97 protein-coding genes, 6 tRNA genes, 1 other RNA gene and 1 riboswitch (2 of these 105 cut by a window edge) are annotated in these 115,343 nt (G+C 49.6%); of the genes, 93 read left to right on the top strand and 11 right to left on the bottom strand.

The features are described from left to right. The 12 genes from DWZ45_RS02505 to DWZ45_RS02560 form a co-directional block, all read left to right on the top strand. A protein-coding gene (locus DWZ45_RS02505; RefSeq protein ID WP_118467445.1) for an ArgE/DapE family deacylase crosses the window boundary here: on the top strand, window positions 1-399 show its 3' portion. It extends 876 nt beyond the left edge of the window; the window shows 399 of its 1,275 coding nt (coding positions 877-1,275); its start codon lies off the left edge, out of view; its stop codon occupies window positions 397-399. Between the two features lie 31 nt (window positions 400-430). Then, on the top strand, window positions 431-1,177 hold the full coding sequence (locus DWZ45_RS02510) for a glutamine amidotransferase (RefSeq protein ID WP_107001564.1): 747 nt from the start codon (window positions 431-433) through the stop codon (window positions 1,175-1,177). Window positions 1,178-1,202: 25 nt separating this feature from the next. Beyond that, window positions 1,203-2,348, top strand: a complete 1,146-nt coding sequence (locus DWZ45_RS02515; protein WP_118467447.1) for a M20 family metallopeptidase — start codon at window positions 1,203-1,205, stop codon at window positions 2,346-2,348. Continuing rightward, entirely contained in the window at window positions 2,345-3,370 is a 1,026-nt protein-coding gene (locus tag DWZ45_RS02520; protein WP_118467448.1) for a LacI family DNA-binding transcriptional regulator, read from the top strand. Before DWZ45_RS02515 ends, DWZ45_RS02520 begins: the two co-directional genes overlap by 4 nt. A 60-nt stretch (window positions 3,371-3,430) precedes the next feature. Then, the gene (locus tag DWZ45_RS02525) at window positions 3,431-4,327 is read left to right on the top strand and encodes a ribokinase (RefSeq protein WP_118467450.1); all 897 of its coding nucleotides are present in this window, start codon (window positions 3,431-3,433) and stop codon (window positions 4,325-4,327) included. 169 nt (window positions 4,328-4,496) lie between these two features. After that, the gene (locus DWZ45_RS02530; protein WP_118467452.1) at window positions 4,497-5,867 is read left to right on the top strand and encodes a sodium-dependent transporter; all 1,371 of its coding nucleotides are present in this window, start codon (window positions 4,497-4,499) and stop codon (window positions 5,865-5,867) included. Between the two features lie 375 nt (window positions 5,868-6,242). Further along, a complete protein-coding gene (rsxC, locus tag DWZ45_RS02535) occupies window positions 6,243-7,568 on the top strand; it encodes an electron transport complex subunit RsxC (RefSeq protein WP_107001559.1) in 1,326 nt (441 codons plus the stop codon). A gap of 13 nt (window positions 7,569-7,581) precedes the next feature. Continuing rightward, window positions 7,582-8,523: an RnfABCDGE type electron transport complex subunit D gene (locus tag DWZ45_RS02540; RefSeq protein ID WP_107001558.1), complete on the top strand. Its 942-nt coding sequence runs from the start codon at window positions 7,582-7,584 to the stop codon at window positions 8,521-8,523. Continuing rightward, a complete protein-coding gene (locus tag DWZ45_RS02545; RefSeq protein WP_022359777.1) occupies window positions 8,523-9,131 on the top strand; it encodes an RnfABCDGE type electron transport complex subunit G in 609 nt (202 codons plus the stop codon). The genes DWZ45_RS02540 and DWZ45_RS02545 overlap by 1 nt, the downstream gene beginning before the upstream one ends. A gap of 14 nt (window positions 9,132-9,145) precedes the next feature. After that, entirely contained in the window at window positions 9,146-9,847 is a 702-nt protein-coding gene (locus DWZ45_RS02550; RefSeq protein WP_022359778.1) for an electron transport complex subunit E, read from the top strand. After that, the gene (locus tag DWZ45_RS02555; RefSeq protein ID WP_107001556.1) at window positions 9,847-10,422 is read left to right on the top strand and encodes an RnfABCDGE type electron transport complex subunit A; all 576 of its coding nucleotides are present in this window, start codon (window positions 9,847-9,849) and stop codon (window positions 10,420-10,422) included. The genes DWZ45_RS02550 and DWZ45_RS02555 overlap by 1 nt, the downstream gene beginning before the upstream one ends. Before the next feature lie 15 nt (window positions 10,423-10,437). Then, window positions 10,438-11,229, top strand: a complete 792-nt coding sequence (locus DWZ45_RS02560; RefSeq protein WP_118467454.1) for an RnfABCDGE type electron transport complex subunit B — start codon at window positions 10,438-10,440, stop codon at window positions 11,227-11,229. Window positions 11,230-11,379: 150 nt separating this feature from the next. On the opposite strand, the gene DWZ45_RS02565 is transcribed toward DWZ45_RS02560, so the two are convergent. After that, the gene (locus tag DWZ45_RS02565) at window positions 11,380-11,823 is read right to left on the bottom strand and encodes a hypothetical protein (RefSeq protein WP_022359781.1); all 444 of its coding nucleotides are present in this window, start codon (window positions 11,821-11,823) and stop codon (window positions 11,380-11,382) included. A gap of 79 nt (window positions 11,824-11,902) precedes the next feature. Further along, window positions 11,903-13,000: a redox-regulated ATPase YchF gene (gene ychF, locus DWZ45_RS02570; RefSeq protein ID WP_118467456.1), complete on the bottom strand. Its 1,098-nt coding sequence runs from the start codon at window positions 12,998-13,000 to the stop codon at window positions 11,903-11,905. 487 nt (window positions 13,001-13,487) lie between these two features. Here ychF and DWZ45_RS02575 point away from each other — a divergent pair. The 14 genes from DWZ45_RS02575 (at window position 13,488) to DWZ45_RS02640 (ending at window position 27,558) form a co-directional block, all read left to right on the top strand. After that, a tRNA-Leu gene (locus tag DWZ45_RS02575) sits at window positions 13,488-13,571 on the top strand. A gap of 4 nt (window positions 13,572-13,575) precedes the next feature. Beyond that, window positions 13,576-13,659 (top strand) — tRNA-Leu (locus tag DWZ45_RS02580). A 166-nt stretch (window positions 13,660-13,825) separates the two neighbouring features. Then, window positions 13,826-13,909 (top strand) — tRNA-Leu (locus DWZ45_RS02585). A 4-nt stretch (window positions 13,910-13,913) separates the two neighbouring features. Next, a tRNA-Leu gene (locus tag DWZ45_RS02590) sits at window positions 13,914-13,997 on the top strand. Between the two features lie 99 nt (window positions 13,998-14,096). Then, window positions 14,097-15,854, top strand: coding sequence for a S8 family peptidase (locus DWZ45_RS02595; protein WP_118467458.1), 1,758 nt, complete (start codon window positions 14,097-14,099; stop codon window positions 15,852-15,854). 262 nt (window positions 15,855-16,116) lie between these two features. After that, window positions 16,117-17,799: a carbon starvation protein A gene (locus tag DWZ45_RS02600; RefSeq protein ID WP_022359691.1), complete on the top strand. Its 1,683-nt coding sequence runs from the start codon at window positions 16,117-16,119 to the stop codon at window positions 17,797-17,799. Window positions 17,800-18,123: 324 nt separating this feature from the next. Beyond that, window positions 18,124-19,131, top strand: coding sequence for a deoxyguanosinetriphosphate triphosphohydrolase (locus DWZ45_RS02605; RefSeq protein ID WP_118467460.1), 1,008 nt, complete (start codon window positions 18,124-18,126; stop codon window positions 19,129-19,131). Between the two features lie 10 nt (window positions 19,132-19,141). Continuing rightward, window positions 19,142-21,055 (top strand): DNA primase, encoded by a 1,914-nt coding sequence (dnaG, locus tag DWZ45_RS02610; protein ID WP_118467461.1) that lies wholly within the window; start codon window positions 19,142-19,144, stop codon window positions 21,053-21,055. 204 nt (window positions 21,056-21,259) lie between these two features. Beyond that, window positions 21,260-22,375, top strand: coding sequence for an RNA polymerase sigma factor RpoD (gene rpoD / locus DWZ45_RS02615; RefSeq protein WP_022359694.1), 1,116 nt, complete (start codon window positions 21,260-21,262; stop codon window positions 22,373-22,375). Window positions 22,376-22,418: 43 nt separating this feature from the next. Further along, on the top strand, window positions 22,419-23,186 hold the full coding sequence (locus tag DWZ45_RS02620) for a class I SAM-dependent methyltransferase (RefSeq protein ID WP_118467462.1): 768 nt from the start codon (window positions 22,419-22,421) through the stop codon (window positions 23,184-23,186). Further along, entirely contained in the window at window positions 23,173-23,973 is an 801-nt protein-coding gene (locus DWZ45_RS02625; protein ID WP_118467464.1) for a Nif3-like dinuclear metal center hexameric protein, read from the top strand. Before DWZ45_RS02620 ends, DWZ45_RS02625 begins: the two co-directional genes overlap by 14 nt. Window positions 23,974-23,985: 12 nt before the next feature. After that, window positions 23,986-25,638 (top strand): nucleoside kinase, encoded by a 1,653-nt coding sequence (locus tag DWZ45_RS02630; protein WP_118467466.1) that lies wholly within the window; start codon window positions 23,986-23,988, stop codon window positions 25,636-25,638. A gap of 44 nt (window positions 25,639-25,682) precedes the next feature. Next, an RNA gene (gene rnpB / locus DWZ45_RS02635) (RNase P RNA component class A) lies at window positions 25,683-26,030 on the top strand. Between the two features lie 100 nt (window positions 26,031-26,130). Then, a complete protein-coding gene (locus tag DWZ45_RS02640; RefSeq protein WP_117795155.1) occupies window positions 26,131-27,558 on the top strand; it encodes an alanine/glycine:cation symporter family protein in 1,428 nt (475 codons plus the stop codon). A gap of 136 nt (window positions 27,559-27,694) precedes the next feature. Here DWZ45_RS02640 and DWZ45_RS02645 read toward each other — a convergent pair whose 3' ends face one another. Together DWZ45_RS02645 and pyrB are read right to left on the bottom strand one after the other, a co-directional pair. Further along, the gene (locus tag DWZ45_RS02645) at window positions 27,695-28,120 is read right to left on the bottom strand and encodes an aspartate carbamoyltransferase regulatory subunit (protein ID WP_107001545.1); all 426 of its coding nucleotides are present in this window, start codon (window positions 28,118-28,120) and stop codon (window positions 27,695-27,697) included. Continuing rightward, a complete protein-coding gene (gene pyrB, locus DWZ45_RS02650) occupies window positions 28,114-29,037 on the bottom strand; it encodes an aspartate carbamoyltransferase (RefSeq protein ID WP_107001544.1) in 924 nt (307 codons plus the stop codon). Before pyrB ends, DWZ45_RS02645 begins: the two co-directional genes overlap by 7 nt. Before the next feature lie 419 nt (window positions 29,038-29,456). Here pyrB and DWZ45_RS02655 point away from each other — a divergent pair, with 419 nt between their 5' ends. The 9 genes from DWZ45_RS02655 to DWZ45_RS02695 all read left to right on the top strand — a co-directional run bounded on the left by DWZ45_RS02655 (window position 29,457) and on the right by DWZ45_RS02695 (window position 41,971). Beyond that, a complete protein-coding gene (locus DWZ45_RS02655; RefSeq protein WP_118467468.1) occupies window positions 29,457-30,221 on the top strand; it encodes an ABC transporter ATP-binding protein in 765 nt (254 codons plus the stop codon). 77 nt (window positions 30,222-30,298) lie between these two features. Next, window positions 30,299-32,269, top strand: coding sequence for a CARDB domain-containing protein (locus tag DWZ45_RS02660; protein WP_227589713.1), 1,971 nt, complete (start codon window positions 30,299-30,301; stop codon window positions 32,267-32,269). A gap of 15 nt (window positions 32,270-32,284) precedes the next feature. Then, entirely contained in the window at window positions 32,285-33,646 is a 1,362-nt protein-coding gene (locus tag DWZ45_RS02665) for an ABC transporter permease (RefSeq protein WP_118467470.1), read from the top strand. Window positions 33,647-33,775: 129 nt separating this feature from the next. Next, complete coding sequence (locus DWZ45_RS02670; protein WP_022359524.1) at window positions 33,776-34,285, top strand: SEC-C metal-binding domain-containing protein; 510 nt, start codon at window positions 33,776-33,778, stop codon at window positions 34,283-34,285. Window positions 34,286-34,426: 141 nt separating this feature from the next. Next, the gene (locus tag DWZ45_RS02675; RefSeq protein WP_118467472.1) at window positions 34,427-37,504 is read left to right on the top strand and encodes an insulinase family protein; all 3,078 of its coding nucleotides are present in this window, start codon (window positions 34,427-34,429) and stop codon (window positions 37,502-37,504) included. Between the two features lie 31 nt (window positions 37,505-37,535). Further along, the gene (locus tag DWZ45_RS02680; RefSeq protein ID WP_118467474.1) at window positions 37,536-39,227 is read left to right on the top strand and encodes a GspE/PulE family protein; all 1,692 of its coding nucleotides are present in this window, start codon (window positions 37,536-37,538) and stop codon (window positions 39,225-39,227) included. Window positions 39,228-39,259: 32 nt separating this feature from the next. Next, window positions 39,260-40,321: a type IV pilus twitching motility protein PilT gene (locus DWZ45_RS02685; RefSeq protein WP_118467476.1), complete on the top strand. Its 1,062-nt coding sequence runs from the start codon at window positions 39,260-39,262 to the stop codon at window positions 40,319-40,321. A 148-nt stretch (window positions 40,322-40,469) separates the two neighbouring features. Then, the gene (locus DWZ45_RS02690) at window positions 40,470-41,576 is read left to right on the top strand and encodes a stage V sporulation protein AD (RefSeq protein ID WP_118467478.1); all 1,107 of its coding nucleotides are present in this window, start codon (window positions 40,470-40,472) and stop codon (window positions 41,574-41,576) included. 38 nt (window positions 41,577-41,614) lie between these two features. Beyond that, window positions 41,615-41,971, top strand: coding sequence for a SpoVA/SpoVAEb family sporulation membrane protein (locus DWZ45_RS02695; protein WP_022359528.1), 357 nt, complete (start codon window positions 41,615-41,617; stop codon window positions 41,969-41,971). A gap of 131 nt (window positions 41,972-42,102) precedes the next feature. On the opposite strand, the gene DWZ45_RS02700 is transcribed toward DWZ45_RS02695, so the two are convergent. After that, window positions 42,103-44,814 (bottom strand): transglycosylase domain-containing protein, encoded by a 2,712-nt coding sequence (locus DWZ45_RS02700; protein ID WP_118467480.1) that lies wholly within the window; start codon window positions 44,812-44,814, stop codon window positions 42,103-42,105. Window positions 44,815-45,101: 287 nt separating this feature from the next. Between DWZ45_RS02700 and DWZ45_RS02705 the strand changes: the two genes are divergently transcribed. The 17 genes from DWZ45_RS02705 (at window position 45,102) to DWZ45_RS02790 (ending at window position 63,207) form a co-directional block, all read left to right on the top strand. Further along, complete coding sequence (locus DWZ45_RS02705; RefSeq protein ID WP_118467482.1) at window positions 45,102-45,752, top strand: YigZ family protein; 651 nt, start codon at window positions 45,102-45,104, stop codon at window positions 45,750-45,752. Between the two features lie 165 nt (window positions 45,753-45,917). Continuing rightward, window positions 45,918-47,756, top strand: coding sequence for a translational GTPase TypA (gene typA, locus DWZ45_RS02710; protein WP_117795171.1), 1,839 nt, complete (start codon window positions 45,918-45,920; stop codon window positions 47,754-47,756). Between the two features lie 267 nt (window positions 47,757-48,023). After that, entirely contained in the window at window positions 48,024-48,653 is a 630-nt protein-coding gene (locus DWZ45_RS02715) for a single-stranded DNA-binding protein (RefSeq protein ID WP_022359532.1), read from the top strand. A 245-nt stretch (window positions 48,654-48,898) separates the two neighbouring features. Continuing rightward, window positions 48,899-49,420 carry a cob(I)yrinic acid a,c-diamide adenosyltransferase gene (locus tag DWZ45_RS02720; protein ID WP_117795172.1) on the top strand — a complete coding sequence of 174 codons (522 nt, stop codon included), beginning with the start codon at window positions 48,899-48,901 and terminating at the stop codon, window positions 49,418-49,420. Between the two features lie 167 nt (window positions 49,421-49,587). Then, window positions 49,588-49,760, top strand: a riboswitch (Lysine riboswitch). A gap of 148 nt (window positions 49,761-49,908) precedes the next feature. Further along, the gene (gene dapA / locus DWZ45_RS02725; RefSeq protein ID WP_118467484.1) at window positions 49,909-50,802 is read left to right on the top strand and encodes a 4-hydroxy-tetrahydrodipicolinate synthase; all 894 of its coding nucleotides are present in this window, start codon (window positions 49,909-49,911) and stop codon (window positions 50,800-50,802) included. A 48-nt stretch (window positions 50,803-50,850) separates the two neighbouring features. Then, the gene (dapB, locus tag DWZ45_RS02730) at window positions 50,851-51,606 is read left to right on the top strand and encodes a 4-hydroxy-tetrahydrodipicolinate reductase (RefSeq protein ID WP_107001533.1); all 756 of its coding nucleotides are present in this window, start codon (window positions 50,851-50,853) and stop codon (window positions 51,604-51,606) included. Between the two features lie 336 nt (window positions 51,607-51,942). After that, on the top strand, window positions 51,943-52,662 hold the full coding sequence (locus DWZ45_RS02735) for a hypothetical protein (protein WP_182426617.1): 720 nt from the start codon (window positions 51,943-51,945) through the stop codon (window positions 52,660-52,662). 417 nt (window positions 52,663-53,079) lie between these two features. Then, entirely contained in the window at window positions 53,080-55,542 is a 2,463-nt protein-coding gene (locus DWZ45_RS02740; RefSeq protein WP_118467488.1) for a phospholipid carrier-dependent glycosyltransferase, read from the top strand. Beyond that, a complete protein-coding gene (locus tag DWZ45_RS02745; protein ID WP_147341916.1) occupies window positions 55,515-55,898 on the top strand; it encodes a hypothetical protein in 384 nt (127 codons plus the stop codon). Before DWZ45_RS02740 ends, DWZ45_RS02745 begins: the two co-directional genes overlap by 28 nt. A 120-nt stretch (window positions 55,899-56,018) precedes the next feature. Beyond that, entirely contained in the window at window positions 56,019-56,453 is a 435-nt protein-coding gene (locus tag DWZ45_RS02750) for a hypothetical protein (protein ID WP_118467490.1), read from the top strand. A gap of 278 nt (window positions 56,454-56,731) precedes the next feature. Further along, window positions 56,732-58,162: an adenylosuccinate lyase gene (gene purB / locus DWZ45_RS02755; RefSeq protein ID WP_107001528.1), complete on the top strand. Its 1,431-nt coding sequence runs from the start codon at window positions 56,732-56,734 to the stop codon at window positions 58,160-58,162. After that, window positions 58,155-59,072, top strand: a complete 918-nt coding sequence (locus tag DWZ45_RS02760; protein WP_118467492.1) for a LysR family transcriptional regulator — start codon at window positions 58,155-58,157, stop codon at window positions 59,070-59,072. Before purB ends, DWZ45_RS02760 begins: the two co-directional genes overlap by 8 nt. Window positions 59,073-59,282: 210 nt before the next feature. After that, window positions 59,283-60,563: an adenylosuccinate synthase gene (locus DWZ45_RS02765; RefSeq protein ID WP_118467494.1), complete on the top strand. Its 1,281-nt coding sequence runs from the start codon at window positions 59,283-59,285 to the stop codon at window positions 60,561-60,563. Window positions 60,564-60,960: 397 nt separating this feature from the next. Continuing rightward, window positions 60,961-62,235: a PD-(D/E)XK nuclease family protein gene (locus DWZ45_RS02775; RefSeq protein ID WP_118467496.1), complete on the top strand. Its 1,275-nt coding sequence runs from the start codon at window positions 60,961-60,963 to the stop codon at window positions 62,233-62,235. Between the two features lie 124 nt (window positions 62,236-62,359). Then, window positions 62,360-62,734, top strand: coding sequence for an MmcQ/YjbR family DNA-binding protein (locus DWZ45_RS02780; RefSeq protein WP_118467498.1), 375 nt, complete (start codon window positions 62,360-62,362; stop codon window positions 62,732-62,734). Between the two features lie 10 nt (window positions 62,735-62,744). Then, on the top strand, window positions 62,745-62,993 hold the full coding sequence (locus DWZ45_RS02785) for a hypothetical protein (protein ID WP_182426618.1): 249 nt from the start codon (window positions 62,745-62,747) through the stop codon (window positions 62,991-62,993). Next, entirely contained in the window at window positions 62,941-63,207 is a 267-nt protein-coding gene (locus tag DWZ45_RS02790; RefSeq protein WP_227589712.1) for a type I restriction-modification enzyme R subunit C-terminal domain-containing protein, read from the top strand. Before DWZ45_RS02785 ends, DWZ45_RS02790 begins: the two co-directional genes overlap by 53 nt. 103 nt (window positions 63,208-63,310) lie before the next feature. On the opposite strand, the gene DWZ45_RS02795 is transcribed toward DWZ45_RS02790, so the two are convergent. Further along, entirely contained in the window at window positions 63,311-63,508 is a 198-nt protein-coding gene (locus DWZ45_RS02795) for a hypothetical protein (protein ID WP_118467501.1), read from the bottom strand. A 247-nt stretch (window positions 63,509-63,755) separates the two neighbouring features. On the opposite strand from DWZ45_RS02795, the gene DWZ45_RS02800 reads away from it, so the two are divergent. Then, the gene (locus tag DWZ45_RS02800; RefSeq protein ID WP_118467502.1) at window positions 63,756-65,045 is read left to right on the top strand and encodes an N-acetylmuramoyl-L-alanine amidase family protein; all 1,290 of its coding nucleotides are present in this window, start codon (window positions 63,756-63,758) and stop codon (window positions 65,043-65,045) included. Window positions 65,046-65,201: 156 nt separating this feature from the next. Here the strand turns inward: DWZ45_RS02800 and abc-f are convergent, their stop codons facing one another. Next, on the bottom strand, window positions 65,202-67,262 hold the full coding sequence (gene abc-f / locus DWZ45_RS02805) for a ribosomal protection-like ABC-F family protein (protein WP_118467504.1): 2,061 nt from the start codon (window positions 67,260-67,262) through the stop codon (window positions 65,202-65,204). 273 nt (window positions 67,263-67,535) lie between these two features. On the opposite strand from abc-f, the gene DWZ45_RS02810 reads away from it, so the two are divergent. The 6 genes from DWZ45_RS02810 (at window position 67,536) to DWZ45_RS02835 (ending at window position 72,770) form a co-directional block, all read left to right on the top strand. Further along, window positions 67,536-68,231 carry a redox-sensing transcriptional repressor Rex gene (locus DWZ45_RS02810; protein WP_106999697.1) on the top strand — a complete coding sequence of 232 codons (696 nt, stop codon included), beginning with the start codon at window positions 67,536-67,538 and terminating at the stop codon, window positions 68,229-68,231. Further along, window positions 68,228-68,596: a holo-ACP synthase gene (acpS, locus tag DWZ45_RS02815; protein WP_118467506.1), complete on the top strand. Its 369-nt coding sequence runs from the start codon at window positions 68,228-68,230 to the stop codon at window positions 68,594-68,596. The genes DWZ45_RS02810 and acpS overlap by 4 nt, the downstream gene beginning before the upstream one ends. Continuing rightward, entirely contained in the window at window positions 68,593-70,107 is a 1,515-nt protein-coding gene (locus DWZ45_RS02820; protein WP_118467507.1) for an NAD(P)H-hydrate dehydratase, read from the top strand. Before acpS ends, DWZ45_RS02820 begins: the two co-directional genes overlap by 4 nt. Window positions 70,108-70,129: 22 nt before the next feature. Continuing rightward, entirely contained in the window at window positions 70,130-71,335 is a 1,206-nt protein-coding gene (gene alr / locus DWZ45_RS02825; RefSeq protein ID WP_227589711.1) for an alanine racemase, read from the top strand. 215 nt (window positions 71,336-71,550) lie between these two features. Further along, window positions 71,551-71,898 carry a type II toxin-antitoxin system PemK/MazF family toxin gene (locus DWZ45_RS02830; RefSeq protein ID WP_022360133.1) on the top strand — a complete coding sequence of 116 codons (348 nt, stop codon included), beginning with the start codon at window positions 71,551-71,553 and terminating at the stop codon, window positions 71,896-71,898. A gap of 143 nt (window positions 71,899-72,041) precedes the next feature. Continuing rightward, window positions 72,042-72,770 carry a YebC/PmpR family DNA-binding transcriptional regulator gene (locus DWZ45_RS02835; protein ID WP_022360132.1) on the top strand — a complete coding sequence of 243 codons (729 nt, stop codon included), beginning with the start codon at window positions 72,042-72,044 and terminating at the stop codon, window positions 72,768-72,770. 264 nt (window positions 72,771-73,034) lie between these two features. Here DWZ45_RS02835 and DWZ45_RS02840 read toward each other — a convergent pair whose 3' ends face one another. Next, window positions 73,035-74,498 (bottom strand): nicotinate phosphoribosyltransferase, encoded by a 1,464-nt coding sequence (locus DWZ45_RS02840; protein ID WP_106999701.1) that lies wholly within the window; start codon window positions 74,496-74,498, stop codon window positions 73,035-73,037. A gap of 572 nt (window positions 74,499-75,070) precedes the next feature. Between DWZ45_RS02840 and ileS the strand changes: the two genes are divergently transcribed. The 10 genes from ileS (at window position 75,071) to DWZ45_RS02890 (ending at window position 86,342) form a co-directional block, all read left to right on the top strand. Beyond that, window positions 75,071-78,259, top strand: coding sequence for an isoleucine--tRNA ligase (gene ileS, locus DWZ45_RS02845; protein ID WP_118467509.1), 3,189 nt, complete (start codon window positions 75,071-75,073; stop codon window positions 78,257-78,259). A gap of 46 nt (window positions 78,260-78,305) precedes the next feature. Further along, a complete protein-coding gene (locus DWZ45_RS02850) occupies window positions 78,306-80,774 on the top strand; it encodes a glycogen/starch/alpha-glucan phosphorylase (protein ID WP_118467511.1) in 2,469 nt (822 codons plus the stop codon). 27 nt (window positions 80,775-80,801) lie between these two features. After that, window positions 80,802-81,326, top strand: a complete 525-nt coding sequence (locus DWZ45_RS02855) for a hypothetical protein (RefSeq protein ID WP_118467513.1) — start codon at window positions 80,802-80,804, stop codon at window positions 81,324-81,326. 214 nt (window positions 81,327-81,540) lie between these two features. Beyond that, on the top strand, window positions 81,541-82,533 hold the full coding sequence (locus DWZ45_RS02860) for a SpoIID/LytB domain-containing protein (RefSeq protein WP_118467515.1): 993 nt from the start codon (window positions 81,541-81,543) through the stop codon (window positions 82,531-82,533). A gap of 40 nt (window positions 82,534-82,573) precedes the next feature. After that, window positions 82,574-83,341: a M23 family metallopeptidase gene (locus DWZ45_RS02865; RefSeq protein WP_118467517.1), complete on the top strand. Its 768-nt coding sequence runs from the start codon at window positions 82,574-82,576 to the stop codon at window positions 83,339-83,341. Between the two features lie 450 nt (window positions 83,342-83,791). Next, complete coding sequence (locus tag DWZ45_RS02870) at window positions 83,792-84,382, top strand: lactate utilization protein (RefSeq protein ID WP_118467519.1); 591 nt, start codon at window positions 83,792-83,794, stop codon at window positions 84,380-84,382. A 204-nt stretch (window positions 84,383-84,586) separates the two neighbouring features. Then, window positions 84,587-84,982: a CBS domain-containing protein gene (locus DWZ45_RS02875; RefSeq protein ID WP_022360124.1), complete on the top strand. Its 396-nt coding sequence runs from the start codon at window positions 84,587-84,589 to the stop codon at window positions 84,980-84,982. A gap of 92 nt (window positions 84,983-85,074) precedes the next feature. Beyond that, complete coding sequence (locus DWZ45_RS02880) at window positions 85,075-85,473, top strand: spore coat associated protein CotJA (RefSeq protein ID WP_227589710.1); 399 nt, start codon at window positions 85,075-85,077, stop codon at window positions 85,471-85,473. Next, the gene (locus DWZ45_RS02885) at window positions 85,473-85,727 is read left to right on the top strand and encodes a spore coat protein CotJB (RefSeq protein WP_022360123.1); all 255 of its coding nucleotides are present in this window, start codon (window positions 85,473-85,475) and stop codon (window positions 85,725-85,727) included. Before DWZ45_RS02880 ends, DWZ45_RS02885 begins: the two co-directional genes overlap by 1 nt. 3 nt (window positions 85,728-85,730) lie before the next feature. Then, the gene (locus DWZ45_RS02890) at window positions 85,731-86,342 is read left to right on the top strand and encodes a manganese catalase family protein (protein ID WP_117795208.1); all 612 of its coding nucleotides are present in this window, start codon (window positions 85,731-85,733) and stop codon (window positions 86,340-86,342) included. A gap of 125 nt (window positions 86,343-86,467) precedes the next feature. On the opposite strand, the gene DWZ45_RS02895 is transcribed toward DWZ45_RS02890, so the two are convergent. Further along, window positions 86,468-86,851 (bottom strand): hypothetical protein, encoded by a 384-nt coding sequence (locus DWZ45_RS02895; protein WP_182426619.1) that lies wholly within the window; start codon window positions 86,849-86,851, stop codon window positions 86,468-86,470. A gap of 126 nt (window positions 86,852-86,977) precedes the next feature. On the opposite strand from DWZ45_RS02895, the gene DWZ45_RS02900 reads away from it, so the two are divergent. Both DWZ45_RS02900 and DWZ45_RS02905 read left to right on the top strand, forming a co-directional pair. Next, the gene (locus tag DWZ45_RS02900) at window positions 86,978-87,268 is read left to right on the top strand and encodes a phage holin family protein (protein ID WP_022359091.1); all 291 of its coding nucleotides are present in this window, start codon (window positions 86,978-86,980) and stop codon (window positions 87,266-87,268) included. Between the two features lie 471 nt (window positions 87,269-87,739). Further along, a complete protein-coding gene (locus tag DWZ45_RS02905; protein WP_118467521.1) occupies window positions 87,740-88,582 on the top strand; it encodes a M15 family metallopeptidase in 843 nt (280 codons plus the stop codon). 216 nt (window positions 88,583-88,798) lie between these two features. Here DWZ45_RS02905 and DWZ45_RS02910 read toward each other — a convergent pair. After that, window positions 88,799-88,869, bottom strand: a tRNA-Gly gene (locus DWZ45_RS02910). Window positions 88,870-89,187: 318 nt separating this feature from the next. Here DWZ45_RS02910 and trkA point away from each other — a divergent pair. The 4 genes from trkA (at window position 89,188) to DWZ45_RS02930 (ending at window position 92,720) form a co-directional block, all read left to right on the top strand. Continuing rightward, entirely contained in the window at window positions 89,188-90,546 is a 1,359-nt protein-coding gene (trkA, locus tag DWZ45_RS02915; protein ID WP_117795754.1) for a Trk system potassium transporter TrkA, read from the top strand. A 9-nt stretch (window positions 90,547-90,555) separates the two neighbouring features. Continuing rightward, window positions 90,556-91,995: a TrkH family potassium uptake protein gene (locus DWZ45_RS02920; protein WP_118467523.1), complete on the top strand. Its 1,440-nt coding sequence runs from the start codon at window positions 90,556-90,558 to the stop codon at window positions 91,993-91,995. Window positions 91,996-92,010: 15 nt separating this feature from the next. Then, window positions 92,011-92,301 carry a hypothetical protein gene (locus DWZ45_RS02925; protein ID WP_022359095.1) on the top strand — a complete coding sequence of 97 codons (291 nt, stop codon included), beginning with the start codon at window positions 92,011-92,013 and terminating at the stop codon, window positions 92,299-92,301. 194 nt (window positions 92,302-92,495) lie between these two features. Further along, window positions 92,496-92,720: a hypothetical protein gene (locus DWZ45_RS02930; protein WP_022359096.1), complete on the top strand. Its 225-nt coding sequence runs from the start codon at window positions 92,496-92,498 to the stop codon at window positions 92,718-92,720. Window positions 92,721-92,833: 113 nt separating this feature from the next. On the opposite strand, the gene DWZ45_RS02935 is transcribed toward DWZ45_RS02930, so the two are convergent. After that, a tRNA-Pro gene (locus DWZ45_RS02935) sits at window positions 92,834-92,907 on the bottom strand. A 543-nt stretch (window positions 92,908-93,450) separates the two neighbouring features. Here DWZ45_RS02935 and DWZ45_RS02940 point away from each other — a divergent pair. The 18 genes from DWZ45_RS02940 to mraY all read left to right on the top strand — a co-directional run. Then, window positions 93,451-94,227, top strand: a complete 777-nt coding sequence (locus tag DWZ45_RS02940) for an HAD family hydrolase (protein WP_118467525.1) — start codon at window positions 93,451-93,453, stop codon at window positions 94,225-94,227. Between the two features lie 242 nt (window positions 94,228-94,469). Beyond that, window positions 94,470-95,480 carry an aspartate--ammonia ligase gene (gene asnA / locus DWZ45_RS02945; RefSeq protein ID WP_022360200.1) on the top strand — a complete coding sequence of 337 codons (1,011 nt, stop codon included), beginning with the start codon at window positions 94,470-94,472 and terminating at the stop codon, window positions 95,478-95,480. A gap of 96 nt (window positions 95,481-95,576) precedes the next feature. Then, window positions 95,577-96,998, top strand: a complete 1,422-nt coding sequence (gene lpdA, locus DWZ45_RS02950) for a dihydrolipoyl dehydrogenase (RefSeq protein WP_117795214.1) — start codon at window positions 95,577-95,579, stop codon at window positions 96,996-96,998. A gap of 25 nt (window positions 96,999-97,023) precedes the next feature. Continuing rightward, window positions 97,024-98,820, top strand: coding sequence for an aminopeptidase P family N-terminal domain-containing protein (locus DWZ45_RS02955; protein WP_118467527.1), 1,797 nt, complete (start codon window positions 97,024-97,026; stop codon window positions 98,818-98,820). Window positions 98,821-98,942: 122 nt separating this feature from the next. After that, window positions 98,943-100,220 carry a peptidoglycan-binding protein gene (locus DWZ45_RS02960; RefSeq protein WP_276530430.1) on the top strand — a complete coding sequence of 426 codons (1,278 nt, stop codon included), beginning with the start codon at window positions 98,943-98,945 and terminating at the stop codon, window positions 100,218-100,220. 123 nt (window positions 100,221-100,343) lie between these two features. After that, window positions 100,344-101,774, top strand: coding sequence for an MATE family efflux transporter (locus DWZ45_RS02965; RefSeq protein WP_117795221.1), 1,431 nt, complete (start codon window positions 100,344-100,346; stop codon window positions 101,772-101,774). 199 nt (window positions 101,775-101,973) lie between these two features. Continuing rightward, the gene (locus DWZ45_RS02970) at window positions 101,974-102,684 is read left to right on the top strand and encodes a Bax inhibitor-1/YccA family protein (protein WP_107000382.1); all 711 of its coding nucleotides are present in this window, start codon (window positions 101,974-101,976) and stop codon (window positions 102,682-102,684) included. Between the two features lie 415 nt (window positions 102,685-103,099). Next, complete coding sequence (locus DWZ45_RS02975) at window positions 103,100-104,698, top strand: GH25 family lysozyme (protein ID WP_227589530.1); 1,599 nt, start codon at window positions 103,100-103,102, stop codon at window positions 104,696-104,698. Between the two features lie 962 nt (window positions 104,699-105,660). Beyond that, window positions 105,661-106,461 (top strand): OadG family transporter subunit, encoded by an 801-nt coding sequence (locus tag DWZ45_RS02985; protein WP_022360206.1) that lies wholly within the window; start codon window positions 105,661-105,663, stop codon window positions 106,459-106,461. 28 nt (window positions 106,462-106,489) lie between these two features. Continuing rightward, window positions 106,490-106,828, top strand: coding sequence for a biotin/lipoyl-containing protein (locus tag DWZ45_RS02990; protein WP_118467530.1), 339 nt, complete (start codon window positions 106,490-106,492; stop codon window positions 106,826-106,828). A gap of 63 nt (window positions 106,829-106,891) precedes the next feature. Then, window positions 106,892-108,043: a sodium ion-translocating decarboxylase subunit beta gene (locus DWZ45_RS02995; RefSeq protein WP_022360208.1), complete on the top strand. Its 1,152-nt coding sequence runs from the start codon at window positions 106,892-106,894 to the stop codon at window positions 108,041-108,043. Window positions 108,044-108,384: 341 nt separating this feature from the next. Continuing rightward, window positions 108,385-108,561, top strand: coding sequence for an aspartyl-phosphate phosphatase Spo0E family protein (locus DWZ45_RS03000; RefSeq protein ID WP_233430133.1), 177 nt, complete (start codon window positions 108,385-108,387; stop codon window positions 108,559-108,561). Window positions 108,562-108,791: 230 nt separating this feature from the next. Beyond that, window positions 108,792-109,217 (top strand): division/cell wall cluster transcriptional repressor MraZ, encoded by a 426-nt coding sequence (gene mraZ, locus DWZ45_RS03005; protein WP_022360210.1) that lies wholly within the window; start codon window positions 108,792-108,794, stop codon window positions 109,215-109,217. Then, on the top strand, window positions 109,214-110,152 hold the full coding sequence (rsmH, locus tag DWZ45_RS03010) for a 16S rRNA (cytosine(1402)-N(4))-methyltransferase RsmH (RefSeq protein WP_022360211.1): 939 nt from the start codon (window positions 109,214-109,216) through the stop codon (window positions 110,150-110,152). The genes mraZ and rsmH overlap by 4 nt, the downstream gene beginning before the upstream one ends. Before the next feature lie 91 nt (window positions 110,153-110,243). Beyond that, a complete protein-coding gene (locus DWZ45_RS03015) occupies window positions 110,244-110,723 on the top strand; it encodes a hypothetical protein (RefSeq protein WP_022360212.1) in 480 nt (159 codons plus the stop codon). After that, a complete protein-coding gene (locus DWZ45_RS03020) occupies window positions 110,701-112,872 on the top strand; it encodes a penicillin-binding protein 2 (protein WP_243023442.1) in 2,172 nt (723 codons plus the stop codon). Before DWZ45_RS03015 ends, DWZ45_RS03020 begins: the two co-directional genes overlap by 23 nt. A gap of 245 nt (window positions 112,873-113,117) precedes the next feature. After that, window positions 113,118-114,899: a penicillin-binding transpeptidase domain-containing protein gene (locus tag DWZ45_RS03025; protein WP_118467534.1), complete on the top strand. Its 1,782-nt coding sequence runs from the start codon at window positions 113,118-113,120 to the stop codon at window positions 114,897-114,899. An 88-nt stretch (window positions 114,900-114,987) separates the two neighbouring features. Continuing rightward, window positions 114,988-115,343, top strand: the 5' portion of a protein-coding gene (mraY, locus tag DWZ45_RS03030; RefSeq protein WP_022360215.1) for a phospho-N-acetylmuramoyl-pentapeptide-transferase. It continues 601 nt past the right edge of the window; 356 of the gene's 957 nt are visible here — the first part of the coding sequence; it begins with the start codon at window positions 114,988-114,990; the stop codon falls past the right edge of the window.

Genomic DNA, 115,343 nt, shown 5'->3' on the forward strand with positions numbered 1-115,343 from the left:
TATGTTCCGACCCTGATGAATCAGGATATGGTTGTAAAGGAATTTACAGAGGTCGTTGAGCGGATCAGCCGTTCCGACGCGTGGATGGAGGCACATCCGCCGAAGATTTCCATTTACCAGACCGGACACGGGTTTGAGATGGAGGAGGATCATCCGCTGGTAGACACCTTTAAGGAGGCGTACAGTGAGGCACTTTCGCGTAGCGTGAAGGTGGAAGGATCCCATTTTGGCTGTGATTCCCGCCTGTGGCGCAACATTGCCGGATGCCCGACGATCCAGTACGGACCGGGCGAGGGCGCACAGTGCCATACCGTGGATGAGTGGCTGAAGCTCGATTCCTATCTGGAAGCGATTCTGGTGTATGCGAAACTGATTCTTTCCTGGGGAGAGAAGAAATAAGGAATTGATAAATATATAAGGAGATAAAAATATGAGCAAGAAAGTTTTACTGGCAGGCGAGTCCTGGATGAGCTATACCACCCATGTAAAGGGCTTTGACGCGTTTTATACCTCTACCTATGAGACAGGAGAGAAATGGCTGAAAGCTGCATTGGAGGCAGGCGGCTACGAAGTAACCTTCCTTCCGAACCATCTGGCAAATGAGGAATTTCCATTTACAATGGAAGAACTGAAACAGTATGATCTGGTAATTCTGTCCGATATCGGAGCAAACACCCTGCTTCTGCCGGGCGCTACGTTTAACCGCAGTGAAAAAATGCCGAACCGCTGCAATCTGATCCGCGACTATGTCAACGATGGCGGCGCTCTTCTGATGGTCGGCGGCTATCTGACCTTCTCCGGCGTGGATGCAAAGGGCAAATGGCATGACACAGCCGTACAGGAGGTTCTTCCAGTCGAGGTTCTGACGGTCGATGACCGTATGGAACACTGCGAGGGTGTAAAACCGGTAACCGTGGGCGAGCATGAAGCTTTAAAGGGCATTCCGACCGACTGGCCGGAGGTTCTCGGTTACAATAAGGTAATCGCAAAACCGGAGGCAGAGGTTCCGGTTACTGTAGAGGGCGATCCGTTTATCGCATTTGCTTCTTATGGAAAAGGGCGCAGTGGTGTTGTCACAACCGACTGTGCACCGCACTGGGCACCGCCGGAATTCTGTGAGTGGGAATACTACAATAAATTGTGGCAGAATATCGCAGACTGGCTGATTCAGAAATAAGATAGCAGGAAAAAGGAGAGCGCGTATGGACGGAGCGGTGAAACTTTTAAAAGAGCTTCTGACCATTCGGAGTGTCAATGGACGGGATGACGAGGGAGCAGTGGCAGAATATTTGTGCAAGTATTTCGAACAATCGGGAATTTCTGCACATATACAGCGGATTGACGCGACACACGCCAATGTGCTGGCGGAGCTTGAGGGGGAGTCGGATGGCGCTCCGATCTTCTGGAACGGGCATCTGGACACGGTTCCTTACGGAGATACCGGAGAATGGAAGACTGACCCGGCGGTTCCGGTGGAACGGGACGGTTTTCTCTATGCCCGCGGTGCCAGCGATATGAAGAGTGGGCTTGCCGCGATGGTGTACGCGCTCTGTGAATATAAAAAATCCGGTCGTCCGGTGCCGCGTACGATCCACTTCCTCGGAACCTGTGATGAGGAAAAGGGCGGCATCGGCGCCAGAGAGATCTTAAAGGAAGTCCCGGAGACGTCGATTGGAACGCTTTTGATAGGAGAACCGACGGGATGCAGACTGGGCGTGGCGCAGAAAGGCTGCCTGTGGCTGGAGATAGAAGCACACGGAAAGACGAGCCACGGGGCATACCCGCAGGAGGGCTGCAATGCCGTGGAACAGGCGATGGCGCTGACAGGTGAGATTGAAACATATGTGAAAAGCTTCACACACCCGGTTCTCGGCGCATCAACCGCGCAGGTAACGCAGATTTCCGGCGGCGTGGCGCCAAATATGACGCCGGATACCTGCCGGATTCTCATGGATATCCGTATGACACCGGGACTGACAAGCCAGATGGTAGTCGGTCAGGCGGAGGCGTTTGCGGCGGCGCGTTCCGTTACATCAGAAGAAAAATTCCGCGTCAGCTGCCGGATTGTCAATGACCGGCGGGCGATCGAGATTGGAGAATCCCATCCGCTTGTGAAACAGCTCTCGAAGGGACTGGAGAAAAAAGGGCTTCCGGTGGAGACGACTGGGATTAATTTCTTTACAGATGCTTCGATCCTGGTGGAACACAAGCTGGATGCAGCCGTTCTCTTATTTGGTCCGGGCGAGGCAGGCATGGCGCATAAGCCAAATGAGCGGGTCGAGATAGAAAAATATCAGAAATCCATTCAGGTTCTCATGGATCTGATCGCATCGGAGGTGGATGAGTGAGGGCAACCATCAAGGATATTGCCGCTGAGACTGGTTTTTCCGTGACGACAATCTCACTGGTTCTCAATGGAAAAGGATATAAGATCTCGGATGAGACAAAGAATCAGATCCTAGCGAAGGCGCGGGAACTGAATTATCGTCCGAACCAGCTCGCGGTCAGTCTGGTAAAGCGGCAGAGCAAGACCATAGGATTTATCGTCCCGGATATTTCCAATGTATATTTTGCCAATATGGCGCGCGCGATCGATGAGGCGTGCCGCGAAAATGGTTGGAGTGTGATTCTCTGCAACACGAATGATAATTATGACCGGGATCGCGAGTATATCGATCTTCTGGCGGATAAAGGCGCGGACGGCATTGTGTTTATCATGGCTAAAGATAATACGCGGGAGATGGCGGCGGAGGAGATTGATTATCTGGAATCGATCCACATACCCTATGTGGTAGTTGACCGGATCCCGGAGCTTCGGAATTGTCCGGCGGTCGGTACCGACCATGAGATCGGCGGTTATCTGGCGGCGCGCCATCTGTTAAGTCTTGGACACCGGCGGATTGCCTGCGTCGTGGGACCGCATGCGACCCAGATGGATTCGGAGGCGCGTTACCATGGCTACTGCCGGGCGATGGAGGAGGCGGGAATTCCGGTGGATGAACGTCTCGTCTGTGTCGGCGAGTATACGCAGGAGGGCGGCGCGGCGGCAGTCGAAAAGCTCATTTCACAGGATTTTACGGCGATTTTCGCCTGCAACGACGCTTCGGCGTATGGCGTATGCAGAAAACTCAAGGAATATAGAAAGAAAGTGCCGGAAGATGTTTCGGTCGTCGGATACGATGACGTTTTCTATGCCCGGATGCTGGAGGTGCCGCTGACAACGATACGGCAGCAGGTACGGGAGATGGGAAGAGAGGCGGTAAGGCTGCTTCTGAAACAGATACGGGAACATAAAAGACCGGAGAGCAAGGTGATCTTTGCGCCGGAACTGGTAGTACGGGAGAGTACGGCGCGAATACAGCCGTCTTAAGCGATACATCAAAGATGCCGGCGGCAGATTTTGAAGGAATTGGTCAAGGAGGGGAGCAGAGTGAAGGTATTGAATTTTGGTTCACTGAATATTGATTATACGTATCAGGTGGATCATTTTGTAAGAGCGGGAGAGACGATGTCCTCCGAGTCGCTGCAGGTATTTAGCGGCGGCAAAGGGCTGAATCAGTCGATCGCGCTGAGCAAGGCGGGCGCAGACGTATGGCACGCCGGAGCTGTCGGAGCCGGGGATGGAGATTTCCTCATCGAGCAGATGAAGAAGGCGTGCGTCCACACGGAGCTGATCGAGCATCTCGACGGGCAGACAGGACACGCGATCATTCAGAAAGATCCGGCAGGGCAGAACTGCATTCTGCTGTATGGCGGTGCCAACCAGCGGATCACGAGGAAAATGGTGGATCGCGTCCTGACACAGTTTGAGGCGGACGATTTCCTGATTTTACAGAATGAGATCAGCGAGATCGGCTATATCATGGAGAAAGCCCATGAAAAAGGCATGAAGATCGTTCTGAATCCGTCCCCGATGAATGCGAAGATCCTGTCCTATCCGCTGGAATATGTGGATTACTTCTTATTAAATGAGGTGGAGGCGTCGGATATCTGCGGCATTGAGGCAACCAAAGATCCGCAGGCGCTGATGAACGGACTGGTAAAACAGTTCCCGGAGGCGAAGATTGTCCTGACACTCGGCGGCGATGGTTCCGTGTACCGCGATGGTGACACAGTCCTTCGTCAGGGAATCTATAAAGTATCGGTTGTGGACACGACGGCGGCAGGCGATACATTTACCGGTTATTTTATCGGCGGCTTACAGCTCGGTGAAGACCCGAAGACGGCGCTGGAACATGCGGCAAAAGCGGCAGCGATCGCCGTTTCCCGCCCAGGAGCAGCTCCGTCGGTGCCGAACCGGGAGGAAGTCGAGACGTTTGAAGGATAAAAAGCACCTGAAAACTTGTCTTTTAAAACAGAATATAGTAAAATACCATTTGGTGGCGTTTCCGAAATTCGGGCTGGTACCGGGATTTGCGGAGGCGCCTCTTTTTTGCGCCCGTCTGACTCTTGTCAGTGTGGGCCTGTAGAAATAAAAAAGGAGAAGGTAAGTAGAAATGGGAAGAGAACGTTTTTCCTCTCGGCTGGGATTTATCCTGATTTCCGCGGGCTGTGCGATCGGTCTGGGAAATGTGTGGAGATTCCCGTACATCGTCGGTCAGTATGGCGGCGCGGCGTTTGTACTGATTTATGCGGCATTTCTGGTGCTTTTAGGTCTTCCGATCATCGTTATGGAATACTCGGTCGGCAGAGCGAGCCAGAAGAGTGCGGCGCTTTCATTTGATGTGCTGGAGCCAAAGGGTACTAAGTGGCATTTTGAAAAATGGTTCGCGATGGCGGGCAACTATGTCCTGATGATGTTTTATACGACGGTAGCCGGATGGCTTCTGCTGTATGTGTTCAAGATGGCGAAAGGCGATTTCGTGGGTCTGGATGCGGACGGTGTAGCCGGGGAATTTGGCTTTGTACTGGCAAATCCGGGACTGATGACGGTATTTATGCTGCTCTGTGTCGTATTCTGTTTTTCCATCTGTGCGATGGGACTCCAGAACGGCGTTGAGAAGATCACAAAGATGATGATGGTCTGCCTGTTATTCCTGATGGTTGTGCTGGCAATCAATTCGGTGCGGATGGAAGGCGGACGTCCGGGACTTGAATTTTACTTAAAGCCGGATTTTGGCAAGATTCAGGAGGTTGGTGTCGGCAAGGTCGTATTTGCGGCGCTGGGACAGTCGTTCTTCACGTTGAGTATCGGTATCGGTGCGATGGCGATTTTTGGAAGTTATATCGATAAAGAGCGCAGCCTGACCGGCGAGGCGATCAATGTACTGGTCCTTGACACGCTGGTAGCGTTTATGGCGGGACTTATCATTTTCCCGGCGTGTGCGGCTTACGGTATCGAGGCAGGACAGGGACCAAGCCTGATCTTCATCACGCTGCCGAATGTATTTAACCACATGGCAGGCGGACGTTTCTGGGGCACGCTGTTCTTTGTCTTTATGACCTTTGCGGCGGCATCAACGGTCACAGCGGTATTCCAGAATATCGTATCCTTTGCAACGGATCTGACTGGCTGTTCGATCAAAAAGGCAGTCTGCGTCAATCTGGTGGTGATTGCGGTCCTGTCGCTTCCGTGCGTGCTGGGTTTCAATCTCTGGAGTGGTTTCATGCCGTTCGGAGAGGGCAGCAACGTGTTGGATCTCGAGGATTTCATCGTCAGCAACAACCTGCTTCCACTCGGAAGTCTCGTTTACCTGATGTTCTGTACCAGCCGGTATGGATGGGGATTTGAGAATTTTCTCAAGGAGGCAAATGAGGGAAAAGGCGTGAAGTTCCCGCGCCAGGTGCGAGCGTATGTGACATATGTCATTCCACTGATTGTGCTGTTTATTTTTGTGCAGGGGTACTGGAGTAAGTTTTTCCAGTAGACTGTGCAGCTCTTTAGGTAACGAGAAAAAAGGAAAGTCCGGCAGAGGCAAACTCCGCCGGACTTTCCTTTTTTCGCCAAGGCTATTGACATAGTATTTAAGGGAAAGTTTTACGGGATTTTTACACAGTTTTGTTGATTCTGTATAAACAAAAGCTATATTATAACCATTTGTATTAATTTTTATACAGAGTGAAGGGGGCAGAAGATTCATTTTTCAATTGTGAATTTTTTTTACCTGTGTTATACTATACGCGGTAGATTCTAGCTCCTACGCCCGATAATATTTTCACAATTTCGGCAGAAAAGGCATCTGACGGGAGGTGAATGGGTGGAGGATGAAGGAAAATTTAGTAAGAGAAAGAGGGTTTAATTGATGGGTTTGGCTACATTTATAGGCGGCATTCATCCATATGAGGGTAAAGAACTGTCTGAGGATAAGCCGATCAAGGTTCTCGAACCGTTACAGGGCGAGATCATGGTTTATCCGCTGTCCCAGCACATTGGCGCACCTGCGAAACCACTGGTAGCGAAGGGCGATCACGTGCTGAAAGGCCAGATCATTGCAGAGGCAGGCGGATTTATTTCCGCAAACGTACTTAGTTCTGTTTCCGGTACGGTAAAGGGAATCGAGTCCAAGCTGGTTGCTAATGGTGCAATGGTTCAGTCAATCCTGGTGGAGAATGACGGTGAAGAAGAGGCGATTGAGGGCTTCGGAACAGACAGAGATGCAACAAAGCTGTCGAAAGAAGAGATCCGTAAGATCGTTAAGGATGCCGGTATCGTCGGCCTGGGCGGCGCTGGTTTCCCGACACATGTAAAGCTTACTCCGAAAGATGAGAACGCAATTGATTACGTTATCGTCAACGGTGCAGAGTGCGAGCCGTACTTAACCAGTGACTATCGTACCATGATGGAGCGTCCGGAGCAGATTATCGGCGGCCTGAAGGTTATGCTTCAGCTGTTTGACAATGCGAAGGGTGTTATCGGTATCGAGAACAACAAGCCGGAGGCTATCAAGAAGCTGACGGAGATGGTAAAGGACGAGCCGAGAATCGAAGTATGTCCGCTGCTTACCAAGTACCCGCAGGGTGGTGAGCGTACACTTATCTATGCAGTGACAGGACGTGAGATCAATTCTTCCATGCTGCCGGCAGATGCAGGCTGTATCGTAGACAATATTGATACCGTTGCTTCTATTTATAATGCAGTATGCAAGACAACTCCGCTGATCCGCAAGATCATTACGGTAACCGGTGATGCCATTGCAGAGCCGCAGAACTTTGAGGTACGTCTTGGTACCAACTATCAGAGACTGGTAGAGGCAGCAGGCGGCTTTAAACAGGAACCGGAGAAGATGATTTCTGGTGGTCCTATGATGGGACAGGCTCTTTTCAGCCTTGACTTCCCGGTAGCGAAGACTTCATCTGCTCTGACCACCTTTACCAAGGACCAGGTAGCAGCGATGGAGCCGTCAGCATGTATCCGTTGCGGACGCTGTGTAGGCGTTTGTCCGGAGCACCTTGTACCTCCGCTGATGATGAAAGCATCTACGGCTCACGATCTTGAGAAATTCCAGAGCTTAAACGGCATGGAATGCGTTGAGTGCGGATGCTGTGCATATGCTTGTCCGGCAAGACGGCCGCTGACCCAGGCATTCAAAGAGATGCGTAAGGCAGTAGCAGCCAGCCGCAGAAAGTAGGAGGTGGGAAGAAATGGAAAAATTATTAAAAGTATCGTCATCACCTCACGTTCGTGACGGAGTTACGACACAGCGCCTGATGTTTGACGTTGTGATCGCCATGATTCCTGCCAGTGTTTATGGTGTATGGCAGTTCGGCATGAATGCACTTCTGGTTCTGATCGCTACCGTGATCGCCAGTGTGGCAGCCGAGTATCTTTATGAGAAATTAATGCACAAGCCGATTACGATTTCGGACGGCAGTGCAGTTGTTACCGGCATGATTCTTGCACTGAATATGCCGCCGGAAATCCCGGTTTGGATCCCGGTTCTTGGTGCATTCTTTGCAATCATCGTTGTAAAACAGCTTTACGGTGGTCTGGGACAGAACTTCATGAACCCGGCACTGGCAGCCAGATGTTTCCTTCTGACTTCCTTCGCTCTGTTTATGAATAACTTCTCATCCGCAAAGCTTGGATTTGACAGTCTGACAGGTGCAACTCCGCTGGCACAGTTAAGAGCCGGTGAGACAGTGGATCTGGCATCCCTGGTAATCGGACGTATCCCGGGAACTATCGGTGAGGTATCTGTAATTGCCCTGCTGATTGGTGCGATTTACATGGTAGTCCGCAAAGTTATCAGCCCGGTTATTCCGCTGATTTACATTGGAACCGTATTTGTATTTACATTCCTGTTTGGCGGATTCAACCTGACCTATTCTCTCAGTGAGATCTGTGCAGGTGGTCTTATCTTCGGTGCATTCTTTATGGCAACCGATTATGTAACGAGTCCTCTGACTCCGAAGGGACAGATCGTATACGGACTGATCCTCGGAATCGTAACCGGAATCTTCCGTCTCTGGGGTGCTTCTCCGGAGGGCGTTTCCTATGCGATCATCTTCAGCAACCTGCTGGTTCCGCTGATTGAGCGCTATACGCTTCCGACAGCATTTGGAAAAGGAGGTCAGAAGAAATAATGAACCAGATTATCAAAAATACAATCATCCTTTTCGTTATTACTCTGGTAGCTGGTATCTGTCTGGGAACAGTACATGATATTACGCTGGATCCGATTGCACAGGCACAGGAGGCAGCAGCTACTAAAACTTATCAGGAAGTTTACCCGGATGCGGCAAGCTTTGATGAACCGCAGGAGCTGGCTGACGCAGTAACTGCTGCAGCGGACAGCATCTCTGAGTGGGGATTTGGAAAAGTTACCATCAATGATGCAAAAGAAGCGCTGGATGCAAGCGGCAACCAGATCGGTTACCTGATTACCTCTACCTCCGCAGAGAGCTACGGCGGCAACGTGCAGATCGCAGTTGGTATCACCAACGAGGGCGAGCTGACCGGTATCGGTTTCTTAAGCATCAGCGATACGCCAGGTCTTGGTATGAGAGCCAAAGAACCGGATTTCAAGGATCAGTTTATCGGCAAGAAAGCTGAGAACCTGGAAGTTACAAAGACAGGCGCGTCTGCAGATAATCAGATTGAAGCCATCAGTGGTGCAACGATCACTTCCAAGGCAGTCACCAACGCGACAGATGCAGCTATCTATTTCGTGGCTAACTGCCTGGCACAGTAGGAGGTGGAAAGATTATGAATAAATATGTAGAGCGCTTATATAACGGTATCTGGAAAGAAAACCCGATTTTCGTTCAGATGCTGGGTCTGTGTCCGACCCTGGCGGTAACCACTTCCGCCATCAACGGTGTCGGCATGGGACTTTCGACAACCGCCGTACTGATTGCGGCGAACTTTCTGATTGCATTGCTTCGTAAGATCATTCCGGACGGCGTACGTCTGCCGGCAGAGATCGTAGTCGTAGCATCCTTCGTAACCATCGTAGATATGTTGATGGAAGGTTTCGTTCCAAGCTTATATGCTTCCCTGGGACTTTACATTCCGCTGATCGTAGTTAACTGTATCATCCTTGGCCGTGCCGAGGCATATGCTATGAAGAACGGTCCGATCCTGTCTGCATTTGACGGTATCGGTATGGGACTTGGATTTACAGTTGCTCTGGCACTCATCGGTTCTTTCCGTGAGCTTCTGGGTGCAGGTACTATCTTTGGTATCCAGATTATGCCGGCTTCCTATCAGCCGATCTCAATCTTCATCCTGGCGCCGGGTGCATTCTTCGTACTGGCTTGCCTGACTGCTCTTCAGAATCGTCTGAAGATGCCGTGTGCAACAAACGGTTCCGTAAAAGAGAAGAAGAAGGGTGGCTGCTGCAGCGGCGACTGCTTAAGCTGTGCTGGTCATGATGCAGAAGTTAAGAAGGAACAGGAGGAGAAGTGATGAAAGAATTACTTATTATTGCGATAAGCTCGGCGCTGGTCAGCAACGTCGTACTGAGCCAGTTCCTCGGTATCTGCTCCTTCGTCGGCGTATCCAAAAAAGTTGAAACAGCAGCTGGTATGGGTGGTGCGGTTATCTTCGTTATTACCATCGCATCCATCGTTGCAAACCTGATTTATCAGTTCGTTCTGGCACCGCTTGGTATCGATTACCTGAAAACCATCGTTTTCATTCTCGTTATCGCAGCACTGGTTCAGATCGTTGAGATGTTCTTAAAGAAGTGCATGGTTTCCCTGTATAACGCGCTGGGTGTATTCCTTCCGCTGATTACAACAAACTGTGCCGTTCTTGGTGTTGCCCTGACAAACGTCCAGAACGGATATGGATTTTTACAGAGCGTGGTAAATGGTGTTGGTACAGCCGTTGGTTATACCATCTCCATCGTGCTTCTGGCAGGTATCCGTGAGCACATCGAGGGAAATGATATCCCGTATAACTTCCAGGGATCTCCTATCGTACTTGTAACGGCTGGTCTGATGGCGATTGCATTTCTCGGATTTTCCGGATTACTGTAGAAGGAGGAGACGAAAATGGATATGAATTCAATCATTATCGCTGCTGTCGTGATCGCGGCAGTCGGCATCATCGTTGGTGTCGGTCTGGGTCTGTTCGGCGCGAAATTTAAAGTTGAAGTAGATGAAAAAGAGGCAGCTGTTCGTGAAGAGCTGCCAGGCAACAACTGCGGTGGCTGTGGTTACCCGGGCTGTGATGGTCTTGCAAAGGCCATCGCAGAGGGCAAAGCTCCGGTTAATGCCTGCCCGGTCGGCGGTGCTCCGGTTGGCGAGAAGATCGCTGCTATCATGGGCGTAGAGGCTGGTTCCTCTGAGAAGAAGGTAGCTTTCGTTAAATGTAAAGGTACCTGCGACAAGACAAAAGTACAGTACGAGTACCATGGTATTGAGGACTGTGCGAAGGCATCCGTTGTACCGGGTGGCGGTGCAAAGGCATGTTCTTACGGCTGTACCGGCTTCGGTACCTGTGTGAAGGCATGTAAATTCGACGCAATCCACGTGGTAGACGGCGTAGCGGTTGTAGACAAAGAGAAGTGTGTAGCGTGTGGTGCCTGCGTGGCAGCCTGCCCGAAACACCTGATCGACCTGGTACCGTACAAGGCAAAACATCTGGTACAGTGCAGCTCCCACGATCGTGGACCAGCTGTCAAGGCAGTCTGCCAGGTTGGCTGTATCGGCTGTACGCTGTGTACCAAGCAGTGTAAGTTTGACGCAATCCATATGGATAACAACGTAGCTGTTATCGATTATGAGAAGTGCGTAAACTGCGGAGCTTGTGCAGCGAAGTGCCCGGTTAAGGTTATTCAGTAAATAACGTAAAAGAATACGGAAATAAAAAGTCCGGTTGAACCGTTTGAAAAGATGGTTCAGCCGGATTTTTTTGGTTAAAAGATAAGGTGCTTTTCTAAAGCATCCGATGAAGGGGTTCTTTGAAATTTTTGATGTTATGCTATACGAAATTTAAAGGATTGCTTTTGCTAATGCAGTATGTATCACATTTAATAATGCCTGTGAGGTATACTGGCTGCCACTTTCAAAGGAGAGATTTTCAAGCGACTGCGTGCTCACGATCTGCTCCGAGAGATGTGAAGCGGAAGAGGAGAGCAGCGGGTACATAGTTTCGATGGAATCGCTTAAAGGACGGCAGGTAACAGAGGTGATCTGGGTGGAATCAACCGTGACTTCGACGTTGACTGCCTGGCTGCCGAGTGTCAGGGTAGAACTGTACATACCAGGCAGATAGGAAATGCCGGCCGCAGCGGGAGCGGAGGCACTCTGCGTCTTCCTGCCCGGTCGGAACATGATGAGAAGAAGGGCGATGAGAAGAAGTCCCAGTCCGATAAAGATAGCAGTATAAATAATCTCTTTCATGCGGAGTACGACAATTTTTGTTTTTGAGCTCATAAAAAATCCCCGGAATTCGTTTAATACAGTGTATGAGCGAATTTCGGGGAAAATGTTTTTAAATTATATGGAAGGGGTATTAAACATTAAATCGGAACAGCACAACATCGCCGTCCTTCACCACGTAGTCCTTGCCCTCCATGCGTACCAACCCTTTTTCTCTGGCTGCATTATAGGAACCGCAGTCTAAGAGATCCTGATAGTTGACTACCTCAGCTTTGATGAAGCCACGCTCAAAATCGGAGTGGATTTTTCCAGCTGCTTGCGGTGCTTTGGTGCCGACTTTGATGGTCCATGCACGGGTCTCAGTTTCACCGGCAGTCAGGTAGCTGATAAGGCCAAGAATGCGGTAGCTGGCTGCAATCAGTTTTTCAAGACCGGATTCAGTCAGACCGAGATCTTCGAGGAACATTTTCTTCTCATCTTCATCTAACTCAGCGATCTCCTGCTCAATCTGGGCGCAGATAACAAATACCTCGCTGTCGTTCTCAGCTGCAAATTCGCGAACCTGTTTTACATATTCATTGGAAGCACCGTCATCTGCCAGATCATCCTCGGATACGTTGGCAGCGAAGATAACCGGTTTCCAGGTTAAGAGATCCAGCGTATTGATGAACGCGAGTTCATCCTCATCCTCCGGCTCAAAGCTCTTAGCCAGATTGCCGTTTTCAAGGTGCGCATACAGTTTTTTCAGAGTTTCCAGCTCTTTTGCAAGGGATTTATTTCCCATGGCGCTCTTGGTGGTCTTGGCGATACGGCGTTCCAGAACCTCCATATCGGAGAAGATAAGCTCCAGGTTGATGGTTTCGATATCGCGGAGCGGATTGACGCTGCCGTCTACATGGATAACATTTGGATCCTCAAAGCAACGGACAACGTGTACGATCGCGTCTACCTCACGGATATTGGCAAGGAACTGGTTTCCAAGACCCTCGCCCTTGGAAGCGCCCTTTACCAGACCAGCGATATCAACGAACTCGATCACAGCCGGAGTGATTTTGGCAGAATTATAAAGAGCTGCTAACTGACCCAGACGCGGATCCGGAACCGGTACGACACCGACGTTCGGATCGATGGTACAGAACGGGTAATTGGCAGACTCAGCGCCAGCCTTGGTCAGAGAATTAAACAGTGTACTTTTGCCTACGTTTGGCAGACCTACGATACCTAATTTCATTTTATGATTTACCTATCCGAAAACCCTTTGCTTATCAGGATTTCCGCCTTTCTTTCGGTTTCTTATTGCGCCTTTTTACGCCCTTTTTGTAATGTTTCTTAATTTTAATGAAAGAAATCAATGCAACTATGTATTATAGCAGAAAGACGGCGCTTTTTCAATCTCAAAGGAGACATTTTGTGGCTATAGGAATGCAGAAATGGTTACTGGGCACGCATGCGTGAACAGTAACCAGAAATGTGTAATGGTTGTCTATTTTCCTGTTTAAGAAGTAAGAAAGGATTTTTTAAGGGAGCTGCGGAGTGGTAGGATAGGGCTGAAATACATGATTTTGCAGTAGAAAGAAACTATAAAAATATAGGAATAATTAGAACAAATAAAAAAAAATAAAAAAAACAAAAAAATGCTTGCATTCGCGGAGCGCCTGTGCTATACTAAGCTTCGTCAGTGAGTGACTCACTCGACAGGCAAAAATAAAAAGCAGTAAGCGGGAGTGCTGGAATTGGCAGACAGGCAAGACTAAGGATCTTGTGGGTGTATGCTCGTGTGGGTTCAAGTCCCATCTCCCGCAGTAAGCAGAAGTGGCGGAATTGGCAGACGCGCACGGTTCAGGTCCGTGTGATGGCAACATCATGAGGGTTCAAGTCCCTTCTTCTGCATGACTGATAGCCCGGTACAGAGATGTGCCGGGTTTTTGCTATACTCTGATTCAATAAATTCAGATATAAATTTGCGGAAAACAGGCTTGCAATTCAAATGAAATTGTGCTATACTACTCTTTGTCGGTGAGAAAATCATCGGACAGAGAAAATTGAAAAACAGTAAGCGGGAGTGCTGGAATTGGCAGACAGGCAAGACTAAGGATCTTGTGGGTGTATGCTCGTGTGGGTTCAAGTCCCATCTCCCGCAGTAAGCAGAAGTGGCGGAATTGGCAGACGCGCACGGTTCAGGTCCGTGTGATGGCAACATCATGAGGGTTCAAGTCCCTTCTTCTGCATGATCGATAGCCCGGTACAGAGATGTACCGGGTTTTGTTTTGTTAAAAAAATAGATAGAATATGATGCTGGGATTTGCCATATAAGCATAAACTGTAAAATGAGTGAATTAGTGAATGGCAAGAGCCAGAAAAAAGAAAACCTTTTAAACTTATCTTTGGATGCGACAGAAGCGGAACGGGAAAAGTCCCCGGCACTTCAGATGGGATACGACCAGAATACGAAACGCTGGGAATTAATCATTCAATATAATGGAACTGTGGAAAAGTTGCAGGAACAGCTGCCGCAGGCGGAAATTTATCCACTTTCCGGCGGCTACGCGATTGTGCGGCTCCCTGAATCGCAGGTGGATGATCTGGCAGGATTATCACAGGTTGAGTATATAGAAAAGCCGAAGCGTCTTTATTTTGAGGTGAACCGGGCGATTCGTGATACCTGTATTGCGCCGGTGCAGAGCGGAAATCAAGTCTCTCAAAACGTGTATGGCAGAGATGCTGATTTAAGTGGTCGCGGCACATTGACTGCCATCATCGACTCCGGAATCGATTATTTCCATCCAGACTTTCGAAACGCAGATGGAACGACGCGCATCGCCGCACTCTGGGATCAGGAGCAGAACCGGATTTATACGCGGGAGGAGCTCAACCGGGCATTGGAGGCGGGCAGCCGGGAACGCGCTTACGAGATCGTCCAGTCGCGGGATGTGAGCGGGCACGGGACGGCAGTTGCGGCGATTGCAGCCGGAAATGGCTGGGAGGGCGGCGGACACTACCGGGGAGTAGCCTGGGAGAGTGAACTTCTGGTCGTGAAGCTTGGAACGCCGCTTGCGGATTCATTTCCCAGGACAACAGAGCTGATGCGGGCGCTGGACTATGTGGTGGGAATCGCACAGGAATGGCGGATGCCGGTGGCGGTGAATCTGAGCTTTGGAAATACCTACGGTTCTCATGACGGAACCAGCCTGCTGGAGACGTATCTAAATTCGATGGCAGAGCGGGGGCGGACTTCCATCATCGTGGGAACCGGAAATGAAGGATACAGCATGGGACACCGGGCGGGATTTCTGCAGATGGGACGTCCGGTGGAGATAGAGCTTGCAGTGGGGGAATATCAGACGGGCTTCGGTGTGCAGCTATGGAAATTGTATCAGGACCGGTTTTCAGTAGAAATTTTCAGCCCGGGCGGCAGCAGCACCGGGGTGATCCGGGAATCGTTGGGAGCACAGCGGCTTTCCTATGAGACGGAAGAGATTCTTCTATATTATGGGATGCCGAGTCCATACAGTCAGGCGCAGGAGATTTATCTGGATTTGATTCCAAAAGGAAGCTACATTCAGGACGGGCTCTGGAAAATCCGTCTGATTCCAGAAGAAATACGGGATGGTCAGTATGATCTGTGGCTGCCAGCGGGCATGGCACTGAACAGGGAAACACGTTTTTTGACGGCATCGCCGGACACGACGCTGACAATCCCATCGACCGCCAGCCGGGCGATCTCGGTGGGGGCGTACGATGACGCCACGCAGGCGTATGCAGATTTTTCCGGTCGTGGATTTGCAAGATTGGGGCATCCGATCAAACCAGAGCTGGCGGCACCTGGTGTAAATATTATCACCGCTCGCGCAGGCGGCGGATATGAGGCGGTGACAGGAACTTCCTTTGCCGCTCCATTTGTGACCGGATCGGCGGCGCTGATGATGCAATGGGGGATTGTAAATGGGAACGATCCCTACCTGTATGGGGAGAAGCTGAAAGCATATTTCATCCGCGGGGCGCGGAGTCTGCCGGGGGAGACGGTATATCCGAATGAGCGGGTAGGGTATGGGGCATTGTGTCTGGAGCGAAGTTTCCCGTTGTAAAAACAATAGGAAGTGCAAGGTGCACAAAAAACAATAAATGAAATTGTAAATTATATTTAAAGTGTTAATTGAATTTTCCACTCAAAAGAGTATAATTTACATGATATAAAATGCAATGAGCATGGAAAGACATAAAAGAACGGAAATACAGAGAGTCACTGGATGGATCGGGAAAGCTGTTGGGATAGAAAATTCGCCTTTGTTATCCGACTGGATAGCAGAGGCGTTTTTTTATAAATAAACAAAGGAAAGAGGTTTAACTATGAGTGGAGTAATGATGATGATAATCGCCATCGTTGTTCTGGGAGGAGCATACCTCCTGTACGGGCGTTATCTCCAGAATAAGTGGGGCATCGATCCGAATGCCAAAACTCCGGCATATGAGATGGAGGACGGTGTCGATTATGTACCGGCTGATACAAACGTTGTGTTTGGTCATCAGTTCGCGTCGATCGCCGGTGCGGGTCCGATCAATGGTCCGATCCAGGCGGCAATTTTTGGCTGGCTTCCGGTCCTGCTTTGGATTTTAATCGGCGGCGTATTTTTCGGCGCCGTTCAGGATTTTGCATCCATGTATGCGTCTGTCAAAAATAAGGGACGAACAATCGGATACATCATCGAAGAGTACATTGGAAAATTAGGAAAGAAATTATTCCTTTTATTCTGCTGGCTGTTCTGTATTCTGGTTGTTGCAGCGTTTGCAGACGTTGTAGCGGGAACATTTAAGGGATTTACGGTCGATGAGGCAGGTGCTGTCACAAAGATAGCGGCAAATGGAGCCGTTGCAACTACTTCTATGTTATTTATCATCGAGGCAGTTGCACTTGGATATTTCCTCAAATATACCAAATTCAACAAATGGATCAACACAGCCGTCGCTATTTTATTACTGGTGGCAGCGATCGCACTGGGACTGAATTTCCCGGTCTATGTCGATCTTGGAACCTGGCATATTATTATCTTTGTGTACATTCTGATTGCCAGTGTCGCTCCGGTATGGGCGCTGCTTCAGCCGCGTGATTATCTGAACAGCTATCTGCTGATCTTTATGATCGTCGGTGCAGTTATCGGTGTATTTGTGGCCAATCCGGCATGTAATTTGAAACCGTTTACAAGCTTTAATGTAAATGGACAGTATATGTTCCCGATTTTATTTGTAACGATTGCCTGTGGCGCAGTTTCTGGTTTCCATTCTCTGGTATCTTCCGGTACTGCATCTAAACAGATCAAAAATGAAAAGAACATGCTTCCAGTTTCGTTTGGCGCAATGCTGATGGAGAGTATGCTTGCTATCATCGCACTGATTGCAGTTGCTTCCTTTGCAGATGGCGAGGCAGCAGCACAGGGACTTACCACCCAGCCGCAGATTTTTGCAGGCGCGATCGCAAACTTTCTTTCCGTAGTTGGTCTGCCGCATTCGCTTGTATTTACATTAATCAACCTGGCGGTATCTGCATTTGCACTGACTTCCCTGGATTCGGTTGCCCGGGTAGGACGTCTGTCGTTCCAGGAATTTTTCATGGATTCGGACACAGACGAGGAAAATATGAGCCCGTTTGTAAAAGTAGTAACCAATAAATATTTTGCAACCATCATCACACTGGTACTCGCATACCTGCTTACCAAGGTCGGCTATGCAGAGATCTGGCCGTTATTCGGTTCTGCAAACCAGCTGTTATCGGTACTTGCTCTTGTAGCTTGTGCAGTATTCTTAAAGAAAACCAAGCGTCAGGGCTGGATGCTCTGGGTGCCGATGCTGTTCATGATGGCAGTTACCTTTACTGCACTGAGCATGACCATCATAAAGCTCACAAACGCATTTATGACGACCGGTCTGGATCTGGGAAATACACTGCAGCTTGTATTTGCAGTGCTGCTGTTAATCCTGGGTGTATTAGTAGCAATTCAGGGTATCAAGAAACTGCTTGAAAAAGCGGATAAGTAAAAATAATAAGTGAAAATAAAATGTAGATGAGGTCCATCGGGGACAGCCGTTACGTTTTGTATGTGTGATAGTAAAGAGAGGATGTCTGTATTCAAAAGAACAGATGTCTTCTCTTTTTCATTCTAAGCCCCTTTGTTCAATAGATGGAAATAAGTAGTCATAATTCCCCTTCTTTCCACATAAAATAAAAAAAGAAAATAGAAAAAGATCAAAAATCCATGGAAAACCTCTGTCCCAAATTACAAAAATATGATATTATTATAAGATAATGGGCGAACTTTCGAATTTATTCCGTAAATTATTCTGAATAAAGGTGGGATCTGGATGAATATCAGAGAAACGATCGAAAAATGGGAACAGGAAACCCTGAGTCTGTATGCGTCGCTGAGTGCGAATACACGGGGACGGGAGCGGAAAGAACCGCTCTGCGACATCCGGCCAGAGTATCAGCGCGATCGCGACCGTATTCTGCACAGCAAATCGTTCCGGCGTCTGAAACAGAAAACGCAGGTTTTTCTGGCGCCGGAGGGCGACCATTACCGGACGCGCCTGACGCACACGCTGGAAGTATCGCAGATAGCGCGCACGATCGCGAAAGCGCTGCGGCTGAATGAGTCTCTGGCGGAGGCGATCGCGCTGGGGCACGATCTGGGACATACGCCGTTTGGTCATTCGGGGGAGGCGGTGCTCAACCGGCTCTGCAGCGAGGGGTTCGCGCATTATCAGCAGAGTGTCCGCATTGTGGAGGTGCTGGAGCAGAAGGGGCAGGGGCTGAACCTGACCTGGGAGGTTCGCAACGGGATCCTGAACCACCGGACGAGCGGTCATCCGGCGACGCTGGAAGGGAATGTTGTGCGGCTTTCAGATAAAATTGCCTACATAAACCATGATATAGATGATGCGATCCGGGGAAAGATCATGAAGGAAGAGGATTTGCCGCGGGAGTACACGGACATTCTGGGAAACAGTGTGCATGAGCGGCTGAATATCATGATCCACGACATCATCGAGCATAGCCAGGACAAGCCGGAGGTGGCGATGTCACCGGAACGCGAGGAGGCGATGCACGGGCTGCGCCGCTGGATGTTTGACCATGTCTACCATGACGGGATTGCGAAAGCGGAGGAAGGGCGCGCACAGCAGATGATCGAGATGCTGTATGGATATTATATGGCGCATCCGGAGGAACTTCCGGAAGAATCCCACCGGATTATGGAGATAAGAAATGAGACGAAAGAGCGCGCGGTATGCGATTATATCGCGGGTATGACAGATATTTACGCGATTGACCGGTTTAAGGAATTGTTTATTCCGAAAGCCTGGAGCGTATAAGGAGGAAGAAATGTATTATCCGGAAGAGGTAATCGAGGAAGTCAGAATGCGTAGCGACATTGTGGATGTGATTTCCGGATACGTGAAGCTGCAGAAGAAGGGAAGCAACCTGTTTGGACTCTGCCCGTTTCATCATGAGAAATCGCCATCCTTTTCGGTGTCGCCGTCCAAGCAGATGTACCACTGCTTTGGCTGCGGTGTCAGCGGCAATGTGATTACGTTTGTAATGGAATATGAAAATTATTCATTCCGCGAGGCGGTTGAGATGCTGGCGGACCGTTCGGGCGTGAAACTGCCGAAGATGGAATATTCTAAAGAGGCAAAGGCGAAGGCGGACCGCAAGGCGGCGCTTCTGGAGATCAATAAGCTGGCAGCCAATTATTTTTATTACCAGCTCAAGCAGCCGCAGGGAAAGATAGGATATGATTATCTGGTAAAGCGGAAGCTGACGGATGAGACGATCCGGCGGTTCGGACTGGGATTTTCCAATAAAATCAGCGACGATCTGTATCGGTATCTGAAAAGCAAGGGCTATGAGGACGAGCTTTTAAAGGATACGGGGCTGGTGACGATCGAGGAGCGCGGCGCCAGGGACAAGTTCTGGAACCGTGTCATGTTTCCGATCATGGATGTCAACAGCCGGGTGATCGGGTTTGGCGGACGTGTCCTCGGGGACGGGGAACCGAAATACTTAAACTCACCGGAGACGATGCTGTTTGACAAAAGCCGGAATCTATACGGACTTAATTACGCGCGTACTTCGAGAAAGAAATATATGATGCTCTGCGAAGGCTACATGGATGTGATTTCCATGCACCAGGCGGGTTATACGAACGCGGTCGCATCGCTGGGAACGGCGCTGACCGAGCAGCATGCGGCGCTTCTGAAGCGGTATACGGATCAGGTCATTCTGACCTACGACAGCGATGGCGCGGGCGTCAAAGCGGCGCTGCGGGCGATTCCGATCCTCAAGCGGGCAGGAATTTCAACCAAGGTATTGAATATGCGTCCGTATAAGGATCCAGATGAATTTATGAAAAACCTGGGAGCAGAGGAGTTTGAAAAGCGGATCGAGACGGCTAGAAACAGCTTTCTCTATGAGATCGATGTGCTGAAAGCCGGCTTTGATATGGAAGATCCGGAGCAGAAGACGGCATTTTACAATCAGACGGCGCGCAAGCTGCTTGAATTTGGCGAGGCGCTGGAGCGGGATAATTATATACAGGCGGTTTCGCGGGAATACTTTATCAATTATGAAGATCTGCGGCGGCTGGTCAACCAGCTCGGAAGCCGGTATGGCGTCGGGGAGACGGCAGTAGGCGGATATGCAGGTCGCTATGGTGATTCATATAGAACCGGAAATACGACTGGTGCTGTACAAAACAGGGAGGTAGGCGGAAGCGTCGGCAGTGCCGGGGCAGTGTCGGAAAACCACGGTGCTGGAAATGCAGAGCTTCCGGGAAATGCGGGACCGGCGGTGAGACCGGTGGGCAGGAAGAAGGAGAAGGACGAGGGCATCCGCCGTTCAGAACGCCTGCTTCTTACATGGCTGATTGAAGAACCATCGTTATATGCCCGGATCAAGGACATCATCGGACCGGAGGATTTTGTAAAACCACTTTATAAAGAAGCGGCAAAAGCTGTATTTGAGGGTCTGGAAGCTGGAAATGTCAATCCGGCGGCGATTTTGAACCGCTTTATCGACGACGAGGGCAATTATAAAGAAGTCGCGGCGCTTTTCAATGCAAGTCTGGAAGAATCCTTAAACAATGAGGAGCAGAAAAAGGCATTTGCGGAGACGGTGCGCCGGATCAAGAAGAACAGCCTCGACGATCAGATCCGGCGGGCGTCGGATTTGAATGAGCTGCAGCGGCTCATACGGGAACAGGCGGGATTGCCTTCGCTCGTAATTACGTTGGAGTGATTGCGGATTGGGAAAAATTGGGTTACTGTACACGGGTAGGCACTTTTGGAACCGAAAGTGCCGTAAGAAAACGTGGTGGCAGCAGGAATTTGCCGTATTGAAATGCGAAGCCACGGCAAATTCCGTTACTGGACACGTATGCGTGTTCAGTAACAAAATTGGAAATGGTCGGGCAGGTTCTGAGGATGGAAGGAAGGACGAACTATGGAAGAGAAAAAAGTTACATTTGAAGAAAAACTCACACAGCTTCTGGAATTGGCAAAAACAAAGAAAAATGTACTGGACAATAAAGAAATATTGAATTATTTCCATGGTGAGATACTGAGCCCGGAACAGCTCGATCAGATCTATGATTTTCTGGAAAATCATCATGTAGACGTTCTCCGGATGGATGACGATGAGGACATGGAGCCAGAACTTTTTGAAGACGGCGAGGAGGAGGAGCCGATCGACGTGGACAACCTGGATCTCAGCATCCCGGATGGCGTCAGCCTCGATGATCCAGTTCGGATGTATCTGAAAGAGATCGGAAAAGTGCCGCTGCTTTCCCCGGAAGAGGAAATTGAACTGGCGAAGCGGATGGAGCTGGGAGATGAAAATGCCAGAAAACGTCTGGCGGAGGCGAATCTGCGCCTGGTTGTCAGCATTGCGAAGCGCTATGTCGGCAGAGGTATGCAGTTCCTTGACCTGATTCAGGAAGGAAATCTGGGTCTTATCAAGGCGGTTGAAAAATATGATTATTCAAAAGGATTTAAGTTCAGCACCTATGCAACCTGGTGGATCCGTCAGGCGATCACGCGCGCGATCGCGGATCAGGCGCGGACGATCCGGATTCCGGTTCACATGGTGGAGACGATCAATCGTCTGATCCGGACTTCCAGACAGCTTTTACAGGAACTTGGACGGGAACCTACCCCGGAGGAGATCGCGGAAAAGATGGAGATGCCGGTTGAGCGTGTGCGGGAGATCATGAAGATTTCACAGGATCCGGTTTCCTTGGAGACACCGATCGGCGAGGAGGAAGACAGTCATCTGGGCGATTTCATTCAGGACGATCATGTGCAGGTTCCGGTCGATGCGGCAACCTATACATTGCTGCATGAACAGCTCATGGAAGTGCTCGATACGCTGACCGAGCGGGAGCAGAAGGTGCTGCGTCTGCGCTTTGGCCTGGACGACGGCAGACCGCGCACGCTCGAAGAGGTAGGACGGCAGTTCAATGTCACCCGCGAGCGGATCCGCCAGATCGAGGCGAAAGCGCTGCGGAAGCTGCGCCATCCGAGCCGGAGCAAAAAATTGAAGGATTATCTGGATGAATGATCTGGAAAGAAGAAATAAAAAGTAGAACACAGGAGAATAAATCATGCGGACAGAAGTAAAACTCTCGAAGCGTCTGGAACGGATCGCTTCTTTTGTACAGCCGGGCAGCCGGGTGGCAGATATCGGCACCGATCACGGTTATGTGCCGATCTGGCTGGTGCAGAAGGGCGTGTGCCCGTCGGCATTGGCGATGGATGTGCGGAAAGGCCCGCTGGAGCGGGCGGAAGAACACGTGGAAGAGGTGGGGCTTTCCGGGAAAATTGAACTGCGCCTGTCAGACGGACTGGCAAAATTGAAGGCAGGCGAGGCAGACACAGTTGTGATCGCAGGAATGGGCGGAAAACTGACCTGCCGGATTCTGGAACAGGGACGCCATGTGTGGGAGAATTGGAGCGAGGGAAAAGAACGCCTGATTCTGTCGCCGCAGTCGGAGCAGGACGAAGTGCGTCATTTTCTGGAAAAACAGGGATTTTCGATTCTCCGGGAAGCGATGGTGACGGACGAGGGAAAATATTACATAGTGATAGAAGCGGCGCGAGGCACGATGCGGCCGGGGAGAGAGCAGGATTACCGTTTTGGAGCCGATTTGATCCGGAAGAAAGATCCGGTGCTGCTTGCGTATCTGGAGAAAGAAGAGAAGATGACGCGGCAGGTGCTGGCAGGGCTGACAGAAAATGATGCCCAGAACAAGAAGAGAACTTTAGAAGCCAGTGAAGCGGGAGAGGCGGCGATCAGCCGCCGTGGAGCGCGCATCAACGAACTGACCGCCTATCTGGCGCTGATAGAGGAGACGAGACATGAAATGCAGTGAGATTATCAAGATCCTGGAAACACTTTCGCCGCGCAGCATGGCATGTGACTGGGACAATCCGGGGCTTTTAGCGGGGCGCAGCGGGAAGGAAGTGAAGACGATCTTTCTGGCGGTGGACGCCACCGATTCTGTGATTGAGCAGGCAGAGCAGGCGGGGGCGGATATGATTTTGACGCACCATCCGCTTATTTTCAAAGGAATCAAGCAGGTGTCCGATCAGAATTTCATCGGCAGAAGAGTCCTGCGGATGATTCAGGATGATATTTCCTACTATGCGATGCACACCAATTTTGACGCGGCGCCGGGCTGCATGGCAGATCTGGCGGCAAAGAAGCTGGGACTGACGGATTGTGAGGTTTTAGAGAAAATGGGAGAGACCGGGGACGGCACTTCCTACGGAATCGGATGCACTGGACGATTCGAACAGCCGATGACGCTGCAGGCAGCTGCCGAGCGGGTCAAGGAGGCATTTGGCCTGCCGTATGCGGCGGTATTCGGTAAGCTGGACGGTGAGGCAGTGATTCAGAAAGCGGCGGTCTGCCCGGGCGCGGGAGGAAGCACGATGGGAGAGGCACTGGCAGCCGGGGCGCAGGTTTATATCACAGGAGATATCAGCCATCATGAAGGAATCGACGCGGTTGCACAGGGCATGGCGGTCATTGACGCCGGACATTATGGAATTGAACACATTTTTACAGAATTTATGGAGAAATATCTGATGAGGAAGCTGGGTGATGCCGTGAAGGTTGTACGGGAGAAACCGGCGTTTCCAATCCAGATTGTTTAGGGAGGGGATTACATGCCGGAGGTACGGATTGGGAGTGAGATAAAAACATATCCGCAGGGAACCGCCTACGCGGAGATTGCGGAGGAATATCAGAAGAATTACGAGAATGATATTCTTCTGGTCTCGGTAAATGGACGGCTGCGGGAGCTGCATAAAACACTGCAGAAGGACTGCCAGATGGAATTTATCACAGCGGCAGATACGGCTGGCTATCTGGCATATCAGAGAAGTGCCGTTTTTCTGATGATGAAAGCCTTTCAGGATGTGGTGGGGAAAGATCATCTAAAGAATCTGACGGTCTGCTTTTCCGTGGAAAATGGTCTGTATGTCGAAGTGGAAGGCGAGGTGACACTCAGCCAGAAGCTTTTAAATCAGGCAAAGGAGGAAATGGAGCGCCTGGTAAAGCTGGATCTTCCGCTCTTAAAGCGCAGTGAAAATACGGATGAGGCGATGGATCATTTCCAGGAGCAGGGCATGTATGACAAGGCGCGTTTGTTCAATTACCGGCGGGCGTCGCGGGTCAATGTTTACCGGCTCGGCGATTATGACGACTATTTCTACGGATATATGGTCATGAGCACCCGGTATCTCAAATATTTTGATTTACAGATGTACGAGGAAGGATTTATCCTGCGTCTGCCGAACAAGAAGCAGCCGAAGGCGATTCAGCCGTTCCATCCGCAGAAAAAATTGTTTGATGTCCAGCAGGAGGCAGAAAAGCTTGGTCACAAGCTCGGTGTATTTGACGTGGGAACACTCAACGATACGATCGCGCAGGGGCGCATGAACGACCTGATCCTGATGCAGGAGGCGCTGCAGGAAAAGAAGATCGGAGATATCGCGGAGCAGATTCATGAGAGCGGACGCAAGCTGGTCATGATTGCGGGACCGTCCTCTTCGGGAAAAACAACTTTTTCGCACCGTCTGTCGATTCAGCTCGGTGCGCTGGGACTGAAACCGCATCCGATCGCGGTGGACAACTATTTTGTCAACCGTGTGGACAGTCCGCGGGATGAGAACGGAAATTACGATTATGAGGCGTTAAACTGCATCGATGTGAAACAGTTTAATGAAGATATGGAAGCACTTCTGGCGGGAAAACGCGTGGAGCTGCCGGTTTACAACTTTGTCAAGGGCGAGCGCGAATATAAGGGCGATTTTCTGCAGCTTGGGGCGGAGGATATTTTGGTCATCGAGGGAATTCACTGTTTGAATGATGATTTGTCGTATTCACTGCCGCGTGATAAGAAATTTAAGATTTATATCAGTGCGCTGACCCAGTTAAATATCGACGATCACAACCGCGTTCCGACGACGGACGGACGTCTGATCCGGCGGATGGTCCGCGATGCGAGAACGCGCGGCGCGTCGGCACAGGACACGATCCGGATGTGGGATTCCGTCCGCCGGGGCGAGGAACGGAACATTTTCCCATATCAGGAACAGGCGGATGCGATGTTCAATTCGGCATTTTTATATGAGTTTTCGGTGCTCAAACAGTATGCGGAGCCGATCCTATATAGTGTTCCGCGTGATTCGGCGGAGTACAGTGAGGCGAAGCGGCTGCTCAAATTTCTTGATTATTTTCTGGGTGTCAGCAGTGAACAGGTGCCGCACAATTCGATCGTGCGTGAATTTATCGGCGGGAGCTGTTTTAAAGTATGATTGACTGGACAAATGCCTGAAAATATGGTAGAGTTAGGATGTTTTGAGTAAGACAGATGGTCGCGGCTGCAGAACCGAAAGGCTGCAGGTGAGGAAAGTCCGGGCTTCACAGGGCAGGATGCCAGATAACGTCTGGTGGAGGCGACTCCAAGGACAGTGCAACAGAAATGTACCGCCCGGTTTACCGGGTAAGGGTGGAAGGGCAGTGTAAGAGACTACCGCCCGGCTGGTAACAGCCGGGGCACATGTAAACCCCATCCGAAGCAAGACCGAACAGAGAGCGCAAGGCGGCCCGTCTGCTCTCGGGTAGGTCGCTTGAGCCTGCTGGCGACAGCAGGACTAGATAGATGACCATTCAACGACATAACCCGGCTTACCGTTTTGCTCAAATCATTTAAGAGGGCTGTTGCCGAATGCAGATACCAAAGAGCATCTTTATCCGGCAGCGGCTCTTTTTTCTATATTGCATACAAAAGAAAAGGGGGAAATTTTATGTTAGAAGGATTTGCATCACTCGTTGGTGTGATCAGCAATGTTATGTACAGCTATCTGTTGATTATCATGCTGCTGGCGGTCGGACTGTATTTCACACTCCGAAGCCGTTTCGTACAGCTCCGTCTGCTTCCGGAATCAATCCGGGTAGTCGGAGAAAAGACAGACAGCAACTCCGTATCCGCATTTCAGGCGCTGATGGTATCGACGGCGAGCCGCGTCGGCACAGGCAATATCGTAGGTGTAGCCAATGCGATCGCGATCGGCGGTTACGGCGCGGTGTTCTGGATGTGGCTGATCGCGATTGTCGGCGGCGCATCGGCTTTTGTTGAGAGTACGCTGGCACAGATTTATAAGAAGCGCGACGCATCCGGCGGAAGCTACGGAGGTCCGTCTTATTATATCGAGGCGGCGCTGAAGAGCCGTGCGCTGGGCGTTGTCTTCGCGATTGCCCTGATTGCTACTTATGCTGGCGGTTTTAATATGCTGGCGTCCTTTAACCTAATTGACAGCATGTCGAATTACGGCTTTTACCATCAATTTATGATGGGGGACAGGAGCCTGGTTCCGATGATCGGCGGCGCCATTCTGGCGATTCTGGTCGGCATCTGTATCATAGGCGGCGGAAAACAGATTGTCCGCATTACCGGCGTGCTGGTTCCGTTTATGGGCGTTTTCTACATCCTGATGGCGATTGCGGTCATGATCTTAAACATCGGAAGACTCCCGGAGGTATTTGTCAATATCTTCTCCAATGCCTTTGATTTCAAGGCGATCTTCGGCGGATTTGCAGGTTCTGCCATGATGCAGGGAATTAAGAGAGGTCTGTATTCCAACGAGGCGGGTGTCGGTTCTGCACCGAACGCGGCGGCAGCGGCCGATGTCAGCCATCCGGTTAAGCAGGGACTGGTACAGATGCTTTCTGTTTTCATCGATACGATCCTCATCTGTACGGCAACTGCGATGATGTGTCTCTGCACCGGCATCGTTCCGTCGGAAGAGCTGAAAGGCGCTCCGTTTGTACAGGAATCGCTGGGAACAATATTTGGTGTGATTGGACCGTACTTCATCACATTTGCACTTCTTCTCTTTGCATTCACGACGCTGCTCGGCAACCTGTTCTACTGTGAAGGATGTCTCAACTACATCGCAGGCCGCACGCTGAAAAATAAAGAAATGAATGTGTTCCGCCTGTTTGCGGTGGTAGTTGTTTTCATTGGCGCACAGCTCCAGTTCGGTCTGGTATGGGATCTCGCGGATGTCCTCATGGGTATCATGGCGATCATCAACCTGCCGGTTATCGTGATTCTGGGAAATACAGCGCTCAAATGTCTGGATGATTACCTGGTGCAGAAAAAGGAAGGCAAGAATCCGTGCTTCAAGGCTGAGAGTATCGGGCTGGAAGGTAAGACAGAGTTCTGGAATTAAGATGTTCAAGGGTAGGCACTTTTGGAATCTATAATCTGGAAAATAATAAAAAGCCATGAAATCGCTTATGATCTGTAAATCTACAGAAAAGTCGTTCATGGCTTTTTTGATATTCATTTGATATATTCAGGAGAATTTACAGCGAATACTTCTCATCACAGTACTGGCAGCGGTATACCTCTTTTTCCTCATCCGCGAGATAGAAGATATGCGGAAGCTCCTGCTCGATCGAGGTAATGCAGCGCGGGTTCTTGCAGTGGATGACATTCGTGATTTTTTTCGGCATCTTGACATTTTTTTTCTCTACGATTTTTCCATCCTTGATGATGTTGATCGTGATACGGTGATCGATGTAGCCGAGCACATCAACATTTACCAGATCAAGGCTGCCGTCGATCTTGATGATGTCCTTGCGTCCCATCTTGCTGCTGCGCGCATTTTTGATAATAGCCACCTGGCAGTCCAGCTTGTCCAGCCCCAGTTTAAAGTAAATATCCATACTGCGTCCTGCCTGGATGTGGTCCAGAACAAAACCTTCTTTTAATCCGCTGATATTTAACATGGTTTTTCCACCTCCAGTAAAGTCATGATCAGAGCCATACGGACGTATACGCCGTACTGAACCTGTTTGAAGTAAGCGGCACGCGGGTCGTTGTCCACCTCAACGGAAATCTCATTGACACGCGGAAGCGGATGGAGCACAAACATATCATCACGGGCAAGTTCCATCTTCTTTTTGTCGAGAATGTAGCAGTCTTTCATACGGATGTAATCTTCCTCGTTGAAGAAACGCTCTCTCTGGACACGTGTCATGTAGAGAATATCAAGCTCCGGCATCGCCTCATCCAGGTTTTCAACCTCTTTGTACTCGATTCCCTTTGCATTCAGTGTATCCTCAATGATATAATCCGGGACGCGCAGTTCCGGCGGGGAAATGAGGACGAAACGGATGCCTGTGTAGCGGGACAGCGCATTGATTAAGGAGTGAACCGTGCGTCCGAATTTCAAATCGCCGCACAGACCGACTGTTAAATTGTTCAGGCGTCCTTTTAAAGAACGGATCGTCATCAGATCGGTCAAGGTCTGCGTAGGATGCTGGTGACCGCCGTCGCCGGCATTGATAACCGGGATGGAAGAGTGCAGGGAAGCAACCATCGGCGCACCTTCCTTCGGGTGGCGCATCGCGCAGATATCTGCGAAGCAGGAGATAACGCGGATGGTATCTGCCACACTCTCGCCCTTGGAAGCAGAGCTTGAATCGGCAGAAGCAAAGCCAAGAACCCGTCCCCCTAAGTTCAGCATAGCAGCCTCAAAACTTAAGCGTGTACGGGTGCTTGGCTCATAAAACAGAGTCGCGATTTTCTTTCCGTCGCAGACGTGTGCATATTTGGCTGGATTGGCTTCGATATCGGAAGCGAGATCCAGAAGCTGGTCGATCTCCTCAACGGAAAAATCCAGTGGATTCAGCAAATGTCTCATTTGATTCTCCTTCTCTATTCGTATTAGCATATTTTTCCCAACTATTATAAAACATTTCCAGATGGATTGCTATAGCTTTTAATGATCTGTGATATAAAAAATATGAATAGGGGGGATAGAAAATATGGACAATGTGATGACGGCTGGAAGATTACCTGCGATGAAATAGGAAATAAAAATGACTTTCCAGGGCAAAATAGATTAGCGTAAGGAACGGTCAGACAGGGTGAAAAATCTGGTAAGAAAAGCGTAAGGAACATTAAGAAAAATAAGGTAGGAGAATTGAAACAAATCCGGTATAATGTAGAAAGAAGAACTGGAATTGCAATGGTTGAAACTTGTATAAATCCAGGTTGTCAGGAATGGATTTCGATGGAATATTCAGGAGCATGAAATAAGTTAGAAAATGGAGAAGGCTGATGGAAGAGCGGAAAGTGCCGGGGAAGAATGAACTCCGGAAACGGGAACCTGTCATACAGGTAAAAAATCTATATAAAGTCTACCGCGTCGGCGAGACGAAGGTATACGCGCTGAACGGCGTTGATTTTACGATGTACCGTGGCGAATTCTGTGCGATTGTAGGTACCTCCGGTTCGGGTAAATCTACCTTATTGAATATGCTGGCGGGGCTGGAGAAGCCGACGAAGGGCGAGATTGTCATAGCCGGACAGCACATAGAAAAATTAAACGAGAACCAGCTGGTGGCATTCCGCCGGGAGCGGGTCGGATTTATCTTCCAGTCATATAACCTGCTCGGTACGATGAATGCGGTTGAAAATGTAGCGCTTCCGCTGTCCTTCCGCGGTGTGCCGCGCGTCAGGCGCCGGGAGATGGCGGAAAAATATCTGAAAATGGTCGGACTGGAAAAAGTCGGCGATCATATGCCGAACCAGATGTCCGGCGGGCAGCAGCAGCGTGTCGGCATCGCACGGGCGCTGGTGGTACATCCAGAGATCATTTTTGCAGACGAGCCGACTGGAAATCTGGATTCGCACACGACGATGGATGTGCTGAAACTGATGCAGCGGATCGTCCGGGAACAGAACCAGACGCTGGTTATGGTCACGCATGATAACCATCTGGCGGCGTATGCGGACCGGATCTTCCATATTATCGATGGTAAGATTGTGAAGATAGAGGAGAATCGGCAAATGGGTAAGGAAGATGGGAAAATAGAAGGCTAAAACACAGGAATGCTGACGATAGAATGAGAAATTGATAAAAGCAGCATTTAATGTGAGAGGATATGGAGGTATGAAAAATGAGAGGTATGAGAAAGTGGAAGAGATGGGCGGTGTTTTTGCTGCTTTTTGTGGTGCTGGCAGTGGGAGGAAGCCGGACAGCGCAGGCGGAGATGCTGGATATGACAAAATATAACAATGATTTAATTACCGTCAGCAAAGTGCCGCACGGAAAGGCCGGAAATAAAATTTCGATTAAGATGACGGTTCATAATAATGGCAGCAAAGGAGATAATTATTTAAGAACAATTCGTTTAGCCAATGCGGATCAATACGATCAATTTTATACATATGATGATGACGATGATGATGACAGTGATTCGGATTCCAATATTTCATGGTCTGGAAAACATTTTCCATTTGAAGCTGATTCAAATACGTTTAAAGAAAAAAGAATTGATGTAAAGCCAGGTTCGTCTAAAAGTGTAACATTGACGTATAAACTGCGCCGGGATTTGGCAGCAGGATATTATCAGGCGTTTTTCTATATTGATGACAGCCTAAAAGTCGGCATCAACATCTGGGTATCCGCCTACGATGGTTCCTCCACCGAGGAAGACGACAACACGAAGCTGGATTACGATTTTTCCATCGGCGATAACCAGCAGACGCCGTATGCGGGGTACAATCAGGTCATGGATTTTGGCGTGAACCTGACCAATACGGGACTTAAAAAGGTTTACGATGTCCGCGTGGATATGCAGCTTGACGCAGATATTACGAAATTCCCGTTTGATATCAATGAGGGCAACTATAACCGTAAAATGGGGGATATGGAATCAGGGCAGATGGTGACGGTTCCGTACAGCATGATGGTGCGTGAGGACGTAAAATCGGGCTTTTTCCCGATTCACTATCTGGTTACATACCGCGAAGAAGAGGGCGGCGAGTTTTCGGAGCCGGTGGACAAGGTGTTTTACGTGCGCGTCAAGGGAAAAGATGACGATGAGCTGTCGGCGGATGCGGGCGAGCAGGATCGAACCAAGGCGCGTATCATCGTGGACAGCTTCGAGACGATCCCGGCAGAGATCTATGCCGGGCAGCCGTTTGAGCTGCGCGTGCGGATGAAGAATGCCTCCTCCGATGTATCGGCTTCCAATATCATGTTTACATTTGCGTCAGAAGAGGTTGAAAATACACCGATCTTTACCTCGGAGAGCGGTTCGACTTCGGTGGTAGTCAACAATATGGCGCCGGGGGCGACGGCGGATTTGTCGATGGTGTTCAAGGCAGCGCCGACGGCAGAGCAGAAATCATACCGCATGACAATCCAGGAGCAGTACGACAGCCCGGAGTTTAAAAATGCCAAGGAAGAGGTCAAGATTGCACTTCCGGTCAAGCAGGAGCCGCGTCTGAACACCAGTACGATCGATGTGATGCCGGATGCGGTTGAGGTTGGTTCTGAGACCAATGTCATGTTTGGCATCAACAACACCGGAAAAGTAATTCTTTACAATGTTATGGCGCGTTTTGAGGCAGATTCTATCCAACCAGCTGACGCTTATGTGGGAAATATCAAGCCGGGCGAAACCGGCAATGTCGATACGATGCTGACCGCGATTGCGCCGACAACCGATGATGGAAAAGTGAAGATTATCATTTCCTATGAGGATGAAAATGGAGTCGTTTCAGAGACTGAAAAAGAAATGCTTCTGAACGTGAGTGAGGCGTTTTCCGATGACGGGATGGACGGCATGGATGGAATGGACAACGGCATGGATGCAGATGCCGATGCGGCGCAAGCGGGCGGCGCTGGGCGGATCGCTCCGATGCTTGTGATCGCTGCGCTGGTGGGCGCAGGTGTCGGTGTAGTTGTCTGGAAGAGGAAAAAGAAGAAAATAGCAGGAGAAAAGGCGCTTGAAGACGAATTAGAAGAGGAACTGGACAATGAGCTGGGCGAGCCGGAAATGACGACAGCAGATGTATCGGAAGACGAAACAAAGGACGTTGAAAAAGAACAAAACGATCATCTGAAAAGAAAGAAAAAATAGAAAGGACCGGTGAAAATGAGATTCAGTGATCTGCTGACGATGAGCGTCAACAACCTGTTTCGCAGAAAGCTCCGTACCTTTCTGACGGTTCTGGGAGTCGTGATTGGTACGGCATCGATCGTTGTCATGGTTTCCATCGGAATAGGACTGAAAGAATTTACCATCAAACAGTATTCTTCCTATGGAAGCCTGACCGCGATTCAGGTATATAATTATAACAATGGAAATTCCAGTGACAAGAAAAATCCGGAAGACAGCTTCATGACGGATGAGACGATGAAGACATTTGAAAAGATTCCGCATGTGACAAGTGCTTATCCGGATCTGAACCTGAATGTGATTATGCGTCAGGGTGCCTACGAGGGAAACGTGCAGCTGCATGGGATCCCCTTGGGAGCGATGAAGAATATCAAGCTGGGAGAAGGAAGCCTGCCGACAACTGAAACGAAGGACATGGAGATGGTAGTCGGAAATATGGTCGCACAGAATTTTAGCAATGCCAAGACAGGAAAAGGTTACTGGGACACCGGGGAGATGCCGGACATCGATTTTATCAACAAACCGATGTTTACGATCTTTGACACGGATGCGTACTATCAGTCCAAGGGAAATTCCAGCGGCGAGGATGGCAGCCAGAAAGTAGCGGCGCCAAAGAAATATATGATGAAAACGGCTGGAATGGTAGCGGGTGGACCGGAAGACTGGAGTGATTACAGCTACGGCGTCTACGTGGATCTGAATAAGCTCAAGACACAGCTGAAACAGATATTTAAGAAAAAGCCGATTCCGGGACAGCCGACCAACAAAAAAGGAAAACCTTACAATTATTTTGTCTATGAGGAAGCGACGGTAAATGTGGACGACATGGATCATGTAATTGAGGTGCAGAAAGCCATCAGCAACATGGGCTACGAGGCAAACAGCCAGATGGAGTGGCTGGAACAGTCCAAGCAGCAGTCTAATATGATTCAGGCAGCCCTCGGCGGCATCGGCGCCGTCTCCCTCCTGGTTGCTGCGATTGGCATCGCCAACACGATGATGATGTCCATCTATGAGCGGACGAAAGAGATTGGCGTGCTGAAAGTGCTGGGATGTTCCCTTGCAACCATCCGAAATATGTTTCTGATTGAGGCAGGTTTTATCGGTTTCATGGGAGGACTCATCGGACTGGCGCTGAGTTTTATGGTTTCCGTGCTGATTAACCAGTTTCTGGCAGCGACTTTTTTATATGGAATGGATGGAAAACTGTCCGTGATCCCGATCTGGCTGGCAGTTCCATCGGTAGGATTTGCCATCATCATCGGCATGGCAGCCGGATTCTTCCCGGCAATGCGCGCGATGAAGCTGAGTCCGTTGGCGGCGATACGGAATGAGTGATACGTTTGCTTATGCGATAAAATAGGCAGATGCCAGTTTTCCTCCTTGCAAATCCCCCCAACTTGTTATATACTTAAATATACTATGTTATTATAGTAATGAAAGAACGAAAAAAGGAAGGAATTACCGATGACACTGTTAGAAAATTGGCGCAATCTGGCATATGGTGACGGGCTGGATGATAAAAAGAAAGAGGAACTCTGGTCTGGATATTTTACGATTGAGAAAGGCATTTACGAGCAGATTCTTGCAAACCCGACTGAGGTTGTAGAAGGTACCGTTAAGGAACTGGCTGAGAAGTATGATACCGAAGTTATGATCATGACCGGTTTCCTGGATGGAATCAATGAGAGCTTAAAGGGCTATGAGAACCCGATCGAGACCATGGATGAGGATACCAAGGTTAAGATTGAGATCGACCCGGAGAAGTTATATTACAACATGGTAGAGGCAAAGGCTACCTGGCTGTATGAGCTTCCGCAGTGGGATGCAATCCTGACTGAGGAGAGAAGAACAGAGCTGTACCGCGAGCAGAAGGCATCTGGCACAGTCCGCAATACACATAAGATTTACCCGAACGATCCGTGTCCATGCGGAAGCGGTAAGAAATATAAGAAGTGCTGCGGAAAGAATAAATAATAGATTTATGAATCAGAGAAGCACATCCGGAACACAGAGAGAACCGGATGTGCTTTTTTATGGAAATATAGGACGTGCTCTTGTATAATAGATATAGAGAAAAGACAGCAGACGAATGATGGCAGGAGGCATGATAAAAGAATGGCAGGTACAAAGCAGTGGAGGGCGGCAGATGGGAGACTGCAGCCGGGATTTCAGACAGCAGGTTTTACATTGAAACAGGTGGGAAAACTGCAGGCGCTGGGAGCGCAGACACTGTATTTTGAACATGAGAAAAGCGGGGCGTCCCTGTTTTATATCAGAAATAAAGATACAAACCGGGGATTCTCGATTTCCTATCGGACACCGCATCTGGATGAGACGGACACGAATCATGTGTTTGAGCATTCGGTACTTGCTTCCTCTGATAAATATCCGAGTAAGGATATTTTTTTTGATCTTTGCAGCAAGACATACCACACATTTGTAAATGCATTTACCTATATACCATTTACGGCATATCCGGTGTGCAGCCAGAGCGAGGAACAGCTGCTTAAGATGGCAGATGTGTATTTAAGCTGCATGAAAGCGCCGGGAATCCGGCGGGAACGCCGCTTTTTTGACCGTGAAGCGGTCCGCTATGAGCTGCGCGACCGCGAAAGCCCGATTACGCTGGCAGGAACGGTGTACAGCGAGGATTTCGGCATGCTGAATGATACAGATAATGAGGCACTGCGGAATGTTTTGCGGGCGCTGTATCCGGGGGAGACGGCGGCAAATGCGAATGGACAGGCGCACCGTTTTTATAAGGATCTGACGTATGAACATACGATGGAGATGTATGATCGATTTTATCGGTTCGATAATGCTCTGATTTTGTTGTATGGGGATCTGGACTGGAAACGGTTTCTGGCATTCCTGGATAAAGAGTATCTGTGTGATGCAAAGAAAAGCTATGGAAAAGAAGACGGATGGAGTTTCCAGTCAGGCAGCGGGCGACAGGAAAAACAGGAAATGCAGAATATAGGGATGAGTGCGTTTTACAGCCCCGAGCCAGATGGTTTGGAAAATGGGGGAGAATCATTCTTCCGTCAGGCAACCGTTCCCAGTCCTGCTTACCGGGGAGACGCATCGGAGAATGCGGCGGTGGTATCGTATGCGATGGATCTGAGCGGCATTTCATGGGAAAAGCTGATCCAGTACAGCATCATTGCGGGAATGATGAATGTGGATGGATCGGTTTTCAGGGAAAAGCTGCGGACGGCGGGCATCCATTGTGATGCGAGTGCATCGGTGATGATGGAGGCAGAAAAGCCATTTTTTGTTTTCGAAATGACAGACAGCAGTCCGAAGGATGCAGAACGGTTCCGGCAGGTGTCGGATGAGACATTATGCGAGATGCAGGAGCGCGGGATCGACCCGTCAGTGGTGGAGACGGCGCTCAAGGCGCGGGCGATACATGATTATACGGCAGGCGAAGATACGGATGTATTTGCGGATTCGATCGTGCCGGAAGTCAGCCTGAAATGGGCATTGACGGGCGATGCGGATGTGTATGCGGATGAGGCGGCAGCCTATGATTCTCTGGATGCAGGGACGGCACAGGCGGAGATTCGCCGGTTTGCGGCAGAGCTTGGCGCGGCGAAGCGGCGGGTTCTTGTCACGACGATTCCGACGCCGGGGATGGCAGAGGCGATGGAGCAGGAGCGCGACGCGTATCTGGCGCAGATGAAGGCGGAGATGAGCGAGGCAGAGCTGGATGCGCTGATTGCGAAGACCCTGGATTTTGATGCGTGGAATGCGTCGGAGTGTTCGAATGCGGATTTTATGATCCGGGTCGATGAGCTTCCGCCGCCGGAAGAGACGCCGGAATATCAGATATATGAGATAAATGGGATTTCGGTCTATGAATCGCCGTCGGATCTGGAAGCGATCAGCTATAACCGTTTATACCTGGATTTGAGCGGCGTGCCGGAAGAGGACCGTTTTTACATTCCTTTATATACAATGTTTGTTTCAGAGCTTGAAAATGCCCGGTATGGCAGAATGGAAAAGGAAAATCAGATTGAGCGCTATCTGCATGATTTTTCCATGAATGAGGGACATCCGGAGGTTCGGGCGGGACGAAACAGCCATCCGACGCTGGCGGTCAGCTGGTATGGGATGGCGGAGGATTATGAAGAGAGCCTGTATGTCCTGTTGGAACTCTTATCACATCCACTCTGGAGAGATAAGAATGCGGTTCTTCAGGCACTGGATGAGACGATTCCGTCCTGTGATGAGTCGCGCAGTGATGCGTATTCGCTGGCGGTGCGTCTGGCGGCATCTGGCTATAGCATCAATACGCGGTATCAGGAATATGTCGGCGGACAGGCGTTTTATGAGTTTTTGAAAAAACTGCGCGGGCGACTGGAACAGGAGGATGCAGCGATCTTCCAGCTGGCAGAGAAGATGGAGGAGGTGCGCGACCGCATCCTGCATGGAACAGCGGTGACGATCCTTCATGTTGCACCGAGGGAAAATCTGGAATGGATGCGGAACTGTGCAGGGCGGATTCTGGGAAATCTGCGGGGAGAACAGATGCCAGACCATGAGAATAAAACGGAAAACAGAGGGGAAAATGCTGGGTATACTTTCCCGGTTCCGGCGCGCAGGGAGGCGGTAATTGTGGAGAGCTCCAGCCAGTATACCGTCTTTTCGGCAGAGCTGAGCGCTGTAGATGGATTTTCCGGGCGGATTCTTCCGTATGTAAATGCGCTGGATGACCGGTATTTTGTGCCGCAGCTCCGTTTTCAAGGCGGCGCATACAGCGCGTCGTTTGCATTTACGCCGACGATGGACCGGATCGTGGCGAGTACATACCGGGATCCGAAGGTCAGTGAGACGATCGAGGCGATCCGGGCGGCAGCGGGTGTATTGGAAAAACTGCAGCTTTCGGAGGCAGATCGGAATGGCTATATTTTAAGCAGTTACGGCAATGCGACGGCGCCGTGCGGATGCCTGGGACGGCGGATGGCAGCGATGCAGTATGCGTACAATGGCCTGGATATTGTACAGATCCGTCGTTGGACAGAGGAGATCCGTGAGACGACCGCAGAGGATCAGAAAGAGGCGGCGCGGATCATCCGGCGGCTTCTGGAAGAAGCGTGGATTGTGACGACTGGAAATCAGACGGCGATCGAGATGGATCGGGACTGCTTTGACCGGATCCGGGATTTCCGCAGTAAAATGGCTGAATAACTAGATCCATATTTATAGGGAGGTAGAGAGAATGCGTACAAAGCGATTGGGAGACATGCTTTTGGAGCTGGGACTGATCACAGAAGGGCAGCTTAAAGAGGCGCTTGACTATCAGGCGAAGGAGAAAGAACGTCTGGGAACAACGCTGGTCAAGCATCATTATATCACGGAAGGTCAGCTGATCGATGCGCTTCGCATGCAGCTGGGCATTGACTATATTGATTTGACGCGGGTCGATATCAGCCCGGAACTGTCGCGTTTTGTGCCGAAAAACCTGGCAAAGAAAATGACGATCGTACCGGTGCGTATTTCCAAAGACCAGCTTTATCTGGCAATGGCGGATCCGCTGAACTTCATGGCGATTGAGGAAGCACAGCATACTTCCAAAAAGAGAATTGTGCCGATGATCGCCTCTGAACCGGCAGTGAAGCGTGCGATCAATATTTTGTATGGCAACGAGGGAGCGGCAGAAGCGATGGCGCAGATGCAGGCAGAGACGGCAGCGGCACAAGAGGTGCGTCAGGGGCAGGGGCAGATGGCGGAAAGAGAAAGACAGGAAAATGTGACACCGATGATCCGCCTGGTCAATTCGATTATTGAGCGTGCCATTTCGGAAAATGCTTCGGATATCCATTTTGAGCCGACGGAGGAGGAGATGGTCGTCAGGATGCGTATCGACGGGCAGCTTCATCGGATCATGACGATCCCGTCGGAACTCAAGGATTCGGTCATTTCGAGGCTTAAAATCATGTCCCAGCTCGATATCGTCGAAAAAAGAATTCCGCAGGATGGTCGTGCGGTGATGCATTTAAGAGGAAAAGATATTGATATGCGTATATCCACCCTTCCGACCCTGTATGGAGAAAAAGTGGTTATCCGTATTCTGAAACGAAATGAGGAGACGCTGAACCGCCGCGGTATCGGTATTCCGGCAGTGGAGGATGCAAAGATTGATACACTTTTAGGGCTTACTTCCGGAGTTATCATGATTGTAGGACCGACTGGTTCAGGTAAATCTTCGACGATGTATACGCTGATCCGCGAACTTCTTTCGGATCGGACCAACCTGATTACATTGGAGGATCCGGTGGAATACCATATCAAAGGCGCGACACAGGTGCAGATCAATGAAAAAGTGGGGCTGACTTTTGCATCGGGTCTGCGCTCAGTTCTGCGTCAGGATCCGGATATCATCTGCGTCGGCGAGATCCGTGACGGTGAGACGGCAGAGATCGCGATGCGTGCGGCAATGACGGGACATCTCGTTATCACCACGATTCATACGGAAGATGCGATCTCGGCGATTGACCGTCTGCGAGATATGGGCGTGGCGCCATACCTGATTGCGGCGGGACTGCGAGGCGTTATTTCCCAGCGGCTGCTGAGGAAAATCTGTCCGAACTGCAAAACCCAGATTCATCCGCCGAAAAAAGCGCTTGAGATGGCAGGAATCCCGGAGAACCCTGGAAAATTATACTGGCAGGGAGCCGGATGCGATCAGTGCTTCCATTCGGGATACCGGGGCAGAATCGGTGTGTTTGAGGTAATGCTGATTCAGGAGGAGCTGCGCCGGTGCATTCTGGAAGGAGCTGACCGGACACGTTTCTTAGAGGCAGCCAGAAGAGCGAGCCAGTATGTTCCGATGCTGGAACACGCGCAGAAGCTGGTAGAAGAGGGTGTTTCGACGGTGGACGAGGTGATCCGGACGCTGCTGGCGCTGTAAATGGTGCAGAAAGAGAAGAGGAGACAGATGGTATGTATGGAATCGAGGAATTAATCGCGCTGGCAGCTGAAAAAAGGGCATCGGATGTGCATCTGATTGCAGGGCTGCCGCCAAAATGCAGAATTGACGGCAGAATCGAGACGCTGACGGATGGCGGGCTGACGCGTGAGGATTGTGAGGAATATGGACGCCAGCTGGCAGGCAATGCGGCAGATCAGATCGAGGCGATCGGACAGCTGGATTTTAGTGCTTCGTTTGCGGGACGGCGTCTCCGTGTGAATCTGTTCCGGCAGCAGGGCGCGCTCTCTGCGGCGATCCGTCTTCTGGGCAGTACGATTCCGAACCTGTCGGAGCTGGGGCTTCCGGAAGCAGTGAATCAGTTTTCAAGCTGGAATAAAGGCATTATTCTGGTAACCGGCGAGACGGGAAGCGGCAAGTCAACGACGCTGGCGGCAATTTTAAATGAGATCAACCAGAATCGTCCGCTCCATATGATTACGCTGGAAGACCCGATCGAGTATGTCTATGAACCGGCGCAGGCGATCATCAACCAGCGCGAGGTGGGCGTGGACGTAGAGAGCTATGATAAGGGGCTTTATGCGGCGCTCCGTGAGGACCCGGATGTCATTCTGATTGGAGAAATGCGTGATCCGGCGACGATCGAAACGGCGCTGATGGCGGCGGAGACGGGACATCTTGTTTTTTCCACCATTCATACCAATTCGGCAATCGACAGCATTGACCGGATTGTGGGTGTTTTTCCAGAGGATAAACAGCCGCAGATCCGGATGCAGCTCTCGATGACGCTGCGGGCGGTGCTGTCACAGCAGCTGGTGCCGAGGGCGGGTGGCCAGGGCAGGGCGGCAGCTTGTGAGCTTATGATGCTCACGCCGGCGATCCGGAATCTGATCCGCGATGGAAAAACACCGCAGATGCAGAGCTATCTGCTTTCTAGTGCAAAAGAGGGCTCTATTACGATGGATAATTTTCTGATCCGTATGGCGAAAGAGGGCGTGATCACACCGCAGACGGCAGTCGATGCGTCCCAGGATCCGCAGGAACTGAGAGAGAAACTGGCGGCGGTGCAGTATTAATAATATGGTAAAAACGGGTGAATGAAGCCTGCGAGGAATACAGATTACTAGAAAACATAAAAATGTATGTTTGTGTAAATACTGAGATTGTAGCGAAAGTTTGAACAGTATATTTTTGACAATGTTTTTATGTTTCAGGAGGAATTTTATGCAGGCAGGTAAATCAAGCATCCAGTTTGAGCATCCGCCCATCATCACATCGGCGGCATCGATCGTGGGGCAGACGGAAGGCGAGGGACCGCTGGCAAGTTTTTTTGACCGGGTGGAGCCGGATCCGACGTTTGGGAAAAAGTCGTGGGAGGAGGCGGAGAGTGAATTGCAGCGCCAGACGGTGCAGAAATGCCTGGATAAGGCGGGCAGACAGGCGGCGGATGTGAATTGCCTGTTTGCGGGAGACCTGTTGGGACAGATTGTGGCGACCTCGTTTGGTGTGGAGTCGTTTGATATCCCGTTTTTCGGGCTTTACGGCGCCTGCTCGACGATGGGAGAGGCGATGATTCTGGGGGCGATGGCAGCAGGGGCTGGCTATGCGGACCGGGTTCTGGCGCTGGCGTCGAGCCATTTTGCATCGGCAGAACGGCAGTTCCGGTTTCCGCTGGCGTATGGGAATCAGAGACCGCAGTCCACAACCTGGACGGTGACCGGGTGCGGGTGTGTGATGATCGAGGAAAATGAGAAAAATGAAGGGAAAGATGGGCGCAGAGCGAAAGAAAATGCGTCAGAATCACTGAAAAATGCTGGACAGGAAAAATTGCATCCCAAATTTCAACCTTGTATCCCAGCTGCCACCCCCGGAAAGATCGTCGATATGCAGATGCGCGATTCCATGAACATGGGGGCGGCAATGGCGGTGGCGGCGGTAGACACAATCTTGCAGAATTTCCGTGATTTTAACCGGAAACCATCTGACTATGATCGGATCATCACTGGCGATCTGGGAATGGTGGGGAAGGAAATCCTGCTTGATTTTATGCGCGAGGCAGGACAGGATATTTCCGGCATCCATATGGACTGCGGGATCGAAATGTTTGACCCGAAGACGCAGGATACCCATTCGGGCGGGAGCGGCTGCGGTTGCTCGGCGGCGGTGCTGTGCGGCTATATTCTTCCGAAAATACAGGCGGGTGAGTGGAAACGCGTCCTGTTTGTGCCGACCGGGGCGCTGCTGTCCCAGATCAGCTTTAATGAGGGGCAGAATGTGCCGGGGATTGCCCATGGAGTGGTGCTTGAGGGAAAAGAATCGTTCGGTGAATGATAGGTATTTGCAAGAAACTTTAGAGAGGGAGCAGAAAAATGGACTATATCAAAGCATTTGTGACCGGCGGACTTCTCTGTGCCGCCGTGCAGATTCTGATGGATAAAACGAAACTCATGCCGGGTCGGATCATGGTACTTTTGGTGGTATGTGGCTCGATTCTCGGTGCGATCGGCTTGTACGAACCGTATGCCAAATGGGCGGGTTCCGGGGCAACAGTGCCACTGCTGGGGTTTGGGAATACGCTTTGGAAGGGCGTACGGGATGGAATTGACAAGGATGGGGTTCTGGGGCTGTTCACCGGCGGATTCACGGCGGGTGCGGCGGGGATTTCCGGGGCGTTGATTTTCGGCTATCTGTCGTCGCTGATTTGCAAACCCAAGATGAAGGATTAGAGAGAAGACGAAAGAAAAGTAAAAGAAAGCAAAGCAAAAGAAAATCAGTTGCGGAAATAAAAAGCTGCTGTAAAAGAGGCATATGAATGTCACTTTTTACAGCAGCTTTTTGCAGATATATTATTTTGCTGTTAATGCTCCGGATTCGCCGGGACAATCGGAATATTATTTCCATTCCGTCCACTTCCCGCCATCGGGCGTGGAACCGCAGAGTGGATCGGAGCCGATAAATTATCTGAATCGGGGCTGTAGCCCGGAGCTGAGAAATCGGCGCTCTCAGAAGGATGGATGATCGTGGACGAACCATTGTGAATCTTGCACTCGCCCGGCATGGAGAAGCGGGAATCGTCCGTTTCTCCGCCGTCTTCCGGAACGACCATAACTGTCTTGGAAATCTGCTGGTTCGTCGGGCAGAAGGCAGTCGAGATGCCGCCGGAGGCGGAGCAGATCGTCACGCGGGTGTGGTGATCGCAGGTCTCGGTCGGAACCGTGCCCTTCGCGAAATATTCAGTGTAGACGGCCGTTCCGCGCGGGTCACTGCTGCAGACGCCGGAAACCGGAAGCTTGCCGGATTTGCGGCATACTTCAGCAGTTTCAATGCTGTCCGGAACCGTAAATCCGGGGTCGCTTAAGCTCTCATGGACACGTGTCATGATATTTCGCCAGATGCGCTTGTGGTAACTGGTACCGCCGTTTGAAACGGTGCCGCCTTTTAATGGCTGGTTATTGTCGCACCCGCCCCAGATACCGGCAGTGTAGTACGGCGTAAAGCCTACAAACCAGACGTCGACGTTGCTGGTGGTCGTACCGCTCTTTCCGGCGCAGCTCATATTGGGAATCGCCGCTGTCGTACCGGTCGATTTAACCCCGGAACCGGAACGAGTATACATGGTATTGCTCTGCATAACATCCTGCATCGCGCTGGTTAAAAGATAGGCGGTAGAGTCTTTGAGCGCCTGCCGCGTCTCCGGTTCATTGTCGATCAGTATCTTTCCGTTGCGATCCAGGATCTTAGTAAAGAAGACAGGCTTCGTGTAGGTGCCGCCGTTGGCGATCGCCGCAAATGCATTTGTCAGTTCCAGGTTGCTGACGCCCTTTGTCAGACCGCCGAGTGCTGTCGAGAGAGTCTGATCCTGGCTTACGAGGGAAGTGATTCCCAGCCGTTCGGCATATTCGACACCGAGCTGCGGCGTTACCGTGTCCGCCATGCAGCGCAGGGCGACGATGTTCATGGAATAGGTAATGCCGTCGCGGATCGTGTGATAGCCCTTGTAATCGCTGCCCCACCAGTTTCGGAACTCTTTTTCACCGGAAGAGTATGGCCCGTCATAGTAAACAGTTGATAGGGTCGCGCCGCAGGCATCCAATGCCGGGGCAAAGGAGGAAATGACCTTGAAGGTCGATCCTGGCTGCCGCAGGGAGTCGGTCGCACGGTTTAAGGTGCGGTTTGCCGTCTTCTGTCCGCGTCCGCCGTTGATTGCCTTGACATAGCCGGTGGACTGTTCGATCAGGACGAACGAGGTCTGCGGCTCTAAAATCATGGTAACTGATTCACCGAGAACGGTGCTTCCGTCCTGCGTGAGGGCGGTGCGGTATTCATCGATCGCCGTCTGCGCCTCTTCCTCGGAATTAAACAGCCCGTCAAAACCGCTTTGTCCCTTGACCTGCTGGATCCATGTTTTCAGAGTTTCCTGTGAATAATGCTGCGTTTCCCCGTCTGGATGGGTCAGGGAAAGGCGGTATTCAACCGAATAGCGAGCCGCGTCATAGTTGGCAGGATTGTTGACTTCCTCATCGACGATCGCCTGAATCTGCGGATCCTGCGGGGTGTAAATCTGCAGTCCGCCGCTGAACAGAAGATTGGACGCCTGCGTGTCAGTATAGCCGAGCTGCTCTTTGAGTGCTTCGGTGACCTGGCTGATCAGCTCGTCCGTGTAATAGGAGTACGGTGTCTCATTTTCCTTGAGCGCCGTGTCGACATTCTGGATACGGGCGTAGACGTCGTCTGCCAGCGCTTCCTCCTGTTCTTCTTTTGTGATATAGCCCTGCTCATACATTGCCTGCAAAATGACCTTGCGCCGGGCGGCATTTGCCTCCGCGCCGCTGATCGGATTCAGCTTTGACGGATTCTGTGTGATACCGGCGATGACCGCGCACTCAGAAAGAGTCAGATCGGAGACGTTCTTATTAAAATAGCGTAGCGCCGCTGCTTTGACACCAAGTGTATTGCTGCCAAGGTTGATTGTATTTAAATAGTTCGTTAAAATGACCTTCCGATCAACGTTTTTTGTCAGCTGCAGCGCCAGATATTGTTCCTGGATTTTTCGCTCGATTTTGGAACCCTTGCTTGTCTCCATACCGCCGTTGAAAACGGTATTTTTGATGAGCTGCTGGGTCAGGGTGCTGGCGCCGCCCTTATAATTATTTGTCAGGACGCCGACCACGGCGCGTGAAATGGAGCGCAGATCGATACCGCTGTGCTGCCAGAAACGCGAGTCCTCGATGGAGACGAACGCGTCAATTAGATCCTGAGGAAAATCCTCGTAGGATGCTTCGATTCGGTTCGAGTTGGAACCGACCAGCGTGTCAGTCACTTCCCCGGCGCTATTATATATAGTAGAAAAATATCCGCTTGGGGTGAAGCTGTCCGGGTTGAAGTCTGGCGAACTGTCCAGAATGCCTTTAAACATGCCGATAAAGGTGCTGGCACCCGTCACGCAGAGAAACAGAACAAGAACAAAGGCAGTCTTGAAGAAGGTCAGAAACAGCCGGTTGGCGTATTTCTTCTTCCGGGAATTGGCTGCCCGGATCCGTTTCTTGGTTGCTTTTACACCGTAATTCATGAGAACCTCCTTTGGGTTCGTAGTGGTTCATTCTATTAATAAATACAGTATTTCCAATTATATCAAAATTCATGGGATAAATAAATACTATTGTCATGAAGTTTTTTTTACGGTATCATAAAAGATAAGGTTTGTTACTGGGCACGTATGCGTGAACAGTAACTAAGGTTTACAAGCGGTTAAAGAAGTGAAAAAACGTCCGTTTTAAGGATGCGTAGTGTATAGATGGAGGGTAACTGTTCAGCAGGTCTGCGCATTTACTGAACAGTTACGATGGAGGAATAATCATGAAAGAGCGCTATAAAATCGTCTATCAGGGCGGAGAGGGCGAGATTGTGGAGAAGAAGTCCCGCTTTATCGCGGAGATCCGCCCGGTGGAATCGGAAGAAGAGGCGACGGCATTTATTGCGGAAGTCAAGAAAAAATATTGGGATGCGAGACATCATTGTTCGGCATTTACGATCGGAGAAAATAACGAGGTGGCGCGTTGCAGCGACGATGGAGAACCGGCGCAGACGGCGGGACGCCCGATGCTGGATGTGCTGCTGGGACGTGAGCTTCACAACGTCTGTGCGGTCGTGACCCGGTACTTTGGCGGGACACTTTTAGGAACCGGCGGACTGGTGCGGGCATATGGCGGCGCGGTTCAGGAAGGGCTTAAAAGCTGTGTGGTTCTGGAAAAATGCCTGGCTCGCAAATGGAAGATCGGGACAGACTACAGCGGGCTTGGAAAGGTGCAGTACATTTTGGCAGAAGCAGAGCTGCCGATTCTGGACAGCGAGTACGGCGAGGGCGTGGATCTGACGATCCTGGTGCCGTTTGACCAGGCGGGAGCAGCGGAGAAGAAGCTCATAGAGGGCACAAATGGAAGATGCCGGATCGAAAAACTGGATGAAGTTTATTTTGGCATGGATGACGGAAAAATCATTTTATTGTAAAAAAAGATTGAATAATGGATAAAAAAATGCTAAAATAACAAGCTGTATTATTTTGTGGGCGGATCCTTTGCCAAAGACGAAACGGCAGGATGCTTGTCTGTGACAGAAAATAATTATTAATTAGTACATGTAATGAATCATCATAAGAAAAGAGAGTAAGCAGATATGAAAATGAAACGGGAAGATGTCAGAAACGTTGCAATTATCGCTCACGTTGACCACGGTAAAACGACGCTGGTAGACCAGCTGCTCCGCCAGAGCGGTGTATTCCGTGCCAATCAGGAAGTAGTCGATCGTGTCATGGACTCTAACGATATTGAGCGTGAGAGAGGTATCACGATTCTGTCCAAGAATACGGCTGTTAATTACAACGGCACCAAGATCAACATTATCGATACACCAGGACATGCGGACTTCGGCGGCGAGGTAGAGCGTGTTCTTAAGATGGTAAACGGCGTTATCCTTCTGGTAGACGCATACGAGGGCGCGATGCCGCAGACCAAATTCGTTCTGCGTAAAGCACTGGAACTGGATCTGCCGGTTATCGTATGTATCAATAAGATTGACCGTCCGGAAGCACGTCCGGAGGAGGTTGTGGACGAGGTTCTCGAACTTCTGATGGATCTGGATGCATCAGACGAGCAGCTTGACTGTCCATTCTTATATGCATCTGCACGTTCTGGATATGCAAAGAAGAACCTGGACGATCCGAATGTGGATATGAAGCCACTGTTCCAGACCATTCTGGATTACATCCCGGCGCCGGAGGGAGATCCGGATGCAGAAACACAGGTTCTGATCAGCACGATTGATTACAACGAGTATGTAGGACGTATCGGCGTTGGTAAGATCGACAACGGCTACCTGAAAGTAAATCAGGACTGCGTCATCGTCAACCATCATGAGCCGGACAAGTTCCGCAAAGTTAAGATCGGTAAGCTCTATGAGTTTGAAGGTCTGAATAAAGTAGAAGTACAGGAAGCAAAGATCGGTTCGATCGTAGCGATTTCCGGTATCGCAGATATCCACATCGGTGATACCCTGTGCTCCCCGGAGAAACCGGAGGCAATTCCGTTCCAGAAGATTTCTGAGCCGACCATTTCCATGGATTTCATGGTAAACGACAGCCCGCTGGCAGGTCAGGAAGGTAAATTCATCACTTCCCGCCATATCCGCGAGCGCCTGATGCGGGAGCTGAATACCGACGTCAGCCTGCGTGTAGAGGAGACAGACTCCGCTGACTGCTTCAAGGTGTCCGGCCGTGGCGAGCTGCATCTGTCCGTTCTGATTGAGAACATGCGCCGCGAGGGCTTTGAGTTCGCAGTCAGCAAGGCGGAGGTACTCTACAAATATGACGAAAGAAACCGCAAATTAGAGCCGATGGAGATCGCTTACGTCGATGTACCGGATGACTTTACCGGTGCTGTTATCCAGAAGCTGACCAGCCGTAAAGGCGAGCTGCAGGGCATGAGCCCGATCGGCGGCGGATACACAAGACTGGAGTTCTCGATTCCGTCCAGAGGTCTCATCGGCTACCGCGGCGAGTTCATGACCGATACAAAGGGAAATGGTATCTTAAACACCAGCTTTGACGGCTATGCACCGTTCAAGGGCGAATTAAGTTACCGCAAACAGGGATCCCTGATTGCATTTGAGGCAGGCGAGTCCATCACCTACGGTCTGTTCAATGCCCAGGAGCGCGGAACCCTGTTCATCGGACCGGGCGTTAAAGTTTACTCCGGCATGATTGTCGGACAGAGCGCAAAACCGGAAGACATCGAGTTAAACGTCTGCAAAACCAAAAAGCTGACAAACACCCGTTCTTCCAGCGCCGATGAAGCCCTCCGCCTTGTTCCGCCGAAAATCATGAGCCTGGAGCAGTGCCTCGACTACATCGATACCGATGAACTTCTCGAGATCACCCCGACCAGCTTACGAATCCGTAAAAAGATTCTTGATCCGACTCTGAGAAAGAGAGCGATGATCAGCCGTAAAAATAGCTAAATAATCGTAAAGTGGGAGCAGCCGCGCAAGCCAGCTGCTCCTTTTCGTATATTCAAGCGAGAGATATCTAGGAAACGACGCGCCCCGCCGTTTCCGTCCCTCTGCCGATCCCATTCCCTCTGTCGATTCATGTCCCCCACCCTGTCGAAATTTCCCCCTCACTTCTTCTTCTAAAACGGTCATTCCCCTCATACATATATACAGTAAGAAGCAGGACTCCAAGAACCTGCCGTGAAAAACTGCAAAAAAGAAGAGGAGAGAGATACTATGTCGGAAAAAATGATTGAAAACAACAAGGTTAGCGTGATTGGTGAGGTCGTATCGGAATTTACATTCAGCCACGAAGTATTCGGGGAAGGATTTTATATCGCAGACCTGGCAGTCAGCCGTCTGAGCGATCAGGTGGACGTGATTCCACTCATGATTTCAGAACGGCTTCTGGATGTATCGAAAGACTACCGCGGAATGACGATGGAGGCGATCGGCCAGTTCCGTTCCTACAACCGTCATGAGGGCGCGAAAAACCGTCTGGTGCTGTCTGTGTTTGTCCGTGAGATTCATTTCCTGGAAGAATTTACGGATTACACCAAAACCAACCAGATTTTTCTGGAAGGCTATATCTGCAAGGAGCCAATCTACCGGAAAACACCGCTGGGACGCGAGATTGCCGATATGCTGCTGGCGGTCAACCGTCCGTATGGAAAATCCGATTACATACCGTGTATTGCGTGGGGCAGAAATGCCCGCTATGCGTCCGGATTTGGCGTGGGAAGCCACGTGTGCGTGTGGGGGCGCGTGCAGAGCCGTGAATATACGAAGAAACTGAGCGAGACAGAGTGCGAGAAACGTGTGGCATACGAGGTGTCGGTCAGCAAGCTGGAGTGCGTGGAAGAATAGGATAGGTTTAGGATGTTACAGCAAATTTTGAAGCCGGTTATGCAATCGATAGGACATGATAAATGGCTGGTTTTGCCATAGCTTGCCAAAACAGATAAAATATGCTAGAATAAGGCAGTTTACAGAATTCGTAAAACGATTATTGGATGGATAGAAATAAAACACACAGGCCTGTGTGTAAAAAGACATCAGGAAAGACAGTCTGTGCGCCAGCGCAGCGGGAGGCACAGAAAGAGGAGAGGGAAATGAAAAAGGGGAAAGTTCATATCATCTTCGGCACCGGGATGGGAAAAACAGCGATGGCACTGGGACGTGGTGTCAGTGCAGCCATGCACGGCCGGAAGGTAATTATGATACAATTCTTAAAGGGAGTGCTGAGCCATGAGACAGCAGATGGGTTAAAACAGCTGGAGCCGGCATTTAAAGTATTCCGATTTGAAAAACAGAATGAGTATTATGAAAATCTCTCTGAAGAAGGCAAAAAGGAAGAGCTCTGCAATATTCAGAACGGGTATAATTTTGCAAAAAAAGTACTCTGTACCGGCGAATGCGATATGCTGATTCTGGATGAATTTCTTGGGGTGTTAGATCAGAAACTGGTCGGAGACGATGCCCTGGAAACACTGCTGGCAGCGCGCGAGGAGAATGTCGATCTGATTCTGACCGGAAAAGTATGCCCGGCTGGGGCAGAGGAGCATGCAGACGAGGTGACGCGCCTGGAATGCCTGAAGCCGTCAAACGATCATGCCGTTACTGTTCACGGGTAGGCACTTTTGGAACCGAAAGTGCCGTAAGAAAACATGGTGGCAGCAGGAATTTGCCGTATTTGAATGCGAAGCCACGGCAAATTCCGTTACTGGGCACGTATGCGTGAACAGTAACATCATGCGTGCATGAACGGTTGACAAGTATTCAAAGTAATGCTAAGATAGAAAAAACAAGTAGAGGTTGCGTTGATTATCAGTAAGCGGTCGGATGCGGCAGGTGCAGGAGAAGACAGCTGAAAGGATGATACGCCGAAGGGCTGCGGCGCCTGTATCTGCAGTTCCTGGGTGCAGGATGAAGAATTCTGTAACTGTCATCGACAGATGGGGAGCTACTGGGAGTTTGGATTTGAATTCATAGAGCTGGCCATTGTGCCAGCTTTTTGTACGCTCAGGATCGACAGGCTGCAAACATTCGTTTGAAGCAGGGACAGAAACGGACTCTGGAATAGAAACTCAGCCATCGTGCAAAAGAATAAGGAGGAAACAAAATGTCTATTTTTGAAGGAGCAGGCGTAGCGCTGGTAACGCCATTTCATGAGGATGGAAGCGTAAATTATGAGAAACTGGAGCAGATCGTAGAAGAACAGATCGCTGGCGGTACAGACTGTATTATCGCCTGCGGTACGACCGGCGAGGCGGCTACATTAAGCCATGAGGAGCACATCGAGGTGATTCGTTTCGTATGTCAGGTCGTAAATAAGAGAATCCCGGTTGTAGCAGGAACCGGTTCCAACTGCACAGAGACAGCGGTATATCTGTCTACCGAAGCGAAAAAGGCAGGCGCAGACGGACTTCTGCTCGTATCCCCGTATTACAATAAATCAACCCAGAAGGGTTTAAAGGTTCATTTCTCAGAGGTCGCAAAGGCAGTTGATCTTCCGATCCTTCTGTACAATGTACCGAGCCGTACCGGCGTCAATATCACCCCGGAGACGATCGTGGCACTGTGCAAGGAATATGAGAACATCGTCGGTGTCAAAGAAGCAAGCGGCAATTTCTCCGCGATCGCACAGATTGCAAGCCTGTCAGGCGGATCAGTTGATATTTACTCCGGCAACGACGACCAGACGGTTCCGATGATGGCACTGGGCGCAAAGGGCGTTATCTCCGTATTATCCAACGTGGCACCGCGTCAGGTACATGATATGTGCGCGGCATTCAAGGCTGGCGATGTAGCGAAGGCAAGACAGATGCAGATAGATGCAATTCCACTGATTGAGGCGCTGTTCTGCGAGGTAAACCCGATTCCGGTTAAGGAAGCGATGAACATGATGGGCGAGGAAGTGGGTCCGTTCCGTAAACCGTTAGTGGATATGGAACCGGCAAACCGCGATCGTCTGAGAAGAGAACTGGTAAATTACGGAATCAGCCTGAAAGAGTGATAAGAACCGTTAAAATTAGGATGAGATAGGGAAATGAGGTTTTAACAGATGGTACGAGCAATTATGCATGGCTGCAACGGCGCCATGGGACAGGTTATTTCCGGAATTGCAGCGAAGGACGAGGAGATCTCTATCGTTGCGGGTATTGATATGAGAACCGAGCAGAAAAATGATTATCCGGTTTTTGCGTCTCTGAACGAATGCAAGGTAGAAGCGGATGTTGTGATTGATTTTTCCAATGCAGCAGCTGTCGATGAACTTCTCGACTGGTGTGCAGAGAAGAAAATGCCGGTTGTTCTGTGTACGACAGGACTTTCCGAGGTACAGCTGGCAAAGGTAGAAGAGACGGCAGAGAAGACAGCTGTTCTTCGCTCTGCAAATATGTCTCTTGGTATCAATATGCTCTTAAAGCTTCTGAAAGAAGCAGCGCAGATTCTGGCTCCGGCTGGATTTGATATTGAGATTCTGGAGAAACACCACAATCAGAAGGTGGATGCTCCGAGCGGTACGGCGATTGCGCTGGCAGATTCGATCAACGAGGCGATGGGCAATACATACCATTACAAATACGATCGTTCCGCTACACGTGAGAAACGTGATGCGAAGGAGATTGGTATTCAGGCGATCCGCGGCGGCACAATCGTAGGCGAACACGATGTCATTTTCGCTGGTCAGGATGAGGTGATTACCTTTAATCATACAGCTTATTCCAAGGCGATTTTCGCAAAGGGTGCGGTACAGGCAGCCAAATTCCTGGCAGGAAAGCCGGAAGGACGGTATGATATGGCGGATGTGATCGGCTAAGAGATTTTATACAGATGTGAAAATGAAACCCCGGCTGTGAGTAAGTTTATCCACTCACAGCCGGGGTTTTCATTTCTGGAACCTTTCCCGCCCTTGTGTTTGTGGATGAAGGCTTCTGAAAATCAATTTGTCAAGGTTAGTGTATCATTTTTTTACATCTTGTGTAAAAAAATGACATCTTGTGCAGTGCAAATTGTAGAAAAATAAAACAAATGATAAGATGAATACAACAAGAAAAGCTTGAAACCGTGAAAAAGAAGAAAAATTCCAGAATTAAAAATAAAAAATACATGAAAGACAGCTTTTCGATTAATAAAAATACGAGGAGGTATGAGGATGAGAAAACGCAAATGGATGAAGGTGGGTGCCTGCGCACTCAGTGCCGTTTTGATCATGGGCTTGTATGCCGGACCTGCTTTTGCCGAATGGGTAGGTACAGGAGCTGCAAGAGCCTACATCCTAAATGGACAGGTGCAGACAGGCTGGCAGCAGATCGATGGAAAATGGTATTACCTGAATGAACAGGGAGCACCGCAGATCGGCTGGGTAAAAGACGGGGACAAACAGTATTTCTGTACGGCGTCGGGGGAAATGGTCAGCGGTGTTGTCTGGATCAATGGAAAAACCTATTATTTTGGCACACCGGACAGTGGAGAGATGGCAACGGGCGTTGTCAGTATCAACGGAATTCCTTATACGTTTGAAAACGATGGCACATCGTTCGGCGGCCGCAAGCCGAGACCGGCGAGAAGCTTTGAGGTAAAAGTGGCAGAAGACGGAACGATGACCATCTTAGAGACGACCAATGCCGATACACCGAAGCTGAATTCCAGAACATCCAAAGAACGCAGACATTCTGGAGGCGGCGGTGGAAGTGAAACGCCGAGTGTGGTACCGAGTGATGCACCGGCGACGAAAGAACCGACCGAAAACCCGACGCCGAGCGTGAAACCGATCCAGCCGGAGCCAACACCGGAGCCAACGGGTGGGTCGGAGCCAACACCGGAGCCAACGGGTGGGTCGCAGGCACCACCGGCGCCGTACACAACAGGATAATGATCAATCTGAGACTAAGAGTACGAAGTGAAAATAATCGGCCAGGTTCAGATTTGGGGCGATTACAAACATTAATGATCTGTAACTGTTCAGTACCTTCACAGTTACGCGCAAAAATCCATCAAGAATTGCCTGCGGCAATGGGATTTTTGCCTGCTGGCCCATGTTTTCGTACGGTCAGCGCAGTAAATGCGCAGACCTACTGAACAGTTACAATAATCTATAATTTAACCTTGTTTTTGCTCTCCTGCATATAGGATGATGGAAACAGATTCATATACTCTCGAGCTCTTTCCTGCGTATGTGCAGGGAGGAGCCCGGGAGTATATAAGTTAGAGCGATGAGAAAGAAACGGCGTGTCTGAGGGGAGTGCCACTGAAATGGAGCACTTAAAAAGTCGTTAAAGGAGGTGCCAGAATGAAATCAGTTTACTGTATCGCCATTACGGCGTGCCTGACTGTCATCTGGCTGTATGAGGAAAAGAAAAAGCGGGGGATGGCGGGAAAGCTTTGCTGGAAAGCAGCGGCCGGGTATCTGATTACGCGCTTTGTATTCTTTGCCATTTCTAATCAGGAGGTTCATGGCTTCCTGGAAGTCATGGCAATGGATCTGGTGACAGCCGGACTTTTATATATTTTGTCCGGGAAAAACGGAAGCCGGGAATCAGCGTGGGAATGCCTGTATCTTTATATCTGGAATCCGATCCCGGTATTATCTGTTCTTTCACAGGGAAAAAAGCGGATGCTTTTTATCTGGCTGGCGGTATTGATTCTTTTCATGGGCAGTTCGTGGATAGAGCGCTTCAGAGCGCGCCTTGGAATAGAAAGATTCAAAAAGATTGGAATTTTTCTCACGGCTGCGGGAACCGGCATACTCTGGGCGCGGGATATCACCGGTGAGCGCTTCGGACAGTGCAGTCCGGGAGATGAATTTTATCCGCTGCTTCTGATGCTTTTTGCGGTACTGGGTGTGGGAACCTGTGTATATGGAATCGCTTCTTATGTTGGAATATTACATGAAAAATGTCAAATTCCTGAATCGAAAGTCGAGCTGGATGAAGCAAAAGCGGCACGCTGCGTATCAAAACGAATGACGGGGAGTGAAAAAATAGATGCCGGGAAGAGCTTGGGAATAAAATCCTGTGAAAAGAACACAGAGTCGGAAAAGACTGGCGCGCCCTGGTCCGGCCGTGACTGGTGTATGGCAGCAGGATTGACAGTTCTCTTTGCTGTGATGGCATTTGTGAATCTTGGAAGCATGAAGGCGCCGCAGACTGCGTATGAATTTGAAAAAAATGATAGCCACGGAAATGAGATGGTGCTTCGGTTTGATGGAAGTGTGACTATCTCAGAAGCGCAGGTTTATCTGGGTGGAAAGGAGAAGAGACATTTTGTATGCTCGGTTCCGAATGCCGAGGGAGATGACTGGGATGCCATCGGGGAAGAGACAGAATTGTTATCTGTATACTGCTGGAATCCAGTGGAAATTCATTACCGCACTTACGAACTAGGGATCGTGTCGATGGATGAGAGTGCAGAGGTTCTGGAAATCGTTCTTCTGGATCCGGATGGAAATCCGATCCTTCCATCCAATGCAGATGATTATCCAGAGGCATTTGATGAGCAGGAATTGTTTCCGGCGGATACAACCTATGAATACCAAAGTATGTTTGATGAGGTTTACCATGCCAGAACGGCAAATGAGATAGTAGAAGGGCGTACAATTTATGAGACAACGCACCCACCGCTTGGAAAATGGTGGATGAGTCTGGGAATCCGCGTATTTGGAATGACGCCGTTTGGATGGCGGTGTGTATGCGCTCTGTTTGGCATCCTGATGGTGCCGGTCAGCTATGCGTTTATGCGGAAAATCAGCCGGAGTACATGGATTGCCTCATTTGCAGCACTGTTGATAGTCTTTGATTTCATGCACTTTACATTGTCAAGAATCGGAACCATTGATGTGATAGTGGGATTTTTTATCCTGCTTACCTTTTATCTGATGTATCTGGTGCTGGATGACCTGAAAATGGGATGCAGCTGGAAAACGGTGTGTCTGATGATTTTAAATGGCATGGCAGCTGGAGCGGCGATGGCATCGAAGTGGACAGGGGTATATGCCTGCGCGGGGATTGCAGTCCTCTTTTTTACATTTTTGTTCCAGGAATATGGGACAGCTGCGGCACGGACCAGAAAGGGAATGTCTGGACAGGCGGCGATAAGTTACCTGGCGGGGCTGTCTGTCATCTGTATCGCTGTATACATTTTGATTCCGGCAGTGATTTACGTTGCATCCTATCTTTCTTATGGAAATGGTATGGGAAATGGAAATGTTTTCCAGACTATGTGGGAAAATCAGCAGCTTATGCTTCATTACCATGAGAAAACGGTGTTTGAACATCCATATGCCTCTGAATGGTATGAGTGGGCCTGGATTAAACGACCGCTTCTGGATGCATACACGTCGCTTAAGTCTGGTAAAATCAGTGTGGTTTCAACTTTTGGAAACCCGGTAATCTGGTGGTCGGCAATTCCGGCGCTATTTTATAATATATACCTGTGGCAGATTCGACAGGATAAAATAGCGGGATATCTGTGCATTTCCTATGCTTCTATGCTGTTTCCGTGGTTATTTATCCACAGAACCGTGTTTATCTATCAGTATTTTGCGTGCAGTATGATACAGATTTTAATGCTGGGAAATTGTCTGCATTTTTTCTGGGAAAGAGATCCGAAACGAACCAGGAAAGCAGCGCTGCTGTATCTTGCAGCAGTGATCGGCGCGTTCCTTCTTTTCTATCCGGTGCTGTCTGGATATCCAGTAAAACAGGAATTTGCCGAGCAGTGGCTGGAATGGCTGGAAGGTTGGGTGTTGTCATGAAAGAAAAAAAGAGAGACTGGGCGATCAGCGCTGGCTTTCTGGGGGTGCTTTTGACGGCTTATGTGATAAATTATAGATTTGGTTTTCTGGAAATTCTTGATTTTCATATCGAGAAAGTAAAGAAAGCATACCCAGCTTATTTTGGCACCTATGACCGGATGGGTGAATTGACTGCATGGTTGAATAAAATCGAAAATCTGTTCTGTATCGGACGGAATGGACAGCATCGCTACAATAACATGGATCATTCGATGATGACAGCATTTTGTGCAGTGGATCTCCTTCTGGCGGGAAGTGCGGATAAGGAGCATATCTGGAGTGTGAATACAGAAAAAGCGTATCATGAGAAAAAATAAACTGCCTAAAAACCACAACTTTCAGTTCGGAAAAGCCCTGCCTGTGAGCCGCATCATCTTTACAGATTTTTTTCTATTTGTTATAGTAAAAATGGAGAGGCACCTGCGGGAGGAATGCAGATGTCAGAGAAACATAGAAATGCACAAAAATCAATGCCGCAAAGCAGAAAGCTGTTTAAATATCAAAAACGGAAGATTCGCCGCTATCTGAAACGCGTCCGCTGGCGGAGGAAGCGGAGGCAGAGGTGTTTTCTGTATGGACTTGCACTGGCTGTATCCATGTACTTGGCGAGTATATGGAAGATGCGGGAACGGATCTGGTCGATCCGAGAGATGGATGTGATCGAGTATGAACTGCCGGAGGGGGAAAGAGCAGAGAATGGGGCGGAGGAAGCGCCTGCAGACTGGCAGGAGAAGAGAACAGTTGAACGGGAAAATGCCGGGGAAACATACGGAGCGACAGAAAAAACGGGAACTTCCACGAAAATCCGTCTGCATCTGAAGACCGGAGAGCTGGAAATCGTGCACGAACGGGTGGAATCAGAAGGAGAGTGACTGTTTGCGGCAGGAAAAACGTTTGGCCGGGCATGAATGATGAATGGAAGAGCAGGAACGGTTACTGTGGCAAATTCCGTTATTGGGAATGTATGCGTGAACAGTAACCAAGAACGAAAGAGCTGCAGCCGGAACAGCGAAAAGTGATTGATTTTGAAAAGTGCCTGTATTATAATTTGCAGGTAGGATATTGAGAAAATGTGTCGGTGACGCCTTCAAATGGCTGCGAAAGAGACTATTTTCCATACCCTGAAAAAAGAAAGCGAGGTAAATTAGCCATGTACGACAGATATGTAAGCCCTCTTTCCGAGCGCTATGCAAGCAAGGAGATGCAGTATATTTTTTCTCCGGACAAGAAGTTCCGCACCTGGAGAAGACTCTGGATTGCGCTGGCAGAGACGGAGAAGGAGCTTGGCCTTCCGATCACGCAGGAGCAGATCGATGAATTGAAAGCACATAAGGATGAAATCAATTTTGATGTTGCTAAAGAGCGTGAGAAACTGGTGCGCCACGATGTTATGTCCCATGTGTATGCGTACGGCGTACAGTGCCCGACAGCAAAAGGAATCATCCATCTGGGTGCAACTTCCTGCTACGTAGGAGACAACACCGATATCATCATTATGACAGAAGCCCTGAAGCTGGTACGTAAGAAACTGATCAGTGTTCTGGATGAGCTGGCTAAATTTGCTGATAAATATAAAGCACAGCCGACCCTGGCATTTACCCATTTCCAGCCGGCACAGCCGACCACCGTCGGCAAGCGTGCAACTCTGTGGATGATGGAGCTCAAGCAGGATCTGGATGATCTGGATTATGTGCTTGGATCCTTACGTCTCCTTGGCTCCAAGGGAACAACTGGTACACAGGCAAGCTTCCTGGAGCTCTTTGATGGGGATCATGCAAAGTGCCGCAAGGTAGATCAGATGATCGCGGAGAAGATGGGCTTTGATGGCTGCTATCCGGTATCCGGACAGACCTATTCCCGTAAGCAGGATACACGTGTATTAAATGTTCTTGCCGGTATTGCACAGAGTGCCCATAAATTCTCCAACGATATCCGTCTTCTTCAGCATCTGAAAGAAGTAGAAGAGCCTTTCGAGAAGAATCAGATCGGTTCCTCCGCTATGGCATATAAGAGAAATCCTATGAGAAGCGAGCGTATGGCTTCCCTGGCTAACTACGTGATGGCAGACGTGATGAACCCGATGCTGGTTGCATCTACCCAGTGGTTTGAGCGTACATTGGATGATTCTGCGAACAAGCGTCTGAGTGTTCCGGAAGGCTTCCTTGCAATTGATGGTATTCTGGATCTGTACCTGAATGTCGTTGACGGTCTGGTTGTATATCCGAAGGTTATCGAGAAACACATGATGGCAGAGCTTCCGTTCATGGCAACTGAGAATATCATGATGGATGCAGTAAAGGCAGGCGGTGACCGTCAGGAACTGCATGAGAAGATCCGTACTCTGTCGATGGAAGCTGGAAAGAATGTGAAAGAGAAAGGTCTGGATAACAACCTTCTCGAGCTGATTGCAGCGGATCCGGCGTTCAATCTGTCCTTAGATGATTTGAAAGCAGCGATGAAACCGGAGCGCTACACCGGCCGTGCAAAAGAGCAGGTAGATGAGTTCCTGGCAGAGGTAATCCAGCCGATTCTGGATGCAAATAAAGAAGATCTGGGCGTGAAAGCAGAGATTAATGTCTAAACAGGATTTACATGGAAGTGTGAATCTGGAGTATTACCGGGTATTTTGCAGCGTGTGCGAATGCGGCGGCATCACGGCGGCCGCAGAGGCACTCTGCATTTCCCAGCCGGCGGTCAGCCAGGCGGTCCGACAACTGGAGACCGCGCTTGGCTGCCGCCTTTTTTTGCGGACATCCCGCGGCGTGAAGCTGACGAGCGAGGGAGAATTGCTTCTGTCGTATGTCAGACGGGGAATTGATGCGATACAGGACGGGGAGACGATGCTGCGGCGCATGAAGGACCTGGAAACGGGCGAGATCCGCATTGGCGCGAGCGATATGACACTCCAGTTTTATCTGCTTCCATATCTGGAACAATTTCATGAGCAGTATCCGAATATCAAGGTGACGGTTTCAAACGGTCCGACGCCCGAGACCCTTGAAGCACTCTATCAGGGACACATTGATTTCGGTATTGTCAGCACACCTTTTGAAACCAAGCAGGCGGTAAAGAGTCTTCCGGTTCAGGAGATCCGCAATGTGTTTATAGCCGGACCCAAATACGCAGCCCAGTTAAAGGGCAGAAAACTTTCATATAAAGAGCTGTTGAACTGCCCCTGCATCTTCCTGGAGCGCAATACCAGTACGCGCCGCTTTATGGATGAGTTTCTGACAAAGCGCGGGGTTCGGCTGGAACCGGAGTTTGAACTGGCCACCAGTGAGATGATTGTCCAGTTTGTTAAGCGGAATCTGGGAATCGGCTGTCTGATGTCGGATTTTGCATCGGAGGCTCTTGGAAATGGGGATGTTTTTGCGTTGGAATTTGACGAAGAGATGCCATCCCGTGAGTTTTGTCTGGTGGCAGCTGAGAAAGCCTGGATGTCCCCAGCGGCTGCGAAGCTTTTTAATCAGCTGGCGAAGGTAACCACATGAGAAAAATAGGAGCTGCACAGTAGTGGTTTTTCAAATCACATTGCCTGGCATATGTGTGAGCATCAATGATATAAGTGTTAATTATGTAGTTTATAAATAATATTGATTTTACTTATATAAAAAAGTTGTGTATGATTATACAGTAAGAAGGCATGATCGTTTTTCGAACATGCCAAAAAGTATTTATATTCTTCTGAGGGAGGAAAATTCATGGTACGAGCAATAGTAGGAGCTAACTGGGGAGACGAAGGCAAGGGTAAGATTACCGATATGCTTGCTAAGGAATCCGACATCATTATCCGTTTTCAGGGAGGAAGCAACGCAGGTCATACGATTATCAACAATTATGGCCGTTTCGCACTTCACCTTCTGCCGTCCGGTGTATTTTACGGACACACAACCAGCATCATTGGCAATGGTGTGGCATTAAACATTCCATTCCTGGTAAAAGAGCTGGAAAGTCTGGTATCTCAGGGTGTTCCGATGCCGCATATTCTGGTATCGGACCGTGCACAGATCCTGATGCCGTACCATGTTCTGTTTGATACGTATGAGGAAGAGCGTCTGGGCGGCAAGTCCTTCGGTTCCACCAAGTCCGGTATCGCGCCGTTCTACTCTGACAAATACGCGAAGATCGGTTTCCAGGTCAGCGAACTGTTCGAGGACGAGGCGGCTCTGAAAGATAAAGTACAGCGTGTCTGCGAGACAAAGAATGTCCTGTTAGAGCATCTGTACCACAAACCGCTGCTGAACCCGGATGAGGTTCTGGCAGAGCTGATGGAATACAAGAAGATGGTAGAGCCGTATGTATGCGATGTATCTGCATATCTGCATGACGCGATCAAAGAGGGTAAAAACATCCTTCTTGAGGGTCAGTTAGGTTCCCTGAAAGACCCGGATCACGGTATTTACCCGATGGTTACTTCTTCTTCGACTCTGGCAGCTTACGGCGCTATCGGCGCAGGTATTCCGCCGTATGAGATCAAAGAGATCACAACCGTTGTAAAGGCATACTCCAGTGCAGTCGGCGCAGGTGCATTTGTCAGCGAGATCTTCGGTGATGAGGCAGATGAGCTTCGTCGTCGTGGCGGTGATAAGGGTGAGTTCGGTGCAACCACCGGACGTCCGAGACGTGTGGGCTGGTTCGACGCAGTAGCAAGCCGTTACGGCTGCCGCATCCAGGGTTCAACCGAAGTGGCTCTGACCGTTCTGGATGTTCTGGGATATCTGGACGAGATCCCGATCTGCGTTGGCTACGAGATCGACGGCGAAGTTGTTAAAGACTTCCCGGTAACCTACAAGCTGGAGAAAGCAAAACCGGTTCTGAAGACACTTCCGGGCTGGAAATGTGATATCCGCGGAATCAAGAAATACGAAGATCTCCCGGCAGAGTGCCGCAACTACATCGAGACGATCGAGGCAGAGCTTGGCGTACCGGTAACCATGGTATCCAATGGTCCGGGACGTGATGAGATCATTATGAGAAAGTAACTTTATAGAATCAATTTCAGCGGCGGTCCTGCATGATGAGTGCAGACCGCCGCTATTTTTGTGTAATAGGAAATTCCTTGAAATTCTCCATTACACAAAAAGGCACATTCTTTTTCAAGTTTATTCTGAAATCAGCCAGTCAATTAAATTTTTAGATTTTATGCCATCATAGGAAGAGTCCATTCCGGGATTCAGGGAAAGGACGATTTTTTCGTAATTGTCATTGATTTTTTGAAGAGGGAATAATTCAGGATAAGGTATGATTTGGTGTGAAGAAAGTTGGAGGGATGCCTTGGATAGAGTCTGTGAGAACCGTGTTTTTTATGGTATGATAGGTAAAAAGGAATTGTTTTGTAAATGAAAAATGAGACAAACGGGAATCGCCAGAGAATGAAAAATGGAAGCATATAGAGATTTACTATCGCAAATTCATACAAACTGTAAAAACGTACCATTTCATAAGAAATTATCAGCTTACAACATTTTTGATGTATTAGAGATACAGAGCCGTGAAGTGATCATGTGCCGTTTTTTGACCGATCTGCTGAATCCAGAGGGAATGCATGGCTGCGGAATCCGGTTCCTGAAATCGTTTATCCGAGATGTGTTGAAAATGGATCCGGTAAGCGATACATTGCTATTGCATACGGAGGTAGTCAAAGAGTACCCGATTGATAAAGAGAGAAGAATTGATATTTTCATACGGAATGCGGAGTATCAGATTCCGATCGAGGTAAAAATCTATGCGGGGGAACAGGAAGGACAGTGTTCGGATTACTTTGAGATGGCACAAAATTCCCGATTGATATATCTAACCCGTTTTGGAACTCCGCCATCTGAGTACAGCCGGAAGAAGAAAGGCGGAGGAAATTTATTGCCATTAGGGCAAATCCAGTGTATTTCATGGGCAGAAGATATCTATCGGTGGCTGGAAGGTGAATTGCAAAATTTAAAAGAGCCATTTCGGGCAGTGATGGAGCAATATTTGGATGCGGTACATAGCATAGCGGATGAAAGAGAGAAGAAAGTGGCAGATAAAGTGATTGAGGCATTGTACGAATCGCCGGAAAAATTTCTTGCCGGAATCGAGATTGAAAAATCGATGAAAAAGGCAAAGGTGCGGCTGATTCGCCAGGTGTTTGAAGAATTTCAGCAGCAGATGCAGCCAATTTTAGAAAAATATGGTTTGAAATTAGAAAAGGATAGTGGATATTATTCCTATCAAGATCCGCAGCATGATAAATTTTATGATTGTTACAGCACCTATCCTGGATTGAATTATGTCGTAAAAAAGGCAAAATTTCAAAAAGCGGGTCTGGAACTCTGGTTTCGGATTGAGGTAGAACATAATTTGTTTGCGGGATTTTGCCTGTTTGATAAAGAAGCCAGCTCCAAGGATGGCTTTTCGAAAGGCTATCAGGTAGATGATATAACCGACGGGCTTAAGCAGGAGGCATCCAGATATCTCAAAAAGAAAATAATTCTGCCGGAGGACTGGTGGTTTGCCTGGTGTTATCCGAACGGAAAACGCCACTGCGAAGAGGCAGAAGTGCCAGATTTTAAGCAGATGAATTCGTGCGCGGTTTCGCTTGTGGATGAAACGGCGCGGAGGGAGTATGTGAAGCGGGCGTTGGCGGTGTTCGAGAGAGAGCTTTTGGGGTGGCTTTTGTAAAGGGATAAATTGTCGCTGAAACAGAATATCATACTGCAATATAAAAACACATTTACACAAATACAAACATTGCAAATAACAAATATATTCTACCTTGAAACCGAAAGCGAGGCGTTTCACCAAAATGACAAGAGAAGAATTATTTCAATGGGTAAAACGGGAATATGGCACGGAAGCGGAATATCCGTGGAAGGATTCGAACGCAGTGCTGCGTCGGGCGGATAATGATAAATGGTATGGCGTGATTTTGAGTGTTGCAGGGAGTAAGCTGGGGCTGGAGGAGGATAATATCATAGATGTTATAAATCTAAAGAGTGATCCGATGCTGATAGGTTCTTTGCGGGGGCAAAAAGGATATTTTCCGGCATACCATATGAACAAGGAGAAGTGGATCAGTGTTTTGCTGGGGGATGCGGGGCTGGATGAGCCGATTAAAAATTTACTTGCGTTAAGCTATGAGCTGACAGCGCCAAAGAAAAAGAAGAATACTTCCAAATAGGGGGGATCTTATGTCAAACTTTGAATTTTTAAAGAATACAAAAGAATATGCATTATTTGCGCCAGCGGTGGTGGAAGCGAAGCGCACCAGCAAGGATCCGAATGTTGGTCGGAAACAGGTTATGCTGTATGCGGACTGTTTAGAGCGGAAGTTTGGCCGCAGACCGATGATGTTTACGACGAATGGATTTGAAACGTATTTCTGGGATGACAAGACTTCTCCACAGCGTCCGGTCAGTGGCATTTTCAGAGTTTATTAACGATCAGTCATTGAACCAACGGCAGCTCAATTTTGTTCATAAGATTATTAATCATATGGAGCAGAATGGGTATATGGAGAATGTGGCTGTTTTGCAGAAGCCTCCGTTTGATAAGCCAATTAGTTTTTTAAAGCTGTTTGATGTGAGAACGAGAACAGCGCTTATGAAAGCGATTAATGATGTCCGGGAGAATGCGGCTACAGTGGCGGGATGATGAAAAATGACAGGAGACTGCGGAGGCAGTCAGTATAGAAGAATGAAAGAAGCGAACGACTGCGTATTGTGTTAGAAATAGACAGTCGTTTGCTTTTTGAACGTTATTTTTTCTTTTTAAAATATCGCAGTGCCACCGCATACCCATAGAGCACCGCCGGTATAACGATCGTGCAGAACAGCGATGCCAGCAGCAGATTTTCTGCTAGTGGATTGTCCATCAGGGCGAAGATGATGGAAGAGACGTAGAGGGTGATTAGGATAACAGCACCCGTCAGCGCCAAAATGCGTTTTGATTTCATATATGGTATCCTTTCTAATTTTATAACTCTATAAAAAAGAGTGATTGGAATTTGTAATCATTTTTATATTGTTTCAAAGGCAGATTGGATATTGCTGTCTTTGATGAACTGTCTTTTATTTTATTATTATAAAGGATGTAAGAATTTTTTTCTATACTTTTCATTTGCGGTGCGGTAAAATAAGAAGAGATGTGGCAACTGTTCACAGTTTTTTGCTTAATTATGAACAAGAAAGGGGAGGCACACGATGAATTGGAAGAAAAAATTTATGTGGGCAGCATCCTTTTTAGTATCCCTGTTTGTTTGTGGGACAGCGCTGGCGGCAGGTAACGATGCGTCTGCGGACACCCCGGCGCAGGGCAAGGAAGAAAATCAGGTTTACAGGTTCGGCACCGAAAATAATGCCAATGATATAACGGAGACAGAGGCATCGGCGACAGAAAGTGGCGCGGCTGGTTTTGAAAATAAAGAAATGTATCTGTATGAGGGCGAGTGGGTCGGAGACGGCGAGGACTGGCAGTACCGCCTGACGGATGGCAGCTTTTTGAAAGCGTCCTGGCTGAAATCGAATGGTCACTGGTATTATCTGGGAAAAAGCAGCTATATGCAACGGGGACTCCGGAAAATCGGCACAAACCGTTATTATTTCGCCGAGAGCGGCGCGATGATGACTGGCTGGATTTATGAGGAAGAGACGGATCAGTGGTATCATGCAAACGAGGATGGAGCACTGACGACCGGCTGGTATCAGGCAGGAAATGCCTGGTATTGGTTTGATTCCAAATGTGTTATGTTCAGCGGCGGAAACCGGATGGTAAACGGGCATAAATATTATTTCTTTGACAATGGTCAGATGGCGGCGGATCAGTACGTGGAACTCAACTACTACGATGCAAATGGACTGCGCGACCGGACGCATGATGTGCGTTTGATGGGAAAACGGCGTCCGTCGGACAGTGAAAAAGAACAGATTACGAAAGAACTGGCAGGCGTGCCAAGAGAGTGGATCAAACGATTTGCAGAATCAGGCTGGGAGCTGATGTACTACACAGACAAGGCATACTTCTCAGCGCCGAAAACAGAGCAGGGTATCTATTTTGTCAATTATGATACAGATGTGCATTACAAGAAAATCAAATTTTCTAAACCGCAGGGACTTGCGATGGCATTCGGCGAGTTCGCTGCGTCGGAACTAAGCGACGAAGAAACCTCACGTGCCCTGACGGATTTCGAGCGATATCTGGCTGGCAGTGGACTGGTGCAGCCGCTTCCATCCTACTTTGACGATAAGCCGGAGATGCAGTTCGGCAGCTTTTTCGCCGCCTGCTGTGACGAAGATGTCCGAGCTGACATCCGAAAAAACAGTCCGGAATTATACAAATATGTCGTAAAGTTAGGATTCTGGCAGGAAGGACAAAAACCAGACGAAGCCGAAGGGATCGAGATGAACTCTGATCCGGAATTTGCCGGAAGCGGAGCCGGACCGGCTGGGGATGAATCTTTAAAGGCTAAGAGTGGTCCGGCATCACAAAATTAAACATATTATCGAACACGATTCGTTACTGTTTACAGGTAGGCACTTTTGGAACCGAAAGTGCCGTAAGAAAACGTGGTGGCAGCAGGAATTTGCCGTATGTAAATGCAAAGCCGCGGCAAATTCCGTTACTGGGCGCGTATGCGTGAACAGTAACCACTACTCTGCCAATTCCTCCCACTTCTCATACAATCCCTCTAACTTTGCATTCAGTTCTTCCTTCTCTTTATTCAGTTCCATCAAACGCGGAACATCGGAAAAGACAGTCTCATCGCAGAGAAGCGCATCGATCTCCTGATCGCGGGTTTCAAGGGTGTGGATTTCTTCCTCGACGCGTTTCAATTCATTCTGTTTCTTACGAAGCCGCGTCTGTTCTTCCTTCTGCTGTTTCCAGTCCAATTTGCCGGAGGAAGCGCTGGCTGCCGCCTGAACTGCAGCGGTCACGGCAGAAGCGGACGAAGCAGCAGAGGTACCAGTGCCATTTCCAGAAAGAGCAGTCGGATTTGCGCCTGCCGCAGCGGTCGGATGGCTGGAAGTCCCTGTGTTTCCGGCTCCGGAAGATTTTGCAGAGCGGTTGGCTGCCTGTGCGGCGGAAGCCAGATAGGCTTTCTCCTGCGTCTCCTTCTTTTCCAGATAATAATCGTAGTTTCCAATATAATTAATCAGTGTTCCCATCGTCAGATCGAGAATCCGGGTCGCAGTTTTGTTGATGAAATATCGGTCATGGGAGACGTAGAGAACGGTTCCGGTGTAATGAACCAGCGCGTTTTCCAGAATCTCCTTCGAGGCGATATCCAGATGGTTGGTCGGCTCATCGAGGATCAGGAAGTTCGCCTCCGAGAGCATCAGCTTCGCCAGGGAAACACGCCCGCGTTCGCCGCCGCTCAGATCGCGGATGCGCTTAAAGACATCGTCGCCGGTGAAGAGAAATGCCGCCAGCACATTTCGGATCTGCGTGTTGTTCATATCCGGGTAGGTGTCCTGCAGCTCGTCAAAGAGCGTCTTGTCCATGTGCAGAACCTGGTGTTCCTGATCGTAGTAACCGATATGCACCTTGGAACCTAACCGGATCTCGCCGTTGTCCGGGGTCAGAAGACCGTTGATCATCTTGAGGATTGTGGTCTTGCCGGTCCCATTGTTGCCGATGATGGCGATGCGCTCGCCGCGTTTTACCTCAAAGTTCAGATTCGTGAAGAGTGTCATGCCGTCGAAACTCTTGGCAAGCTCACGGACGGAGAGAACGTCATTTCCGCTGGTAACGCACGGTTCCAGCGTAATATGCATCGCGTCGTTGATTTCGGTCGGTTTTTCCAGAAGATCCATCTTGGAAAGCATTTTTTCACGGCTCTCGGCGCGCTTGATGGATTTCTCACGGTTAAAGGATTTGAGTTTGGTGATAACCTCCTCCTGATGGCGGATCTCCTGCTGCTGGTTTAAGTAAGCCTTGAGCACACCGGCGCGGATGATCGCTTTTTTCTCGCTGTAGGCGGTGTAATTGCCCTGGAAAGAGGTGGCGATGCCGCCGTCCAGCTCGACGATCTTGGTCACGACGCGGTCCAGAAAATAGCGGTCGTGGGCGACGATGATGACCGTCCCGGCGTAGTTCATCAGATAGGTTTCCAGCCACGCGATGGATTCCATGTCGAGGTGGTTGGTCGGCTCGTCCAAAAGGATGATATCCGGTTTGGAGAGCAGGAGCTTACCGAGGGAGACGCGCGTTTTCTGACCGCCTGAAAGTTCGGAAACCGGTTTGGAAAATTCTTCCTCGACAAAGCCGAGTCCCTTTAAGACACCGGTGATCTCGCTCTGCCATGCGTAGCCGTTTAAAAGTTCAAATTCATGGTTTAAGCGGCTGTAAGTGTTGAGCATCGTTTCGAGCTTTTCGCCCTCGGCGTGCTTCATCTGGAGTTCCAGCGTGCGGATCTGCTGTTCCATTTCCAGAATCGGACGTTTGACCTCCAGAAGAGAGTCATAAATGGTGGTCTGGCTGTGCAGATCCTGGTGCTGTGCCAGGTAACCGAGGGTTTTGCCCTTGGCGATGGTCACGGAGCCCTCGTCCGCTGCGAGTTCTCCGACAATTATTTTTAAAAGAGTCGATTTACCGGCTCCGTTGATGCCGACGATGGCAGCTTTTTCGTGATCTTCTACATGAAACGATACGTGTTTGAGGATTTCCTCTGTACCGAATGCTTTTGAAATATTGCTGCAAGATAAAATCATAGATTCCTCCTGTGGTTGTATCCATGTATTTCGGTTAAAAAATATACCGTCAATCTTAAATTATAATATAAATAAAGAAGCAATGCAAGAATGAGAACGGTTAATGGCTGTTTCTGGTCAGAAAATTTTGCGAAATACAATGTAAAATCCCTCATATGAAATAAAAAAATTGACAATTATTTATCATATGACTATAATAAATTTATCAGATTGTCCGAAGGTTTGCGTAAACCATATGGACAACGTTATAGGAAAGAAAGGTGGAAGAAAGCCGTGGAACAGAAAGAGATATCTAAAGCGGTCATTTCTAGGCTACCCAGATACTATCGTTACTTGGGCGAATTGCTCGAGGAGGGAGTAGAGAGAATCTCATCGAATGATTTGAGTATCCGCATGAAGGTGACAGCGTCCCAGATTCGTCAGGATCTGAACAATTTCGGCGGATTTGGTCAGCAGGGATATGGTTATAATGTAAAGTATTTATATTCGGAGATTGCCCGGATTCTGGGAATTGACCGTCAGCATAACCTAATTATTATCGGTGCGGGAAATCTGGGTCAGGCGATCGCGAATTATACAAATTTTGAGCGGCGTGGTTTTTTAATCAAAGGCATGTTTGATGTGAATCCGCGTCTGGTCGGTCTGGTAGTCCGAGGAGTGGAGATCCGCGGTATTGAAGATTTGGAGCAGTTTATCAAGGACAATGAAGTGCAGATCGCAGCGCTGACGATTCCGAAGTCGAAAGCGCCGGAGATTGCGGATCGGCTTGTCAAAGCCGGAATCAAGGCGATCTGGAATTTTGCCCATACAGATTTACAGGTTCCAGATGACGTTGTGGTGGAAAATGTCCATCTGTCGGAGAGCCTGATGCGCCTTTCTTACCGCGTATGCAGTATGCAGGATCAGAAAGCGAGAGAAGAAGCGCAGAGAAAGCAGGAAGAGGCAGCTGGTGCTGGAGAAATAAAATGATCGTCGGAATTGGTACGGATCTGATAGAGATAGAGCGAATCAAAAAAGCCTGTGAAAAAGAGGCTTTTTTGGTGCGTGTATATACAGAAGAAGAGCGTCGGCAGGCTGGGGGAAATGCGTCCCGGCTCGCCGGCGATTTTGCGGTAAAAGAGGCAGTCTCGAAGGTGTTTGGAACAGGCTTTCGGGGCTTTGGACTGCTGGATATAGAAGTGCTCCGGGACGAGTTTGGAAAACCGTGGGTGCAGCTTCACGGGGGAGCGAAGAAACTTGCGGACAGCCTGAAAATCACCCGGATTCACGTGTCGATCACGAATACAGGCAGTCTGGCATCTGCTTACGCAGTCGGAGAGGGGGAATGGAAATGAGACGTCTGGTGACAGGAAAACAGATGAAAGAGATAGATGGATATGCAATCCGGAAAGTGGGTATTCCCTCTCTGGTACTGATGGAGCGCGCGGCGCTGGCGGTTGCAGACGAGATGGAAAAACGGTATGGGAAGCTTTCAGGGCAGAGGCTTCTGGTATTTTGCGGAACGGGCAATAACGGTGCGGACGGCGCGGCGCTGGCTAGGATTCTCTTTCTGCGCGGCGCGCTTCCGACGGTGCTCACGGTCGGTGACAAGGCACACTGGACGGGGGAGATGACCTGTCAGGTGGCGATTGATCGGAATCTGGGGATCCCGGTGGAGGCGTTTGAAAATTATGTGCCGGGGCATGTGGAGATCATGGTGGATGCGATCTTTGGTGTGGGTCTTTCCAGAGAGGTCGGCGGTGAATTTGCCGAGGCGATCCGTTTTATGCGGGAGCAGGAGCCAAAGGCGGTAGTTGCGGTTGATATTCCGTCCGGCGTCAGCTCAGAGACGGGGGAGGCGCTTGGCGAGGCAGTTGAGGCGGATCTGACCGTTACTTTCGGCTATGAGAAGCTGGGAATGGTGTTCTATCCGGGACGGAAGCTGTGCGGCGAGATTGTGATTGCCGACATCGGGTTTCCGGCGTATACAAAATATGAAGGGCATACCTATTTTGCCTATGATCCGGAGGATCAGAACCAGATCCCGAAACGGCGGGCAGACGCCAACAAGGGAACGTATGGAAAAATCCTGATCGCAGCCGGTTCGGAGGGGATGTGCGGCGCAGCGTATTTGAGCGCCCTGGCTGCGTACCGGATGGGCGCGGGACTTGTGAAGATCCTGACCGTCCGGGCAAATGTGCCGATTCTGCAAAATCTCCTTCCGGAGGCGATCCTGACGCCGTATGATCCGGAACAGGCACAGACAGATCCGGCAGGTTTTAAGAGCCTGGTGGAACAGGAGTGCGGCTGGGCGAGCGCGATCGTGCTGGGACCGGGACTGGGAAAGGAAGCCCATGTCGCAAGTCTGGTGCAGAACGTGCTGCTTTCCGCCTATGTGCCGATCATTGTGGATGCGGATGGATTAAATGCTGTCGCACAGCATCCGCATTTGTCCGGGTATTTTACGGAAAATGTGATCGTTACTCCGCATCTGGGAGAGATGGCGCGTCTGACGGGACGTTCGATTGAGGAACTGAAACGGGATCTGGTCGAGTCAGCGGTGCGGTATGGCGAAGAAAAAGGCGTGACCTGCGTGCTCAAGGATGCCGTGACGGTGACGGCGGGGCGCGATGGCAATGTGTATATCGGCGACAGCGGCTGCGCCGCGATGGCAAAGGGCGGTTCCGGCGATGTGCTGACCGGTGTGATTGCCGGGCTTCTGGCGCTGGGATTTTCAGAGGATGAAGCGGCGGCGCTCGGTGTGTTCCTGCACGGAAGAGCCGGGGCGGCAGCTGCCTGTAAAAAGGGAGAGCATTCCGTGCTGGCAAGAGATATCGCGGACTGTCTGCTTGAAAAGATAGATTGAAAATAAAAAGGAAGACAAAAAGATGGAAAAAGCATATACAATGGCAGAAGAACCATATACCCGGATTTATGCGCGGATTGACCTGGATGCGATTGTGAAAAATATGGAGGCGATGCGCGAAAATCTTCCGGCAAAAACGAAGATGATCGGCGTGGTTAAGACGGATGGTTACGGTCACGGGGCTGTCCCGGTGGCGAAGACGATCGCGCCGTTTGTCTGGGGCTATGCGGTGGCAACCTTGGAGGAAGGACAGAACCTGCGCCGCCACGGCATTGACAAACCGATTCTGGTGCTTGGCAGCACGCACCCGCGGCATTTTGCGGAATTGATTGAGGACGATATCCGTCCAGCGATCTTTGAGGAAGACAAGGCAGAGCTGCTCTCAAAACTTGCGGTTTCGATGGGAAAGACGGCGAAAATGCATATTGCGCTCGATACCGGCATGGGACGAATCGGATTTCACCCGGATGAAAATAGCCTGAAAGAGATAGAGCGGATTGCAAAGCTTCCGGGCATTGAGATCGAGGGAATGTTTACACATTTTGCGCGTGCTGACGAGGCGGATAAGGCATTTACCCATTTACAGTATGAGCGGTACCAGAAATTCCATGAAGGTCTGGAAAATGCAGGCGTTCATATTCCGATGTGCCACTGTGCGAACAGCGCGGCGATCATGGAACTGCCGCGGATGGGACTGGATGCGGCGAGAGCCGGTATCACGGTATACGGTCTGTATCCGTCGGATGAGGTAGAGCGAAACATGAAGATTTACCCGGCGATGGAGATCCGCAGCTTTATTACCTATGTTAAGGAAGTGGAGCCGGGCACGCCGATCAGCTACGGCGGAACCTTTGTGACGGATCGTCCGATGCGGATCGCGACGATTGGCGCCGGATACGGCGATGGCTATCCGAGAAATCTCTCTGGAAAGGGTTATGTCCTGATTCATGGACACCGCGCACCGATTCTGGGACGCGTCTGCATGGATCAGTGCATGATCGATGTGACCGATATCCCGGAGGCTGCTGAGGACACGCGGGTAACGCTGGTCGGACGCGACGGGGACGACGAGATCACGATGGAAGAGCTGGCGGAATGGAGTGGCGGTTTCCACTATGAGATCCCATGCGTGCTTGGAAAACGTGTGCCGCGCGTGTACGTGAGAGGTGGAAAGATCGTCGGGAAAAAGGATTATAATGATGATCGGTATGAGGATTTTATGGAGTAAAGCCGGCGTTTGAACCATTTAGAAAAAGGATTCATAAGATAAAGTAGATAGCTTCGGCAAAGCCGGGAACCTGGACTGCCGGATGCATTTATGGGACGACCCGCGTATAGGCGGTGTAAATCTGTCCATACTAACGGTATAAACGGACTGTGGAGCTGTGAAAGTACAAAGCAGTTATTTATATCTTAAAATAGTTTGGACGGAGTGTGAATCGAGTGGTTATCAGACGAGGAGATATTTATTACGCAGATTTAAGACCGGTCATCGGCTCAGAGCAGGGCGGCGTCCGCCCGGTGCTGGTCATCCAGAATGATATCGGCAACAAGCACAGCCCGACCGTGATCTGCGCGGCGATCACATCAAAGATGAACAAAGCCAAGCTGCCGACGCATGTGGAATTAAATACGCGCCGCTGTGCGATGGTGAGGGATTCGGTCATTTTACTGGAACAACTCCGCACGATCGATAAGCAGCGGCTGAAAGAGAAAATCTGTCATATCGACGGGGCGCTTTTACAGGAAGTGGACCGTGCGCTGAAGGTCAGTCTGGAACTGGATACATAAAATCAGCCGCGAACCCCTTGTCAAGCATACAGAATGGTGTTAAAATAGTTAAGATGCAGCTTTTTAGTGCCGAAATCGGCGTGATATAAAAGCTGATGAGCGAAAAGATACAACAAAGAAGATAGAAAGAGGAGTGTTATTTTATGTCAGGACATTCAAAGTTCGCCAATATTAAGCACAAAAAAGAGAGAAACGACGCAGCAAAGGGAAAAATCTTTACCGTTATCGGCCGTGAGATTGCCGTAGCTGTTAAGGAAGGTGGTTCGGATCCGGCAAACAACAGCCGTCTGCGTGATGTGATTGCAAAAGCAAAAGCGAACAATATGCCGAACGATACCATCGATCGTGGTATCAAGAAAGCAGCCGGAGATGCAAACTCTGTCAATTACGAGAATCTTACATACGAGGGATATGGTCCGAATGGCGTCGCTATCATCGTAGATACCCTGACCGACAACAAGAACCGTACCGCAGCGAATGTCCGCAGCGCATTTACCAAGGGCGGCGGAAACGTAGGTACTCCGGGCAGCGTGTCCTTCATGTTTGATAAAAAAGGTCAGATCATCATCGACAAAGAAGAGTGCGAGATGGATCCGGATGAGCTGATGATGCTTGCACTGGATGCAGGAGCTGAGGATTTCTCCGAGGAGGAGGACAGCTACGAAGTGATCACCGCACCGGAAGATTTCTCTGCAGTCCGCGAGGCGCTGGAGAAGGCTGGTGTTCCGATGATGGAAGCAGACGTTACCATGATTCCGCAGAACTGGGTAGAGCTTACCGATGAGGAATCCATCAAAAAGATGCAGAGAATTCTGGATCTTCTGGATGAGGATGATGACGTACAGGCTACTTACCATAACTGGGATGAGTAATTGATATCATATTTGATATAGATTTAAAAAAATAAAGATACGATTCATATAAAAACTGTCGCTGAAATACAATGGCGGGCTGGACTTTTCAAAGAAGAGGGCTGGCAGCCGGATGTATTTGGCGGCAGTTTTTGTGTAATAGGAATTTCCTTGGAGACACATTCGTTTTTATTTTGCAAATTTTATGGAAGCGTTAAAGAAAAAAATACCATGTCCGGCAGCAATAAACTTGCCTGAACATGGTATTTACTCGTATTTTATCTACTAGTTGCTTGTATAATGATAGCTGTCTAACAGCTGTGCCTTCATATGCCACAGCTCGTTGGAGAGATCCACATGAATCTCATGCGGGTTTACCAGACGGCGGGACTCATCCCACAGCGTCTCCTGTTCTTTCTTGCAGTATTCGCGGATGTCCATAACCTTTGGAGACTCGTAAACGCATTCGCCGTTTTTGAAGATTGGAACGAGAAGTTCGCGCATAGTGTAGGTGCCCGGCGCGAGGTGTGTCTTTTTCCATGTCTCGATCGGATCGAAGAGCAGAAGGGAATTCTTCTCATCGAACTCTTCATCCACGAGACAGATCAGATCTGCGATAATCTTGCCAGTCTCCTTGTCATAGATTCGCTGGATGGTCTTGTTGCCCGGATTGGTAACCTTTTCTGTATTTTCCGAAAGCTTGATCTTCGGGATAAATTTGCCTGTGTGACGGTCCATGATGGCAGCCAGCTTATAAACGCCGCCGAAGGAAGGACAGTCCTTGGAGGTAATGAGGTTTGTGCCGACACCCCAGGACGTGATGGCAGCGCCCTGAATCTTCAGGCTGTCGATCAGGTATTCATCCAGATCGTTGGAGGCGGAGATGACTGCATCCGGGAATCCGGCGTCATCCAGCATCTTGCGGGCTTTCTTGGAAATATATGCAAGGTCGCCGCTGTCGAGGCGGATGCCGTAGAAAGTCAGCGGGATACCGGCGTCGCGCATCTCCTGGAAGACACGGATCGCGTTCGGAACACCGGAACCCAGGGTATCATAGGTATCGGCTAACAGGATGCAGGCACTCGGATAGAGCTTTGCATAAGCGCGGAACGCAGTCAACTCATCCGGGAAACTCATGATCCAGCTGTGTGCGTGGGTTCCCTTGACCGGAACGTCAAATAGTTTTCCGGCCAGTACATTGGAAGTGCCGATACAGCCGGCGATCATGGCTGCGCGGGCGCCATAGGTACCGGCATCAGCACCCTGCGCGCGGCGAAGCCCAAACTCCATGATTCCGTCCCCGCGTGCGGCGAAGACGATACGGGATGTTTTGGTCGCGATCAGGCTCTGGTGGTTGATGATATTTAAGATGGCAGTCTCAACCAGCTGTGCTTCCATGATTGGCGCGATGACCTTGACGAGAGGCTCGCGCGGGAAGACAACGGTGCCTTCTGGGATTGCGTAAATGTCACCCGAAAATTTGAAATTGTGAAGATATTCGAGGAAATCTTCATCAAAAATGCCGAGTCCGCGTAAGTATTCGATGTCGGCATCATCGAAGTGAAGATTTTTCACATAGTCAATGACCTGCTCTAAGCCGGCGCAGATGGAAAACGCATTTCCATCCGGGTTTGTGCGGTAGAACGCATCAAAAATGACGGTTTCGTTGGCATCTTTCTCCCGGAAATAGCCCTGCATCATCGTCAGTTCATACAGGTCGGTCAATAGGGTAAGGTTTCTTGGCTCCATAATATTCTCCTTTGTTGCGAAAGACGGCTGCGGGCACGCCCTTCTTTTTATATATAGTATACTTCATTGTTTATATTTGCAATGAATGTCTGTGTCTGTTTTTTAAAGTAAATACAGACATATTTTATATACTATACCATAAAATCAGGGGAATGGCAAAATAATGATAATTTTATAACATGTGAATCATATCCGAAACATTCCTTGACAACCATCTGGAAAAAAGATACAATGTCCATGTTAGTGATTTGATTACTAATTACGATAGGAAAAGCAATGATGGAGACAGTAGCGCCGCACGGAAAGCGGGAGCGAGGCAGGGACGGTGAGAGCCTGCTGTGAGTAAAGCGGATGCGAAGATCACTCCGGAGCTTCGGGCTGAACCATTTTTGGAAGTCTGAGCGCCGTTTCTGACAGCGCCCGGAAGGAAAATTCAGTAAGTACCGACGGTTTCCTCCGTTATAGGGAGCGCATATAAAGGTATGCAGTAATAGGTGGTTAAAAGCAAGTGGGCCCTTGTCCTGTTACAGGATGGGTCCATTTTTATTTCATATTTTTAGGAGGAATTTATCATGTACAACAAAGTTCCGGCAAACATGAATTTCGTGGAACGTGAAAAGAACATTGAGAAGTTCTGGGAAGATGAGCAGATTTTTAAGAAGAGTATCGACAGCCGTAAGCAGGGACCGACCTATACATTCTATGACGGACCGCCTACCGCAAACGGCAAGCCGCACATCGGACACGTGCTGACCCGTGTTATCAAGGATATGATTCCGAGATACCGCGCGATGAAGGGCTACATGGTTCCGAGAAAGGCTGGATGGGATACCCACGGTCTTCCGGTTGAGCTGGAAGTAGAGAAGATGCTGGGACTGGACGGCAAGGAGCAGATTGAGCAGTATGGTCTGGAACCGTTCATCGAGCACTGTAAAGAGAGTGTCTGGAAATACAAAGGAATGTGGGAAAAATTCTCCAACACCGTTGGTTTCTGGGCAGACATGGAGCATCCGTATGTTACCTACCACAACAGCTTCATTGAGTCTGAGTGGTGGGCATTAAAAGAAATCTGGAACAAGGGACTTCTTTATAAGGGCTTCAAGATCGTACCGTACTGCCCGCGCTGCGGCACCCCGCTGTCCAGCCATGAGGTGGCACAGGGATATAAGGACGTCAAAGAGCGTTCTGCGATTGCTAAATTCCCGGTAAAGGGCGAAGATGCATACATTCTTGCATGGACGACCACCCCGTGGACACTTCCGTCCAACGTGGCGCTCTGTGTAAATCCGGACGAGACATATGTAAAGGTAAAAATGAAAGAGGATGGCACGGTTTATTATATGGCGCAGGCGCTGTGTGATACCGTTCTGGGCGAGGGCACTTACGACGTCCTGGAAACCTTTGTCGGAAAAGATCTGGAATATAAAGAGTATGAGCCATTATTTGACTATGCCGTAGCAACCTGTGAAAAACAGCATAAGAAAGCATTCTACATTGTCTGCGATAATTATGTAACACTGACCGATGGTACCGGTGTCGTACACATCGCGCCGGCATTTGGTGAGGATGACTCTAAGGTCGGCAGAAAATATGACCTTCCGTTCGTACAGTTGGTAGACGGCAAGGGCGAGATGACGAAGGAGACTCCGTGGGCTGGTATGTTCTGCAAGAAAGCCGATCCGGAGGTTCTGAAAGCATTAAGAGAAAGCGGACTTCTGTTCTCTGCACCGGTATTTGAGCATAGCTACCCGCACTGCTGGCGCTGCGATACACCACTTATCTACTATGCACGTGAATCCTGGTTCATCAAGATGACCGCAGTCAAGGATGACCTGATCCGCAACAACAATACGATCAACTGGATTCCGGAGAGCATTGGTAAAGGGCGTTTCGGCGACTGGCTTGAAAATGTCCAGGACTGGGGCGTGAGCCGTAACCGTTACTGGGGTACTCCATTAAATATCTGGGAATGCGAGTGCGGCTGCCAGCACGCGATCGGAAGCCAGGCAGAATTAAAATCCATGAGTCCGAACTACACGGACGTTGTGAAAAAATATGCAAAAGAGATGGATCAGGAGGCAAATGGAGAGGTTGAGCTTCACCGCCCATTCATTGATGATGTGACGATCACCTGCCCGAAGTGCGGCAAACAGATGCACCGTGTACCGGAGGTTATCGACTGCTGGTTTGATTCCGGTTCCATGCCATTTGCACAGCATCATTATCCATTTGAAAATAAAGAACTGTTTGAGCAGCAGTTCCCGGCAGATTTCATCTCCGAGGCGGTTGATCAGACGCGTGGATGGTTCTACTCCCTGTTAGCGATCTCGACCCTGATCTTTAATAAGGCACCGTACAAGAATGTTATCGTTCTGGGTCATGTCCAGGATGAGAACGGACAGAAGATGAGTAAGTCCAAGGGCAACGCAGTTGACCCGTTCGATGCACTGCAGACTTACGGCGCTGACGCGATCCGCTGGTATTTCTACATTAACAGTGCACCGTGGCTGCCGAACCGTTTCCACGGAAAAGCTGTTATTGAGGGACAGAGACGTTTCATGGGTACATTCTGGAATACCTATGCATTCTTTGTACTCTATGCGAATATTGATAATTTTGACGCAACCAAATATACGCTGGAATATGATAAACTTCCAGTTATGGACAAATGGCTGCTGTCCAAGTTAAACAGCCTCATCAAAGAGGTGGACGACGATCTGGGCAACTACCGCATCCCGGAGGCTGCAAGAGCGCTTCAGGATTTCGTCGATGATATGAGTAACTGGTATGTCAGAAGAAGCCGTGAGCGTTTCTGGGCGAAGGGCATGGAGCAGGATAAGATCAATGCATACATGACACTCTACACTGCACTGGTAACCGTAGCGAAGGTAGCGGCTCCGATGATTCCGTTCATGACCGAAGATATTTACCAGAATCTGGTTCGCAGTCTGGATAAAGAGGCACCGGAGAGCATCCATCTGTGCGACTTCCCGGTTGCAAATGAGGCGCACATCGACAAGGATCTGGAAGCGAAAATGGAAGAAGTCCTGAAGGTTGTCGTTCTGGGTCGTGCAGCAAGAAATACTGCTAACATCAAGAACCGTCAGCCGATCGGACGTATGTTCGTGAAGGCAGAGACCGCTCTGCCGGAGTTCTATCAGGAAATCATCCAGGATGAGCTGAATGTGAAGAAGGTAGAGTTCACGGATGATGTCCGTGCATTTACCTCCTACAGCTTCAAGCCACAGCTTCGTACCGTTGGACGCAAGTATGGCAAGTATGTAAACGAGATCAAAGAGATTCTTGCAGGTCTGGACGGAAATCAGGCGATGGATACCTTAAATGAAACCGACCTTTTAAGCTTTGAGACGCAGGACGGTACAAAGGTAGAGCTGGCAAAAGAAGATCTTCTGATTGATATGGCACAGGTACCGGGCTTTGTATCTGAGGGCGACAATTTCGTTACCGTTGTTCTGGACACCAATCTGACACCGGAACTCATCGAAGAGGGCTTTGTCCGCGAGATCATCAGTAAGATTCAGACGATGCGTAAGGAAGCCGGTTTTGAGGTAATGAACCATATCAACGTCTTCCAGGACGGAAATGATAAACTTGCAGAAATTTTAAAGAAGCATACAGAGGAAATCAAGAAAGAGGTTCTGGCTGATAATATCCTGATTGGCACCATGAGCGGATACACAAAAGAGTGGGATATCAATGGCGAAAAAGGTATGTTTGGTGTTGAAAAAACGACTGACTGATGTGCTTGACGGGAAACTGTGATACTACGAATATTAGGAGGACAGGATGCGCGAGATCAGCAAAGAAGAGTTTAAAAAGAGTATTATCGAAAATGTAAAGAACCAGTACCGCAGAACGATCGACGAGGCGACACCGCAGCAGATATTCCAGGCTGTGTCCTATGCGATCAAGGATGTGATTATCGACGACTGGATTGCAACCCAGAAGCAGTTTGACGAGACAGGCGCAAAGAAGGTATATTACCTTTCTATGGAGTTTCTGATGGGACGTGCGCTTGGTAACAATATCATCAACCTGGGTGCGAAAAAAGCAGTGAAGGAAGCACTGGAAGAGCTGGGTTTTGACCTCAATGCGATTGAGGATCAGGAGCCGGATCCGGCACTTGGAAACGGCGGTCTGGGGCGTCTGGCAGCATGTTTTCTGGATTCCCTGGCAACGCTTGGTTATCCGGCTTACGGCTGCGGCATCCGTTACCATTACGGTATGTTCAAGCAGAAAATTAAAGACGGCTACCAGGTGGAGGTGCCGGATGAGTGGCTGAAAAACGGTTATCCGTTCGAGCTTCGCCGCCCGGAGTATGCGATCGAGGTTAAATTTGGCGGTTATGTCAAGACCGAGTGGGACGGTGAGCGCAACCATTTTGTACAAGAAGGTTATCAGTCTGTTCTGGCAGTTCCGTATGATATGCCGATTGTCGGCTACGGCAACAACGTAGTCAACACCCTGCGTATCTGGGATGCACAGCCGATCGACACGTTCAGCCTTTCTGCATTTGACAAGGGTGATTACCAGAAGGCGGTCGAGCAGGAGAATCTGGCGAAGAACCTGGTTGAGGTCCTTTATCCGAACGACAACCACTATGCGGGTAAAGAGCTGCGTCTTAAACAGCAGTATTTCTTCATTTCTGCCAGCTTACAGGTTGCTCTGAAGAAATTCAAAGAGACAAACGATGATATTCACAAACTGCCGGAGAAGATCGTATTCCAGATGAACGATACGCATCCGACCGTGGCAGTTGCTGAGCTGATGCGCCTGCTCCTGGATCAGGAAGGCTTAAACTGGGATGAGGCGTGGGGTATCACAACAAAATGTTGTGCATACACCAACCACACTATCATGGCAGAGGCGCTGGAAAAATGGCCGATCGAGCTGTTCTCCCGCCTGCTTCCGCGTGTATACCAGATTGTGGAAGAGATCAACCGCCGTTTTCTGATCGAGGTACAGAATAAGTACTCGAATAACTACGAGAAAGTTAAAAAGATGGCGATCATCTTTGACGGTCAGGTCAAGATGGCGCATCTGGCGATCGTAGCCGGATATTCCGTCAACGGTGTGGCAAAACTTCACACCGAGATTCTGAAAAATCAGGAGCTGAAAGATTTCTACGAGATGATGCCGGAGAAATTTAACAATAAGACAAACGGTATCACCCAGCGTCGTTTCCTGCTGCATGGCAATCCGCTTCTGGCAGACTGGATCACGGAGCAGATTGGCGACGAGTGGATTACCGATCTTCCGCACCTGGCAAAATTAAAAGTATACGTCGATGATCCGAAATTCCAGCAGGAATTTATGAACATCAAGTACCAGAATAAACTGCGCCTGGCAAAATACATCAAGGAGCACAACGGCATCGACATTGATCCGCGTTCCATTTTCGATGTACAGGTAAAACGTCTCCATGAGTACAAGAGACAGCTTTTAAATATCCTTCATGTAATGTACCTGTATAACCAGCTCAAAGACAATCCAAACATGGATATGGTTCCGAGAACCTTTATCTTTGGTGCGAAAGCAGCGGCAGGTTACCAGATTGCCAAGAAGACGATCAAACTGATTAACTCCGTAGCAGATGTTATCAACAATGATAAATCCATCAATGGTAAGCTGAAAGTTGTGTTTATCGAAGATTACCGCGTTTCCAACGCAGAATTGATTTTTGCGGCAGCGGATGTCAGCGAGCAGATTTCCACCGCCAGCAAGGAGGCGTCCGGTACCGGCAACATGAAGTTCATGCTGAACGGTGCGCTGACGCTGGGCACGATGGATGGTGCGAACGTGGAGATCGTCGAGGAGGTAGGCAAGGAGAACGCATTTATCTTCGGTCTGAGCGCTGACGAGGTTATCAATTATGAGAACAACGGCGGTTACAACCCGGAGGAGATCTTCAACACCGACCAGGATATCCGCCGCGTGCTGATGCAGCTCATCAACGGCTACTATTCACCGCAGGATCCGGAGCTGTTCCGCGATATTTACAATTCCCTGTTAAATACAAAGAACAGTGCCAAGGCAGATACCTACTTCATCCTGAAAGATTTCCGTTCCTATGCGGAAGCACAGAAACGCGTCGAGGCAGCTTATCGTGACGAGAACTGGTGGGCGAGAGCAGCCATGCTCAACACAGCAAGCGCTGGTAAATTCTCCTCTGACCGTACCATCGAGGAGTATGTGCGCGACATCTGGCATCTGGAGAAGATCCATGTGGACGATGATGATGTAAAGGCACTGTAAAAGGAGTAAAAAGAGGGAGGACACACTATGAGAGGATACAGAAAAAGACCGGGGACACAAGGATTTTCGGTTCCTCTTGTGGGTGCTTCCCTCTTTTTTATCATTTCGCTGTTTTTGTTTGCTTCTTATAAAAACAGCGCCTATCAGCAGGCGAAAAAGGAAATCTATTCGCTTTATACGGCGAACCGGGCGTTTGATCTGGATGAGGTGTATCAGGACGGTCTGACGGCGATCTATGCGAAAGAGTATGGAAAGACGGCAACCGAGGCTGGATGCGAGGCGCTGGAGCAGACGGGGCTTCCGTATGTCCTTTTATTATCGCAGTTTTCCGCTCCGGTGGAACGCGTGTATGTGACGAGCTGCCAGCTGAGCGAGACGGGGCGGGAGAAGAAGGCGCGGACGTATGACTACACGGTTTCGGTGCGTTTCTGCCTGGAAAAAGGTAATGAGGTGCTGGCACCGGAGAAGACGATGGACTTTCATGGAACTGTGGTGATGAAGAAAAAGGGATGGTTCCGCTGGCTGCTGGATGGTGTGACGCTGGGGGAGTAAAAGAATGATAGAGGGGAAACTGGAAGAGACTGCAAAGGGCGGCGGAGGAGAAGCCGGAGCGTAGACTTGTGATATTTTTTGAGTGCCTGTCATAAGATAAGGAAGGCAGAGAAAAGAAGCAGGTTTGTAAGGCATTGAAACCATAAGTTTACTGGTATGGCAAAACAGAAAATGCGTGAAACCGTACTGGAACAGTCAAAACAGGAGAACCGAAATGAAGAAGAGAACTGCCGCCGTACTGGCGGCTTTTTTGATCCCATATATCACAACACTGGCAGTTTCCGGGCGTGTGCAGGGGGCGGATGGAGGAAAAATCGGAGAAAATTCAGATAGAACATCTGGATGGGGAAGTCAGACGGATGATCGGCAGATCCTTCTGGATCGGGAGGATGGCGACCGCAACAACGGAACCGGGTATGCTGTCCCACTGGAAGAATATCTGATCGGTCTGACTGCAGTGCAGATTCCGGACGGCTATCCGAAGGAGGCGGTCAAGGCGCAGGCAATTCTGGCGCGGACGGCGCTGTACCGGGAGATGGACGGGGCAGATTCGATCGAGGAATCGGCGTTAGATATGGATTATCTGGAGCCGGAGCAGATCGAGAGCCGGTTTGAGGCGGCTGGAATGCCGGAATATTACCAGACGATCTGTGGGGCGGTGCGGGAGAGCGCAGGACAGACGGCGATCTGGGCTGGGGATTATATTGAGCCGCTGTTTCATGCAGTGAGCGCGGGGCGGACGCGCGAAGGGGATGAGGCGCATCCGTATCTGGCGTCGGTTGCGGCAAAGGAGGATGAGGGCGCTGGCGGCTACCTGACGCGGCAGGGCATGACACGGGAAGAACTGAAAAAACGTCTGGAAGAAGGACTGAATGCATTGGGAGAACACCCGGATCTGGAAAATCTGGAAGAAGATCGGATTCTGGAGGAGATTCAGATCGTGAAACGGGACAGCGCCGGTTATGTGGAAACAGTGCAGATTGGGGCGGAGACGTACAGCGGGGACGCGGTGCGCTATGCGTTAGGCGTGCCGTCGCCAGCTTTTTCCCTCGAGGAAGACGGGGACGAAATCCGCTGTGTTACTTATGGGCGCGGGCATGGTTACGGGTTGTCGCAGTACGGGGCGGGACTCATGGCGGAGAATGGGAGTAGCGCGGAAGAAATTTTAAAGCATTATTTTAAAAATATTCAAATCGTTTCTGAATAAAACGATTCACTTCGGCAAGACTAATACCGAGGTGATAAACGTGAAAAATAAAGTAAGACAGTTATTCAGGGACAAACTTGTTCTGGTAATGACAGTGCTTGGTCTGCTGACAATCGTAGCCGCAGCAGGAACCGTAAAAATTCGAAAAGATAATGCGCAGGATGGAAGAAATCCGTATCTGGATGTGCCGCAGACGGAGGGAATCCTGGCGGAAGAGATGCCGCAGAACCGTTTAGAAGAAAACGACGGACAGGCGGAAACACGCGCACAGGTGGCAGGAAGTTCGGATGCCTCGTATTCGGTCAATAACCGGGATGAAGCCGATCAGAAGCCGATGGAGGAGGAAAAAGAGAGCAGTCTGGGAGCCGGAGCAGCTGCCGCACCCGCACTTTCCTACAATGGAACCGATCGCTTAAGCTGGCCGGTCCAGGGCAATGTGATTCTCGATTACAGCATGGATTCGACCGTCTATTTTCCGACGCTCGATCAATACAAATGCAATCCGGCGCTCATTATCCAGGGCGATGTGAGTGAGCCGGTCGCCGCACCCGCCGAGGCGCAGGTAACCGAAGTCGGTTCCAATGAGGAGATCGGCAATTATGTTGTGCTGGATCTGGGAAGCGGCTACACGGCGGTCTGTGGACAGCTCAAAGACGTTCAGGTGGCGCAGAAGCAGTATGTGGCAAAAGATACGATACTCGGATATGTGGCAGAGCCGACCAAATACTATTCGATTGAGGGAAATAACGTATATTTCGAGCTGATGCACGACGGAGAACCGGTGGATGCGCTGGATTATCTGGAATGACAGGCTGAAATGCTGTTTATGATGCGCCTTGCAGTCTGGTTCTGGCTGTGGCAGAAATTGGAAATGAAGGGATAAGTTTGTGTTTTGTGACAGGTGGTTTTGAAACAGAAAGCTGCTGTATGAAAACATGAAGACAGGGAATTTTGTTGACTTGATACTGTTTACGGGTAGGCACTTTTGGAACCGAAAGTGCCGTAAGAAAACGTGGTGGCAGCAGGAATTTGCCGTATTTGAATGCGAAGCCACGGCAAATTCCGTTACTGGGCACGCATGCGTGAACAGTAACTTGATTTGAAGCAAGGCGGGCAGCTAATTTGCTCTGCCTTGTTTTTCTGCCAATATTTGATATACTATAGGTAAAGTACGAATATTTTCAAAGATCAAAGGCTGTCAATGTAGGTTATAAATAAAAGTTACTATAAATTGAACGATTTAATAAGGAGGACAAAGATGGAACAGGAATTGTTGAAGAATAATTTTGAACGTCACGGATTTAAAACGAGTTTCTTTGATACAAAGGAGGCTGCGTTGGACTATCTGAAAGATCAGATTTCCGGGAAAAAAGTTGCGATAGGCGGAAGCGTGACGGCACAGGAGATGGGACTTTATGAAGCACTTTCCGAGAAAAATGAGGTGATCTGGCACTGGAAAAAGGCAGGGCGCGAGACGCTTATGGAAGCGAGAAGTGCCGAGGTGTACATAACCAGCGCCAATGGTGTTTCCAAAACCGGAGAACTGGTCAATATCGATGGAACCGGAAACCGCGTGTCGCAGACCTTATTCGGACCGGAAAAAGTATATTTTGTCATTGGAAACAATAAAGTCTGTCCGGATTTGACATCTGCGATGGAACGTGCAAAACAGATCGCAGCACCGAAGAACGCAGCCCGTCTGCAGGTCCAGACCCCGTGTGCGAAAACGGGCGTTTGCGTAGACTGCAACAGCCCGGCACGGATTTGCCATTCGATCGTGATCCTGGAGCGTCCGAGCAATGGGATGGAAGTAGAGGTTGTGTTTGTGGATGAGGAGATGGGTTATTAGGAGCGGAATATAGTTACTGGTCACGGGTATGAACAGTACCGATTATAGAAAAATTTGATGGAAAAATAAGGATTTCTTTATATCTTTTTTGGACGGATTTGGTATAATCAAGAAGAACGAAGGCAGATTTGAACGAAAATATACAAAATCTACAGATACGTATGGGGTACGTATGGGGAAAGATGAAAGGAGAACAGGTAAACCATGAATATATTATTTTTTCTGACACCGAAAAGTGAAGTCATTTATGTGAATGAGGAGGACACGGTTGGGCAGGCAATGGATACGATGGAAAAGTACAAGTATTCTGCGGTGCCGATCATCACGAAGGCAGGGCGTTACGCAGGAACATTAACCGAGGGCGATCTGCTGTGGGGACTCAAAAATAAGACAGATCTGGTGCAGAAAGGACTGGAAAAAGTGCGGATCACTGAGATTCCACGCCGTTCCGATAATCAGCCGGTACTTGTCAATGCGGATATGGAAGATCTTCTGGGAAAGATCATGAACCAGAATTTCGTGCCGGTGCTGGATGATCAGAAAAATTTTATCGGTATTATTACCAGAAAAGATGTTATCAGTTACCTTTGTAAAAAATAGTACATAATGATCGCTCTGTTTTTCAGCGGCGATCGCATTTATATATTTCCTGCATAAGATAAAGTATAACTGCTTTTGTAGGAGAATGAAATATGAATGGTTATCAGGATAACTCCAGCCGGAAAAATGCCTGCCGTTCGGGAATGCCTCTTATGTCATGCCCGGTGGCAGGCATTTCTGGCAATCGCTGCATAAATACTGCACCGCCAACCTGTCCGCCGGAAATACCTTGTGCTGGTTCGGTGCATCCTGTTTTGGAAAATGGGGCATTTTGCCCGCAGGGGCCAGAAATCCGACCTGCCCGCCCGTATCCGCAGACAGGAGGAAACAGGCCGCCGCAGACATTTCTGGGAGGCGGAAATTATCCGGTCGGCATGGGATATGTACCGGTTCAGTCCTGGCAGCAGCCGTATGCGCTGGAAACCGCATTCAGGCGGGGAACTATTTTTCCGGATCTGGATCTGCCGTTTATGATGGGAGGTGCCTGCTGATGAATGAGACTGCCAGAAAATTGATGAAACGGATTGATGATGCCAGCTTTGCAATGGATGATGTGATTCTCTATCTGGACACCCACCCGGATGACAGGAATGCGCTGAATTATTACCGGTATGTGGTGGCACTTCGGAAAGAAGCTGTTAAAGCGTATGAGGCATCGTTTGGACCGCTCACGATCGAGGATGCGGACGATGCATGCACATGGTCCTGGCTTACAGAGCGCTGGCCGTGGGAAGGGGAGGTGTAGCGTATGTGGAGATATGAAAAAAGATTACAATATCCAGTCAATATCAAGACGCCGAATCCGAAGATCGCGCAATATATAATGAGCCAGTATGGCGGTCCTGACGGCGAAATCGGAGCCTCTATGCGCTACCTGTCCCAGCGGTATACGATGCCTTATAAGATGCAGAAAGGACTTCTGACCGACATCGGAACCGAGGAACTAGCCCATATGGAGATGATTGCCGCCATTGTCCAGCAGCTCACGCGCAACCTTACTCCGGCACAGATCGAGTCATCCGGGTTCGGACCATACTATATCGACCACACCACGGCAATCTGGCCGCAGGCAGCAGGCGGAATCCCGTTCAATGCGTGCGAGTTCCAGTCGAAGGGCGATGCGATCACGGATTTATATGAGGATATGGCAGCAGAGCAGAAAGCCCGCACAACCTACGACAATATTCTCCGCGTGGTCAAAGATCCGGAAGTATGCGATCCGATCCGTTTTCTGCGCGAGCGCGAGATTGTACATTTTCAGCGGTTTGGTGAAGCTTTAAGAAATGTACAGGATCACCTGAGCAGTCGTAATTTCTATACGTTTAACCCAGAGTTTGATAAAGTGAAAGCGAAGGGATAAAACAAAAACCTCCGTAAACAATGTCAAATTCATTCTTTACGGAGGTTTTCAAACCAGCACCGAGTGCGGATAAATCCGAACCCTCAACCTCCGCCAGTGTGATGGTCTTAGAACTGTTCTTACAGTTAAAAGTAAGGAATTATCTTGTCCTCATAAAGATACACCGCATTTACAAAACTGTCAATCAGTCTTTGCCGCTGTTCCCGCTTTGTCACATCAAATTTACGGAAGCGGTAAATGAAAAATGCTATCTGTTCTCTTGTAAGCAGGGGCTTGTGCATTTCCTCCTGCAAAATGCTGACTTCAAGCTGCCTTTTGGTTTCCTCCAACTCGTCCAGTCTTTGCTTGGTGGACGGAGTAAAAATCCCTGCTTGAATGGAGTTGAGCATATTGTTAATACCTTTTTCCGTTTCTGCAAGCTGCTTTTTCAAAAGAGGCAGATCGGTGCTTTCTTTCTTCTGCAACTCCATCAGCGTATCAATCAGTCGTTCCATGACTTCATCATTCATAATTGCTTTCATACAGTAATTGAGCGTACATATAAATTAGAGGAGACCGAGGCAGTGATGCAGGAACAGATCCGGGTAGCAAACCATCGGATCGCAGATTTGGAAAAGCAGATGGAGGGATAAGGTATGCAGATTAAAGATTATGTAAAGCCGGAATTACTTGTGGTAGCAGTAGTGCTGTACTTTATTGGGATGTGGCTGAAGCAGAGCGAGACAGTGAAAGACAAATACATCCCACTCATTAATGGGCTGATTGGCGTTGCGATTTGTGCCATCTATGTGTTCGCCACCTGTGCCTGCGGCAGTGGTCAGGATATCGCGCTGGCAGTTTTCACGGCACTTACACAGGGCGTCCTTGTGGCGGGATTGTCTACGTATGTAAACCAGATTTTTAAGCAGTCAGGAAAAGAAGAGTAGAAGGAGGCGATCCGACTATCTCCCGCGGCAGTTCGGGGCATGGCTGCCGTTGCGGCATCGCAACAATAGGGAAAATCGACGAAATCCGATAGAGTGAAAGAAATTTATATGCTATAATGTCAGAGTTACCGCCTCCGAAACTGGTGACAGGAAGGAGGTGCCTGCGGTGGAAATACTATTATCTCTTATTGTTTCCGTCGTGGCGGGTGTGATTAGCCATTTCATCTGCAAATGGTTAGACGGTCACAAATAGTCGGTAACTAGCCTGCGGGTTTAAGCCTTCCCGTCGTGAAATTAGGAATAAAAACCCCCAAGGAGTCGCGATCCTTGGGGGTTTTGTCGTTGCCTGTGATGGACAACTACTATCTCTTAGCCTATCGGCATTATAGCATATGCGAAAATTCTTTGCAAGATACCCCCGGAAAACAAAATGTCATATTTTTCATATCATAAAGAAAAGAGGACAAATCTATGAGAGATATCACATTATGCCATCCGCGTCTCCAGGCGCTGACTGCGCAGCTCGTTGATAAGTGTGTCGGTGCAGGTTTGCCGATTAAAATCGGGGAATCTTTCCGGAGCGTCGCCGAACAGGACGCTTTGTATGCACAAGGGCGGACTCGGCCGGGCAGTATTGTCACGAATGCTAGGGGCAGCAGCTATAGCAGCCAGCACCAATGGGGCATTGCAGCGGATTTCTACCGGGCAGATGGAAAAGGCGCCTATAATGAGTCTGGAGATTATTTTAAGAAAGTCGGAGAGCTTGCCAAAAATCTGGGGCTTGGATGGGGCGGCGATTGGAAAAGCATCGTAGACAAGCCACACGTATATTTGCCGGATTGGGGCAGCGGTACTGGGATTTTGAAACAGAAATATGGGACATTTGAGGCGTTTAAAAAGACCTGGGCGGCGGAGAACAGCACGGTACCAGAACAGTCAAAAACGGTGATCACCGATCTTAAAGAAATTAAGAGCGGCATACGCGGGTTGAGAGTCACTGCGTCCTCACTTATCATACGAACAACTCCAAAAGGTACAGACACAGGCAAGCGCTACACCAAGGATCAGCGTGTGCAGCCAATTAATAAATGCTTTGCCGACGGCGATCCGTGGATCCAGACTGCGGACGGCTGGGTGTCTGGCAAGTATCTTACTGGCTGGGTGTGCCAGGACGGGCGCTGGTGGTATCTGCTGAGTGGGTACACCTACCGGCACGATGCAGTCTGCCAGATTGACGGACAGGCGTATGCGTTTGATTCGGATGGCTGGATGATTACCGCAGATCGGATAGCAGAGGACGGACACATACGATAAAATATGATGAAAAACACAATATAAGCGCATAATAAGGGGCTGTCATTCCTTGAAAATAAAGGAAAAACAGCCCTTTTTTCGTGTGATATTTCCCCGGAAAAGGGGGTTCTTTATACTGAAATATGCTTTCGTGGTAGATGCTCCAAAAACACCAAAAACCCTTGTAAATAAAGGAAAAATCCAGCATTTACAAGGGTTTCCGCATCCATCAAAAAAAGCAGATAACGGGAATCGAACCCGCCTTTCCAGCTTGGGAAGCTAGCGTTCTACCGATGAACCATATCTGCAAATATATATTAAGTATACTGTTTTTTCTGAAAAAGTCAAGAAATTTATCTTGCCAAAAAGGGAGGAAAGTTACTGTACACGGGTAGGCACTTTTGGGATCGAAAGAGACAAATATATTCAAAACACCCACAAAATGCCCTCTTAACACAATTTATATTTCAAAAACTCGCAGAAGGTGTTATAATAATTCCGTATGGATTAGGGCGTGGTTTTCAGGCACCCTTTTTCCGTCATAGGAAAGTGTTAAGGCACATTTTTTATTTTGTATATAAATCTGTATCGGTATGGCGGATAAACAGAAAATAACGGAGGAAACTATGGATATAATCATTATCGGATGCGGCAAGGTTGGTACGACGCTGGCGGAGCAGCTTGTCCGGGAAGATCACAATGTGGTGATGATCGATACGTCTGCGGAGCGGATGCAGCGGGTGTCAGATGATATCGATGCGATCAAGCTGGTGGGAAATGGTGCCAGCATTTCCATGCAGATCGAGGCAGGTGTGCAGACGGCGGACATGCTGATTGCCGTGACAGGGTCGGATGAGATGAACCTTCTCTGCTGCCTGATTGCGAGAAAAGTGGGGCATTGCCACACGATTGCGCGTGTGCGGAATCCGATTTACAGCAACGAGCTTACCTTTATCAAGCAGCAGCTGGGAATTTCCATGATTATTAACCCGGAATATGCGGCGGCGACGGAGATTTCGAGAATTCTGCGCTTTCCGTCAGCGATCAAGATCGATCCATTTGCCAAGGGAAAGGTAGAGCTTCTGAAATTTAAGGTAAAACCGGAGTTTAAGCTGGACGGGCTTTCGGTCATGGATATTGACAGCCAATTCCGCTGCGATGTCCTGATCGGCGGTGTTGAGCGCGGCGATGAGGTGGCGATCCCGGATGGTAAATTTGTGATCAAAAACGGGGATATGGTGTCGATTATCGCCTCCCCGGCAAATTCGGCAGAATTTTTCCGCAAGATCGGCATCCAGACAAACCAGGTCAGAAATACGATGATTGTCGGAGGCGGTACGATTGCTTATTATCTGGCGAAACTTTTGGCTGCGATGAAGATCCGGGTTAAAATTGTGGAGAAAGATAAAGCGCGTTGCGAGGTTCTGACAGAGCTTCTGGACGATGCGTTGATCCTCAACGGTGACGGAACGGACCGGCAGCTTCTTCTGGAAGAGGGGCTGATGACGGCGGAGGCATTTGTCACTCTGACGAATATGGATGAGGAAAATGTATTCCTTGCGCTGTATGCGAAGGAAAATTCCAGCGCGAAGCTGGTGACAAAGGTTAATCGGATCGCCTTTGACGAGCTGATCAGCAAGCTGGATCTGGGAAGTCTGATTTATCCGAAATACATCACGGCGGACTACATTTTACAGTATGTGCGCGCGATGCAGAATACCATCGGCAGCAATGTGGAGACGTTGTACCATATTCTCGACAGCCGGGCGGAAGCGCTGGAGTTTGTGATCCGCGAGGAGTCGGAAGTGACGGGCATTCCGCTGATGAATCTGAATCTCAAGAACAACCTGCTGATCGGATGCATCAACCGCGGCGGCAATATCAAGATCGCGCGTGGACAGGACTGCATCCAGCAGGGCGATACAGTGATCGTCCTGACGAGTCAGAAAGGTCTGCGGGATATCCGCGACATCCTGAGAAAGTAGGCGGCATAGATGAATTATTCGATTGTATTTTATATCATAGGCTGGATCCTGAATTTTGAGGCGGCTTTTATGGTGCTTCCGACGGTAGTGGCACTGATTTACCGTGAGTCAGAGGTATGGTGTTTTCTGGCAACGATGGCAGTATGCCTGATAGTTGGTATGCTTCTGGTACGCCGGAAACCGAAAAATCAGATCTTTTATGTGGCGGAGAGCTTTGTGGCGGTTTCTCTAAGCTGGGTTTTACTCAGTGTGATGGGAGCAGTGCCGTTTGTATTAAGCGGCTATATTCCAAATCCGATCGATGCCTTGTTTGAGACGGTATCGGGCTTTACGACGACCGGTGCAAGTATTCTGAGCAATGTGGAGCAGCTGCCGAAATGCTTATTATTCTGGCGGAGTTTTACGCACTGGATCGGCGGTATGGGCGTTCTGGTATTCCTTCTGAGTGTCCTGCCGATGGTGGGCGGTTCCCATATGAATTTGATGAAGGCGGAGAGCCCAGGACCCATCGTGAGTCGTCTCGTTCCGAAGGTTCAGATGACGGCGAAGCTGTTATACCAGATTTATCTGGGAATGACGATTCTTGAGGCTGTGATTCTGATTCTTGGGAAAATGCCGATTTTCGACGCGATCACGATCACGGTCGGAACAGCAGGTACGGGTGGTTTTGCAATCCGGAATGATAGTCTGGCGAGCTACACGGCATTTCAGAAAAATGTCGTGACGGTGTTTATGATTCTGTTCGGAGTGAACTTTAACTTTTACTTCTTTCTGCTGATGCGGAAGATGGGACAGGCCTTTAAAATGCAGGAGGTCCGGGCATATTTTCTAATCATTGCATCGGCGATTGGCATCATTACAGTCAATACGGTAGCACTCTGCGGCAATGCACTGCAGGCATTCCAGGATGCGGCATTCCAGGTCGGTTCGATTATCACGACGACCGGTTATGCCACGGTGGATTTTGATAAATGGCCGCAGCTTTCAAGAACGATTATGGTACTTTTGATGTTTATCGGCGCCTGCGCGGGCAGTACCGGAGGCGGTATCAAGGTGTCGCGTGTTTTGATTCTGCTTAAATCGGTAAAAAAGGAACTGAAACAGTACCTGCACCCGAGTGCAGTGGAGAAGATCAAAATGGATGGAAAGATCGTGGAGCATGAGGTTGTGCGCTCGACGAATGTGTTTATGGTTGCGTATGTGCTCATTTTTACGGTATCTGTTCTGCTGATTTCTCTGGATGAATACGATCTGGTGACGAATTTTACGGCGGTTACGGCTACGTTTAATAATATCGGACCGGGTCTGGCGCTGGTCGGACCGACCGGAAACTTTGGATTTTTCAGTAATTTCTCAAAAGTGGTTCTGATTTTTGATATGCTGGCAGGACGTCTGGAGATTTTCCCGGTACTTCTGCTGTTTTCAAGGGAAACCTGGAAGCGGTTCTAGGGAAGGAGAATGCGGATGGATATACTGTTCTTTTTAACGGGGTGTCTGGGACTGGCAGAGACAATTGATTTGTTCTGCGGCAAAGATTTCCTGATTTTTATATCGGATTCGATCGATCCGAAGAAATATAACCTGAAAAAGGTGTATGCGGTTGAAAAATGGCTGTTTGCGATTGATACGCTGTCGCTGTTTGGCATGGCGTTTCATCTGGGCGGCGGTACGGGCGATCTGGTGCTGGCGGCAGTTGTGCTGGTGACACTGTTCGCACATGTGTATGTGTTTAAGAGCCGGAACTTCCGGGTGTAAGTAGATAAAAGTGGGCGTGATGTGTCTGGCATGCGCCCATTTTTATTGCCATGATGCAGAGAAAATGGCTGGTGGCGTGTTTTGGGACAGATGCTTGAAACGGCTGACAGTGTGGCTTCCGGGGAAGTGGGACACACTTTGCGTTGACAGGCATATGATATAGTATCAATGAAAAATGAAAAGGAGATTATCATATGTGTTGGTCTTGGGGTAATGGTTGTGGACACTGCGGAGGATGCGGCGGCTGCGGAAACAATGGATGGGGCTGGAATAGCTGTGGAAATAATGGAAGAAATTCCTATCGGAGAGGTTTCAACGATGGTTATGCAATCGGCTATCGGGATGGCTATGATGCCGGAAGAGACAGCCAGTCTGGCTGCGGCTGCAGTAATAATGGCGGCTGTGGCTGCGGAAATTAGAGATGGAGATTCAGCTTGCATGGGGTGTGAACTGAGAGGAAGAAAGCCGGGCGGTGAGAGCTGCCCGGCTTTCTTCCTTTTATTTATTAAGAACTCTAAGAATATGCTAAAAATCGGGGCAACAGGATTTGAACCTGCGACCTCTCGGCCCCCAGCCGAGCGCGCTACCAAGCTACGCCATACCCCGAAAATAAATCATAGCTGTACTTTGCCAAATGTTCAGCTGACATATACCGCCATTTGTTGAAATATTATATGCATGATACCAGGGTCAAAAGGTCAGAAGTTCGACGCAAGCTTGCTTGCAGGAGAATTTTTGACCTTGGGACCCGCCAAAAACATGAGTAAGTAGCCATTTTTCAAAGAAAAATGAGCGAATTGCGAATGTTTTTGAGAATTGCGGGAGCACGCAGTGCAGAGCAATTCGGTATCAGAGGGGTCAAAAGCTTTTGCCCCCAACATCATATGCATATCATTATATCAAAATTACATCAAAAATCAACTATGACTTCTAAATTTTCGCTGCCGGATGTTTGTTTTTTTGATGTAATTTTGATGGTTGAGTGGAATTTTACGAATCAATGGAATGGATCAACAGAATGAATATTTTCCCAATATTGACTCCAAATTTGAAAAATGGTATGATGAAAACGTGGATAATTAAAAGAAAAGGTCATAGCAGAGTCTTCGGCTGTGACCTTTTGTAGTAACCAACCCCAAGGAGAACATCATGATAAGTTTTGACCTCGACATGACCCTCTTAGACCACCGGACGGATCAGATCACACCGAGTGCGCTGGAGGCGATTGAAAAGCTACGCCCGAAGTACAAGATTGTGCTGGCAACGGGGCGCGATATGGATAATTATTACAGTACATCGTACCGGGACATCGTCCGTCCGGATGCGATTGTACATATGAACGGGACGAAGATCACAGTGGGAGATAAGCTGCTGTTTGAGCACATCTTTGATCCGAAACTCCTGCGCCGGGTGCTGAGTTTTTGCGATGAAAAGGGCTTCGGAATCGGCATGACGGTGGGGGATGAAGATTACTATATCCATCCAGAGATCATTGCGGCTAATGATATCCGCTTCTGGGGAAGCTGCGGGCGGCAGTTCCAGGATCCGTGGAAGATGCTCACGATGCCGGTCCGGACACTGGCGTTTGTCGGCAGCCGTGAACAGGTGAAGGAGATGGAACGGGAATTTCCGACCCTGAAATTGCCGATGTTTGCGAGCGGACATGGCGCGGATGTGGTCGAGAAAGGCAATTCCAAGGCGGACGGACTCCGCAGGCTGGCGGTGTATTTTGGAGAAAAAGAAGATCTCTCCGATACAGTGGCATTTGGCGACAGCATGAATGATATTGAGGTTGTGCAGGAAGCCGGCATCGGCGTGGCGATGGGAAATGCAGTGGATGCGCTTAAAAAAGTAGCCGATTACGTGACGGCACCGATCGGGGAAGATGGAATTTATAAAGCGTGCGAACACCTTCATTTATTTTAAAGAAGTTATTTTCCTATTTTACCTGTTCCCATTTTCCTATATAAATGATATAATAGCTACCAAACGGTTATTGTCCACAGGTGAGTTTCTTTGAGTAGAAATTCCATGCAGTACAATAACAAGAAATGACTTAAAAGGCGCGTGCCTGCAAGCTTTGACTAAAAGGATGAACTGCGGCTGCAGAAATCGGCAGTGCGGCAGGGAACCGGACACGCACCGGGAAAAAAGAGAGGATGTAACAGATGGAACATTTAATTACTCCGGCTGGTTATAAACCGGTATTGGATTTGAGAGAAACACAGGTTGCTATCAAGGAAATCAAGGACTTTTTTCAGAGAGAACTGGCAAAACAGCTCAATCTGACCCGTGTGTCCGCACCGCTTTTTGTACTGCCGGAATCTGGTCTGAACGATAACTTAAACGGCGTAGAGCGCCCGGTGTCCTTTGGAATTCTGGAGCAGAAAGATCGGAAGGCTGAGATTGTACATTCTCTCGCCAAATGGAAACGTCAGGCATTAAAAGAGTACGGATTTCAGGAAGGTGAAGGCCTTTACACCGACATGAGCGCGATCCGTCGTGATGAGGATACAGACAACATCCATTCCATTTATGTGGATCAGTGGGACTGGGAGAAGATCATCAGTAAAAAAGATCGTACCCGTGAGACACTGGAATCCATTGTCCGTTCGGTTTACAAGGCACTGAAAGTGACCGAGGACTATATGGCATATGAGTATGAGTACATTGGACGTTATCTTCCGGAAAATATCACATTTGTGACGACCCAGGAGCTGGAAGATATGTATCCGGATTGCACACCGAAGGAGCGCGAGTACAAGATTGCGAAGTTGCATGGTGCGGTATTTATTGAGCAGATTGGTGACAAGATGAAATCCGGTGAGAAGCACGATGGTCGTGCTCCGGACTATGATGACTGGAAATTAAACGGCGATATTCTGGTATATTATCCAGTTCTGGATATCGGACTGGAGCTTTCTTCCATGGGTATCCGTGTTGATGAGGATTCCCTGAAAGAGCAGCTGGTAAAGGCGGGATGTGAGGAACGCGCGGAGCTGCCATTCCAGAAAGCAGTTCTGGAGGGAGAGCTTCCGTATACAGTCGGCGGCGGTATCGGTCAGTCCCGTATCTGTATGTTCTTCCTGCGGAAAGCACATATCGGAGAGGTGCAGGCGTCGATCTGGCCGGACGGTGTGCGCGCAGAGGCAGAGGCTCACAACATTCATCTGCTGTAAAAATAAAATTGATGAAAAGCTGCCCGGGAAAGTGATTTTCTGCGGCAGTTTTTTGTGTAATGGGAAGCCCATAGAATGAGAGGATAGGATATTTATATGGCGGATCATATCTATGATTTAATTATTATCGGTGCGGGACCGGCGGGATATACGGCAGCGCTGCGTGCGGCGGCGATGGGGATGGATGCAGTCCTGATCGAGAAAAAAGCGCTGGGCGGCTCATGCGTCAATACCGGCTGTATTCCTGCCAAGGCGCTTCTGCAGGCGACGGCAGTCTATCGGGATATGTTGAAAGCATTCCGGTTTGGCATCGTGGCGGAGAAGGTCAGCTTTGACTGGCGGCAGATGCAGATTTATAAAAATGAGTCCGTGGAATCATTCCGCTCAATGATTCAGGGAATGTTAGAAAAAGCGGAGGTGGAGATGATTCACGGCGATGCGCGCCTGCATGCGGATAATGTGGTGCGTGTGACGACCTCCAAAGGCGCATTGACGCTGAAAGGAAAAAATGTGATTCTGGCAACCGGTTCCAGCCCTGTGATTCCGGATATCCCGGGAATTGATCTGCCGCAGGTTATGACAAGCCGTGATATTCTGCGGATGGATGACTGGAATTTTGACTGTCTGACGGTCATCGGCGGCGGTGTCATCGGTGTGGAGATCGCGACGATCTTCGCGGCGCTCGGTTCCCGCGTGACGCTTTTGGAGCAGGCAAACCGTCTGCTGGAGTCGATGGATCCGATGATTTCCGAGCAGATGGAAGCAAATCTGCGTTCTAAGGGTATTGAAGTCCACTGCAATGTACAGGTCATGGAGATCAAGGATCGCGGCAACGACACGGTGTCGGTCAATTACCGTTGTGAGCGCGGCTGGAAGGAAAGCCCGGCGGACCGCGTGCTGGTGGCAGTCGGCAGACGCCCGAATATGTCGAAGGTTCTGGCGGACGATTGTCAGGTACAGCTGGAAAATGGGCGTCCGCTCATCAAGGGAACCTACCGCACGACGCAGGAAAATGTCTATGCGATCGGCGATACCGTGGCGCGGAAACGTCTTGCCCATGTGGCAGCGTCCCATGCGGCTTATCTGGTCGAAAACCTGGCGGGACGCGGACACCGGATGCAGCTTTCGGTCGTGCCGAACGGTATGTATGTCGTGCTTCCGGTTGTGCCGACCTGTATTTATACGGAGCCGGAGATTGCGGCGGTTGGATTTACGGAAAATGACGCCCGCCTTTATAATATGAAGATCAAGTGCGGTGTGGCATATATGACGGAAAATGGAAAAGCGCTTCTGGCGAGAAACAGCCGCGGTTTTGTGCGCCTGATTTTTGAGGCGTATACCAACACGCTGATCGGGGCGCAGATCATGTGTGCGCGTGCGACGGACATGATCGGAGAGATGGCAACGGCGATCGCCAACGGTCTTACGGCATATCAGCTCTCGACGGCGATGCGCGCGCATCCGACGTACAGTGAGGCGATCACGGAGGCGATCAAAGATGCGTTGAAAAATGGATAATAGAGAAACAACAGGAGGCAGAAAAATGGGACGTGAGGTTCGGGCGAGAATTGAACAGCTTCGCGAGAAGATGGCGGAGCGTGGAATGGACGCATATCTGATTCCAACATCGGATTTCCATGGCTCGGAATACGTGAGCGGGTATTTCAAATGCCGGAAATATATGACAGGCTTTACCGGTTCGGCGGGAACGGCGGTCATTACGATGGAGGACGCAGGTCTCTGGACGGATGGCAGATATTTTGTGCAGGCGGCAGCAGAGCTTTCCGGCAGCGGGGTGGAACTTTACCGCTCCGGTCAGGAGGGCGTGCCGACGACGCTGGAATTTTTGAAAAAACATATGCCGGAACAGGGTGTTCTGGGTTTTGACGGCAGAGTGGTCGATACGGCCGAGGGCGAGCGCATCGCGAAAGCACTGTCCGGGAAAAAGGTACGCATTTCGGAGGGTGAGGATCTGGTTGGAAACATCTGGGACGACCGCCCGGCGCTTCCGATGAACCCGGTCTGGATTCTGGAAGAGAAGTATGCGGGAAAATCGGCGGAGGAGAAGATTGCAGATCTGCGCGGGGAGATGAAAAAGCGTCAGGCGACGGTGCATCTGCTGACGAGTCTTGATGATATCGCGTGGCTTTTAAATATCCGGGGTGATGACATTGTACATACGCCGGTTGTATTGTCCTACTTGATTGTAACAAAACAGGAATTATTCCTCTTTATTCATGAGAAGACGCTGAACGAAGAAGTACGTGCCTATCTGCATGGACTGGGCGTTCGGATCATGCCATATGAGGCGGTATACCAGATTGCATCCGCATTCCGCTATGAGCGAGTTTTATTGGAAAAGTCGAAGATCAATTACCGTCTGTTCCGGTGCCTGGATGCGAGCGTGAAAGTGATCGAGGCGATGAATCCGACGGCAGCGGCAAAAGCAGTCAAAAATTCAGTGGAACAGGAAAATATGCGCCGTGTGCATGTGCAGGACGGTCTGGTATTGACCCGTTTCCTGCGCTGGGTGAAGGAACATGCAGGCGAAAAAGGACTGGACGAGTGGACCGCAGGGGAATATCTGGATAAGCTGCGCCTGGAACAAAAAAACTGCCTGGATATGAGCTTTACGACGATCTCTGCGTGGGGACCGAACGCGGCGATGTGCCATTATACGGCCTCTGAGACAGAGAAGAGCAGTGTGCCGAATAAGGGGCTGTATCTGGTCGATTCCGGCGGACAGTATTATGAGGGAACGACGGATGTGACGCGTACCATCGCGGTCGGACCGATCACGCAGGAAGAAAAACGCTGCTGTACGCTGGTGGCGTGTTCGATGCTGCGTCTGCTGGATGCGAAGTTTATGTATGGCTGCCGCGGTATCAACCTGGACTATATTGCGCGCGAACTCCTGTGGAGAAACGGTCTGGATTTCAACCATGGAACAGGGCATGGTGTCGGCTATCTGGGATGTGTGCATGAGCGCCCGAATTCCATCCGATGGAGGCTGCTCACATCGCCTGCTGAAAATGCGGTTCTGGAGGAAGGCATGGTTACCTCCGATGAGCCGGGGCTTTATCTGGAAGGAAAATTTGGCATCCGGACGGAGAATCTGATGCTCTGTGTGAAGGATGTGAAGAATGAATTTGGTCAGTTCATGAAATTTGAAAACCTGACCTGGGTTCCGATCGATCTGGACACGATCGATGTATCGCTTATGGAAGCGCGCGACCGCGAGCTTTTGAACGCGTACCATAAGGGCGTGTATGAGAAGCTGTCTCCGTATATGATGGAGGAAGAGAAGATGTGGCTGGCAGAGGCGACGCGAGCAATTTAGAAGAGGAAAACAAGGAAGATACGGCAGTAAAACATTAAAAAAGCGGTTAAAAACCGGCATAGATAAAAGATGCCGGATATAAACTGTAAATGACCATGTAAAATAAATGCGAGGCTGCGTGTATGCGCTATCATTCGTTCGACCGTGTCCGAATCTGTGAGACAACTGGAATGCAGGACGGCTATCTGCGGATCGATGTGGTAAACAGTGAAAACAATTTTCCAATTAAGGGAGCAGAGGCTTCGATCAGCTATGGAGAATCAGGACAGACGCAGGAAGTGCTTAGAACCAATTTATCCGGGCAGACGGAGGAGATTGCGGTAGCGGCGCCTCCTGCGTTGCTTTCACTGGAAGAACAGAACCGGGAAAAGCCGTATGCGGATTATACGGTGGAAGTGCGGGCAGAGGGCTATGGGCCGGTGAAGGTAAAGGGAACGGAGGTGCTGGCGGGCGTGCTGGCAGTCCAGCCGATCCGGATGATTCCGCTTCCGGCTCAGACCGGAGCGGAGGAGAATATCCAGATTCCGGACCATACCTTATATGGTTCCTATCCGCCCAAGATTGCCGAAGATGAGGTAAAACCGGTGCAGGAGAGCGGCGAGATCGTGCTGAGCCGCGTGGTGGTACCGCAGACGATCGTCGTGCATGACGGCGTACCGACCAATGCCTCCGCAAAAGATTACTATGTGTCATACCGGGATTATATCAAAAACGTGGCGTCGAGCGAGATCTACGCGACCTGGCCGCGCAGCACGATCGTCGCCAATGTGCTTGCGATCATGTCATTTACACTGAACCGGGTGTATACGGAGTGGTATCGGAACCAGGGCTACGATTTTACAATCACTTCCTCAACGGCATTCGATCACAAGTGGATTTACGGGCGTGATATTTTCGAGCCGATCTCAGAGGTGGTGGACGACATTTTTGACAACTATCTGTCCCGCCCCGGTGTGCGGCAGCCGATTCTGACACAGTACTGCGATGGGCGGCGGGTGTCCTGCCCGGGCTGGATGACCCAGTGGGGTTCGTGCAGTCTGGGAGAACAGGGATACAGCGCGATCGAGATATTGCGGCGCTTCTATGGAAATAGTATTTACATCAACACTGCGGAACAGATATCAGGAATCCCGATCTCTTATCCGGGGGAACCGCTTAAAGTGGGGTCCAGCGGCGATAAGGTGCGGCAGCTGCAGCAGCAGCTTGACGCGGTGGCGACTGTGTATACAGCGATCCCGCGGGTTACGCCGGACGGGATCTACGGACCCGGAACGGAGGCATCCGTACGGGCGTTCCAGTCGGTGTTTGGACTTCCGCAGACGGGCGTGGTCGATTTTGCTACCTGGTACAAGATTTCTCATATCTATGTGGGGATCTCGCGGATTGCGGAGCTGAATTGAGTTGGAAATGGGATTTGCGGGAGAAGAATAACGAAAAGACATATGAATTCCTATAGGTGAAATATCTGTGAGCAGGATGCATACAGGAAACAGAGACAAAGAACATAAGAGGGGGTGGATTGGATGAAAGATACCAGACGGGAAGAGGGAGTCAGACAAACCGGGGAGACTGGCCGGGCAAATGCGATCACAGAGGGAGTGATCTGGAAACAGCTTCTGCTATTTTTCTTCCCGATTTTATTTGGAACTTTTTTTCAGCAGCTCTATAATACGGCAGATGCGGTGGTAGTAGGCCGTTTTGTCGGAAAGGAAGCGCTGGCGGCGGTCGGCGGAAGCACATCGATGCTTACGAACCTGCTGGTTGGCTTTTTTGTAGGACTTTCTTCGGGTGCGACAGTTATCATCGCCCAGTTTTACGGGGCGGGACGCGGTCAGCGGGTCAGCGAGGCAGTCCACACGGCGATTGCCTTTTCGCTGTTGTGCGGTATCCTTATGACGGTTGGCGGACTCCTTTTTTCCGACACGGCGCTTCGCCTGATGGGGACGCCGGAGGATATCATGGACAATGCAAGCGGGTATCTGCACATTTATTTTGTCGGAATCACGGCGAACCTCTTATATAATATGGGTGCCGGAATCCTGCGGGCAATCGGTGATTCTAAAAGACCGTTCTATTTCCTTGTGATCAGCTGTTTTACAAACATTGCGCTCGATCTGTTGTTTGTAGTAGGACTTCGGATGGGCGTGCGTGGTGCGGCGGTGGCGACGATCCTTTCCCAGGTGGTCAGCGCGTGTCTGGTATTGGGAACGCTGATGCGTGCGGATGGCTCGTACCGGTTTGAGATCCGGAAAACGCGGATCACACCGGTGATTCTGGTGCGGATCATACGGATTGGATTTCCAGCTGGACTCCAGTCGGTTATGTATTCCTTTTCCAACCTCGTGATCCAGAGCAGCGTCAATGCACTGGGAACAGACACGGTGGCGGCGTGGGCTGCATATGGAAAGATCGACAGCACTTACTGGATGATCATTAATGCGCTGGGGATCTCCATCACGACCTTTGTCGGACAAAATTACGGCGCGGGGCGGCTGGACCGTGTGAAACGCAGCGTGTACGTCTGCCTGGGAATTTCCTGTATTATCACGGTGGGGCTGAGCACGATCCTGTATCTGACGGGCGGCTATATTTATCTGTTGTTCACAACGGATGCAGAGGTAATCGCGATCGGCATGAAGATTCTTCACTTCCTGGTGCCGGCATTTGTGACATACCTCTGTATTGAGATTTATTCCGGCGCACTGCGCGGTGTGGGAGACTGCTGGATTCCGATGATTATGACGGCGCTGGGCGTGTGCGTCCTGCGGGTTGTCTGGATCCTGATCGCTGTTCCGATCCGCCCGGATATCCTGACAGTGGTATTCAGCTATCCGCTGACCTGGACGATCACAACGGTTCTCTTTAATATTTATTATTATTTTTTCAGTGCGCTGAAAAAATGGAATGTGCCGCTTCCGTGGAAGAAAAAGAGGCGGGAGCTTCATAACCTGTAAACAGTTATGCATGGTTTCGAAAATGATTGACAAAACGGGGTGGTACTGGATTTTTTTCAGAAAGTGTGATATTCTTATGTTACAAAAGATAGGTGACAGTGTTTCTTCCTGGATGGATGCCGCGCAAGCGGCAGATAAAACGGAGATTCGAAACAGAGGGCAGAGGCACTTGCCGCTGGTCAGAAAGAGAGGCAGAATTATGGGCTATGAACCAATGAATGAGTCCTGGCAGATGGCGGGGGAACGCCATGAGACACTGGGACAGTATGTGGCGAAGACATATTTATGGATGTTTGCAGGGCTTCTTGTGACATTTGGCATCGCATTAGCCGGATACGTGACGGGAGCGATTTTGTATGTATTTCAGGTTCCGTATGCGACCCTCGCATTGACGGGACTGGAGCTTTTGACGGTGATCTGGCTGAGTGCCCGGATTCACAAGTTATCGGTGGGAGCGGCGAGAGGGCTGTTTCTATTCTATGCAGCTTTAAACGGCGTTGTTTTCTCGATGTATTTCCTGATCTTCGGTGTTGTGGAGATGGTGTTTGTATTTGCGGCGACCGCGCTGTTCTTCGGAATGATGGCGGGCGTCAGCCTGATCTTCAAGCTGGACTTGAGCGGAATCCGTCCATTGCTCGTTGGCGGACTGCTGTTTCTGATTCTCTTTGGTCTGCTTTCAATGTTTTTAAATCTAGGCAGCTTTGAGACAGTGCTCTGCTATGCCGGTATCGTGGTATTCTTAGGCTTTACCGCTTATGATACAACCAAGATCCGGGATAATTACCAGATTTTCTCCGCGGATCCGGAGCTGCTTCAGAAAGCATCGGTATTCTCAGCGCTGCAGCTGTATCTCGATTTTATCAACCTGTTTCTGTACATTATCCGCCTGATGAACCGGAATCGGAAATAGGAAAAAATCTTTCAGGAGAACAGAAGTTCCTTTGCAGGAATAAAGAAAAGTGGAATTTTGCGGAAAACTGAATATGCAAAAATGAAATGCCGGAACGGGGGAAAGCTTTGTTCCGGCATTATTGTGTTTTTCTGCTTGAAAATCCTGTTTTTGGCATGGACGGCTTCATTCTTTTAGCAGAAAGGGAAGCATTCTGTAATAAATTTGACAGATTTTATTTAAAGTTTCTCTATTGAAGTGGATGGGGAGTATCTGTTAAACTAGGTTATAATAGGAAATGTTCTGCTGTTGGTTACACAGTGTGTGGATGAACCATATTTGTTTCGCATATGCCCCCGCCGGATCAGGCGGGGAAATGTATATAAATGGTGAACAGACAACAGGTATAAAAGGATAATCAAGGAGGTTTTTTGGCATGAATCGGAATAGAATGAACAAAAAAAGGATGGGGCGCGCGCGTGTGCTTTCACGGGCAGCGGCTGGCATGCTGGCAGCAGCGCTGTGTTTTCAGCCGATGACAGCGCTGGCAGGACCGGCGGGAGATTCTTCTCTTACATCGTCATCCTCGAATGCGGGGCCGGGCGGCGGTTCGGGCAGCTCCAATTCGGGAAGTACAGGCAGCTCTGGCGGTTCGACTTCTGTTTCCAATGGGGGTGTGAGCGCGGTCACATCGGGGCTTGGCGTGTACCGGGTGACGGAGAATGAGGGGATCGGTGCGATTGCGCGCGGCGTGGATGTGTCCTACTGGCAGCAGAATGTAAATTGGAGCCAGGTGGCATCGGATAATGTACAGTTTGCGATGCTGGCAACCCGGTTCCGCGGTAATGTGGATCCGTTTTTCGCTATGAACGCGGCAAATGCGAGCCAGGCAGGGCTGCGGCTGGGCGCGTACATTTATTCGTATGCGACTTCGGTCGAAATGGCGCAGCAGGAGGCGGATTTTGTCCTGAATCTTATCAAGGATTATCCTATCTCCTTTCCGGTTGTCTTTGATGCCGAGGATGCTAATACGCTGGGAACTCTGACGCAGTCTCAGGTCAGCGATGTGATCAACGCGTTCTGTAAGCGGATTCAGGATGCAGGATATTATCCGATGGTCTATGCAAATGAATACTGGATTGCCAATAAGATCGATATGTCGAAGATTTCGTATGATATATGGGTGGCAAAATACCAGCAGAAGTATACATATTCAAAGACCTCGATGTGGCAGGCGTCCAACACCGGTTCGGTCAAGGGCGTGAACGGCAATGTGGATATTGATTATCTGTATAAAGATTATACGCAGATCATTCCGGGCAATACCTGGCGGACGATCGCGGGGAACCGTTACTATTATCAGAACCATGTGATGCAGAAATCGGCGTGGATTAACGATGGTCAGAATTGGTACTATATGAATGCGGCGGGCAATCCGTCTAAAGGATGGCTGGAGCTTTCAGGCAAAAAGTATTATCTGGAGGCGGATGGTCATATGATTACCGGCTGGAAGACACTGGACGGCGGCTGGCGTTATTTTGATGCATCGGGCGAGCAGGCGACGGGCTGGCGTGCGGTTGATGGGAGCTGGTATTTCATGGCGGACAATGGTCTGATGCAGATGGGCTGGCTGGAGACGGGCGGCAAGAAATATTATCTGAACGCATCCGGCGCGATGCAGGCGGGCTGGCAGAACCTGGGCGGAAGCTGGTATTACTTTGACGGCTCCGGCGCCATGACGACGGGCTGGCAGGCAGTCGGCGGAAAGTGGTATTACATGAACGAGTCCGGCGTGATGCAGACCGGCTGGCTGGATCTTGGCGGTAAGAAATATTACCTGGATGCCAGCGGCGCGATGTACGCAGGTATTACGTTCGAGATGGATGGAAATACCTGGCAGGCAGCGGCAGACGGAAGCTGCACGGTAGTTCTGCCGGAGGAGAATGCGGCGGGAAATGGCGGTTCGACGGATGGACAGACTCCGACAACCGGAAGCCAGTCACCGGTGCAGCCGTCTGGTCCGGCAGGGGTATAATATAAATATGATTTGAACCAGTACCCAGATATTGGAGCTGATTCAGTTAAAAAAATGAAAAAGTAAACAAATTCGAACGGAAATAACTTGCTTTTTTGCCAACCTCATTATACAATGTTAAACAGGCAAAAAAAGGACTTGCTTATGGGATGGAGGAAAACAGCATAAGTAATCTGGCATAACATGACGTTTCAAACTGCTATATCAACTGTATGTGCAAGATAAGCTGCGGCTGTTCCGGTGCGGATTTGACGAAAGATGCGAGGCTCTTCTGGCTGCAAATTAGGAAGAGCCTCGGTATGCGTTATATCGGCAAAAGCGCAGAATCGGGATGGCGGGCACAGAAGTAGTGCGAAAGCGGGGCGTTTGTCAGCAGGAAACTGTGAAAGCAGTGGTTCGCAGGCAGGCAGCTGCGCTAAGACGCAGGCAGGGAAAGGTCGGAGAATGCAGATTCCGGATTTAGTACTGCATGGAAGCAGCGTGTTTTTACATATTGTATAATGATTATATAATCAGAACCGTCGGCGGAGTTGTAGTGCTAAAAAAGGGATGTCAGTGCGGCTGGCTGCCGGAATCATTTCCGGAAACAGGGATGAGGGCAGTGTTTGTCATCAGTCAGGCACCGGACAGCGCTTATGTGAGAATCGAATAACAAGTCAGTGGTACAGATGTTTATGTATGCATGGCTATTAAAGTCGGATTCGCATAGACGGAAGTGCATGCCATTTATGTATGCAGAGGAGATTGTACAATCCTCTGCTGCCGCAGCGTGTCAGATGGAGAATTCCCGGAGTGGATGACAAGCTCTGGAAATTTTGCAAAAACACCTGCAAACACAGATAGGTGGGAAGTATCACGGATGGCGCCATGAAAGAAACATGGATGCTGTCAGGATATGATTCACGAAGAAAGAGGGACGTCCGTCAAAGCATGGAACGATCTAATTACGAGGTGACACATTTATGAAACAGAATATGAAAAGAATGCTGCTTGTACTTTGCATGGCAGTCTGCTTTTTCGCTCTGTCCGCCTGTGGTAGCGCTTCTGAAGAAGCGGTAGAGCCGATTTCTCCGGAGATCGAGCAGACCATGAGCGATGGCGCTAAGAGCTATCTGGAGCAGTTCGCCAGCTACAGTGACGAAGATCTGGCAGCACAGCTGAAACAGGCTGAGAAGCAGAAAAACACAGTCATTGAGTCTGCAATTTCTTCCTGGACCAGTTCTAAGGACGATTTAGGCAAGATGGGTGAGATTCAGAGCGTGACCGTAGAGCGCGCCGATGATGACAGCTACACAGCAGTTGTTCAGGCTTCCTTTGAGAAGAGAAACTTGACTTTCTCCCTGACCGCTGAGGAGAGCGTAAGCAGCTACGGCGGTACTTCTCTGGTACCGACTGAGTTATCCTTTGTTGTAAACTACAGCTTCGGTGAGAAGATGGAGAAGGCAGCATTAAATACCCTGATGGGTATGGGTACCGTATTCCTGGTACTGATCTTCATCAGCTTAATTATCAGCAGCTTCAAGAAGGTTAACGAGATTGAGGCAAATGTAAAGGCTAAAAAAGCAGGAGCAGAGGCACCGGCAGCAGCACCGGCACCTGTACAGACTGCAGCACCGGCAGCAGCGCCGGCACGTACCGCAGCACCAGCAGCAGGCAATGCGGCAAACGATGGAGAACTGGTAGCAGTTATCACTGCAGCGATCGCAGCAGCAACCGGCGTACCGGCAGACAGCGTAAATATCCGCTCCATTACACGTAAATAATCATCGATAAAATCTGGAGGAATTTAAAATGAAGAATTATACTATCACCGTAAATGGTACAGCATATCAGGTAACCGTAGAAGAAGGATTTGCAGGCGCAGCAGCACCGGCTCCAGCAGCAGCTCCAGCACCGGCAGCAGCTCCGGCAGCAGGCGGCGTAACCATCACATCCCCGATGCCAGGTAAGATCCTTGGTATTAAGGCAGCAGCTGGCACAGCTGTAAAACGTGGTCAGGTTATCCTGCTTCTGGAAGCTATGAAGATGGAGAACGAGATCGTAGCTCCTCAGGACGGTACCGTTGCCAGTGTTAATGTTGCAGTAGGCGATATGGTAGAACCGGGCGCAGTTCTTGCTACATTAAACTAATCTAATTTTTATAAAACTGGCTGAAAAAATACGGGATATGTTATTCCGTTTGGAGGAATTAATATGGAATATATAACAACTACATTGTCCAATCTTCTTCAGCAGACAGCATTCTTAAACCTGACATTTGGAAACATCGTTATGATTTTCGTAGCGCTGATTTTCCTGTATCTGGCAATCGGAAAAGGATTCGAGCCGTTACTGCTTCTTCCTATTTCCTTTGGTATGCTGCTTGTAAATATCTATCCGGATATTATGAGATCGATTGAAGACTCATCGAACGGAGTTGGTGGACTTTTACATTACTTTTATTTACTGGATGAGTGGAGTATCTTACCATCCCTCATCTTCATGGGTGTCGGTGCGATGACAGACTTCGGTCCGCTGATCGCTAACCCGAAGAGCTTCCTGCTCGGTGCAGCTGCTCAGTTCGGTATCTACGGCGCTTACTTCATGGCTATCTTCATGGGATTCAACGATAAGGCTGCGGCTGCTATCTCCATCATCGGTGGTGCAGACGGCCCGACCTCTATCTTCCTGGCTGGTAAACTTGGTCAGACAGGTCTGATGGGACCGATTGCCGTAGCAGCTTACTCCTACATGGCTCTGGTTCCGATTATCCAGCCGCCGATCATGAAACTCCTTACCACCAAAGAGGAGAGAGAAATCCGTATGGAGCAGCTTCGTCCGGTATCCAAACTGGAGAAGATTCTGTTCCCGGTTGTTGTTACAATCGTTGTCTGCATGATTCTGCCGACAACTGCTCCGCTGGTTGGTATGCTTATGCTTGGTAACCTGTTCCGTGAGTCTGGTGTTGTTAAGCAGCTGACAGAGACTGCTTCCAACGCCCTGATGTACATCGTCGTTATCTTCCTGGGTACTTCCGTAGGTGCTACTACCAGTGCAGAGGCTTTCTTAAACCTGGATACCATCAAGATCGTAGTTCTGGGTCTGATTGCATTCGCTCTGGGTACTGCAGCAGGTGTTATCTTCGGTAAGATTATGTGCAAGGTAACTCATGGTAAGGTAAACCCGCTGATCGGTTCCGCAGGTGTATCTGCAGTTCCGATGGCAGCACGTGTATCCCAGAAGGTTGGTTCTGAGGCAGATCCGAGCAACTTCCTTCTGATGCACGCAATGGGACCGAACGTAGCTGGTGTTATCGGTACTGCCGTAGCAGCAGGTACATTCATGGCTATCTTTGGCGTGAAATAGGTTTATTCTGAATAATGTATTTATATAGTAGGGTGGGATTCTTCGGGATCCTGCCCTATTGTTATATGCAAACGTCGGTTGCTGTTCACAGGTAGGAATTTTCTGAACTGAAAATTCCGTACGATACAGTTCCGGCAGCAGATTTTGCCGATTTGGAATGCGTAGCATCGGCAAAATCCCGTTGCTGGGCACACGTGTGTGAACAGTAACAAACGTCGTTTTTTGTCGAATTTAATCGGTCGAAATAGTTTGCTTTTTGCTGGTGGAAGACGTAAAATGACAGTGAAGTAAGGAGGAATGGCACTAGAGAATAGAAAAGGAGAATGCATAGGATGGCGGATATGAGAGAAGAATTAGTTCAAAAGATTGAACGGGCAAGACAGCAGCTGAATCAAAATATTGACACAAAGGCAGCATATGACACAATTTATCACTACAGTGTGGAGCTTGACAAACTCTTAAATCAGTATATCGGGCTGGAGACGGAGACTGAAAGAGGGCTGGAGACGGCGCTATAAAATAAGAGTGGAAATAGAAACAAATATAGATAAGTACAGAAAACTCAGGTACATGTGTTCGGAAAAAGAACCGGTGCCTGAGTTTTCTGATTTTTTTTCGATTTAGACCTTGCCATTTTGATGGGCATGTACTAAAATAAACATAACAAGTGGTAGAAAGTGGTGAAAAGTGGAACGAAATGGATTTTCGGGACACAAAAGTGGTACACATCGGATGACGGGTGATTGATATGTTCATGGGAGAATACAATCATACAATCGATGCGAAGGGACGTTTGATCGTTCCGTCGAAGTTCAGGGAACAGCTTGGAGACGAATTTGTGGTGACAAAGGGGTTGGATGGCTGTCTTTTTGTGTACGATAACACTGAGTGGAAAAAGTTCGAAGAGAAGTTACAGGCACTCCCACTTACCAATCAGAATGCCAGAAAATTCTCCCGTTTCTTTCTGGCAGGTGCCTCGGCGTGTGAGGTGGATCGTCAGGGACGAATCCTGCTTCCTTCGGTTCTGCGGGATTTTGCAGGACTCGAGAAGGAGGTTGTCCTGGTCGGCGTCGGAAGCCGGATCGAGATCTGGAACAAGGCGACCTGGGCGGAGAAGAATGTCTATGATGACATGGAAGAGATTGCAGAAAATATGGAAGGCCTTGGCATATGATATTTAATCACAAATCAGTATTATTAAATGAGACGGTTGACAGTCTCTGTGTAAAGCCCCAGGGTATCTATGTGGATGGGACACTGGGAGGCGGCGGTCACGCGAGCGAGGTAGCGGCACGGCTGGGAGACGGCGGACGCCTGATCGGGATTGATCAGGATGCGGACGCGATTGCGGCTGCGTCAGAACGTCTGGCTCCCTTTGGAGATAAGATAACCGTTGTGCGGAGCAATTATGAGCGGATTGCACAGGTGTTAGATGAGCTGGAGATTCCGCAGGTGGATGGAATTTATCTGGATCTGGGTGTTTCTTCTTTCCAGCTTGACACAGCGGAACGGGGATTTACCTATCGCGAGGACGATGCGCCGCTGGATATGCGGATGGATCAGAGAAATGAGCAGACCGCGAAGGACATCGTCAATACCTACAGTGAGATGGAACTGTACCGGATCATCCGGGACTACGGTGAGGATCGGTTTGCGAAGAATATTGCAAAACACATCGTACAGGCACGACAGAAAAAAGAGATTGAGACGACAGGCGAGCTGACGGAGATCATCCGGGCATCGATTCCGGCAAAGGTCCGGGCGACCGGCGGTCATCCGGCAAAGCGTACGTTTCAGGCGATCCGGATCGAGTTAAACCGGGAACTGGATGTGCTGGAAGATTCGATCGATACGATGATTGAGCGCCTGGCACCGGGCGGACGGCTTTCGATCATTACGTTCCATTCCCTGGAAGATAGAATCGTAAAGAACCGTTTCCGGACGAATGAAAATCCATGCATCTGCCCGCCGGATTTTCCGGTCTGTGTCTGTGGACGCAAAAGCCGCGGCCGGGTGATTACAAGAAAACCGATTCTTCCGACCGATCAGGAGATGGAAGAAAACCCGCGTTCCAAGAGCGCAAAGCTCCGGGTATTTGAAAAATCATAAACAAAAGCATAACTGCACCGCAGAACAGAGATCGTTTCAGGTGCGGGGGAGATAAAAGAGAGAAAAAGCGAAAGAGCAGGGAGGGAACGTTATGTCTGTCAGAAGGAGACAACATGTATCGGCCTCCACGTATGTGGACGGTAATACCGTGCGAAAAGTTCAGAGAACCGTGGAGATAAGACCAGAAAGAGATGAGAGAGAGGAGTACCGGCATAAACACGCCGTGCGCCGCAACCAGGAAAAGGCGCTTTACATGAACGGACCGTATGTGCTGGCGCTGACCATCGCTGCGCTGATCACGCTGGTTTTATGTATGAATTATCTGCATAAGCAGGCGTCGATCACGACCCGTATCAACCACATTGAGGATCTGGAGCTGAAACTGGAGAACCTGAAGTCCGAGAATGATGCACTTCAGACCCGGATTGACACGTATGTGGATCTGGATCATGTATATAAAGTGGCGACCGAAGAGCTCGGCATGGTATATGCAAATAAGGATCAGATTCTTTTATATGACAAGACGGAAAGCGAGTATGTAAGACAGTATGAGGACATCCCAAAACACTAACGGCAGACAGACCTTTCGGAAATATATGCAGGAAAAGCTGGCAATTACCGTCCTGGTAATTATGCTGGCTTTGTTTGCATTGGTGCTGGTGCTTTATAATCTGGTAAAAAGTAAGGGCGAGTCGTACAATCAGATAGTCCTGAGCCATCAGGACTATGAGAGCCGCACGATTCCCTACAAGCGCGGCAATATTATCGACCGGAACGGGACGTATCTGGCGATTAGCGAGAAAGTTTACAATCTGGTCATCGATCCGAAGCAGATTCTGGATACGGAGGAGAACTACCAGTATCTCGATGCCACGCTGGACGCGCTGGTGGAGTGCTTCGGTTACAAGCGGGACGAGCTGCAGGCGATGATCGAGGAGAAAAAAGACAGCCAGTATGTGATCTATGCGAAACAGCTTCCAGCGGAAGACAAAGAGAAGTTTGAGACTTATGAGAAGGACAAGAACAAGGAATACCGGGCGCTGCCGACGGAGGAAGGCGGCAACCAGCGTATCACGGGCGTATGGTTCGAGGAAGAATATAAGAGAACGTATCCGTACAATGAGCTGGCATGCAATGTGGTTGGTTTTGCCCTCAAGGATGGCAATGCATCCGGCGGTGTTGAACAGTATTATAATGATATCCTGAACGGTGTGAGCGGTCGTGAGTATGGTTATTTAAACGGCGATTCGAACGTCGAGCGAACGGTAAAACCGGCGCAGAACGGAAGGACGCTGGAGTTGACGATCGACGTCAACATCCAGAAGATTGTCCAGAAATATCTGGATGAGTGGCAGGCGGGCATTGGAAGTAATCTGGCGGCGGCGATCGTCATGGATCCGAACAGCGGTGAGATCCTGGCGATGGATACGACGACCCGTTACAATCTGAATGATCCGTACAATTTAAGCACCTACTATACGGATGAGGAAATCCAGGCGATGGATGAAAAGACGAAGTCCGAGGCGTGGTATAAAATGTGGAGAAACTTCTGCGTGAGCGACTCCTATGAGCCGGGTTCTCCACAGAAAGCATTTACGGTAGCCGGGGCGATCGAGGAAGGCGCGATTTCCGGAAACGAGGTCTTTGAGTGCGGCGGAAAACTGCATTTCGGAGACTGGGATATCCGGTGTGTTGCCCGAGCCGGTCACGGACCGCTGACGATCACACAGGGATTGATGAAATCCTGCAACGTCGTTATGATGCGTATTGTATCACTGGAAGGAAAAGAGAAGTTTGTCCAGTATCAGAAGATTTTCGGATTTGGCGAGAAAACGGGCATCGACCTTCCGGGAGAGGCGTCAGGTCTGATTTATCAGGCATCCAATATGGATCCGGCTTCTCTGGCGACCAACGCATTTGGACAGAACTATAACTGTACGATGGTGCAGATGGCAGCCGGATATGCGTCCTTAATCAACGGCGGTTCCTATTATGAGCCGCATGTGGTAAAAGAAATTCTGAACGACGAAGGATCCGTTGTCAAATCCGTTTCCCCAAATCTGGTGCGAGAGACGGTTTCGGAATCGACCTCGAACTTCATTAACAATGCGCTTTACCAGACAGTATCAGGTGACGGCGGTACCGCGGGCGCGGCGGCAGTTGCCGGTTACGAAGTGGCTGGTAAGACAGGTACGGCGCAGAAGCAGCCGCGTGCGGAGAAGAATTATCTGGTTTCCTTTATCGGATATGCACCGGCATACAATCCGCAGGTACTCTGCTATGTGGTAGTAGATACCCCGCATCTGCCGGGCGAGCAGCAGGCACATTCGACTTTTGCCAGCGAGATTTTCAGCAAGATCATGGCGGAAGTCCTTCCATATAAGAATGTATTCCCGGCAGGCGGCGCGGCACAGGATCTCGAGACCAATCTTTCCAGCCAGGAAGAAGGCATTATAAGCGGCACAGCGACCGAGGATCCGAATGCAGCTGAAACACCGGCAGAGACGACTCCGGCTCCGGAGGGCGGCTGGGCGAACTACGACGAGGAATTTATCGATTCCGGAGACGAGTACAGCTATCCGGATACGATGGGAAATGTGCAGGATGAATCGGCGGCGGTTGGAAACGGAGAAACGTCTGGAACGGGCAGAGACACCGGAACAGCGGATAATGCCGGAGAAACGGCAGCTTCCCAGGAAGCGCAGGCAGCGGGAGATTAAGAATTGTGCCTGTCGGGAAGACTTATCTATCCTGCGTGGAAAATACGTAACTGTTCACAGGTAGGAATTTTCTGAACTGAAAAATCCGTACGATACAGTTCTGGCAGCAGATTTTGCCGATTTGGAATGCGTAGCATCGGCAAAATCCCGTTGCTGGGCACACGTGTGTGAACAGTAACGAAAATACAGAATAAAGAAACGGTTCTTATGATATACTGTAGCAATGAGATCAGACAGGAAGCAGTATGAATCGGAACCGGACGCATCACAGAGGAAGAACTGTCTTTTTGTGCGCCGCCATCTGCCTGTGCATGGCAGGATTGGCGGGGAGGCTGTTCTTCCTCATGCTGTATAAAGCGGATTATTACAGCCAGATGGCGGAGGAGCTGCATCAGCGGGAGCGCAGTATCAAAGCGCCGCGCGGGCGGATCCTTGACCGGAACGGAACGGTGATCGCTGATAACCGGACTGTGTGTACTATCTCAGTGATTCATAATCAGGTAAAAGATCCGGAGACAGTTATCCGGGTTTTAAGCGAAGAACTGGGACTTCCGGAGGCGGAGGTGCGGAAAAAGACGGAAAAGCGATCTTCCAGGGAGGTGATCCAGTCCAATGTAGAGAAAACGCGGGGCGATGCGATCCGGGCAAGGCGCCTGGAGGGGGTCAAGGTGGATGAGGACTATAAACGATATTATCCATATGGACGTCTGGCATCGAAAGTGCTGGGATTCACCGGGGGAGATAATCAGGGGATCATCGGTCTGGAAGTACAGTATGAGAAATATTTAAAGGGCACGGATGGCAAGATCCTGACGCTCACGGATGCAGCGGGGATCGAGCTGGAAAATGAGGCGGAGGATCGCATCGAGCCGGAGGCAGGGCGGGATCTGCAGGCGAGTCTGGATGTCAATATCCAGATGTACGCGGAACAGGCGGCGTACCAGACGATGCAGAAAAAGAATGCGAACCGCGTCTCGATCATCGTGATGAACCCGAAGAACGGGGAAATCTATGCAATGGTAAATGCACCGGAGTTTTCATTGAATGAGCCGTTTGAGCTGGTGACAGATGGAAAAAACGAAGATTCAGAAACAGAAGAAGACATATCCTGGAAGAATGAAGTGCAGTCACACGCAGCATCAGCGCAAAATAAACAAGCTCTCCTCAATCAGATGTGGCGCAATCCCTGTTTAAATGATACATACGAACCGGGGTCTACATTCAAAATCGTGACTGCCGCTGCGGGACTGGAGGCGGGCGTGGTCAACCTGACTGATCAGTTTTCCTGCCCGGGATTCCGGATCGTGGAAGATCGGAAGATTCGGTGTCACAAGGTGGGCGGACACGGCGGGGAGACGTTTTTACAGGGAATGATGAATTCCTGCAATCCTGTTCTGATCGATGTCGGGCAGCGGCTGGGACCGGAGCGGTACTATCAGTATTTTAAGCAGTTTGGTCTGCTGGGAAAGACTGGGATTGATCTGCCGGGTGAGGCGGGGACGATCATGCACCAGCCGGATCAGATCGGACCGGTGGAGCTGGCGACCGTCTCTTTTGGGCAGTCGTTTCAGATCACGCCGATCCAGCTCATTACAACGGCATCCTCCCTGATCAACGGAGGCACGCGCATTACACCGCACATCGGTATCCGTGCCGTGCGGGCAGATGGTCAGGCAGTCCACGTGTTTGCCTATCCAAAAGGAGAGAGGATCTTATCGGAGCAGACGAGTGAGACGCTGCGTTATATTCTGGAACAGGTGGTGGCGGAGGGGAGTGGAAAAAACGCCCGGATCGAGGGCTACCGGATCGGCGGAAAGACGGCAACCTCGGAGAAACTTCCAAGGAGCCGGAAAAAATATATTTCCTCATTTTTAGGGTTTGCACCGGCGGACGATCCGCAGGTGATCGCGCTCATCACCATCGATGAACCGGAAGGAATCTACTATGGCGGGACGATTGCCGCCCCGGTGATCCGCGATCTGTTTGAGGTCATTTTGCCGTATCTGGGGGTGGAGAAAAGAGGTTGATTATTCCCCTAAAAAGACGTATACTATTGAAGTGTATAATTTGAGGAACTATCTCTGTATACATAGGAAGATAAGTTAGAGGTGTGACATGGTAAATGAAACAATACTGGCGGTTATCATCGCATTTGTGGTCAGCGCAGTGCTGTGCCCGATCGTGATACCGTTTCTCCACAGGTTGAAATTTGGACAGCAGGTGCGCGATGACGGGCCGCAGACGCATCTGAAAAAGCAGGGAACCCCGACGATGGGCGGTCTGGTAATTCTTTCCAGCATCATCATTACGTCTCTGCTCTATATCCGGGATTATCCGAAGATCATTCCGGTGCTGTTTATGACCGTTGGATTCGGCGTGGTTGGATTTCTGGACGATTACATCAAGATCGTGATGAAACGTTCGGAGGGCTTAAATCCGATCCAGAAGCTGATCGGACAGTTTGTGATCAC

The organism is Clostridium sp. AF32-7AC (genome assembly GCF_003477925.1).
Taxonomy (GTDB): Bacteria; Bacillota; Clostridia; order Lachnospirales; family Lachnospiraceae; genus Otoolea; species Otoolea fessa.

Excerpts from the sequence above, each read along its gene's own strand:
- DWZ45_RS02510 (WP_107001564.1), top strand. The coding sequence starts at position 431 with ATGAGCAAGAAAGTTTTACTGGCAGGCGAGTCCTGGATGAGCTATACC.
- DWZ45_RS02515 (WP_118467447.1), top strand. The coding sequence starts at position 1,203 with ATGGACGGAGCGGTGAAACTTTTAAAAGAGCTTCTGACCATTCGGAGT.
- DWZ45_RS02530 (WP_118467452.1), top strand. The coding sequence starts at position 4,497 with ATGGGAAGAGAACGTTTTTCCTCTCGGCTGGGATTTATCCTGATTTCC.
- rsxC (WP_107001559.1), top strand. The coding sequence starts at position 6,243 with ATGGGTTTGGCTACATTTATAGGCGGCATTCATCCATATGAGGGTAAA.
- DWZ45_RS02540 (WP_107001558.1), top strand. The coding sequence starts at position 7,582 with ATGGAAAAATTATTAAAAGTATCGTCATCACCTCACGTTCGTGACGGA.
- DWZ45_RS02545 (WP_022359777.1), top strand. The coding sequence starts at position 8,523 with ATGAACCAGATTATCAAAAATACAATCATCCTTTTCGTTATTACTCTG.
- DWZ45_RS02550 (WP_022359778.1), top strand. The coding sequence starts at position 9,146 with ATGAATAAATATGTAGAGCGCTTATATAACGGTATCTGGAAAGAAAAC.
- DWZ45_RS02555 (WP_107001556.1), top strand. The coding sequence starts at position 9,847 with ATGAAAGAATTACTTATTATTGCGATAAGCTCGGCGCTGGTCAGCAAC.
- DWZ45_RS02560 (WP_118467454.1), top strand. The coding sequence starts at position 10,438 with ATGGATATGAATTCAATCATTATCGCTGCTGTCGTGATCGCGGCAGTC.
- DWZ45_RS02565 (WP_022359781.1), bottom strand. The coding sequence starts at position 11,823 with ATGAGCTCAAAAACAAAAATTGTCGTACTCCGCATGAAAGAGATTATT.
- ychF (WP_118467456.1), bottom strand. The coding sequence starts at position 13,000 with ATGAAATTAGGTATCGTAGGTCTGCCAAACGTAGGCAAAAGTACACTG.
- DWZ45_RS02595 (WP_118467458.1), top strand. The coding sequence starts at position 14,097 with ATGAGTGAATTAGTGAATGGCAAGAGCCAGAAAAAAGAAAACCTTTTA.
- DWZ45_RS02600 (WP_022359691.1), top strand. The coding sequence starts at position 16,117 with ATGAGTGGAGTAATGATGATGATAATCGCCATCGTTGTTCTGGGAGGA.
- DWZ45_RS02605 (WP_118467460.1), top strand. The coding sequence starts at position 18,124 with ATGAATATCAGAGAAACGATCGAAAAATGGGAACAGGAAACCCTGAGT.
- dnaG (WP_118467461.1), top strand. The coding sequence starts at position 19,142 with ATGTATTATCCGGAAGAGGTAATCGAGGAAGTCAGAATGCGTAGCGAC.
- rpoD (WP_022359694.1), top strand. The coding sequence starts at position 21,260 with ATGGAAGAGAAAAAAGTTACATTTGAAGAAAAACTCACACAGCTTCTG.
- DWZ45_RS02620 (WP_118467462.1), top strand. The coding sequence starts at position 22,419 with ATGCGGACAGAAGTAAAACTCTCGAAGCGTCTGGAACGGATCGCTTCT.
- DWZ45_RS02625 (WP_118467464.1), top strand. The coding sequence starts at position 23,173 with ATGAAATGCAGTGAGATTATCAAGATCCTGGAAACACTTTCGCCGCGC.
- DWZ45_RS02630 (WP_118467466.1), top strand. The coding sequence starts at position 23,986 with ATGCCGGAGGTACGGATTGGGAGTGAGATAAAAACATATCCGCAGGGA.
- DWZ45_RS02640 (WP_117795155.1), top strand. The coding sequence starts at position 26,131 with ATGTTAGAAGGATTTGCATCACTCGTTGGTGTGATCAGCAATGTTATG.
- DWZ45_RS02645 (WP_107001545.1), bottom strand. The coding sequence starts at position 28,120 with ATGTTAAATATCAGCGGATTAAAAGAAGGTTTTGTTCTGGACCACATC.
- pyrB (WP_107001544.1), bottom strand. The coding sequence starts at position 29,037 with ATGAGACATTTGCTGAATCCACTGGATTTTTCCGTTGAGGAGATCGAC.
- DWZ45_RS02655 (WP_118467468.1), top strand. The coding sequence starts at position 29,457 with ATGGAAGAGCGGAAAGTGCCGGGGAAGAATGAACTCCGGAAACGGGAA.
- DWZ45_RS02660 (WP_227589713.1), top strand. The coding sequence starts at position 30,299 with ATGAGAGGTATGAGAAAGTGGAAGAGATGGGCGGTGTTTTTGCTGCTT.
- DWZ45_RS02665 (WP_118467470.1), top strand. The coding sequence starts at position 32,285 with ATGAGATTCAGTGATCTGCTGACGATGAGCGTCAACAACCTGTTTCGC.
- DWZ45_RS02670 (WP_022359524.1), top strand. The coding sequence starts at position 33,776 with ATGACACTGTTAGAAAATTGGCGCAATCTGGCATATGGTGACGGGCTG.
- DWZ45_RS02675 (WP_118467472.1), top strand. The coding sequence starts at position 34,427 with ATGGCAGGTACAAAGCAGTGGAGGGCGGCAGATGGGAGACTGCAGCCG.
- DWZ45_RS02680 (WP_118467474.1), top strand. The coding sequence starts at position 37,536 with ATGCGTACAAAGCGATTGGGAGACATGCTTTTGGAGCTGGGACTGATC.
- DWZ45_RS02685 (WP_118467476.1), top strand. The coding sequence starts at position 39,260 with ATGTATGGAATCGAGGAATTAATCGCGCTGGCAGCTGAAAAAAGGGCA.
- DWZ45_RS02690 (WP_118467478.1), top strand. The coding sequence starts at position 40,470 with ATGCAGGCAGGTAAATCAAGCATCCAGTTTGAGCATCCGCCCATCATC.
- DWZ45_RS02695 (WP_022359528.1), top strand. The coding sequence starts at position 41,615 with ATGGACTATATCAAAGCATTTGTGACCGGCGGACTTCTCTGTGCCGCC.
- DWZ45_RS02700 (WP_118467480.1), bottom strand. The coding sequence starts at position 44,814 with ATGAATTACGGTGTAAAAGCAACCAAGAAACGGATCCGGGCAGCCAAT.
- DWZ45_RS02705 (WP_118467482.1), top strand. The coding sequence starts at position 45,102 with ATGAAAGAGCGCTATAAAATCGTCTATCAGGGCGGAGAGGGCGAGATT.
- typA (WP_117795171.1), top strand. The coding sequence starts at position 45,918 with ATGAAAATGAAACGGGAAGATGTCAGAAACGTTGCAATTATCGCTCAC.
- DWZ45_RS02715 (WP_022359532.1), top strand. The coding sequence starts at position 48,024 with ATGTCGGAAAAAATGATTGAAAACAACAAGGTTAGCGTGATTGGTGAG.
- DWZ45_RS02720 (WP_117795172.1), top strand. The coding sequence starts at position 48,899 with ATGAAAAAGGGGAAAGTTCATATCATCTTCGGCACCGGGATGGGAAAA.
- dapA (WP_118467484.1), top strand. The coding sequence starts at position 49,909 with ATGTCTATTTTTGAAGGAGCAGGCGTAGCGCTGGTAACGCCATTTCAT.
- dapB (WP_107001533.1), top strand. The coding sequence starts at position 50,851 with ATGGTACGAGCAATTATGCATGGCTGCAACGGCGCCATGGGACAGGTT.
- DWZ45_RS02735 (WP_182426617.1), top strand. The coding sequence starts at position 51,943 with ATGAGAAAACGCAAATGGATGAAGGTGGGTGCCTGCGCACTCAGTGCC.
- DWZ45_RS02740 (WP_118467488.1), top strand. The coding sequence starts at position 53,080 with ATGAAATCAGTTTACTGTATCGCCATTACGGCGTGCCTGACTGTCATC.
- DWZ45_RS02745 (WP_147341916.1), top strand. The coding sequence starts at position 55,515 with ATGGCTGGAAGGTTGGGTGTTGTCATGAAAGAAAAAAAGAGAGACTGG.
- DWZ45_RS02750 (WP_118467490.1), top strand. The coding sequence starts at position 56,019 with ATGTCAGAGAAACATAGAAATGCACAAAAATCAATGCCGCAAAGCAGA.
- purB (WP_107001528.1), top strand. The coding sequence starts at position 56,732 with ATGTACGACAGATATGTAAGCCCTCTTTCCGAGCGCTATGCAAGCAAG.
- DWZ45_RS02760 (WP_118467492.1), top strand. The coding sequence starts at position 58,155 with ATGTCTAAACAGGATTTACATGGAAGTGTGAATCTGGAGTATTACCGG.
- DWZ45_RS02765 (WP_118467494.1), top strand. The coding sequence starts at position 59,283 with ATGGTACGAGCAATAGTAGGAGCTAACTGGGGAGACGAAGGCAAGGGT.
- DWZ45_RS02775 (WP_118467496.1), top strand. The coding sequence starts at position 60,961 with ATGGAAGCATATAGAGATTTACTATCGCAAATTCATACAAACTGTAAA.
- DWZ45_RS02780 (WP_118467498.1), top strand. The coding sequence starts at position 62,360 with ATGACAAGAGAAGAATTATTTCAATGGGTAAAACGGGAATATGGCACG.
- DWZ45_RS02785 (WP_182426618.1), top strand. The coding sequence starts at position 62,745 with ATGTCAAACTTTGAATTTTTAAAGAATACAAAAGAATATGCATTATTT.
- DWZ45_RS02790 (WP_227589712.1), top strand. The coding sequence starts at position 62,941 with ATGACAAGACTTCTCCACAGCGTCCGGTCAGTGGCATTTTCAGAGTTT.
- DWZ45_RS02795 (WP_118467501.1), bottom strand. The coding sequence starts at position 63,508 with ATGAAATCAAAACGCATTTTGGCGCTGACGGGTGCTGTTATCCTAATC.
- DWZ45_RS02800 (WP_118467502.1), top strand. The coding sequence starts at position 63,756 with ATGAATTGGAAGAAAAAATTTATGTGGGCAGCATCCTTTTTAGTATCC.
- abc-f (WP_118467504.1), bottom strand. The coding sequence starts at position 67,262 with ATGATTTTATCTTGCAGCAATATTTCAAAAGCATTCGGTACAGAGGAA.
- acpS (WP_118467506.1), top strand. The coding sequence starts at position 68,228 with ATGATCGTCGGAATTGGTACGGATCTGATAGAGATAGAGCGAATCAAA.
- DWZ45_RS02820 (WP_118467507.1), top strand. The coding sequence starts at position 68,593 with ATGAGACGTCTGGTGACAGGAAAACAGATGAAAGAGATAGATGGATAT.
- alr (WP_227589711.1), top strand. The coding sequence starts at position 70,130 with ATGGAAAAAGCATATACAATGGCAGAAGAACCATATACCCGGATTTAT.
- DWZ45_RS02835 (WP_022360132.1), top strand. The coding sequence starts at position 72,042 with ATGTCAGGACATTCAAAGTTCGCCAATATTAAGCACAAAAAAGAGAGA.
- DWZ45_RS02840 (WP_106999701.1), bottom strand. The coding sequence starts at position 74,498 with ATGGAGCCAAGAAACCTTACCCTATTGACCGACCTGTATGAACTGACG.
- ileS (WP_118467509.1), top strand. The coding sequence starts at position 75,071 with ATGTACAACAAAGTTCCGGCAAACATGAATTTCGTGGAACGTGAAAAG.
- DWZ45_RS02850 (WP_118467511.1), top strand. The coding sequence starts at position 78,306 with ATGCGCGAGATCAGCAAAGAAGAGTTTAAAAAGAGTATTATCGAAAAT.
- DWZ45_RS02855 (WP_118467513.1), top strand. The coding sequence starts at position 80,802 with ATGAGAGGATACAGAAAAAGACCGGGGACACAAGGATTTTCGGTTCCT.
- DWZ45_RS02860 (WP_118467515.1), top strand. The coding sequence starts at position 81,541 with ATGAAGAAGAGAACTGCCGCCGTACTGGCGGCTTTTTTGATCCCATAT.
- DWZ45_RS02870 (WP_118467519.1), top strand. The coding sequence starts at position 83,792 with ATGGAACAGGAATTGTTGAAGAATAATTTTGAACGTCACGGATTTAAA.
- DWZ45_RS02875 (WP_022360124.1), top strand. The coding sequence starts at position 84,587 with ATGAATATATTATTTTTTCTGACACCGAAAAGTGAAGTCATTTATGTG.
- DWZ45_RS02880 (WP_227589710.1), top strand. The coding sequence starts at position 85,075 with ATGAATGGTTATCAGGATAACTCCAGCCGGAAAAATGCCTGCCGTTCG.
- DWZ45_RS02885 (WP_022360123.1), top strand. The coding sequence starts at position 85,473 with ATGAATGAGACTGCCAGAAAATTGATGAAACGGATTGATGATGCCAGC.
- DWZ45_RS02890 (WP_117795208.1), top strand. The coding sequence starts at position 85,731 with ATGTGGAGATATGAAAAAAGATTACAATATCCAGTCAATATCAAGACG.
- DWZ45_RS02895 (WP_182426619.1), bottom strand. The coding sequence starts at position 86,851 with ATGAATGATGAAGTCATGGAACGACTGATTGATACGCTGATGGAGTTG.
- DWZ45_RS02900 (WP_022359091.1), top strand. The coding sequence starts at position 86,978 with ATGCAGATTAAAGATTATGTAAAGCCGGAATTACTTGTGGTAGCAGTA.
- DWZ45_RS02905 (WP_118467521.1), top strand. The coding sequence starts at position 87,740 with ATGAGAGATATCACATTATGCCATCCGCGTCTCCAGGCGCTGACTGCG.
- trkA (WP_117795754.1), top strand. The coding sequence starts at position 89,188 with ATGGATATAATCATTATCGGATGCGGCAAGGTTGGTACGACGCTGGCG.
- DWZ45_RS02920 (WP_118467523.1), top strand. The coding sequence starts at position 90,556 with ATGAATTATTCGATTGTATTTTATATCATAGGCTGGATCCTGAATTTT.
- DWZ45_RS02925 (WP_022359095.1), top strand. The coding sequence starts at position 92,011 with ATGGATATACTGTTCTTTTTAACGGGGTGTCTGGGACTGGCAGAGACA.
- DWZ45_RS02930 (WP_022359096.1), top strand. The coding sequence starts at position 92,496 with ATGTGTTGGTCTTGGGGTAATGGTTGTGGACACTGCGGAGGATGCGGC.
- DWZ45_RS02940 (WP_118467525.1), top strand. The coding sequence starts at position 93,451 with ATGATAAGTTTTGACCTCGACATGACCCTCTTAGACCACCGGACGGAT.
- asnA (WP_022360200.1), top strand. The coding sequence starts at position 94,470 with ATGGAACATTTAATTACTCCGGCTGGTTATAAACCGGTATTGGATTTG.
- lpdA (WP_117795214.1), top strand. The coding sequence starts at position 95,577 with ATGGCGGATCATATCTATGATTTAATTATTATCGGTGCGGGACCGGCG.
- DWZ45_RS02955 (WP_118467527.1), top strand. The coding sequence starts at position 97,024 with ATGGGACGTGAGGTTCGGGCGAGAATTGAACAGCTTCGCGAGAAGATG.
- DWZ45_RS02960 (WP_276530430.1), top strand. The coding sequence starts at position 98,943 with ATGCGCTATCATTCGTTCGACCGTGTCCGAATCTGTGAGACAACTGGA.
- DWZ45_RS02965 (WP_117795221.1), top strand. The coding sequence starts at position 100,344 with ATGAAAGATACCAGACGGGAAGAGGGAGTCAGACAAACCGGGGAGACT.
- DWZ45_RS02970 (WP_107000382.1), top strand. The coding sequence starts at position 101,974 with ATGGGCTATGAACCAATGAATGAGTCCTGGCAGATGGCGGGGGAACGC.
- DWZ45_RS02975 (WP_227589530.1), top strand. The coding sequence starts at position 103,100 with ATGAATCGGAATAGAATGAACAAAAAAAGGATGGGGCGCGCGCGTGTG.
- DWZ45_RS02985 (WP_022360206.1), top strand. The coding sequence starts at position 105,661 with ATGAAACAGAATATGAAAAGAATGCTGCTTGTACTTTGCATGGCAGTC.
- DWZ45_RS02990 (WP_118467530.1), top strand. The coding sequence starts at position 106,490 with ATGAAGAATTATACTATCACCGTAAATGGTACAGCATATCAGGTAACC.
- DWZ45_RS02995 (WP_022360208.1), top strand. The coding sequence starts at position 106,892 with ATGGAATATATAACAACTACATTGTCCAATCTTCTTCAGCAGACAGCA.
- DWZ45_RS03000 (WP_233430133.1), top strand. The coding sequence starts at position 108,385 with ATGAGAGAAGAATTAGTTCAAAAGATTGAACGGGCAAGACAGCAGCTG.
- mraZ (WP_022360210.1), top strand. The coding sequence starts at position 108,792 with ATGTTCATGGGAGAATACAATCATACAATCGATGCGAAGGGACGTTTG.
- rsmH (WP_022360211.1), top strand. The coding sequence starts at position 109,214 with ATGATATTTAATCACAAATCAGTATTATTAAATGAGACGGTTGACAGT.
- DWZ45_RS03015 (WP_022360212.1), top strand. The coding sequence starts at position 110,244 with ATGTCTGTCAGAAGGAGACAACATGTATCGGCCTCCACGTATGTGGAC.
- DWZ45_RS03020 (WP_243023442.1), top strand. The coding sequence starts at position 110,701 with ATGAGGACATCCCAAAACACTAACGGCAGACAGACCTTTCGGAAATAT.
- DWZ45_RS03025 (WP_118467534.1), top strand. The coding sequence starts at position 113,118 with ATGAATCGGAACCGGACGCATCACAGAGGAAGAACTGTCTTTTTGTGC.